Source organism: Novosphingobium olei (genome assembly GCF_037076535.1).
In the GTDB taxonomy this organism is placed as follows: domain Bacteria; phylum Pseudomonadota; class Alphaproteobacteria; order Sphingomonadales; family Sphingomonadaceae; genus Novosphingobium; species Novosphingobium olei.
In genome coordinates, this window is sequence record NZ_AP029021.1 from 1,521,948 (window position 1) to 1,637,290 (window position 115,343).

General features: G+C 65.2%; 99 protein-coding genes and 1 pseudogene (2 of these 100 cut by a window edge). 50 read left to right on the plus strand and 50 right to left on the minus strand.

Translation table 11 applies throughout. The features are described 5' to 3' along the window. The 11 genes from AACH40_RS07275 to AACH40_RS07325 all read left to right on the plus strand — a co-directional run. Nucleotides 1-59: the 3' end of a hypothetical protein gene (locus AACH40_RS07275; protein WP_338645159.1), read on the plus strand. Its footprint begins 844 nt before the window's first position; the window shows 59 of its 903 coding nt (coding positions 845-903); its start codon lies beyond the left edge, outside the window; the stop codon is at nucleotides 57-59. A gap of 142 nt (nucleotides 60-201) precedes the next feature. Continuing rightward, a complete protein-coding gene (locus tag AACH40_RS07280) occupies nucleotides 202-1,443 on the plus strand; it encodes a lipoprotein-releasing ABC transporter permease subunit (RefSeq protein ID WP_169494143.1) in 1,242 nt (413 codons plus the stop codon). Next, nucleotides 1,436-2,125, plus strand: a complete 690-nt coding sequence (locus tag AACH40_RS07285; protein WP_338645161.1) for an ABC transporter ATP-binding protein — start codon at nucleotides 1,436-1,438, stop codon at nucleotides 2,123-2,125. The genes AACH40_RS07280 and AACH40_RS07285 overlap by 8 nt, the downstream gene beginning before the upstream one ends. A 60-nt stretch (nucleotides 2,126-2,185) precedes the next feature. After that, nucleotides 2,186-2,452: a hypothetical protein gene (locus AACH40_RS07290; RefSeq protein WP_169494145.1), complete on the plus strand. Its 267-nt coding sequence runs from the start codon at nucleotides 2,186-2,188 to the stop codon at nucleotides 2,450-2,452. A gap of 64 nt (nucleotides 2,453-2,516) precedes the next feature. After that, nucleotides 2,517-3,005 carry a glutathione peroxidase gene (locus tag AACH40_RS07295; RefSeq protein ID WP_169494146.1) on the plus strand — a complete coding sequence of 163 codons (489 nt, stop codon included), beginning with the start codon at nucleotides 2,517-2,519 and terminating at the stop codon, nucleotides 3,003-3,005. A gap of 61 nt (nucleotides 3,006-3,066) precedes the next feature. Then, complete coding sequence (dnaE, locus tag AACH40_RS07300; protein WP_338645164.1) at nucleotides 3,067-6,660, plus strand: DNA polymerase III subunit alpha; 3,594 nt, start codon at nucleotides 3,067-3,069, stop codon at nucleotides 6,658-6,660. A gap of 10 nt (nucleotides 6,661-6,670) precedes the next feature. Then, the gene (locus AACH40_RS07305; RefSeq protein ID WP_338645166.1) at nucleotides 6,671-8,293 is read left to right on the plus strand and encodes a long-chain fatty acid--CoA ligase; all 1,623 of its coding nucleotides are present in this window, start codon (nucleotides 6,671-6,673) and stop codon (nucleotides 8,291-8,293) included. Between the two features lie 20 nt (nucleotides 8,294-8,313). Next, complete coding sequence (locus tag AACH40_RS07310) at nucleotides 8,314-8,730, plus strand: DUF1330 domain-containing protein (RefSeq protein ID WP_338645168.1); 417 nt, start codon at nucleotides 8,314-8,316, stop codon at nucleotides 8,728-8,730. A 4-nt stretch (nucleotides 8,731-8,734) separates the two neighbouring features. Beyond that, entirely contained in the window at nucleotides 8,735-9,820 is a 1,086-nt protein-coding gene (locus AACH40_RS07315; RefSeq protein ID WP_338645170.1) for an NADH:flavin oxidoreductase, read from the plus strand. A gap of 88 nt (nucleotides 9,821-9,908) precedes the next feature. Continuing rightward, nucleotides 9,909-10,547: a LemA family protein gene (locus tag AACH40_RS07320; protein ID WP_338645172.1), complete on the plus strand. Its 639-nt coding sequence runs from the start codon at nucleotides 9,909-9,911 to the stop codon at nucleotides 10,545-10,547. A 16-nt stretch (nucleotides 10,548-10,563) separates the two neighbouring features. Further along, nucleotides 10,564-12,330 (plus strand): M48 family metalloprotease, encoded by a 1,767-nt coding sequence (locus tag AACH40_RS07325; protein WP_338645174.1) that lies wholly within the window; start codon nucleotides 10,564-10,566, stop codon nucleotides 12,328-12,330. Between the two features lie 3 nt (nucleotides 12,331-12,333). Here the strand turns inward: AACH40_RS07325 and AACH40_RS07330 are convergent, their stop codons facing one another. From AACH40_RS07330 to AACH40_RS07345, 4 genes are read right to left on the minus strand one after another with little or no spacing between them, the layout of a single operon-like run. Further along, nucleotides 12,334-13,410, minus strand: coding sequence for a PA0069 family radical SAM protein (locus AACH40_RS07330; RefSeq protein ID WP_338645176.1), 1,077 nt, complete (start codon nucleotides 13,408-13,410; stop codon nucleotides 12,334-12,336). A gap of 50 nt (nucleotides 13,411-13,460) precedes the next feature. After that, complete coding sequence (gene moaB, locus AACH40_RS07335) at nucleotides 13,461-13,988, minus strand: molybdenum cofactor biosynthesis protein B (RefSeq protein WP_169494154.1); 528 nt, start codon at nucleotides 13,986-13,988, stop codon at nucleotides 13,461-13,463. Continuing rightward, on the minus strand, nucleotides 13,978-15,759 hold the full coding sequence (locus tag AACH40_RS07340; protein WP_422394889.1) for a lytic transglycosylase domain-containing protein: 1,782 nt from the start codon (nucleotides 15,757-15,759) through the stop codon (nucleotides 13,978-13,980). Before AACH40_RS07340 ends, moaB begins: the two co-directional genes overlap by 11 nt. Further along, a complete protein-coding gene (locus AACH40_RS07345; protein ID WP_338645178.1) occupies nucleotides 15,756-16,529 on the minus strand; it encodes a hypothetical protein in 774 nt (257 codons plus the stop codon). Before AACH40_RS07345 ends, AACH40_RS07340 begins: the two co-directional genes overlap by 4 nt. A 100-nt stretch (nucleotides 16,530-16,629) precedes the next feature. On the opposite strand from AACH40_RS07345, the gene AACH40_RS07350 reads away from it, so the two are divergent. The 7 genes from AACH40_RS07350 to AACH40_RS07380 all read left to right on the plus strand — a co-directional run bounded on the left by AACH40_RS07350 (nucleotide 16,630) and on the right by AACH40_RS07380 (nucleotide 24,824). Beyond that, complete coding sequence (locus AACH40_RS07350) at nucleotides 16,630-18,279, plus strand: electron transfer flavoprotein-ubiquinone oxidoreductase (RefSeq protein ID WP_338645180.1); 1,650 nt, start codon at nucleotides 16,630-16,632, stop codon at nucleotides 18,277-18,279. A gap of 84 nt (nucleotides 18,280-18,363) precedes the next feature. Continuing rightward, nucleotides 18,364-19,167: a 4-(cytidine 5'-diphospho)-2-C-methyl-D-erythritol kinase gene (locus tag AACH40_RS07355; RefSeq protein WP_338645182.1), complete on the plus strand. Its 804-nt coding sequence runs from the start codon at nucleotides 18,364-18,366 to the stop codon at nucleotides 19,165-19,167. Beyond that, nucleotides 19,167-19,895 (plus strand): N-formylglutamate amidohydrolase, encoded by a 729-nt coding sequence (locus tag AACH40_RS07360; RefSeq protein WP_338645184.1) that lies wholly within the window; start codon nucleotides 19,167-19,169, stop codon nucleotides 19,893-19,895. Before AACH40_RS07355 ends, AACH40_RS07360 begins: the two co-directional genes overlap by 1 nt. A 110-nt stretch (nucleotides 19,896-20,005) precedes the next feature. Beyond that, nucleotides 20,006-21,856, plus strand: a complete 1,851-nt coding sequence (gene ilvD, locus AACH40_RS07365; protein WP_338645186.1) for a dihydroxy-acid dehydratase — start codon at nucleotides 20,006-20,008, stop codon at nucleotides 21,854-21,856. Nucleotides 21,857-21,917: 61 nt separating this feature from the next. Then, nucleotides 21,918-22,214, plus strand: coding sequence for a hypothetical protein (locus AACH40_RS07370; RefSeq protein ID WP_338645188.1), 297 nt, complete (start codon nucleotides 21,918-21,920; stop codon nucleotides 22,212-22,214). After that, nucleotides 22,198-23,622 (plus strand): NAD(P)H-hydrate dehydratase, encoded by a 1,425-nt coding sequence (locus tag AACH40_RS07375; RefSeq protein WP_338645190.1) that lies wholly within the window; start codon nucleotides 22,198-22,200, stop codon nucleotides 23,620-23,622. Before AACH40_RS07370 ends, AACH40_RS07375 begins: the two co-directional genes overlap by 17 nt. Beyond that, nucleotides 23,619-24,824, plus strand: coding sequence for a class I SAM-dependent RNA methyltransferase (locus AACH40_RS07380; protein WP_338645192.1), 1,206 nt, complete (start codon nucleotides 23,619-23,621; stop codon nucleotides 24,822-24,824). The genes AACH40_RS07375 and AACH40_RS07380 overlap by 4 nt, the downstream gene beginning before the upstream one ends. Before the next feature lie 61 nt (nucleotides 24,825-24,885). Here the strand turns inward: AACH40_RS07380 and AACH40_RS07385 are convergent, their stop codons facing one another. The 5 genes from AACH40_RS07385 to AACH40_RS07405 all read right to left on the minus strand — a co-directional run bounded on the left by AACH40_RS07385 (nucleotide 24,886) and on the right by AACH40_RS07405 (nucleotide 28,824). Then, nucleotides 24,886-25,320 (minus strand): MAPEG family protein, encoded by a 435-nt coding sequence (locus AACH40_RS07385; RefSeq protein ID WP_169494164.1) that lies wholly within the window; start codon nucleotides 25,318-25,320, stop codon nucleotides 24,886-24,888. A gap of 30 nt (nucleotides 25,321-25,350) precedes the next feature. After that, on the minus strand, nucleotides 25,351-25,776 hold the full coding sequence (locus AACH40_RS07390) for an MAPEG family protein (RefSeq protein ID WP_338645194.1): 426 nt from the start codon (nucleotides 25,774-25,776) through the stop codon (nucleotides 25,351-25,353). A 51-nt stretch (nucleotides 25,777-25,827) separates the two neighbouring features. Then, complete coding sequence (locus AACH40_RS07395) at nucleotides 25,828-26,439, minus strand: class I SAM-dependent methyltransferase (RefSeq protein ID WP_338645196.1); 612 nt, start codon at nucleotides 26,437-26,439, stop codon at nucleotides 25,828-25,830. Between the two features lie 41 nt (nucleotides 26,440-26,480). Beyond that, nucleotides 26,481-27,716 carry a DUF3419 family protein gene (locus AACH40_RS07400; protein ID WP_422394890.1) on the minus strand — a complete coding sequence of 412 codons (1,236 nt, stop codon included), beginning with the start codon at nucleotides 27,714-27,716 and terminating at the stop codon, nucleotides 26,481-26,483. A gap of 97 nt (nucleotides 27,717-27,813) precedes the next feature. Continuing rightward, nucleotides 27,814-28,824, minus strand: a complete 1,011-nt coding sequence (locus tag AACH40_RS07405) for a threonine ammonia-lyase (protein ID WP_338645198.1) — start codon at nucleotides 28,822-28,824, stop codon at nucleotides 27,814-27,816. Nucleotides 28,825-28,912: 88 nt separating this feature from the next. On the opposite strand from AACH40_RS07405, the gene AACH40_RS07410 reads away from it, so the two are divergent. The 4 genes and pseudogenes from AACH40_RS07410 (at nucleotide 28,913) to AACH40_RS07425 (ending at nucleotide 33,966) form a co-directional block, all read left to right on the plus strand. Beyond that, nucleotides 28,913-30,118 carry a saccharopine dehydrogenase family protein gene (locus AACH40_RS07410; RefSeq protein ID WP_338645200.1) on the plus strand — a complete coding sequence of 402 codons (1,206 nt, stop codon included), beginning with the start codon at nucleotides 28,913-28,915 and terminating at the stop codon, nucleotides 30,116-30,118. 4 nt (nucleotides 30,119-30,122) lie between these two features. Beyond that, complete coding sequence (locus AACH40_RS07415; protein ID WP_338645202.1) at nucleotides 30,123-31,319, plus strand: carboxynorspermidine decarboxylase; 1,197 nt, start codon at nucleotides 30,123-30,125, stop codon at nucleotides 31,317-31,319. 354 nt (nucleotides 31,320-31,673) lie between these two features. Beyond that, nucleotides 31,674-32,582: pseudogene (locus AACH40_RS07420) on the plus strand (serine hydrolase domain-containing protein). A 175-nt stretch (nucleotides 32,583-32,757) separates the two neighbouring features. Continuing rightward, nucleotides 32,758-33,966, plus strand: coding sequence for a type III PLP-dependent enzyme (locus AACH40_RS07425; RefSeq protein WP_338645204.1), 1,209 nt, complete (start codon nucleotides 32,758-32,760; stop codon nucleotides 33,964-33,966). Between the two features lie 161 nt (nucleotides 33,967-34,127). Here the strand turns inward: AACH40_RS07425 and hemA are convergent, their stop codons facing one another. From hemA to murI, 3 genes are all read right to left on the minus strand, one after another. Then, entirely contained in the window at nucleotides 34,128-35,348 is a 1,221-nt protein-coding gene (gene hemA, locus AACH40_RS07430; RefSeq protein ID WP_338645963.1) for a 5-aminolevulinate synthase, read from the minus strand. A 116-nt stretch (nucleotides 35,349-35,464) separates the two neighbouring features. Continuing rightward, a complete protein-coding gene (locus AACH40_RS07435; RefSeq protein ID WP_338645206.1) occupies nucleotides 35,465-36,418 on the minus strand; it encodes an MBL fold metallo-hydrolase in 954 nt (317 codons plus the stop codon). A 12-nt stretch (nucleotides 36,419-36,430) separates the two neighbouring features. Next, nucleotides 36,431-37,270: a glutamate racemase gene (murI, locus tag AACH40_RS07440; protein ID WP_338645208.1), complete on the minus strand. Its 840-nt coding sequence runs from the start codon at nucleotides 37,268-37,270 to the stop codon at nucleotides 36,431-36,433. Nucleotides 37,271-37,365: 95 nt separating this feature from the next. On the opposite strand from murI, the gene plsY reads away from it, so the two are divergent. From plsY to topA, 4 genes are all read left to right on the plus strand, one after another. Beyond that, the gene (plsY, locus tag AACH40_RS07445) at nucleotides 37,366-37,962 is read left to right on the plus strand and encodes a glycerol-3-phosphate 1-O-acyltransferase PlsY (protein WP_338645210.1); all 597 of its coding nucleotides are present in this window, start codon (nucleotides 37,366-37,368) and stop codon (nucleotides 37,960-37,962) included. Beyond that, entirely contained in the window at nucleotides 37,959-39,071 is a 1,113-nt protein-coding gene (gene dprA / locus AACH40_RS07450) for a DNA-processing protein DprA (RefSeq protein ID WP_338645212.1), read from the plus strand. The genes plsY and dprA overlap by 4 nt, the downstream gene beginning before the upstream one ends. A 28-nt stretch (nucleotides 39,072-39,099) precedes the next feature. Further along, nucleotides 39,100-39,486, plus strand: coding sequence for a hypothetical protein (locus tag AACH40_RS07455; RefSeq protein WP_338645214.1), 387 nt, complete (start codon nucleotides 39,100-39,102; stop codon nucleotides 39,484-39,486). A 66-nt stretch (nucleotides 39,487-39,552) separates the two neighbouring features. Then, nucleotides 39,553-42,141 (plus strand): type I DNA topoisomerase, encoded by a 2,589-nt coding sequence (gene topA / locus AACH40_RS07460; protein ID WP_338645216.1) that lies wholly within the window; start codon nucleotides 39,553-39,555, stop codon nucleotides 42,139-42,141. A gap of 27 nt (nucleotides 42,142-42,168) precedes the next feature. Here topA and AACH40_RS07465 read toward each other — a convergent pair whose 3' ends face one another. From AACH40_RS07465 to lepB, 6 genes are all read right to left on the minus strand, one after another. Continuing rightward, nucleotides 42,169-43,710, minus strand: a complete 1,542-nt coding sequence (locus tag AACH40_RS07465; RefSeq protein WP_338645219.1) for an ArnT family glycosyltransferase — start codon at nucleotides 43,708-43,710, stop codon at nucleotides 42,169-42,171. A gap of 72 nt (nucleotides 43,711-43,782) precedes the next feature. Then, entirely contained in the window at nucleotides 43,783-44,550 is a 768-nt protein-coding gene (locus tag AACH40_RS07470; RefSeq protein WP_338645221.1) for a hypothetical protein, read from the minus strand. A 47-nt stretch (nucleotides 44,551-44,597) separates the two neighbouring features. Continuing rightward, on the minus strand, nucleotides 44,598-45,431 hold the full coding sequence (locus AACH40_RS07475; protein WP_338645223.1) for an SGNH/GDSL hydrolase family protein: 834 nt from the start codon (nucleotides 45,429-45,431) through the stop codon (nucleotides 44,598-44,600). Beyond that, nucleotides 45,431-46,324 (minus strand): GTPase Era, encoded by an 894-nt coding sequence (gene era, locus AACH40_RS07480; RefSeq protein WP_338645225.1) that lies wholly within the window; start codon nucleotides 46,322-46,324, stop codon nucleotides 45,431-45,433. Before era ends, AACH40_RS07475 begins: the two co-directional genes overlap by 1 nt. A gap of 49 nt (nucleotides 46,325-46,373) precedes the next feature. Then, entirely contained in the window at nucleotides 46,374-47,039 is a 666-nt protein-coding gene (rnc, locus tag AACH40_RS07485) for a ribonuclease III (RefSeq protein WP_420874068.1), read from the minus strand. 20 nt (nucleotides 47,040-47,059) lie between these two features. Further along, nucleotides 47,060-47,941, minus strand: coding sequence for a signal peptidase I (gene lepB, locus AACH40_RS07490; protein WP_338645227.1), 882 nt, complete (start codon nucleotides 47,939-47,941; stop codon nucleotides 47,060-47,062). A gap of 158 nt (nucleotides 47,942-48,099) precedes the next feature. On the opposite strand from lepB, the gene pgi reads away from it, so the two are divergent. The 5 genes from pgi (at nucleotide 48,100) to AACH40_RS07515 (ending at nucleotide 53,222) form a co-directional block, all read left to right on the plus strand. Beyond that, a complete protein-coding gene (gene pgi, locus AACH40_RS07495; RefSeq protein ID WP_338645229.1) occupies nucleotides 48,100-49,620 on the plus strand; it encodes a glucose-6-phosphate isomerase in 1,521 nt (506 codons plus the stop codon). A gap of 4 nt (nucleotides 49,621-49,624) precedes the next feature. Beyond that, nucleotides 49,625-49,957, plus strand: a complete 333-nt coding sequence (locus AACH40_RS07500; RefSeq protein ID WP_169494184.1) for a hypothetical protein — start codon at nucleotides 49,625-49,627, stop codon at nucleotides 49,955-49,957. 77 nt (nucleotides 49,958-50,034) lie between these two features. Then, the gene (gorA, locus tag AACH40_RS07505) at nucleotides 50,035-51,393 is read left to right on the plus strand and encodes a glutathione-disulfide reductase (RefSeq protein WP_169494185.1); all 1,359 of its coding nucleotides are present in this window, start codon (nucleotides 50,035-50,037) and stop codon (nucleotides 51,391-51,393) included. A gap of 64 nt (nucleotides 51,394-51,457) precedes the next feature. Beyond that, nucleotides 51,458-52,180 (plus strand): SDR family oxidoreductase, encoded by a 723-nt coding sequence (locus AACH40_RS07510; protein ID WP_338645234.1) that lies wholly within the window; start codon nucleotides 51,458-51,460, stop codon nucleotides 52,178-52,180. Between the two features lie 13 nt (nucleotides 52,181-52,193). After that, the gene (locus tag AACH40_RS07515; RefSeq protein WP_338645236.1) at nucleotides 52,194-53,222 is read left to right on the plus strand and encodes an aldehyde reductase; all 1,029 of its coding nucleotides are present in this window, start codon (nucleotides 52,194-52,196) and stop codon (nucleotides 53,220-53,222) included. 15 nt (nucleotides 53,223-53,237) lie between these two features. Here AACH40_RS07515 and AACH40_RS07520 read toward each other — a convergent pair whose 3' ends face one another. From AACH40_RS07520 to crtY, 8 genes are all read right to left on the minus strand, one after another. Then, nucleotides 53,238-53,987, minus strand: coding sequence for a molybdopterin-dependent oxidoreductase (locus AACH40_RS07520; RefSeq protein ID WP_338645238.1), 750 nt, complete (start codon nucleotides 53,985-53,987; stop codon nucleotides 53,238-53,240). Further along, nucleotides 53,984-54,709 (minus strand): cytochrome b/b6 domain-containing protein, encoded by a 726-nt coding sequence (locus AACH40_RS07525; RefSeq protein WP_338645239.1) that lies wholly within the window; start codon nucleotides 54,707-54,709, stop codon nucleotides 53,984-53,986. The genes AACH40_RS07520 and AACH40_RS07525 overlap by 4 nt, the downstream gene beginning before the upstream one ends. Before the next feature lie 65 nt (nucleotides 54,710-54,774). After that, the gene (locus tag AACH40_RS07530) at nucleotides 54,775-55,332 is read right to left on the minus strand and encodes a VOC family protein (RefSeq protein WP_169494257.1); all 558 of its coding nucleotides are present in this window, start codon (nucleotides 55,330-55,332) and stop codon (nucleotides 54,775-54,777) included. Further along, nucleotides 55,326-56,423, minus strand: coding sequence for a 4-hydroxyphenylpyruvate dioxygenase (gene hppD / locus AACH40_RS07535; protein ID WP_338645241.1), 1,098 nt, complete (start codon nucleotides 56,421-56,423; stop codon nucleotides 55,326-55,328). Before hppD ends, AACH40_RS07530 begins: the two co-directional genes overlap by 7 nt. Before the next feature lie 47 nt (nucleotides 56,424-56,470). Continuing rightward, nucleotides 56,471-57,445 carry a phytoene/squalene synthase family protein gene (locus AACH40_RS07540; protein ID WP_338645243.1) on the minus strand — a complete coding sequence of 325 codons (975 nt, stop codon included), beginning with the start codon at nucleotides 57,443-57,445 and terminating at the stop codon, nucleotides 56,471-56,473. Between the two features lie 11 nt (nucleotides 57,446-57,456). Next, nucleotides 57,457-58,038, minus strand: a complete 582-nt coding sequence (locus AACH40_RS07545; RefSeq protein WP_338645245.1) for a TIGR00730 family Rossman fold protein — start codon at nucleotides 58,036-58,038, stop codon at nucleotides 57,457-57,459. Next, complete coding sequence (locus AACH40_RS07550) at nucleotides 58,035-59,513, minus strand: phytoene desaturase (RefSeq protein ID WP_169494193.1); 1,479 nt, start codon at nucleotides 59,511-59,513, stop codon at nucleotides 58,035-58,037. The genes AACH40_RS07545 and AACH40_RS07550 overlap by 4 nt, the downstream gene beginning before the upstream one ends. 11 nt (nucleotides 59,514-59,524) lie before the next feature. Beyond that, a complete protein-coding gene (gene crtY / locus AACH40_RS07555) occupies nucleotides 59,525-60,724 on the minus strand; it encodes a lycopene beta-cyclase CrtY (RefSeq protein WP_338645248.1) in 1,200 nt (399 codons plus the stop codon). Nucleotides 60,725-60,868: 144 nt separating this feature from the next. On the opposite strand from crtY, the gene AACH40_RS07560 reads away from it, so the two are divergent. Together AACH40_RS07560 and AACH40_RS07565 are read left to right on the plus strand one after the other, a co-directional pair. Beyond that, entirely contained in the window at nucleotides 60,869-61,471 is a 603-nt protein-coding gene (locus tag AACH40_RS07560) for a DUF2585 domain-containing protein (protein WP_338645250.1), read from the plus strand. A 140-nt stretch (nucleotides 61,472-61,611) separates the two neighbouring features. Beyond that, entirely contained in the window at nucleotides 61,612-63,147 is a 1,536-nt protein-coding gene (locus tag AACH40_RS07565; RefSeq protein WP_338645252.1) for an NAD(P)/FAD-dependent oxidoreductase, read from the plus strand. A gap of 97 nt (nucleotides 63,148-63,244) precedes the next feature. On the opposite strand, the gene AACH40_RS07570 is transcribed toward AACH40_RS07565, so the two are convergent. The 4 genes from AACH40_RS07570 to AACH40_RS07585 form a co-directional block, all read right to left on the minus strand. Then, nucleotides 63,245-64,612 carry a flavin-containing monooxygenase gene (locus tag AACH40_RS07570; RefSeq protein ID WP_338645254.1) on the minus strand — a complete coding sequence of 456 codons (1,368 nt, stop codon included), beginning with the start codon at nucleotides 64,610-64,612 and terminating at the stop codon, nucleotides 63,245-63,247. Between the two features lie 34 nt (nucleotides 64,613-64,646). Beyond that, a complete protein-coding gene (locus tag AACH40_RS07575) occupies nucleotides 64,647-65,882 on the minus strand; it encodes a cytochrome P450 (protein WP_338645256.1) in 1,236 nt (411 codons plus the stop codon). A gap of 66 nt (nucleotides 65,883-65,948) precedes the next feature. After that, a complete protein-coding gene (locus tag AACH40_RS07580) occupies nucleotides 65,949-67,214 on the minus strand; it encodes a PepSY-associated TM helix domain-containing protein (protein ID WP_338645258.1) in 1,266 nt (421 codons plus the stop codon). Then, entirely contained in the window at nucleotides 67,214-69,301 is a 2,088-nt protein-coding gene (locus AACH40_RS07585; RefSeq protein WP_338645260.1) for a TonB-dependent siderophore receptor, read from the minus strand. Before AACH40_RS07585 ends, AACH40_RS07580 begins: the two co-directional genes overlap by 1 nt. Before the next feature lie 328 nt (nucleotides 69,302-69,629). On the opposite strand from AACH40_RS07585, the gene thiC reads away from it, so the two are divergent. From thiC to AACH40_RS07600, 3 genes are all read left to right on the plus strand, one after another. Continuing rightward, nucleotides 69,630-71,510 (plus strand): phosphomethylpyrimidine synthase ThiC, encoded by a 1,881-nt coding sequence (gene thiC, locus AACH40_RS07590; protein WP_338645262.1) that lies wholly within the window; start codon nucleotides 69,630-69,632, stop codon nucleotides 71,508-71,510. A 489-nt stretch (nucleotides 71,511-71,999) separates the two neighbouring features. Continuing rightward, nucleotides 72,000-72,398 carry a nuclear transport factor 2 family protein gene (locus tag AACH40_RS07595; RefSeq protein ID WP_338645263.1) on the plus strand — a complete coding sequence of 133 codons (399 nt, stop codon included), beginning with the start codon at nucleotides 72,000-72,002 and terminating at the stop codon, nucleotides 72,396-72,398. A 94-nt stretch (nucleotides 72,399-72,492) separates the two neighbouring features. Continuing rightward, entirely contained in the window at nucleotides 72,493-72,963 is a 471-nt protein-coding gene (locus AACH40_RS07600) for a glycine zipper 2TM domain-containing protein (RefSeq protein ID WP_169494203.1), read from the plus strand. An 84-nt stretch (nucleotides 72,964-73,047) separates the two neighbouring features. On the opposite strand, the gene AACH40_RS07605 is transcribed toward AACH40_RS07600, so the two are convergent. From AACH40_RS07605 to AACH40_RS07630, 6 genes are all read right to left on the minus strand, one after another. Then, nucleotides 73,048-73,305, minus strand: coding sequence for a hypothetical protein (locus AACH40_RS07605; RefSeq protein WP_338645265.1), 258 nt, complete (start codon nucleotides 73,303-73,305; stop codon nucleotides 73,048-73,050). Between the two features lie 296 nt (nucleotides 73,306-73,601). Continuing rightward, nucleotides 73,602-75,146 (minus strand): N,N-dimethylformamidase beta subunit family domain-containing protein, encoded by a 1,545-nt coding sequence (locus AACH40_RS07610; RefSeq protein WP_338645267.1) that lies wholly within the window; start codon nucleotides 75,144-75,146, stop codon nucleotides 73,602-73,604. Nucleotides 75,147-75,190: 44 nt separating this feature from the next. Continuing rightward, nucleotides 75,191-75,841: a class II aldolase/adducin family protein gene (locus tag AACH40_RS07615; protein WP_338645269.1), complete on the minus strand. Its 651-nt coding sequence runs from the start codon at nucleotides 75,839-75,841 to the stop codon at nucleotides 75,191-75,193. Next, nucleotides 75,834-76,802, minus strand: a complete 969-nt coding sequence (locus AACH40_RS07620) for a carbohydrate kinase family protein (protein ID WP_338645271.1) — start codon at nucleotides 76,800-76,802, stop codon at nucleotides 75,834-75,836. Before AACH40_RS07620 ends, AACH40_RS07615 begins: the two co-directional genes overlap by 8 nt. A gap of 10 nt (nucleotides 76,803-76,812) precedes the next feature. Beyond that, nucleotides 76,813-78,081, minus strand: a complete 1,269-nt coding sequence (locus AACH40_RS07625) for an aminotransferase class III-fold pyridoxal phosphate-dependent enzyme (protein ID WP_338645273.1) — start codon at nucleotides 78,079-78,081, stop codon at nucleotides 76,813-76,815. A gap of 34 nt (nucleotides 78,082-78,115) precedes the next feature. Next, complete coding sequence (locus AACH40_RS07630) at nucleotides 78,116-80,350, minus strand: TonB-dependent receptor (RefSeq protein ID WP_338645275.1); 2,235 nt, start codon at nucleotides 80,348-80,350, stop codon at nucleotides 78,116-78,118. 141 nt (nucleotides 80,351-80,491) lie between these two features. On the opposite strand from AACH40_RS07630, the gene AACH40_RS07635 reads away from it, so the two are divergent. The 5 genes from AACH40_RS07635 to AACH40_RS07655 all read left to right on the plus strand — a co-directional run bounded on the left by AACH40_RS07635 (nucleotide 80,492) and on the right by AACH40_RS07655 (nucleotide 87,622). Beyond that, entirely contained in the window at nucleotides 80,492-81,169 is a 678-nt protein-coding gene (locus tag AACH40_RS07635; RefSeq protein ID WP_169494209.1) for a TetR/AcrR family transcriptional regulator, read from the plus strand. Beyond that, nucleotides 81,166-82,314 (plus strand): MFS transporter, encoded by a 1,149-nt coding sequence (locus AACH40_RS07640; protein WP_338645277.1) that lies wholly within the window; start codon nucleotides 81,166-81,168, stop codon nucleotides 82,312-82,314. The genes AACH40_RS07635 and AACH40_RS07640 overlap by 4 nt, the downstream gene beginning before the upstream one ends. Before the next feature lie 166 nt (nucleotides 82,315-82,480). Continuing rightward, nucleotides 82,481-84,964, plus strand: coding sequence for a DUF1592 domain-containing protein (locus tag AACH40_RS07645; RefSeq protein WP_338645279.1), 2,484 nt, complete (start codon nucleotides 82,481-82,483; stop codon nucleotides 84,962-84,964). Beyond that, on the plus strand, nucleotides 84,961-86,298 hold the full coding sequence (locus tag AACH40_RS07650; RefSeq protein ID WP_338645281.1) for a DUF1552 domain-containing protein: 1,338 nt from the start codon (nucleotides 84,961-84,963) through the stop codon (nucleotides 86,296-86,298). The genes AACH40_RS07645 and AACH40_RS07650 overlap by 4 nt, the downstream gene beginning before the upstream one ends. Beyond that, nucleotides 86,291-87,622: an ankyrin repeat domain-containing protein gene (locus AACH40_RS07655; protein WP_338645283.1), complete on the plus strand. Its 1,332-nt coding sequence runs from the start codon at nucleotides 86,291-86,293 to the stop codon at nucleotides 87,620-87,622. Before AACH40_RS07650 ends, AACH40_RS07655 begins: the two co-directional genes overlap by 8 nt. Here AACH40_RS07655 and AACH40_RS07660 read toward each other — a convergent pair. The 4 genes from AACH40_RS07660 to AACH40_RS07675 all read right to left on the minus strand — a co-directional run bounded on the left by AACH40_RS07660 (nucleotide 87,619) and on the right by AACH40_RS07675 (nucleotide 94,726). Further along, entirely contained in the window at nucleotides 87,619-88,659 is a 1,041-nt protein-coding gene (locus AACH40_RS07660; protein WP_338645286.1) for a nucleoside hydrolase, read from the minus strand. The genes AACH40_RS07655 and AACH40_RS07660 overlap by 4 nt on opposite strands. Nucleotides 88,660-88,676: 17 nt before the next feature. Next, nucleotides 88,677-90,173 carry a hypothetical protein gene (locus AACH40_RS07665; protein WP_338645289.1) on the minus strand — a complete coding sequence of 499 codons (1,497 nt, stop codon included), beginning with the start codon at nucleotides 90,171-90,173 and terminating at the stop codon, nucleotides 88,677-88,679. 2 nt (nucleotides 90,174-90,175) lie between these two features. Continuing rightward, entirely contained in the window at nucleotides 90,176-92,386 is a 2,211-nt protein-coding gene (locus tag AACH40_RS07670) for a beta-glucosidase family protein (protein ID WP_338645290.1), read from the minus strand. 93 nt (nucleotides 92,387-92,479) lie between these two features. Further along, nucleotides 92,480-94,726, minus strand: coding sequence for a TonB-dependent receptor (locus AACH40_RS07675; RefSeq protein ID WP_338645292.1), 2,247 nt, complete (start codon nucleotides 94,724-94,726; stop codon nucleotides 92,480-92,482). Nucleotides 94,727-95,074: 348 nt separating this feature from the next. On the opposite strand from AACH40_RS07675, the gene AACH40_RS07680 reads away from it, so the two are divergent. After that, nucleotides 95,075-96,091, plus strand: coding sequence for a LacI family DNA-binding transcriptional regulator (locus AACH40_RS07680; protein WP_206069635.1), 1,017 nt, complete (start codon nucleotides 95,075-95,077; stop codon nucleotides 96,089-96,091). Between the two features lie 2 nt (nucleotides 96,092-96,093). Here AACH40_RS07680 and AACH40_RS07685 read toward each other — a convergent pair whose 3' ends face one another. After that, nucleotides 96,094-97,947, minus strand: coding sequence for a methyl-accepting chemotaxis protein (locus AACH40_RS07685; protein ID WP_169494216.1), 1,854 nt, complete (start codon nucleotides 97,945-97,947; stop codon nucleotides 96,094-96,096). A gap of 373 nt (nucleotides 97,948-98,320) precedes the next feature. Here AACH40_RS07685 and AACH40_RS07690 point away from each other — a divergent pair, with 373 nt between their 5' ends. Continuing rightward, nucleotides 98,321-99,385, plus strand: a complete 1,065-nt coding sequence (locus AACH40_RS07690; protein WP_169494217.1) for a DUF2332 domain-containing protein — start codon at nucleotides 98,321-98,323, stop codon at nucleotides 99,383-99,385. A gap of 34 nt (nucleotides 99,386-99,419) precedes the next feature. Here AACH40_RS07690 and AACH40_RS07695 read toward each other — a convergent pair whose 3' ends face one another. Together AACH40_RS07695 and AACH40_RS07700 are read right to left on the minus strand one after the other, a co-directional pair. After that, a complete protein-coding gene (locus AACH40_RS07695) occupies nucleotides 99,420-100,760 on the minus strand; it encodes an MFS transporter (RefSeq protein ID WP_338645300.1) in 1,341 nt (446 codons plus the stop codon). A gap of 118 nt (nucleotides 100,761-100,878) precedes the next feature. Further along, nucleotides 100,879-102,615 (minus strand): NAD(P)/FAD-dependent oxidoreductase, encoded by a 1,737-nt coding sequence (locus AACH40_RS07700; protein ID WP_338645303.1) that lies wholly within the window; start codon nucleotides 102,613-102,615, stop codon nucleotides 100,879-100,881. A 180-nt stretch (nucleotides 102,616-102,795) separates the two neighbouring features. Between AACH40_RS07700 and AACH40_RS07705 the strand changes: the two genes are divergently transcribed. Then, a complete protein-coding gene (locus tag AACH40_RS07705) occupies nucleotides 102,796-103,488 on the plus strand; it encodes a Crp/Fnr family transcriptional regulator (RefSeq protein ID WP_338645306.1) in 693 nt (230 codons plus the stop codon). On the opposite strand, the gene AACH40_RS07710 is transcribed toward AACH40_RS07705, so the two are convergent. Together AACH40_RS07710 and AACH40_RS07715 are read right to left on the minus strand one after the other, a co-directional pair. Beyond that, nucleotides 103,482-105,131 carry a hypothetical protein gene (locus AACH40_RS07710; RefSeq protein ID WP_338645309.1) on the minus strand — a complete coding sequence of 550 codons (1,650 nt, stop codon included), beginning with the start codon at nucleotides 105,129-105,131 and terminating at the stop codon, nucleotides 103,482-103,484. The two genes, AACH40_RS07705 and AACH40_RS07710, sit on opposite strands and share 7 nt — an antisense overlap. Nucleotides 105,132-105,242: 111 nt before the next feature. Continuing rightward, nucleotides 105,243-105,578 carry a UrcA family protein gene (locus tag AACH40_RS07715; protein ID WP_338645312.1) on the minus strand — a complete coding sequence of 112 codons (336 nt, stop codon included), beginning with the start codon at nucleotides 105,576-105,578 and terminating at the stop codon, nucleotides 105,243-105,245. A gap of 206 nt (nucleotides 105,579-105,784) precedes the next feature. On the opposite strand from AACH40_RS07715, the gene AACH40_RS07720 reads away from it, so the two are divergent. After that, on the plus strand, nucleotides 105,785-107,476 hold the full coding sequence (locus AACH40_RS07720) for a hypothetical protein (RefSeq protein WP_338645315.1): 1,692 nt from the start codon (nucleotides 105,785-105,787) through the stop codon (nucleotides 107,474-107,476). Nucleotides 107,477-107,480: 4 nt separating this feature from the next. Here AACH40_RS07720 and AACH40_RS07725 read toward each other — a convergent pair whose 3' ends face one another. After that, entirely contained in the window at nucleotides 107,481-108,359 is an 879-nt protein-coding gene (locus AACH40_RS07725; protein WP_338645318.1) for a LysR family transcriptional regulator, read from the minus strand. 100 nt (nucleotides 108,360-108,459) lie between these two features. On the opposite strand from AACH40_RS07725, the gene AACH40_RS07730 reads away from it, so the two are divergent. Together AACH40_RS07730 and fghA are read left to right on the plus strand one after the other, a co-directional pair. Further along, nucleotides 108,460-109,572 (plus strand): S-(hydroxymethyl)glutathione dehydrogenase/class III alcohol dehydrogenase, encoded by a 1,113-nt coding sequence (locus AACH40_RS07730; protein WP_169494224.1) that lies wholly within the window; start codon nucleotides 108,460-108,462, stop codon nucleotides 109,570-109,572. Nucleotides 109,573-109,588: 16 nt separating this feature from the next. Continuing rightward, complete coding sequence (fghA, locus tag AACH40_RS07735) at nucleotides 109,589-110,428, plus strand: S-formylglutathione hydrolase (protein WP_338645322.1); 840 nt, start codon at nucleotides 109,589-109,591, stop codon at nucleotides 110,426-110,428. Nucleotides 110,429-110,435: 7 nt separating this feature from the next. Here fghA and AACH40_RS07740 read toward each other — a convergent pair whose 3' ends face one another. Next, nucleotides 110,436-110,843, minus strand: a complete 408-nt coding sequence (locus tag AACH40_RS07740) for a PilZ domain-containing protein (RefSeq protein ID WP_169494226.1) — start codon at nucleotides 110,841-110,843, stop codon at nucleotides 110,436-110,438. 184 nt (nucleotides 110,844-111,027) lie between these two features. Here AACH40_RS07740 and AACH40_RS07745 point away from each other — a divergent pair, with 184 nt between their 5' ends. Then, complete coding sequence (locus AACH40_RS07745) at nucleotides 111,028-111,261, plus strand: hypothetical protein (protein WP_338645326.1); 234 nt, start codon at nucleotides 111,028-111,030, stop codon at nucleotides 111,259-111,261. An 8-nt stretch (nucleotides 111,262-111,269) separates the two neighbouring features. Here AACH40_RS07745 and AACH40_RS07750 read toward each other — a convergent pair whose 3' ends face one another. Next, nucleotides 111,270-111,485, minus strand: a complete 216-nt coding sequence (locus AACH40_RS07750) for a hypothetical protein (protein WP_338645328.1) — start codon at nucleotides 111,483-111,485, stop codon at nucleotides 111,270-111,272. A gap of 147 nt (nucleotides 111,486-111,632) precedes the next feature. Continuing rightward, nucleotides 111,633-112,331 carry a pirin family protein gene (locus AACH40_RS07755; protein WP_169494229.1) on the minus strand — a complete coding sequence of 233 codons (699 nt, stop codon included), beginning with the start codon at nucleotides 112,329-112,331 and terminating at the stop codon, nucleotides 111,633-111,635. Nucleotides 112,332-112,455: 124 nt separating this feature from the next. On the opposite strand from AACH40_RS07755, the gene AACH40_RS07760 reads away from it, so the two are divergent. Together AACH40_RS07760 and AACH40_RS07765 are read left to right on the plus strand one after the other, a co-directional pair. Further along, nucleotides 112,456-113,376 (plus strand): LysR family transcriptional regulator, encoded by a 921-nt coding sequence (locus tag AACH40_RS07760; protein WP_169494230.1) that lies wholly within the window; start codon nucleotides 112,456-112,458, stop codon nucleotides 113,374-113,376. A 976-nt stretch (nucleotides 113,377-114,352) separates the two neighbouring features. Continuing rightward, nucleotides 114,353-115,009: a GNAT family N-acetyltransferase gene (locus AACH40_RS07765; protein WP_338645332.1), complete on the plus strand. Its 657-nt coding sequence runs from the start codon at nucleotides 114,353-114,355 to the stop codon at nucleotides 115,007-115,009. On the opposite strand, the gene AACH40_RS07770 is transcribed toward AACH40_RS07765, so the two are convergent. Next, nucleotides 114,987-115,343 carry the 3' portion of a glycosyltransferase family 87 protein gene (locus AACH40_RS07770; RefSeq protein WP_338645335.1) on the minus strand. Its footprint extends 846 nt past the window's final position, so the window shows 357 of its 1,203 coding nt (coding positions 847-1,203); the start codon falls outside the window, past its right edge; it ends in the stop codon at nucleotides 114,987-114,989. The two genes, AACH40_RS07765 and AACH40_RS07770, sit on opposite strands and share 23 nt — an antisense overlap.

Here is a 115,343-nt window from a genome sequence, read left to right on the forward strand (position 1 = left end):
TATGTGAGCGCGCCGCGCGACATCGCCGCCGGGCTACGCTGGTAATGGCGCTCGACTGAGCGGGAACCGATAGCGCCCTCGCGCGGTTGAGCGCGCCGAGTGGGCTGGTGGGGAGGCATTGCCAGTTTGGGCGAGTCCCCTTAAGTCCCCCATCGCGCATTCCATCAGGCCAACATTCGGCCTAAGCGAAAGACCCGCTGCTTGATCCTCTCGCCGTTCGAATGGACCATCGCCAAGCGCTACATGCTGCCGGGGCGGGGGGAGGCGTTCATCGCTCTTGTTGCCGGCATCAGCTTTGTCGCGGTGACGCTGGGCGTCGCCGCACTGGTTATCGTGATGAGCGTGATGAACGGTTTCCGCGCGGAACTGCTCGAAAAGATCGTGGGGCTGAACGGCCATGCCATCATCCAGGCCTATGGCGGCCGGCTCGACGATTGGCAGGACATCCTCAAGAAGGTCGAGGCGACGCCCGGCGTCACCCGCGCCTCGCCATTGATCGAACAGCCGTTGCTGGCGACCTTCAATGGCCGGGTCGAGGCGATCCTGGTGCGCGGCAATACGAAGCCCGACCTCAAGCGGCTGTCGGAGAAAGTCGTCGCAGGCAATTTCGCGTCCCTGACCGAGAATTCGGGCAACGTCGCAATCGGATCGCGGCTGGCTGAAAACCTGGGCGTGCGGATCGGCGACACGATCACGATCATCAATCCGGCGGGGCGCTCGACCCCATTCGGCACGGTGCCGCGCCAGGTCGGCTATACAGTGTCGGCGATCTTCGAGATCGGCGTCTACGATTACGACAACGCCTATGTCGTGATGCCGATACCCGACGCTCAGACCCTGCTGCTGACCGGCGATACCATCGGCATGATCGAGGTGACCACGACCAATGCCGACACCGCAATGCAGACGATGGCGCCAATCAAGCAGGCGCTGGCGGGCCGCGCGGTGGTGACGGACTGGAAGACGATGAACGCCAGCCTGTTCGAGGCGCTTGCGGTGGAGCGGGTGGCGATGTTCGTGGTGCTGTCGATCATCGTGCTGGTCGCCGTGTTCAACATCCTTTCGTCGCTGATCATGCTGGTGCGGGCCAAGACGCGCGACATCGCGATTCTGCGGACCATGGGGGCGACACGCAGAAGCCTGCTCAAGATCTTCGTCACCATCGGTTTCGTGATCGGTGCGTGCGGAACGCTGGGCGGCCTGATCCTGGGCTTCGTCTTCCTGTTTTTCCGTCAGCCGGTGGTCCACGCGGTGGAGTACCTGACGGGACAGAACCTGTGGGACCCATCCATCCGCTTCCTGACCGACCTGCCAAGCCGCAGCGATCCGGTCGAAATCACGGTGATTTGCATCATGGCGCTTGTGCTGAGCTTCCTTGCCACGCTCTATCCGGCGCTAAAGGCGGCAAGCACTGATCCCGTTCAGGTGCTGCGCTATGAGTGACGCGGCCAACTCCGCTCCGGTGGTCCGGCTTGACAATCTGCGCCGCAGCTTCACGCAAGGCGGGGTGACCATCGACGTCCTGCGCGGCGTGAACCTTGAAATCCGTCCGGGTGAAATCGTCGCCCTGCTGGGACCATCGGGTTCGGGCAAGTCGACCATGCTCCAGGCGGTTGGACTGCTCGAAGGCGGGTTCGAGGGGCTGATCGAGATCGCCGGCATCAACGCTTCGGCACTGTCGGGCGATGCGCGCACCACTCTGCGGCGCGATCACTTGGGCTTCGTCTATCAATTCCATCACTTGCTGCCCGATTTCAATGCGACCGAGAACGTCGTTTTGCCGCAGATGGTGGCAGGCAGGACTGCAGCGGATGCAAAGGCGCGCGCGGAGGAACTGCTGGCGGCGCTGGGGCTCGGGCATCGGCTCGACCATCGTCCCAACCAGCTTTCCGGCGGCGAGCAGCAGCGCGTGGCGGTGGCGAGAGCGCTTGCCAACCAGCCAGCGCTGGTGCTGGCGGACGAGCCGACGGGCAATCTTGACGAAGCGACGGCCGACCGCGTGCTTGAGGAGTTTCTGAAGCTGGTGCGCGGGGAGGGCAGTGCGGCGCTCATCGCGACGCACAACGAACGCCTCGCCTTGCGCATGGACCGGGTCGTCCGGCTGCATGAAGGCGTGCTCGCATAGGGGGACGGGATACGGGAACCCGGTTCGCGCGTTGCAGCGGCGAAAGGAGATCGTACCGTCATGAACACAACGATCCGTGGGGAATCGTCAAACGCCAGCGCAGATTTCTGGAAGGACCATGCAACGGTCCTGCGCCGGGATGCCGCCGATGGCGTGTTCCACAACTTTGCGACGCTGCATTCTGGCACCTTTGCCGCCATGGTGCGGCTGGTTTCGCGCATGCCCGAAGCCGAACGCAACAGCCTGGTGATCGAAAAAGCGGGGGATCGCCAATATGGTCCCGGCGAGATCATGGCGATGTCGCGCCGCAACGACTTTCCGGGTTGAACGCGCCGGCGGGCTGTGACACCACCCTATTTGATTGTACGCAACCAAATAGGGTGAGCCTCTCATGTCCGGTCCGCACACCATCGCCGATTTCAAGGCGAAGCTTCCCAATGGCGATACGATCGATCTTGCCGACAAGGCGGGCAAGGTCCTGCTGGTGGTGAATACGGCATCGAAGTGCGGCTTCACCCCGCAGTACGACGGGCTTGAGAAGCTTTGGAAGAGCTACGGCGACAAGGGGTTCGAGGTGCTTGCCTTCCCTTGTAACCAGTTCGGCGGGCAGGAGCCGGGCACGGCGGAAGAGATCGACAGCTTCTGCAAGGTGAACTTCGGCGTCAGCTTCCCGTTGATGGCCAAGATCGAGGTCAACGGCCCCAACGCCGATCCGCTTTACGACTGGCTCAAGGCGGAAGCGCCGGGCGTGCTGGGGACGAAGGCGATCAAATGGAACTTTACCAAGTTCCTCATCGGCCGCGATGGCAAAGTCGTGAAACGCTACGCCCCGACCGACAAGCCGGAAAGCATCCAGAAGGATATCGAAGCGCTGCTGTGATCGGTTGAAAACGGGGCGTCGGTCGCTCGCCAAAGCGGCCAGCGTTACCTACATTCGGAAAATGCCTTACGCTCCCTTCGTGCCGCTGCGCGTGTTTTCGTCCTACACCATGCTCGATGGCGCGGTCGACCCGAAGATCATTGCCAAGACGGCGGCGGAGCGCGGGTTTCCGGCGATCGCGATCACTGACCGCAACGGGCTTTATGGCAGCGCGGCCTTTGCCAAGGCGTGCAAGGACGTGGGGGTGCAGCCGGTCATCGGCGTCATGCTCGCCGTCGCGCGGCCGGAGCGCGAAGGTGCGGCGACGGGTTTCGGACCGGCAGCGCCTACGATCGACTGGCTGGGGCTCTATGCGCAGGATTCGAAGGGGTACGACAACCTCTGCCACCTCGTCAGCCGGGCGCACCTCGACCGCCCCCTCGAATTCGCGCCGCATGTCGTGCTGGCCGATCTGGTTGGCCATACCGACAGCCTGATCTGCCTGACGGGTGGCGGCGAAGGGGCGCTGACGCGACTGTTCGCTGGTGGTCAGAAGGCGGCGGCCGAGGCATATTGCGACCGGCTGCAGGAGTTGTTTGGCGACCGCCTTTACATTGAACTCACCCGCACGGGCGATCCGGTCGAAAGCGGGGGCGAGGACGGGTTGTTCGACCTCGCCTATGCGCGCGATATTCCGCTCGTCGCGACAAATCCGGCCTGCTTTGCCGAAGCCGGGTTCTATGCCGCGCACGATGCCATGCTGTGCATCGCCAGTTCCACCCATGTCGACAGTGCGGACCGGCCGCGTTCCTCGCAGGAGTGGTGGATCAAGCCCGTCGAGATGATGGAACAGCTCTTCGCGGATTGTCCCGAAGCGCTGGCCAATTCGCTGGTCGTGGCGCAGCGAACGGCTTGCACGCCGCCCAAGCGCAAGCCGATCCTGCCAAGCCTTGCCGGTGACAAAGAGGGCGAGGCCAAGGCCTGCGCCGCCGACAGCCGGACCGGTCTCGTCACGCGGCTGAAGCCCTATTACCCCGAAGCCGCGCACGCCGAACTGGCGGCGCTGCTGACGCTGGGGCCCGACGCCGAGCCCGACCATGCCGACTACCCGCAATTGCTGGTCGCGGGCGTGCTCGAAGAAGTGCTTGGATATCGAGAGCGGCTCGAGTTCGAGATCTCGATCATCAACCGCATGGGCTTTGGCGGCTACTTCCTGATCGTGGCCGACTTCATCAAGTGGGCCAAGGAGAACGGCATTCCGGTCGGACCCGGCCGTGGTTCGGGCGCGGGGTCGCTCGTTGCGTGGGCGCTGACGATCACCGATCTCGATCCCATCAAGCTCGGGCTGCTGTTCGAACGCTTTCTCAATCCGGAACGCGTGTCGATGCCCGACTTCGATATCGACTTCTGCGAAACCCGGCGCGGCGAGGTGATCCGCTACGTCCAGCGCAAGTACGGCGACGATCACGTTGCGCAGATCATCACCTTCGGCAAGCTGAAGGCGCGCGCGGTGCTGCGCGATACCGGGCGCATCCTGCAGATGAGCTATGGCCAGGTCGACCGGCTGTGCAAGATGGTGCCCAACCATCCGACCGACCCCTGGCCGCTGCCGCGCGCGCTCAACGGCGTGCTGGAATTGAAGCGCGAATACGACCGTGATCCCGAGGTCAAGCGACTGATAGACCTGGCGATGCAGCTCGAAGGCCTGCCGCGCAACAGTTCTACGCACGCGGCGGGCGTGGTGATCGGCGACCGGCCGCTGGCGCAGCTGGTGCCGCTCTACCGCGATCCGCGTTCGGACATGCCCGTGACGCAGTTCGACATGAAGTTCGTCGAGGATGCGGGGCTGGTGAAGTTCGACTTCCTCGGCCTGAAGACGTTGTCGGTGCTGCGCAAGGCGGTCGACCTGATGGCGAAGCGCGGGATCGAGATCGATCTGTCGACACTCGCCTGGGACGATGTCGATACCTACAAGCTGCTGCAGTCTGGCGACACGGTTGGCGTGTTCCAGCTGGAATCCGAAGGCATGCGGCGCACGCTGGCGGCGGTGAAGCCGACCAACTTCGGTGACATCATTGCGCTGGTCTCGCTCTACCGCCCGGGGCCGATGGACAACATTCCGCTGTTCGGGCGGCGCAAGAACGGGCTCGAGAGCATCGAGTACCCGCACGAGAAGCTCGCCGGGATCCTGTCCGAGACCTACGGCATCTTCGTCTACCAGGAACAGGTCATGCAGGCCGCGCAGATCCTCGCGGGCTATTCGCTGGGCGATGCCGATCTTCTGCGCCGCGCCATGGGCAAGAAGGTCCAGGCAGAGATGGACGCGCAGCGCCAGCGCTTCGTCGACGGGTGCAAGACGGTGTCCGACATCCCGGCGGCGAAGGCCAACGAGCTGTTCGACTTGATCGACAAGTTCGCAGGCTACGGCTTCAACAAGAGCCACGCCGCCGCCTACGCGCTGCTCGCCTACCAGACGGCGTGGCTCAAGACGCATTACCCGCACGAATTCTACGCGGCCTCGATGTGCTTCGACATGCACCAGTCGGAAAAGCTTGCGGTGTTTGTGGATGACATGCGGCGCAACGGCGTGTCGCTCGCCGGGCCGGACATCAACCATTCCGAAGCGGAGTTTACCGTCGAGCGGACGGACGACGGCTTTGCCGTGCGCTATGCGCTGGCAGGCCTGCGCAACGTGGGCGAGAAGGCGATGGAAGCGATCGTCGCCGAGCGCGAAGCGAACGGGGAGTTCGTGAGCCTGGACGACCTGTTCAAGCGGGTTCCGGCAGGATCGATGAACCGGCGGCAGCTGGAAGCGCTGGCCGCGGGCGGGGCGCTGGATTGTCTCGAGCCCAACCGCGCCAAGCTGATCGCCAATGCCGAACTGCTGATGGCGGTGGCCGACGAGGCGGCCCGGTCGCGCACGTCGGGCCAGGGCGGCCTGTTCGGTGGTGATGACCATGCAGCGCCGGCAACGCGGCTCGCCGAGACGAAGCCATGGAGCCGGGCCGAGCAGATGGCGGCCGAGCGCGAGAACTTCGGCTTCTATTTCGCGGCGCATCCGGTCGAGGAATATCGCGCGGTGGCGTCGGCCAATGGCGCGCGATCGTACGGAAGCCTGATGACCGGCGGCGGCGAGGGCGGCGGCAGCCGGTCGGGTGCGGTGATGGCGGCGCTGGTGGAGAATGTGCAGAAGCGCAAGACGAAGAAGGGCAAGGACTTCGTCATGGCGGACTTCTCCGATTCGTCGGGACTGTTCTCCGCATCGTGCTTCGAGGAGGCTCTGGTTGACGATTTCGTGACCTGGGCGCGCGAGGGCACTTGCGTGCTTCTGAATGTCGAACTCGACCGGCCGAACCCCGATGAGCCGCCGCGCGTCACTGTTCGCAACGCGCGGCCGCTGTCCTCTGTGACCAGCGCGGCGCGCATGATGCTGAAGCTGGACGTTACGACACCCGAGGCGATGGCGGAGCTCGCCCTGCTGCTGCCGCGTGGGAACGATGCCAAGGGCGAGGTGGTGGCGCGGCTCAAGACGGGCAGGGGGCGTGAACCCTTGGTCCGGCTCGGCACCGACTTCCGCCTCGACAGCGACTTGATTGAACGATTGATTCCCATCGAGGGGCTTGCCAATGTGGCGCTGACCGCAAGACCGGAACGGCATCTGCGGCTCGTCGAATAGGGAGAGAGCGATGTTTCAGCTGGGTGCAATGCAGGACTGGAAGCTGCGGGTCACTCATCTGATAGACCACGCCGCGCGCGAACACGGTGGGCGCGAGATCGTGACGCGCTGGGCCGATGGCACCGAGAGCCGCACCAACTGGGCCGGGATCCGCCATGATGCGTTAAGAATGGTGCAGGCGCTGCGCCGCGTCGGCATCGGCCCGGGCGACCGGATCGCCACGCTGGCGATGAACCATCACCGCCATCTCGTCACCTGGTATGGGGCGGTCGGCGTGGGCGGCATTCTCCACACGATCAATCCGCGCCTGTTCGACGACCAGCTTGAATACATCGCCAACCACGCCGAGGACAAAGTCCTGCTGTTCGACAAGGTCTGGGCACCGGTGGTCGAGCGGATGAAGCCGCGCTGGTCGACGATCGAGCACTATATCTGCTTCGACAGCGACGAATCGGCACAAAGCTTCGAGGACTGGATCGCCGCTGAGGACGGCAATGCCGAGTGGGCCGACGGAGACGAGCGCGACCCCTGCATGCTCTGCTATACCAGCGGAACGACGGGCAACCCCAAGGGCGTGCTTTACGAGCACCGCTCGACGATGCTCCACGCGATCACCTGCCAATCCCCGGGGGTTTTCGGGATCGACACGCGCATGGTGATGATGCCGATCGTGCCCATGTTCCATGCGGCCAGCTGGGGCATTCCCTGGGCCGGTGCGGCGGCCGGGGCCAAGTTTGTCTATTGCGCAACCAACGATGCAGCGACGCTGTGCGACCTGTTCGAGAACGAGAAGGTCACGGCATCGGCCGGCGTGCCGACCGTATGGCTGAGCCTGCTGCAGTACATCGATGCGAACGGCCGGGATATTCCGGCAAGCCTGCGGCAGGTGGTCTGCGGTGGCTCTGCGATGCCTAGGGCGATGATCGAGCGCTTCATGAAAAAGGGCATCCGCATCGCCCACGCCTGGGGCATGACCGAAACGTCGCCGATCGGTACGACCGGCGCCGAGCCGGCGGACTGGGACGAGCTGAGCTTCGAGGAGCAGGTCGATCTCAAGGCCAAGCAGGGGCGGGTGCCGTTCGGGGTTGAACTGCGCTGTGTCGATCTCGGCGATCCGACGAAGGTGCTTCCGCGCGATGGGGAAACATCGGGAGCCCTGCAGGTTCGCGGGCCGTGGGTGGTCAAACGCTACTTCAAGGCAGAGAAGGATGCGACGGACGCGGAGCAGTGGTTTGACACCGGCGATGTCGCCGTTATCCATCCTGACGGCACCTTGCAACTGACTGACCGAACCAAGGACGTCATCAAATCCGGCGGCGAGTGGATCAGTTCGGTCGAACTGGAGAACGCGGCGATCGGGCACCCGGCGGTTGCCGAAGCGGCCGCGATCGGGGTCTATCATCCCAAGTGGGACGAACGCCCGCTGTTGGTGGTGGTGTGCAAGCCCGGTGCGTCTTGTAACGGCGACGAAATCCGCGCTTTCCTTGCTGCGCACGTCGCGAAGTGGTGGGTGCCCGATGCGGTCGCATTCGTGGACGCGATCCCGCACACCGGAACCGGCAAGATCAGCAAGAAGGACCTGCGCGAGCAGTTCAGGGACTACGCCTGGCCGTCGCTCACCGGCGTTGCCTGAACAGATTTTAGGATGTCGCGATGACCAACTACATTGATCCGAGCCGCGAGAATTTCGACCGTTTCAAGAGCCTGCCACGCGATACGCCGGTGCACATGCTCAACCTGGTGCGGTTCAAGGCGCTGGCCGACTATCCCGAAGGGCATGAGCTCGCCGGCAAGGGGCTGACCGGAGCCGAAGCCTATGCGGAGTATTTCCGCACGATCCAGCCGGTGCTCGAGCGGGCAGGGGGCAGGATTGTATGGAAGGGCGGCTTCGAGGCCATGGTGACGGGGCCGTCCGAATGGGAATGGGACGAAACCTTCATCATGGCCTATCCCAGTGCGGCCGCGTTCATGGGCATGGTCAAGGATCCCGACTATGCGCCGGTCGTCGTGCATCGCCAGGCGGCGGTCGAAGACAGCCGGCTGGTCCGCTTCGCTCCGGTCGAAGGATAAACAGGTGGCATACGAGAAGCTGGCGCAGCCGCTGACCCTGACACGCGGTCCTTCGTGGAAGAACCGCTTCATGCTGGCGCCGCTGACCAATCAGCAGAGCCACGACGACGGAACGCTCTCAGACGACGAGTACAATTGGCTGGTCGCGCGTGCGAAGGGCGGCTTTGGCATGGTCATGACTGCTGCCGCGCACGTCCAGCGGGTTGGGCAGGGGTTTGTCGGGCAGATCGGGGCGTTCGCGGACGAACATCTCGATGGGCTTTCACGCCTGGCTGATGGAATCCGCGAAAATGGGGCCGTATCGTCCGTGCAGTTGCACCATGCCGGATCGCGTTCTGACAAGGCGGTGGTCGCTCATCCTGTTAGCGCGTCTGATGTGGAAGCCGCAGGGGCTCGCGGCCTTTCGACCGACGAGGTTCAGCGACTGCGCGACGATTTTGTCGCGGCGGCGGTCCGGGCGGAGAAAGCGGGCTTCGACGGGGTCGAAGTGCACGGCGCGCACGGATACATCCTCGCCGAATTCCTTTCGCCCGAGATCAACCGGCGCGAAGATCGTTATGGTGGAAGCCCTAAAAACCGGGCGCAACTGGTGCTGGAGATCATCGACGGCATCCGTGCAAGCTGCGGCGCCCAGTTTCAGCTGGGCCTGCGTGTGTCGCCCGAGCGCTTTGGCCAGAAGCTGCTCGAAATTCGCAGTCTGATCGCGGACGTCATGGCGGGCGGAAAGCTCGACTACGTTGACCTTTCGCTATGGGACGTTCGTAAGGTTGCCAATGATCCCGAAGGCAAGGGGCGGCCGCTGATCGACTGGTTCATGGATCTGCCGCGCGGCGGCACCCAGTTGGGCGTGGCCGGCAAGATATTGGCGGCCGACGATTGCGCCTGGGCTCTCGAGAAAGGCTGCGATTTCGTGGCCATCGGACGCGGTGCGATTTTGCGCCACGATTTCCCCAAACGCGTGCTGGCCGATGCAGAATATACATCACCGCCATTGCCTGTCACCGAACAGCATCTGATCGATGAAGCGCTCAGCCCCACCTTTGTGCATTACATGAAGAACTGGAAGGGCTTCGTCGCTGAACCAGCGTGATGGCGGCTCTGGTCCCTTCTGTAAGATAAATTAAGTAATTTCGCCTAGATCCTAGCCCCATCGCATCTCGTACGGGGGCACAGGTTCGATGCAGATGGCACAAACCGGCAGTTTTTTCGAGCAGATCGACCTGCAGGGTCGCATGGTGCGCGCGAGCAATTTCGCGCTCGACAATTGGTGGCTCTGGGTCGTGCTGGCGCTGGCGCTCTGGCTCTACCGGCGGCTCCGCTCGCAACATGCAATGCTTGCACGTCTCGATGAGCGCGCCGATGCGGCGATGGCCGATGTCGATGCCTTGCTGCTCGAACGGCGGACGCTCGTCGGCAATCTGGTCGAAGTGGTGCGGGGTTTTGCCGATCGCGAACAGGTCATGATCCGCGATGTGCTCAAGGCCCGGATCGACGCGATTGCTGCGTTGGGACAAGGCGCGATGATCGCGCAGGATCAGTCCGCAGGCATCCTGCAGAACGTGACCGATCTCAGCGAAAGCTTCCCCGAGCTTGCGACGTACGGCCAGTTCGTGACGCTACGGAGCGATCTCATCCGCATCGACGAGAAGATCACCGCGGCGCGCAAGTTCTACAACCTTGCGGTAGAAGAACACAACGCCGCGCTGCGCGCGTTTCCGGCCAACCTGATGCGTGGTGCAACCGCGCCTCGCGACAATTTCTCGCTGGGAGAGCAGCGCCGGGCCGAACTCAGCGAAGTTCAGCAAATCGCGCTTTGACGCAAGGGGGCGCCCCATGGCCCGAAGCAAACTGGAACCTTCCGGATATCTTGCGCATGCTGCTGCGAACCGTCGCCATGTCTGGGGCTATCTGATCGCTTACGTCATGGCGTACGAGCTGATCGGCGCCTTTGTGCTGATCCTCCCGCTGCTGATGTTCGATCCGCAGCATACGATGCTCAGCGACCCTGTGGGCTATGCCGTTCGCTACATGCTGCCGCTTGCGGTGGTGAGCGGGCTGATCTTCCGGCACATATACCGGGGACATGCCAAGGCTGTCATGCGCACGCTGGCGATCCGCAAGGTAGGCCGCGCGGAGGAGCCGCGCTTCGTGGCAATCGGCGAACAACAGTGCACCGCACTCGGCGTGCGCTTTCCCGCATTCGCCGTCATCGAGGTCGATGCGCGCAACTGCCTGACGGTGGGAGAGGGACCAGATCATGGGCTGATCGCGGTCACCAGGGGTTTGCTCGACGCGCTCGACGACGACGAGCTCGCCGCCGTTTTGGCGCACGAGGCGGCGCATATCCGGAATGGCGATACGCGCGTGCTGGCGGCCAACCATGCGCTGCAGCGCACGGCGGTACTGCTCCAATGTGACAATCCATTCCGTATCGAAGACTGGCGACAACTGATCGTCCCGCTGGTTCTGCCGCCTTTCCTGATCCTTTTGCTGGCAGGTGGGGCGGCCACGATGGTGGCGATGCAGCTTTCATTCCATGCCCGCCGCGGCGTGCGGCTGTCGCGCGATCATATCGCCGACGGCGATGCGATCAGGATGACCCATTTTCCCGAAGCCTTGGTCGACGCGCTGCGCAAGGTTGCGGGCCGGGGTTCGTTTCCAGGCAGTCTCCGCGTCGAAGGCATGCTGTTCGATGGACCGAATGATCACGACGGCGGGACCCACCCTCCGGTGGAGGAACGGATCGCGGCGATCAGCTCGCTCGGGAAAGAGCTGCTAGCGCCGGGGCGTTCGCGTCGCGACACCCGCAGCGGGGGCCCAGTCCGACGCTTTGGCGTGGCGGCGCGTGCAGTACCCGGAATTCGCGGCGACGTCCTAACGGCCGACGCACCAATGCAGTTTGCATACGATGCCGATGGCAGGCCGCTCAACCAGCCGCCGACGCATACGCTCAAGATCCATGCGATGATGCTCACCGACCCGGCGGCATACCGCCGGTGGCGCGAGGCGACGATCGCCTGGTACGAATGGCGTGCCAACGATAAACGCAACGCGTTCGGCATGCGACCGCAACTGTTGATTCCAATGGCGGCGCTGATTGCATTTCTAGCAGTGTTTCACTGGCCGCGCGACAATGATCCGGCCAAGTTCCTGCAGGTATTCAGCCCGTCCAGTATCGTCTCCATGGCAAGCCAGATGCGTGAAGAGCCCGTATTCTGCTCTTCATCGAATGCCAGTACCGATAGCCATTGCGGGCAGACTATCCGCGCGCTGAACGCCCATACGAACGTCGGCCAAAACGCACCGCCTCCCATTCCGCCGGATCCCTTCGCCCACTCCGGCACGCGCGTGTCCGATGGTTCCGACGGTCCGCCTGACACCGGTTTCGGCAGTGCTGCGTTCCTGATGCCGCTATTGATGTTTTCGCTGGTGGGGATGGCGATCTTTTCTCCCAGGACGTTGCGGCGCTTGTTCGGCGTGGTCGATTACACACCGCCGCCACCGGTGCATGATACGCGGCTGCCCGACGCCGTCGAGCGTCCCGCTGGTGCGCAAGTTGCTCCACCATCAATCCGTGGTTTCGGTCGCAAGGGCGTTTAGCTGTCAGAAAAGGGCCAGCTGCCCATCGGCGGCAGGGGGCCGGAACTGGCTGCAATCGAGATCGATCTTCACTTGCCCGATCCCGGCGCGGCGGCAGGCGAGGTGGAAGCGACTGCGGATGAGGTCGGCCCAGACACCCTGCGGCTTCATCCGTGTGAAGAAATTCGCGTCGTTGTCCTTGCCCCCGCGCACGTCGCGGATGATCGCCATCACCTTGCCCGCCCGGTCGGGAAAGTGGGTTTCCAGCCATTCGCGAAATAGGGGGGCCACTTCGTGGGGTAGGCGGACCATGATCCAGCTTGCTGATTGCACGCCCATCGCGCCGGCCCGTTCGAGAATGGCTTCCAGAAACGAATCGGTGATCGATGGGATGACCGGTGCGACGGAGACGTGCGCCGGTATTCCTGCTTCCACCAGTTTGCCGAGCGCCGCCAAACGCTTGGCCGGAGCCGAGGCGCGCGGTTCGAGCAAGCCGGACAGCTTCGGGTCAAGACTGGTGACCGAGATGCCAACGGCCACCAGCCGTTCACGGGCAAGCTTTTCAAGAACGTCGATATCGTCGAGCACGCGCGCGGATTTGGTGGTGATGGTGACCGGATGGCGCACCTCGAGGCACAATTGGAGCACGGCGCGTGTTATGCGATAGTCGCGCTCTATCGGCTGGTAGGGGTCGGTATTTGTACCCATGGCCAGGGGCTGGGGCTTGTAGCCGCGGCCGGCGAAGGTCCTGCGCAGGATTTCGACCGCGTTTGGCTTGGCAAAAAGCTTGGTTTCGAAGTCGAGCCCCGGCGAAAGGTCGTGAAATGCATGGGTTGGCCGGGCGTAGCAGTAAATGCAGCCATGCTCGCAGCCGCGATAGGCGTTGAGCGAACGATCGAACGGGATGTCCGGCGAGCGATTGAAGCTGACGATCGTCTTGGGGAATTCTTCGACGACCGTGGTGCGCAGCTTTGATCCCGGTCCATCGATGTCTGCTTGCATATCGAGCCAGTCACCATCGGCCTCGCGCGTGGCGAGACCGAAGCGGGTTGGCACGGCGCCGCTCACTGCGCCGCGCCCGCGAGGCGCAGGCTGGGACATGCGGCGATTAGAACATAAAGAGAACAGTGGCGCAAGCGCCGACCGCGCACTTAGCTCTCGAGCAGCCTCGGCATCAATTCGACGAAGTTGCAGGGCCGATTGCGGCTATCGAGTTGTTCGGCAAGGATGCCGTCCCACCCGTCCTTCACCGCCCCGTTGGACCCGGGAAGCGCGAAGATGTAGGTTCCGCGAGCGACGACTGCGCAGGCCCGCGACTGGATGGTGCTCGTGCCGATGGTCTTGAAGCTGAGCCACCGGAACAATTCGCCAAATCCGGGAATGTCGCGGGTCTTGATCCGCTCCAGCGCCTCGGGCGTAACATCGCGGCCGGTGAGTCCGGTTCCGCCGGTGATCACCACGGCGTCCACGGCCCGATCGTCAATCCAGTTGTTGAGGCGGCTGACAATGCGGTCGGCATCGTCCTTTTCCAGCGCGCGCGCTGCGAGCTTGTGACCGGCGCCCTTGATGCGCTCGCAAAGGATGTCGCCAGAAGTGTCCTCTGCCGGTCCCCGGGTATCGGAGACGGTGAGGACAGCTATGTTGATCGGCTTGAAAGTGCGGGTCTGGTCAATTGCCACGCGAGGCCATCCGCACGTTCTGCGCACCATCGAGGCCGGGAAACTTCGGCCACATGCCCTGGACGAGTCCGACGCGGCTTTCCGAAGGTCCGCCCGCCTGCTTTTCGTACATCCAGTAATTGCGCATGACCGTCGCAACGTAGCCGCGCGTTTCCCAGTAAGGGATAGATTCCATCCAGAGAAGGGGATCGCCCTTGTCGCGCACTTCCACGTTCCAGCGCCCGATGGGCATCGGCCCCGCATTGTAGGCAGCGATTACCTTGGGCAGCAGGCCCTGGGTTTCCGGCCGGGCTTTCAGCTGGGAGAGATAGGTCTGGCCGAACGCGAGGTTCACGTCGGGAAGGTCCAACTGCTTTTCACGCCCAATCATCAGGGGATCGATCTTCGTCAGATCGCGCGCCGTGCCGGGAAGAACCTGCATCAGGCCCTTCGCGCCTGCCGGGCTCGTGACCGCGGTGCGGAAGTTCGATTCCTGCAGGGAGTGCGCGAAAAGAAGTGCCGGATCGACCTTCCACCCGTTTGCCGGGGTCCACTTCGGCGCGGGGAAGCGAGCAGCTTCATCCGCACGGGCGCCGGCTGGTGCGTTGTAGGCCATCCACAGCTGGGTGGAGGGCAGGCCAAGATCACGAGCAAGGCGGGAAAGCGGTGCATATTGGCCGGGCGCACCGATGCGGGCCTGATAGCGCAAGACTTCGTCAGCGAGGCCATCTTCGCCGATTTCCGCCAACTGGACGGCAAGGCGCACGTTGTTGACCGTGCGCAGTTGCTGCCAGTCCTGATCCGAGAAATCCGGCGCGGCGGCGGGCACTGCTTCGCGCAGCCCGAGCGCCTCTGCAGCCATCATGCCGTACAGCGAATCCCGGTTCCGGGCGGCCGCGCGTAGTGAGGCTGATACCTTTTCAGGCTTGCGACACCGCAGCCAGGCACGGCTTGCCCAATAATTTGCTGCGGCCGCAAGCTCCGGGTTCGAAGCCATGCCTGCGGCACGTTCAAACGTTTCGCCCGCCGCCATGCAATCGTCCATGCGCCAGGCGGCAAGCCCTGCGGTCCACAGTGCTTCGGGAACCCAGGCGCCGCTGCCCGATTCGAACGCCGAGAGCGAAATCAGCCGAGCATTTGCATCGTCGTTTTCGATGTAGAAGGCCCAGCCCACCTTCTGGCGCCATTCGGCGCGCGCTTCGTTCGACAGCGTGGCATCCACCCCGTCGAGCAGCAGGCGAGCGCCCAGCGGGTCATCATTCTTGATGCGGTCGGTAATTGCCGCTGCGATGCTGTCAGGCATCGTGCCGTCGGCAATCGAGCGCGGCTTCAGCCGCTTGGACAGCGTCGGCACGTTGAACATGGCCTGCGTGGCAGGGGGCGTGATGGGCAGCGCAGTTGCGCCCCGCTTGAGCGCCAGGCGGCCGATCTGGTCCGACCACGGCATGTCCGGCGCCTGCGACAGCAGGTCGGTCAACGGCTGAAGCTCTGCCTTGGGCGAATTTGCGGCGAGGTAATACTGCGCCTTGGCCACGGCATGAAGCGGACCATCAGCACGCTGGGCAAGCATCTGCTGCACAGCGTTCCAGTCTTCCCGCTCGATCGCGCCAAACAGGCTCTTATAATAAGTGCGATCGTCCTGGCTGAGCAAAGTGGGAACAGCCGTGCGATCGGCGCGGCTGCGGAAGTAGTCGACCGCCGCGCTGTTGGCCTGTGCGGGTATCGCTGCGGCGAGCGAAATGCATGTGGCCAAGGCCGCAAGGCCCGCCCGGGATTGTCGTCCCTTGATCACGCTTCTTGGTTCCCCGTCCATTCCAGCCAGCGGTTCCATAGACTTGCCTTGAAGGCCGGGCGCGCGAGCAGCGCATCCAAGTCGTATGTCGCCATTGCAGGCGTGCTGCCCCCTTCATGGTTAAACGACGGTAAATTCGAAAGACTATGCGGCGAATCGTTGTCGATCAGCGCCGAGACGAGGGATCTGCCGAGCACAAGAAGTCGCTGCGGCCTTACGAGCGCGATGTGATGTTGCAGGACGTCGCCAAGCCGACGCGCCTTCCAATCGGCCCAATCGGGAGCTGTGATTCGCGCCGGTAGTACCGAGGCTAGGTAGGTTTTACTCCGATCTGTGCCGATTGCCCCAAGCATCGCATCGATCAATTTGCCTCCACGGCCGGAAAGAAGCGTATCCGAATCTTCGGCCTCCGGCATGGCAATCAGCACCATCAGCGCCGCCCCGGTAGGGCCGGAAGGGGAAACACGTTGCAACCCGGCCGGAGCGAGCGAGGGCTCTTCCAGCCACCACGGTGCAAATGCTTCCAGCACGGCGGGCCAGCTATCGCGAGCTCCACCTGCCAGCGGGATCGCCGCTACGGATTGTTCTGGTTCGGTTTTGGTCCGGGCATGGGCCATCCTGCCGTCAGCTGGCGTCGGGGCGGCAGCTGCAAGCCAATCCTGCGGCGTATCGACGAAGGCGAAGTCGAGCCCAGCATCACGCCACCAGTCCAGCGCGCCGCTGATCGCTTCGCCCAGCCAGGCGCCATCGGAGTCCGTCGCGCCGCTCACCTGTCTCTATGTCCAGTCACGAAGGCGGTATTGACCTTGCTCGCCGCAGCTTTCAAGGCAGGGGAATAATTCAATCGAGCGTTTAAGCGGAGCCTGGGGAATGAGTGAACGGGAATCGATGCCGTACGACGTCGTGATCGTCGGGGGCGGTCCGGCCGGTCTGGCGGCTTCCATCCGCCTCAAGCAGGTCAACCCCGATATCTCGGTCTGCCTTCTCGAGAAGGGGTCCGAGGTCGGCGCGCACATCCTGTCTGGCGCAGTCGTCGATCCGAAGGCGCTGGACGAACTGTTGCCGGAATGGCGCTCGATGGACTGCCCGATGGCCGAAACGCCGGTGACCGACAATTGGCACTGGGTGTTGAGCCGCAAGGGCAAGATGAGCATCCCGCACTGGCCGATGCCGCCCTTCATGTCGAACCACGGCAACTATACCGGCTCGCTGGGCAGCCTGTGTCGCTGGCTGGCTGAACAGGCAATGGAGCTGGGGGTCGAGATCTTCCCGGGGTTCCCTGCCGCTGAAGTGCTGTTCGACGAAAATGGCGCCGTCATGGGCGTGGCCACGGGCGACATGGGCATCGGCAAGGATGGCGAAAAGAAGCCGGACTACCAGCCGGGAATGGAGCTCCACGCCAAGTACACGCTGTTCGCCGAAGGCGCGCGCGGGCACCTGACCAAGCGACTGAAGGCGCACTTCGATCTGGAGCGCGATTGCCAGCCGCAGGTCTATGGCATCGGCATCAAGGAACTGTGGGACATCGATCCCGAAAAGCACGTTCCAGGCCGCGTGATCCACACGCAGGGCTGGCCGCTGTCGGAAAGCAACACCTGGGGCGGCGGGTTTCTTTACCACCAGGCCAACAACCAGGTTGCCTTGGGCTTCGTGACGGCGCTCGATTACGCCAACCCCTACGTCTACCCGTTCGAGGAATTCCAGCGCTGGAAGCAGCACCCGGAAATCCGCAAGATTCTCGAAGGCGGTCGCCGGGTTTCCTATGGCGCGCGCGCGATCAACGAAGGCGGCTGGCAGTCCGTGCCGCGCCTGTCCTTCCCGGGCGGTGCGCTGATCGGGTGCTCGGCAGGCTTCGTCAATGTGCCGCGAATCAAGGGCAGCCACACCGCGATGAAGAGCGGGATGCTCGCCGCCGAGGCGATCAATGCCGCCATCGCCGCAGGCCGTGAAAAGGACGACATGGTGGAATACGACACCGCCGTCCGGGAAAGCTGGATCGCAACCGAGCTCAAGAAGGTGCAGAACGCACAGCCGCTGATCGCCAAGTTCGGCGGCGAACTCGGCACCGTGCTCGCCGGCGCGGACATGTGGCTACGCCAGCTGTTCAAATTCGGTATCGCCAAGCCGCTAAAGCACCACCGCGATAGCGAGGCGACGCAGCGGGCCGATCTGTTCAAGCCGATCCAGTATCCCAAGCCCGATGGCGTGATCAGCTTCGACCGGCTGTCGAGCGTGTTTCTTTCGGGCACCAATCACGAGGAAGACCAGCCGAGCCACCTAAAGCTGAAGGATCCGACCATCCCGACGCGGGTCAACCTTCCGATCTATGCCGGTCCGGAACAGCGCTACTGCCCGGCAGGCGTGTACGAGTATGTCGGCGTCGAGGAAGGCGCTCCGCGGCTGCAGATCAACGCGCAGAACTGCGTGCACTGCAAGACCTGCGACATCAAGGACATGACCCAGAACATCGAATGGGTCACGCCTGAGGGCGGCGGCGGCCCGAACTATCCGAACATGTGATCGGTAACGCAATCGATCGCGCGGTTCGAAATGCGAGGCGCCGGGGGCTTGCTCCGGCGCCTCGTTTGGTTTCAGAGCATCGGCATGGCCCATACCGAAACCGCTTACGCCAAGATCAACTTAGCGCTGCACGTCCGCAGAAGGCGTGACGATGGCTACCACGAGCTTGAGACCTTGTTCGCCTTCGTCGATGCGGGCGACCGCCTGACCGCCCAGGCTTGTGGGCAGGACCGCTTGCATGTTGTCGGGGAATTTGCCGGAACGCTCGACAACCCGTTCGACAACATCGTGGCGAAGGCGCTTGGTGCCTTGCCTCGCGGGAGCGGCTGGCACGTGACGCTCGACAAGCGGCTGCCGGTTGCCGCCGGGTTGGGCGGGGGCTCGGCCGATGCGGGAGCCGTGTTCCGGATGGTGCGGGACGAATATGGCTTGCCCGAAGACTGGCATGCCCGTGCAGCGCGGCTTGGCGCGGATGTTCCTGCCTGCGTCGAAAGCAGGACCTGCATCGGGCGGGGCACGGGCACGGAACTGGAACCTGTCGCGAACGACCTCTCAGGATCGCCCGTGTTGCTCGTCAATCCGCGCATCCCGCTCTCGACGGGCCCTGTGTTCAAGGGGTGGGATGGTGTCGATCGTGGCCCTATGCCCGAGGGCAGCGTTCGCGAGATCGCAAGCGGAGGACGCAATGATCTCGAGGCTTCGGCGCTCGCGCTCGTCCCGCAGATTGCGGACGTCTTGTCCGGCTTGTCCGCGAGCGGCGCGTGGCTCGCGCGGATGAGCGGTTCCGGAGCGACCTGTTTCGCGCTCTACGACACTGCAGAGCAACGGGACGCGGCACAGAGCGCCCTGCCGACCGGATGGTGGAGCCTTGCAGGAGCGCTGCGCTGATGGAGCACGAAGCCTTCCGGATCGTCGGAACGCCACGTTTTGGCGGCATCCTCGTCGTGTCCGATCACGCGTCCAACCGCGTTCCCGACGATATCGACCTCGGCATCGCGCCTTCCCTGCTGGAGCAGCACGTTGCTATCGACATCGGTGTCGGCGCAATCGGCGAGATCATGGCAGGCAATCCCGGGATCTCCGCGTTCCAGGGCAATGTCAGCCGGCTTGTGTGCGACTTCAATCGCGACGAACACCTTCCGAGCGTGGTTCCGATCGCCAGCGATGGCCATGCCATTCCCGGCAATGCGCTCGATCACGCCGGCCATGAAGCGCGGCTCGCCCGCTTTTTCAGGCCCTATCACGCTGCACTGGCAGCGACGATCGAGGCAGCGCCGCCCGCGCTGATCCTTTCGCTGCACAGCTTCACGCCGCAGCTTGCCAGCAGCGACGAACCGCGGCCGTGGCATGTCGGCATACTCTATAACGAGGACGATCGCGCCGCCCGCCGGGCAATTCCGCTGTTGGAGGCAGAGGGCCTGAATGTCGGCGATCAGCAGCCGTATTCCGGTCGCCTGCTGAACGCGACCATGAACCGCCACGCCGAGGCCGATGGACGGCCCTATCTTGGCATCGAGATCCGGCAGGATCTCATTGCCGATCCTTCGGCACAGCGGGCGTGGGCCGATCGTCTGGTTCGCATCGCGAACCTCATCGCGATCGCTCTCGAGGGGTGACGAGGGGGACAATCGTCACAAAATTAACTTTCGACGGGTGACGTTTGCTGCGTTAGGGGAAGCGAAGGTCGCAAAAAGCAAACAACGCACTGAAAGCCGGAGCCCTTCGCATGCCCCCTTATCGTTCCCGAACCACCACCCATGGCCGCAACATGGCCGGCGCGCGGGGCCTCTGGCGCGCAACGGGCATGAAGGACAGCGACTTCGGCAAGCCGATCATTGCGGTGGTCAATTCGTTCACCCAGTTCGTTCCGGGCCACGTCCACCTCAAGGACCTTGGCCAGATGGTTGCGCGCGAGATCGAGGCAGCGGGCGGTGTTGCCAAGGAATTCAACACCATTGCGGTCGATGACGGGATCGCAATGGGGCACGACGGTATGCTCTATTCGCTGCCGAGCCGCGACCTGATTGCCGACAGCGTCGAATACATGGTCAACGCGCACTGTGCCGACGCCATGGTCTGCATCTCCAACTGCGACAAGATCACGCCCGGCATGCTGATGGCTGCGCTGCGGATCAATATTCCGGTGGTGTTCGTGTCCGGCGGCCCGATGGAAGCGGGCAAGGTCGTCCTGCGCGGCAAGGAAGTCGCGCTCGACCTGGTCGATGCCATGGTTGCCGCCGCCGACGAAGCATACACCGATGAAGAAGTGCAGACGATCGAGCGTTCGGCCTGCCCGACCTGCGGTTCGTGCTCGGGCATGTTCACTGCAAATTCGATGAACTGCCTGACTGAAGCACTCGGTCTTTCGCTGCCTGGCAATGGCTCGACGCTTGCCACCCATGCAGATCGCAAGCGCCTGTTCCTGGAAGCTGGGCGGCTGGCTGTCGATCTGTGCAAGCGCTATTACGAGCAGGACGACGAAAGCGTCCTGCCGCGCGCCATCGCCAGCTTCGAGGCGTTCGAGAACGCAATGAGCCTCGACATCGCCATGGGCGGGTCGACCAATACCGTGCTTCACCTGCTCGCAGCGGCGCACGAGGCAGGGGTCGATTTCACGATGGCTGATATCGACCGGTTGAGCCGCAAGGTGCCGTGCCTTTCTAAGGTTGCCCCGGCCAAGGCCGACGTCCACATGGAGGATGTGCACCGCGCCGGCGGGATCATGGCGATCCTCGGCGAACTCGACCGCGCCGGACTGCTCAATACCGACCTTCCGACGGTGCACAGCCGCACGCTGGGCGATGCGCTCAATCAGTGGGACGTTACCCGCACAAACTCCGCCTCCGTCCAAGAATTTTTCCGCGCCGCGCCGGGTGGCGTGCCGACGCAAGTCGCGTTCAGCCAGGATCGCCGCTGGAAGGAGCTCGATGTCGACCGCGAGAACGGCGTGATCCGTTCGGCAGAGCATGCTTTCTCGAAGGACGGCGGCCTCGCGGTGTTGACCGGCAACATCGCGCTCGATGGCTGCATCGTGAAGACTGCCGGCGTCGACGAAAAAATCCTAAAGTTCACGGGCCCTGCCAAGGTATTCGAAAGTCAGGACGCCGCAGTTACCGCCATCCTCACCGGACAGGTGGTTGCAGGAGACGTCGTGGTGATCCGCTATGAAGGGCCCAGGGGCGGCCCTGGCATGCAGGAGATGCTCTACCCGACGAGCTATCTCAAGTCGAAAGGCTTGGGCGCGGCGTGTGCGTTGCTGACCGACGGGCGCTTCTCGGGCGGCACCTCGGGCCTGTCGATCGGTCACGTCTCTCCCGAAGCAGCGGAAGGCGGGGCAATCGGCCTCGTCGAAAACGGTGATGTGATCGCCATCGACATTCCGGGTCGCTCCATCGTGCTCCAGGTGTCCGAGGATGAGCTCGCTCGCCGTCGCGCAGCGCAGGATGCCAAAGGCTGGAAGCCGGTCAAGGAACGGTCGCGCAAGGTCTCGACCGCGCTCAAGGCCTATGCTGCCATGACGACCAGCGCGGCCCGCGGCGCGGTGCGCGATCTCTCGCAGCTCGATGCGAAGAACTGAGGCACTTCTTCCGTTGCTCGCCCTCGCTGCCTGCGGGCGCGGGGGTGAGGCGGGGCCACCCTTGCGCCACATCGATTGCGCACTGGCCGGCGCAAGCGACTTTACGCTCGACTGCACGGTCGAAGAAACGCAGCAGAACGGCCGGACGGTGCTCGTCGTTGCCGCCCCCGACGGGATGTTCCGCCGGTTTGAAAAGGTTGCAGACGGGCGTGGTGTGATCGCCGCCGATGGCGTCGAGGAATCGATGGCCCACTGGGTAAGTGATCGCGTGCTTGAAGTCAGCGTCGGACAGGATCGATATCGCTTCCCCGCCACTCTCAAGCCGGATACCGGTCCATCCGATGACGCAACCCCGTGACGTAACGCTGTCTCAGATCCTCACTGTCGCACAAATGCGTGCGGCGGAAGACGAACTGGTGGCGGGCGGGCTGTCTGTAGAAGCACTCATTGAAGTGGCGGGACGTGGCGCGGGCGAATATGTTCGCCGTCTTGCCGCAGGGAGATCCGTCACCGTCCTTTGTGGCCCTGGCAACAACGGAGGCGATGGCTACGTCATTGCGCGCCATTTGATGGAGCACGGCAATCCGGTGACGGTTGTGGCGGCGCGAGAGCCTGCGACAGCCGCTGCGATCAATGCGCGACACTTGTTTGAGGGTAACGTAACGGACGGCCATGTCATTGTTTCGGGTGATGTTTTTGTCGACTGCCTGTTCGGAAGCGGCCTGACCCGGGCCTTGCCGGAAGACCTCCTGGCCTTGGTCAAGGGATTGTCCGCCGCTCACCACCTGACCGTAGCGGTGGACTTGCCGAGTGGAATCGAAAGCGACAGCGGTGCGCCGCTCAACCACGATCTGCCTCAGAACGATGTGACGATTGCACTTGGCGCCTGGAAGCAGGCCCACTGGACCATGCCCGCTTGCGCCAATATGGGCGTGCTCCGCCTCGTTGATATCGGCATTACGTTGCGACAGGACGCTCCCTGCCTTTTGCACCGCCCACGGTTTCAAGCGCCAGCGCCTGACGCGCACAAGTACCGTCGCGGACTGCTCGGTATCGTTTCTGGAGCTATGCCGGGGGCGTCGATATTGTCTGCAACGGCCGCGCTCAGGGTCGGGGCAGGGTACGTCAAGCTGCTGCATCCTGATTCACGGCTCGCGGCGTGTGTAGCGCCCTTGCCAGAACTGGTGACGACGGCGGGTGCCATCGACGATCTGGTTTCAGATCCGCGCCTGGCTGCGCTGCTGCTGGGGCCTGGCCTCGGGCGGGACGACACGGCGCGCCGCCATCTGGAGACCGTCGTCACGCGCGGCGTCCCCACCGTCCTTGACGCAGACGCACTGATGCTGCTTGCTCAAGACATTCCTTTGAAAGCCCCCACAATCCTGACACCTCATGAAGGCGAAATGGCAGCGCTCGAACGCGCGTTCCTGCTGCCTGCTAATGGCACCCGGCTCCACCGCGCCAAAGCTCTGGCGAAGCAAGCGCGCGCGACGGTGGTGCTGAAGGGGCCGGACAGTATCGTTGTCGATGCCTCGGGTCGCGTGGTCGTCGCCCCACGAGCTTCGAGCTGGCTCTCTTCCGCCGGGACGGGGGATGTGATTGCCGGCCTGATTGCAAGCCGGCTTGCCGTTCATGGCGAAACGCTGCGGGCGGCCTGCGAGGGGGTTTGGCTTCATGGCGAAGCTGCGCGGCTGTGTGGCCCGGCCTTTACCTCGAATGAGCTTGCTCAGGCAGCGGGACGTGCTCTTGCCGGAGCGCTCGCATGAGCGGCAGCCGGATCATCCGCATTGCCGCAAAGGGCGAGGGGCAGACTGCAGATGGGCGGTACGTCGCGCTTGCGGCTCCGGGTGACGTCGTTGAGACCGACGGAACGCTGACACGAGGGCCCGATCATGTCGATCCACCCTGCCGCCACTTTCCGGCCTGCGGTGGTTGCCAGTTGCAGCACTTGTCGGACCGTGCGCTCGAGGAATACGTGTTCGGTCGCGTCGAAGGGGCGGCGCTGGGGCAGGGGATCGACCCACCTCCAGCTGAACCTGCCCATCTGTCGCCGGCCAACTCTCGCCGGCGCGCGACACTTCACGCGCAGGCCATCGGCAAGCGCGTCGTTCTCGGCTTTCGCGAGCAGGGAAGCCACAAGATCGTCGACATGCGCGAATGCCATGTTCTCGCGCCCGAACTGTTCGCAGTGGTGGCGCCGATCCGGCGACTGCTGGAAGGCTGGGGCGAGCGCAAGTTGGTCGTCGACGTCGAAATGACCCTCGCTGACCAAGGCGTCGCGCTTGGGCTGAATGGTCTGAGCGCTGACAATCTTGCGCGAACCGAAGCACTGCTCGACTTTGCCCGGGATCATGATCTGGCCCGCCTCACGCTCGATAGCGGCTTCGGGCCGGAATCAACGTGGGAGCCGGATCCGGTCACCGTGACGCTCGGCGAAACGCCGGTGAGCCTTCCGCCCGGGGCCTTCCTTCAAGCCACGCGCGATGGGGAAGCTGCATTGACTGCCGCGGCGCGCGAGTGGCTCGCGGGTAGCGCGACGATTGCGGATCTGTTTGCGGGGCTCGGCACCTTCGCCTTTGCGTTGGCCGAAGGGCAGACAAAGGTTCTCGCGGTCGAGGCGGCGCGCGATGCTCATCTGGCCTGCCAGGCGGCCGCCCGCGCAAATGGGCGGCAGGTCCATGCGCTGCACCGCGACCTGTTCCGCAATCCGTTGCGAACCGACGAGCTTGATCGCTTTGCCGGGGTCGTGCTCGATCCACCGCGGGCAGGAGCCAAGGAGCAGGTCGGTCAGATCGCCGCCAGCAAGGTGCCAAGGGTTGTTTACGTCAGCTGCAATCCGGCAAGCTGGGCAAAGGACGCCGCGAGCCTCATAGCTGGAGGTTATCGGCTCGCGGCCCTGCGTGCGGTCGGACAGTTCCGGTGGACCACGCACGTCGAACTGGCCAGCCTGTTCGTTCGCGCCGGCTGAGGACCGCCGGACTCAGGTCCGGCAGTCCTCGCTATCCGCTCCAATTTCTGCAGATGCGTGCTCAGAACACCGCTAGCGCGGCGTGCAGAGTGAGCGCCATCAGCGCCAGGCTGGAGAGCGCGAACAACAGGAAGCGGATGCCGACCTTGTTGACGGTCGACTGCCAGATCGAATGAACGATGCGCAGGGCAACATAGACCCACGCAATCGTTGTGTTCAGGCCATCGCCCTGCCCGATCATCGCCAGTACGATGCACACCGCATAGAACACCGTCGGTGCTTCATGCAGGTGATTGTAATTGTGGGCCTTCCACTGGATCTCGCGCGGGATCAGCGATTCCAGCATGGCCCCTGTCCATCCCTGATCTGCGCCGGGTTCGGTCGGCTTTGGCAATTTGGAGATTGCCGGGATGCGCGTGGCATACATCCAGATCCACATGATCATCGTCCACGCCGCCAGTGCGACGACTGGTTTAAGGATGGTCATTCCAATCATTGTCATTCTCCCCCTTCTTCAACCTTTGTCTCAGGTCAGCGTAATCGCGACTGCCCGTATGGCAAGAGTTGCCAGCGCCAGCGTCGAGGCCATGAACAACGCGAAGCGGATCGGCACCCGGTTGACGAGCGCCTGCCACAAGGAATGGACGATCCGGATTCCGACATACGTCCATGCGAGCGCCACATCCACGGCACTCGCCCCGGTCAGCGCAAGGATCGCCGAAACCGCATAGAACAACGTAGGTTGCTCCATTAAATGGCTGTAATTATGCGATTTCCAATTTATTGCGTCGGGGAGAACGCCTTCGAGATCCTGCCCCCGGCCACCAGGCTTTGCATTGGCCAGGCCACCGAGCTTCGCAAGCGCGGGAAGGCGGGCGAGGGCCATCCATACCAGCATGACCAGCGACCACAGGACGAGCACGCTTGCCGGCGCGAGCATCTCTTTCTGCATATCTTCCTTCCCGTCTTTTGCCCGGGAGAGTGCGGAACGCTCAGAAAGTTGTCAAATGCTGCGGGTCAGTCTCCCGATCTGGAAATATCCCAAAGGACCGCGGCGTGTCGTGGCAGTGAAGGGGCCGTCCTCGCAGACCGCGGCTAGTGCAGCTCCAAGATCGGTGCGAGGGGTGACATGGAAATTCTTCAGCCAAGCGCGCAAGCCAGCGCGGAGCGGCGCGGGAAGGCCATCGCAATCGCCGAAATCGACGACATGCAGCGAACCTCCCGGCGCAAGCAGCGACGCCGCATGATGGATCGCTTCCCGCCACACGGGGATCATCGACAAGGTGTAGGAAATGACCACCCGGTCGAACTGGTCTCGGCCGAACAGCGCTTGTGCATCGATGCTCGTGGCGTCAGCCAAGGCGAGCACGGCAGTCTTGCCAACCCGCTCTCGCGCTACCGAAAGCATTTCGCTCGAGATATCGATGCCGTGCAGCTCCGCCCTTGGCCAGCGCCGGCCGATCAGGGCGAGGTTGCGGCCAGTCCCGCACCCCATTTCCAGCACCGAGGTTCCTGGCACCGCGTCAAGCTCTGCCACGAGGCTGTCGCGCCCGAACAGGTAGTATTTCCGCGTGACGTCATAGATGTGCTTCTGTCGGCGGTAGACCGCGTCCATCAGGGCTCCATGTCCTGTGCTCGGCGTTGCGACGCTTGCCATCACTTCAACTCGTAGAGATGGACGCCGCCATAGATCGATGAGCGATCGCGGCGGGTGTAATCGAGGCTGGCATCCGCGTGATATGTCCATCGTGACAGCAGCGCATCGTCCACGCGGCCCGGCAGCAGGCTCGGCTCGGCCGCGGTGCGGAACAGCACGCGAGCACCGCTGCTCGCGGTCCGGGTGATCTGGCGCCACAAGTCATCGAGCTGAGCGTCGGTCATCCAGTCCTGCGCATCGAGCAGCACATAGCGATCGAGAGATGCGTCGGCCTGGCTCGAGAGCCATTCAGTCATATTGGCGTGGAGCACTTCGACCCGATCGATACGGTTGCGGACCGTCTGCCAGTTTTCGGCTTGGAGGTAGGGTGGAAGTGGGCAATCGGGCGTGCGGCCATATCCACGCGAAAAAGCCTGCCATGCGAAGTAGTTGTCGCTGACTTCGAAGTCACAGGCGAGCTTGGCCAGGCGCCTGCGCAGCACCTCCGCCATGGGTTGATCGCCAGCAAGCGCATCGAACTGCGCAGGCGGGATGCCAAGGCCGAACAGCGAAGCCGGCTGCTCGGTCAGCCAGCGGACGAACTTTCGATCGAACACGGGGGCCATCTCGGCCTCGAACACGGCGCGCTGTTCCTCGACCGAATTCGCGGCGAGGATGCGCGACAGATCGATGCGATAAATCTTTGCAAGAAGGTGAGCTATCCCTATGAAGTTACCCAGCAAACCTCGCTTGTATATGTTCTTCCCGAAGGCATTGATGCGACGGCGCCCGGTCAGATCGCGACCTTCCCAGTAACGGCGCGTCGTTTCGTCGAGGTGTCGGGCGACGAAAGTCTTGTAGGCTTCGATATTCGCCTTGCTGTCTGCTTCTGCGAAGAAGCGGCGAAACAACGCATAATCGGGCAGATGGCGCGCCGATGCGAGCTTCAATTTGTTGAGCGCGACATGCGCCGTGTTGAGGTCGATGGCAGTGATCCTGTCCGGATCGGCGACGAGGTAGGACAGCACGTTGCATCCGCCGCTTGCGATGGCGACGACGCGGCTGTCAGGCCCAACCTGCAGCGCCTCCATGTCCACGGCCGGATCTTCCCAGATCTGGGCATAGACCAAGCCGCGAAACGCAAAGGTGAAAGCCTGGTCCAGAAGGCGCGTGCCCATGCCGACGCCCTTGCGCACGACGGCACTTTCAACCTTTTTCTGCGTTTCGGCGGCAAATTGGGGCGTGCTGATCTGCATAGGCGTGGCTCCGGTCTTGCACGAGCGTCGGGCGGGAACACCCTTCCGCCGCGCCGGCTACGACCGTCGCGTTGCGATATTGTGGCAAGTCTTCGTTTCAGTCAGACCCCACCAGCACTTGTGCAAAGGCGGCAGGATCGACGTTCCCGCCTGAAAGCACGACCACCGTACCGTGATCGTGCGGCACCTTTCCGGCCAAGATGGCGGCGAGCGCGGCGGCTCCACCCGGTTCGATGACCAGTCTCAGCCGTGCGAAGGCAAGGCGCTGTGCCCGGCGAACTTCGGCCTCGCTGACGGTCACGCCAACCATGCCATGCGCCGACATGACCGCGAAGTTGACGGGAAAAGTGTACGGCGTCTGCAAGGCATCGCATGTTGTGGGGGGAGGAGCGGAGCCGAGTGTGAGGATTCCACCGGCTGCAAGGCTGCGGGTGACGTCGTCCCACCCTTCGGGCTCGACTGGCACGACCTGCGCATCCGGGCACGCCAGTGCGAGACCGGATGCGAGTCCACCGCCCCCGCAAGGGCAAACGATGCGCGTCGGTGACCCCAGCCCGCGAGCGGCCATTTGGAGAGTAATCTCGATGCCTGCCGTGCCTTGTCCCTCGATGACCCATGGATCGCCGTAGGCGTGGACCAGAACCGCGCCCCGCTCATTGCAGAGATCGCGCGCAATGGCGTCCCGCGATTCGCGCATGCGATCGTAAAGCACGATGTCCGCTCCCAACGCGCGTGTCGCAGCAAGCTTCACCTCCGGTGCATTGGAGGGCATCACGATCGTGGCAGCAATTCCCAGCCTGGCCGCTGCCCATGCGACGCCTTGTGCGTGGTTTCCGCTCGATACGGCGATCACACCCCGGGCCCGCTCTCTCTCGCTCAGGTCCGAAAGACGGTGCCAGGCGCCGCGGATCTTGAAAGCGCCGACTGGCTGCAAGCTTTCGACCTTGCACAGCACCGATCCACCTGCTGGCAGATCAAGCTCTACCAAGGGAGTTTCAGGAAGGAGTTGGCCGATCTTTGCGTCTGCCCGAAGAACGCCCTCACGGGTCGGCTCGCGTTCTGGCAGCGGCAGTTGGTCTGTCGGTTCGTGGGGACTTGGGTTTGTCATGCCTTTAGCCTAAAGGCGCACGCCATGCCTGTCGCGCCCCGATGTGGATATGCGCGACCACCTTTCATGTTTCGACCAGGAGTTTCTCATGGCCAAGGTCCTCGTCATCGGCGCCGGCGGCGTCGGCTCGGTTGCCGTTCACAAGATGGCGATGAACCCGGACATCTTCAGCGAAATCGCGCTCGCCAGCCGCACCAAGTCAAAGTGCGACGCCATCGCTGTTTCTGTAAAGGAACGTACCGGACGCGACATCGCGACTTACCAGATCGACGCGGACGACGTCGCCGCGACCACCGCGCTGCTCAACGAAGTCAAGCCGGTGCTGGTCGTGAATCTGGCGCTGCCGTATCAGGACCTCCACATCATGGACGCCTGCCTTGCCGCTGGCGTCAACTACATGGACACCGCGAACTACGAGCCGATCGACGAGGCCAAGTTCGAATACAAGTGGCAGTGGGCCTATCAGGACAAGTTCAAGGAAGCTGGCCTGATGGCGCTGCTGGGTTCGGGGTTCGATCCCGGTGTGACCAGCGTGTTCGCCACTTGGCTGAAGAAGCACAAGCTCGATAAGATCCGCACGCTCGACATCCTCGATTGCAACGGCGGCGACCACGGCCAGCATTTCGCCACCAACTTCAACCCGGAAATCAACATTCGCGAAGTGACCGCGCCGGCGCGGCACTGGCTGAATGGCGAATGGGTGGAAACCCCGGCGCTGACGATCCGCCACCAGTTCGATTTCGAGGCGGTGGGCCCCAAGAACATGTACCTGATGTACCACGAGGAATTGGAAAGCCTCGCGCATCACTTGCCCGAGATCGAGCGCATCCGCTTCTGGATGACCTTCGGCGATGCCTATATCACGCACCTGACCGTGCTGCAGAACGTGGGCATGACCCGCATCGACCCTGTCATCTACGAGGGCAAGGAGATCATTCCGCTCCAGTTCCTCAAGGCCGTGCTTCCCGAACCGGCCTCGCTCGGCCCGACGACCAAGGGCAAGACCAACATCGGCGACATCGCCACCGGTCTGAAGGATGGCGAAGAAAAGACCTTCTACATCTACAACATCTGCGACCACGAGGATGCCTATCGCGAGACGGGCAACCAGGCGGTGAGCTACACCACCGGCGTCCCCGCGATGATCGGCGCGGCGCTGATGGTACAGGGCATTTGGAAGGGCGAGGGCGTGTTCAACATCGAACAGTTCGATCCCGATCCCTACATGGACATGCTCAACAAGCATGGCCTGCCTTGGCAGGTGAAGGAACTTGCCGGGCCGCTGGAGTTCTGATCCGATGGAAACGAGGGCCGGCGATCCGGGCGCGTTTGCGCAGTTCGACTTGTCGCGGGTGGATAGCCCGGCCTTCGTCGTCGACGTCCAGAAGCTCAGGTCAAATCTCAAGGTGCTGGCCGACATCCGTGACTCTGCCGGCATAAAGGTATTGGCCGCGCTCAAGGCCTTCAGCATGTGGCGCGTGGCGCCGGTCGTAGCTGAATACCTGGACGGGGTGTGTACGTCGGGCCTGTGGGAAGCGTTGCTCGCCGCAGAACACTACCAAGGTGAGATTGCGACCTATTGCGCAGCCTACAAGGCGGAGGATTTACCCGAGATCCTGCGCCTGTCCGATCACGTAATTTTCAATTCGCCCGGTCAACACGCCCGTTTCAGCCCGCAGATCGAGGCGGCGCGGGCGCGAGGTGAATCGTTTGATATCGCTCTGCGGATCAATCCGTTGCATGCGGAAGGCGAAGTTCCGCGTTACGATCCTTGTGCACCGCATTCGCGCTTGGGTTTCCCGGTCGATCAACTTCGAGATGAGCATCTGGAAGGAGTCACCGGCCTCCACTTTCATACGCTGTGCGAGCAGGACTTCGAACCGCTCGAGCGAACTTGGGAATCGCTGAGGCCGCGCATCGAGCGGTTCTTCCCCCAGCTGGAATGGCTGAATTTCGGTGGTGGGCATCATGTCACCCGCGCCGACTACCAGCGCGAAGACCTCATCGAGTTTCTGAAGAGGGTCAAGGAAGAGACGGGCTGTCAGATATATCTCGAACCCGGCGAGGCGGTGGCGCTCGATGCCGGGATACTTGTCGGCACCGTGCTTGACACGCACTGGAACGGGATGCCGCTCGCCATCACCGACATCTCGGCCACATGCCACATGCCCGACGTGATCGAGGCGCCCTATCGCCCGGCGATGCTCGGCGAACTGCCCATCGATGAATACGAGGACGGGCAGGGCGATGCGCCGGTGCGCCTCGGCGGACCCTCCTGCCTCGCAGGCGACGTGATCGGTGACTACCGCTTGCCTGTGCCTTGCGAGCCCGGTGCGCGCTTCGCCTTCCTCGACCAGGCGCACTACTCGATGGTCAAGACGACCACCTTCAACGGCGTCCCGCTGCCGTCGATCTGGCTCTGGGACAGTGAGACCGATGCGCTCGAGCGCGTTCGGAGCTTCTCCTATCAGGACTTCCGCGATCGGCTTTCCTGAGGCATCCTCCTGTCCGAGAACGATAAGGACAGGAGAGCAAGGATGCCGCAGGAACTGCTCGACGGACGCAGCAGCGATCCGGCGTTGATGGGCTGGATGAAAGGCAATCCACCGCCGCCTGAGCGCTGGATAGTGCCATCGAGGGCGGATCACATGCGCTTTCCGATGATCCGGTGGTCCTATTCGAACATGCGGCAATTCCTGCCCACCGTGCGCATCGCGGCTTCCGGGAAGGGGAGCCCGCTTCCGCGTGCAACGCGGGCGGATGTCGCTGACGTCTGCTTTGTCCCGACCGGACAGGCCGACCCGATCCGCTTCGAAGAGTCGCTCGTCGAGGGCTTCACCGACGGCATAATGGTCGTGCACCGCGGCGAGGTGGTTTTCGAGCGTTGGTTCGGTGTAACCGGCCCTGAAACCCGGCATATTGCTTTCTCGGTGACCAAGAGCTTTGTCGGCACGATCGCAAGGCTGTTGATCGACGAAGGGCGGCTCGATCCTTCGAACTCGGTGTCCTCGATCCTGCCGGAGCTTGCGTAAAGCGGCTATGGCGATGCCAGCGTGGCGCACGTGCTCGACATGACTACCGCGCTCGATTTTTCCGAGGATTATGGCGACCCGTCATCAGGCATAGGCGCCTACAGCGCTGCGCTCGGGCTGACGCCTCGGCCGGAAGGCTATGCCGGTCCTCGCGATCTTTGCAGTTTCCTTGCCGGCATACGCGGCGACGGCTCCGCTCATGGCGCGAAGTTCACTTATCGCACGATCAATACCGAGGTGCTGGCATGGATCATCGCCCGGGTGGAGGACAAGCCCTTCGCGACCGTGCTTTCCGAGCGGATTTGGCAACCGTGCGGCATGCTGGGCGACGCCGATCTGATCGTCGATGAGATCGGCACGCCTTTTGCCGGTGGAGGACTCAATCTGCGGCTCGAGGATCTTGCCAAGTTCGGCGAGGCGATCCGCACAGGAAAGCTGCCCCATGGAGCGATCGATGCGATCCGTGGCGGCGGTGATCCTGCGAAGTTCGACCCGGTTCGATATCCGCAGCTCGGTGGCTGGAGCTATGGAAGCCAGTGGTGGCATAGCCACAATCGTAATGGCGCGTTCAGTGCGCGCGGCATCCATGGACAGACCCTTTGGATCGATCCAGCGGCCGAAATGGTCGTCGCACGATTCGCCTCGCACCCGACGGCCGCGAACGGGGCGAACGATCCCTGGTCGCTGCCTGCTTGGGCTGCGCTTGCCGCGCACCTCAAACCCTGAGAAATCCGCGGCTCGGCGCTGCGGTGTTTCATTTTTGTGACCGAATTCTGAGTCGCCCTTTTTTTCACTTGATGTTCAGCGCGAGGGTCCTATTTAGCCCGCTCTCGCTGCCCCATGGGGACTTCCAAACCGCAAGGCAGCTTCGTTCAACAAGTCCGTTTGGGGGTCCCTTGAGTTGCACATCCATCCTGACGCACTGGCTGTAGCGCGCACCTTCGCGCCCGACCAACCCGCCATTCTCAACCGCCCGCATGCCGCGGCGCGGGCCGCGAAGTTCTTTGTCGAGAACTTCCCGGGCCGATCGCTCTATGCGGTAAAGGCGAATCCGTCGGCAGATCTGCTCAAGGTCCTGTGGGACGCAGGCGTGACGCATTATGACGTCGCGTCGATCGCCGAGGTGCGCCTTGTACGCGGCACGCTGCCGCAGGCAACGCTGTGCTTCATGCATCCGGTCAAGACGCCCAGCGCAATCCGTGAAGCCTATGGCGTGCACGGCGTGCGCGTTTTCAGCCTGGATTCGCTTGAAGAGCTTGAGAAGATCACAGCGGCGACGACTGAAGCGAACGATGGCGTCCCGCCCGAGGATCTGACGCTGTGCGTGCGTCTGCGCGTTTCGTCGGAGTATTCCGAGCTCAGCCTTGCCAGCAAGTTCGGTTGCGACCTGACGCAAGCCGCCGAATTGCTTCAGGCCACGCGACAGGTGGCGGACTCGCTGGGCATCTGCTTCCACGTCGGCAGCCAGGCGATGACGCCGCATGCCTATGTGCAGGCTCTTGAACGCGTTCGCGCCGCGATCGTCGATGCCTCGGTCACCGTCGACATCATCGACGTCGGCGGTGGGTTCCCGTCGATCTATCCGGGCATGGAGCCGCCGCCACTCGAAGATTACTTCGGCGTGATCGACCGCACCTACGAATCGCTGCCGGTGTCCTATTCGGCAGAGCTGTGGTGCGAGCCGGGCCGCGCGCTGTGCGCCGAGTACAACTCGATGATTGTGCGCGTGGAAAAGCGCCGCGGTGAAGAGCTGTACATCAACGACGGCGCTTATGGCGCGCTGTTCGATGCGGCGCACGTCGGCTGGCGCTTCCCGGTCCGTCTGCTGCGCGATGGCACGTCCGACGAAGTCGAAGGGTTCTCGTTCTGGGGCCCGACCTGCGACGACATGGACCATATGGATGGCCCGTTCGAACTGCCGTCCGACATCAAGTCGGGCGACTACATCGAGATCGGCATGCTCGGCGCCTATGGCGCTGCAATGAAGACCGCGTTCAACGGCTTCGATGCAACGCAGGTCTACACCGTGTCGGACGAGCCGATGGCCAGCCAGTATCGTGGCGACCGCCGCGATCCTCGCGTATCGGACAATGTTGTCTCGCTGCGCTGAGCGAGGCTGCTGAGAATAAGATCGAAGGCCCGGCCAAAAGGTCGGGCCTTTTTCGTTGTCGAGCAGCTTGATCGTGGGGGCAGGGCGGCCAGCGTGTCGCTCCATGAAAAAGGGCCCCTCCGTCAGGAGAGGCCCTTTAGAAATCGCTTGGGATCAGTGGCTCAGGCAGCCTTCTTCATTTCCAGTTCGAGCCGCTCCCAAATTTCGAGCAGCGCCTTTGTCAGTTCGATCATCATCGATTCGGTGTGCTGCGGTCCCGGCGTGAAACGCAGGCGCTCGGTCCCGCGCGGCACCGTCGGGAAATTGATAGGCTGAACGTAGACGCCATATTCCGCGAGCAGGATGTCACTGACCTTCTTGGCGCGCACCGGATCTCCGACCATCAGCGGGACGATGTGCGTCGTCGATGGCATCACCGGCAGACCTGCGTCACGGAACAGCTCCTTGAGACGCGCTGCGGCAGCCTGCTGGCCTTCGCGCTCGACGCTCGACGCCTTGAGGTGACGGACGCTCGCAAGGACGCCTGCGACGAGCACAGGCGACAGCGAGGTGGTGAAGATGAAGCCCGGCGCATAGGAGCGGATTACGTCAATAATGCGGGTGTCGGCTGCGATGTAGCCGCCCATCACGCCGAATGCCTTGCCAAGCGTCCCTTCGATGATGTCGATGCGGTGCGCGGCTTCGTCGCGGTCGGTAATGCCCCCACCGCGCGGACCATACATGCCCACGGCATGAACCTCATCGATGTAGGTCAGCGCGTTGTACTTTTCGGCAAGGTCGCAGATCGCGTGGATCGGGGCGACGTCGCCGTCCATCGAATAGACGCTCTCGAAAGCGATGAGCTTGGGCAGCGCAGGATCGGTTTCGGCCAGCAGCTGCTCGAGGTGTTCGACATCGTTGTGCCGGAACACGCGCTTTTCGGCACCCGAATTGCGGATCCCCGCAATCATCGAGGCATGGTTCAGCTCGTCCGAAAAGATCACGCAGCCCGGCAGAATCTTGGCGAGCGTCGAGAGCGTGGCGTCGTTTGACACATAGCCCGAAGTGAACAGCAACGCGCCGTCCTTGCCATGCAGGTCGGCCAGCTCCTGTTCGAGCTGGATATGGTAGTGCGTGTTGCCGCCGATGTTGCGCGTGCCGCCAGAGCCTGCGCCGACATCGTGCAGCGCCTCTTCCATGGCGGCAATCACCTTGGGGTGTTGGCCCATCGCGAGGTAGTCGTTCGAACACCACACGGTGATCGGCTTGGGACCGTTGTGGCCTGCAAAGCAGCGGGCGTTTGGATAGGCGCCCTTGTTTCGCAAAATGTCGATAAAGACGCGGTACCGGCCCTCGGAATGCAGACGCTCGATGGCGGAATCAAAAACCTGATCGTAATTCACCCCGCCGCTCCTCTGCTGCATGGAGACTGCTGTCTCCAAGGAAGGCACCTGATCCCTGAGGCCCTCCCTCGGCGTATGCCGGGGCTCTTACGCCTGTTGAAAACTCAATGCCAGCGTCATTTGAGGGAAGATTGTTCGGTTTCCTCGTTACTTTCCGATGAATCCTGCGAACCGTAGCGGAACGCCGAAGTGAAGCCGGGACCGCCCCTGCGCGTCTGAAGCCAAGAGACATCACCGCCGTAGACGATCGTTACGCCGGGCGCTGCGGTCGCCAGTTGTTCGAGCCCCTTGAGATGACCGATCACCGCATCGCGATCTTCGCCGCCCTGCCAGCTCGAAGCGAGTCGCGAACGGGGGCGTATCCAGCTGACGTTGCGCTGCATGGTCGCGGTATCGCCGACAAACAGGTATTCGCGGCCACTCGCAAGCTTCACGTAGATGAACTGCGAGCCCACCGAGTGGCCGGGCGCCGGGATGAAGACGATGCCGGGCGCGATTGCCTCTGCCTGGTCGGAGGACACAATCTGCGTCCCGCCGCTCGCCACGCCTGAGCGCATGCGTTCCATGACGTCGGCCTGACGGCGACTGACGGTGACCTTCGGAGCGAGGGAATCGAACGCATCGGATGCAATGAACGCCCCCACGAAATCCGGATGTTCGTGCGTGAACAAGATCCGCTTGGCATCGCGCATCCAACGATCGACGGCGCTCCTTGCGAGGTCGTCGAACTGGTCGAAGTTGACGTCAGCCGCCTGGGCCCGCGTCGGTCCGACGTCGATCACCGTGTCGCCCCCCGGGGTGACGAGGCGGTAGGCAACTTTCGCCACCGTGTGCGTCTGCAGACCACCGCCTGCCACAAGCAACGTTCCCGGCATGCGCCGCACCGCCAGTGGCGCGTACTCGATCGAAACTGGTCGTTGCCCGGGAAGCTGGTCGGCCAGCTTGCGTATAGCAGCAATGTCGATTGGCCTCGCCGGAACGCTTCCCGTCCGCGCGTCGAGCAGGAGCCAGTAATAAGGAACTGCCACGATTACGATGATCGCGATGAAAATCCGGGAGAACAATCCCACCTCGCCCGTCCTTCAGAAGATCGCGCTGCGCAAAAGCCGTTGCGCTTCGAGCGCCGGTTTCAGCCGCGCCAGTTCCGGTTCGTCGCGGGTGAACATGGCAATATCGTCGCCCTGCCTCTGCCACCCCTGGCCCTGGGTCAGGAAAGCGATCTGGCGAGCGATGCCGTCCGATCCGTCAATAAAGCGAACGTCGCTGCCGAATGCCTCACCCAGCTCCTCGGCGACGAGCGGGAAATGCGTGCATGCAAGGACAACGGTATCGATCCGATCGCCGCCGGGCATGGTGCGTAACGCGGCGGCGGCCCGTCGGTAGACATCCTTGTCGACATGTTCGCCGCGCAGCTTTCGCTCGGCTGCTGCGACCAGTTCGGGCGCGCCGTGCCGAAGCAGCACCTTGTCTGCCGCAAATTCTGCCTCCAGCCTGTCGACATAGCCTTGGCGGATGGTTGCTGCCGTGCCGAGCAGCCCGATCACGCCGGTTTGCGTCATCGCCGCTGCGGGCTTGATCGCGGGGACGGTGCCGACGATCGGAACTTCCAAAACTTCGCGCACAGAAGCGAGCGCGATTGTTGAGGCCGTGTTGCAGGCGATGCAGACCAGACGCGGGCGAAACCGCTCCGTCATCCTGCCTAGCAGGCCCGAAACCCGCGCTGCGATCTGCGCTTCGTTCTTGTCGCCATAGGGCAGGCCGGCGTTGTCGGCGACGTAGATCACCGGTGCATCGGGCAGCAGCGCGCGCACCTTGGCAAGGACGCTAAGCCCGCCGACACCCGAATCGAACAGCAGCAGCGGGGCAGTCGGATCGACGCCCGGCGGGGCGGCAACCGCCATTTCGGATGCAACTCGATCCATGATTCCTGCGCTCATCGCGTCGTTCTATCGGCACTGTCGGCAAAAAGGAAAGGCGCCCTCTCCCTTTTGTTGATCAGCGACGATATGAGGCCGGGGTGGAACAGGTTTTTGCTCTCGCTCTCGGCTACTTCCTCGGCTCTGTGCCGTTCGGCCTCATCCTCACCGGCCTTACCGGAGCAGGCGATCTTCGCGCCATCGGCTCGGGCAATATCGGCGCAACAAACGTGCTGCGTACCGGGCGCAAGGGCATTGCTGCGGCGACCTTGCTGCTCGACATGGGCAAGGGGCTTCTTGCCGTGGAACTGGCGCGCCGCTTCTGGCCCGGAGACGAGGCTTTGGCCGCGCTTGGCGCGGTGCTGGGGCATTGCTTCCCGCTATGGCTGAAGTTCAACGGCGGCAAGGGCGTTGCGACGACGATGGGCGTCTCCCTCGGCCTCGCATGGCCGATCGGGCTCGCCTATGCGGTCGTCTGGCTCGGGATGCTCGCCATCACGCGCATTTCCTCGGTGGGCGGGCTCAGCGCGGCGATCGCAGCGCCGATCGCCGCGGCAGTGTTGGGATACCAGGAGTATGCGCTGGTGCTTGCGGCGATCGCCCTGCTCGTCGTTTTCCTCCACCGCGCCAACATCGCCCGTCTGAGGGCAGGGACCGAGCCGAAGATCGGCGGCAGCAAGTCGGCCGATCGCGGATGAGCGGTGAGGGAGCGGTCTTGACGCGCGACGAAGCCTTCGCCCGCATCCGCCTGCTCCGCTCGCCCAACGTAGGCCCTGTCAGCTACGCCCAGCTGCTTCGCCGCTTCGGCACAGCGGCCGAAGCCCTTGCGGCATTGCCTGACCTGATCGGTCGCGGCGGTAAGCCCTATCAGCCGGCGGCCGTCACCAAGATTGAGGACGAGATTGCCGCGGTCCGCAGGCTCGGCGCGCGCTATCTGTTCCACGACATGCCGGGCTACCCCGCGGCGCTGTGCGAACTCGAAAGCCCGCCGCCGATCCTGACCGTGCGGGGCGATGGTGCCTTGTTGGATCGGCCCTCGGTTGCGATCGTCGGGGCCCGCAATGCCTCTGCCGGCGCCGTAAAGCTTGCCCGCCAGTTTGCGACCGCCCTTGCCGAGGCGGGCTATGCGGTGGTTTCCGGTCTTGCCCGCGGCATCGACAGCGCCGCCCATACCGGTGCCCTTGCCGGAATGGCGCAAGGGGGCGGAACGGTGGGCGTGATCGCGAGCGGGCTCGACATCACCTATCCGCCCGAGAACACGGCCTTGCAGGAAGAGGTGGCGACGCGTGGCCTGCTCATAGCCGAAATGCCGCCCGGCACCGAGCCGCTCGCTCGGCACTTCCCATGGCGCAACCGGATCATCGCGGGTTTGGCCACAGGTACGCTGGTGGTCGAAGCTGCACCGAAGTCGGGCTCGCTGATCACAGCGCGGCTCGCCGCCGAAGCTGGGCGGGAGGTCATGGCCATCCCCGGCTCGCCGCTCGACAGCCGTTCGCAGGGCTGCAACCAGTTGATCCGCGAAGGTGCGGTGCTTGTGCAGACGCCCGAAGACGTGGTGGAACTGCTGCTCGGCTTCACCGGCAAGCCACGCTCGACCTTCCGCGAAGAGGCATCCGTGCCGTTTGCCGAGGTCGAGGAGATCGAAAGCGCCGATATCGCCGGCCTCTTGAGTGCGGCCCCCGTCGCGGTGGACGAAGTCGTCCGGCAAAGCGGGGCAAGCGCTGGTGCGGTTCAGATGGCGCTGATCGAGCTGGAACTGGCTGGCCGGTTGGTTCGGCACGCGGGTGGCCGCGTATCGGTTTCGTGACTTGATGCGCATATCGAGGGGAGGCAGCATGGAAGCAGCGGCGGGGCAGACGCGACTGGCGCGCAGAATCTTCCGGGGTGCGGCGATCTGGGGCTTCATCGTCCTGCCGCCACTCTATCTCGTGCCGCTCCCCGTGTTGGGGGCTGAAACTTATCTCGGCTTCGTGGGATGCGCGCTCGTGTTCCAGGTTGTGTTCTGGATCATTGGCGGAAATCCGGTTCGCTACCGCGCGCTCATGCTCCCGGCGATTTTCGAGAAGCTGGTGTTTGGCGTGCCTGCACTTGCGCTGTTCGCGCAAGGTCGCGTGCTGCCGATTGTCGCCTTCTTTGCGTTAGTCGATCTGTTGCTTGCCATCCTGTTCGTAGTCGCCCGCCGGGTGACGCCGGCATTGCCGGGTATCCACGAGACGGGTTGACGGGAAGGGCTCACGGTCCCCACCCTCGCGCGTACGCATACGTGTAAGGGTTATAGTTTCATCGCCATGCAGCTTGTCATCGTTGAATCCCCGGCCAAGGCCAAGACCATCGAGAAGTATCTCGGCCCCGGTTTCCAGGTCCTCGCATCCTACGGTCATATCCGTGATCTTCCCGTCAAGGACGGCTCGGTCCGCCCGGACGAGGACTTCGCGATGGACTGGGAGCTTTATGGCGACAAGCAGGCCCGGGTGAAGGCGATCACCGATGCGGCCAAGCAGGCAGACCGCCTGATCCTCGCCACCGACCCCGATCGTGAGGGCGAGGCTATTTCTTGGCATGTCAAGGAGTTGCTCGGAAAACGTCGTGCGCTTCCGAAGGAGGTCGAGCGGGTCACGTTCAACGCGATCACCAAGCAGGCGGTGACCGATGCGATGAAGAAGCCGCGTGAGCTCGATCAGGATCTGATCGATGCTTACCTTGCACGGCGCGCGCTCGATTACCTGTTCGGCTTCACCCTTTCGCCCGTGCTGTGGCGCAAGCTGCCTGGCGCCAAGTCGGCCGGACGCGTGCAGTCGGTGGCGCTGCGCCTGATCGTCGAGCGCGAGCGAGAGATCGAGGCCTTCACCGCGCAGGAGTACTGGTCGGTCGTCGCCAAGATGGAGAAGGGAGGGACCGAGTTCCTCGCACGGCTTGTGAAGTTCGAGGGGCAAAAGCTGGAAAGGCTTTCGCTTGGTGAAGAAGGCATTGCCTTGCGCGCCAAGGCGGTGGTCGAAGCCGCGACGTTCCGAGTCGAGGATGTCGAGACCCGTCCGACCCGCCGCAATCCGTCGCCGCCGTTCACCACCTCGACTCTCCAGCAGGAGGCGGCGCGCAAGCTAGGTTTTTCTGCCAGCCACACCATGCGCGTGGCTCAGACGCTGTATGAAGCTGGCGCCATCACCTACATGCGAACCGACGGCGTGCAGATGGACCCGAGCGCGATCTCGGCCGCGCGCAAGGCGATCAGTGATCGCTATGACGGGCATTACCTCCCCGAAAAGCCACGTCATTACGAGACGAAGGCCAAAAATGCTCAGGAAGCACATGAAGCTATCCGCCCGACCGATTTCGGCAAGGACCGGCACGGTGCGGGAGACGAGGCACGGCTCTATGACCTGATCTACAAGCGCGCCATGGCGAGCCAGATGGCTTCGGCCAACCTCGAGCGGACCACCGTCACTTTGCGCGAAGGCACCGGCAAGCACGAACTGCGCGCCACCGGCCAGGTCGTCAAGTTTCCCGGCTTCCTCGCAGTCTACGAGGAAGGGCGTGACCAGAAGGCGGATGCTGATGACGACGAGAGCGGCCTGCTGCCTGCGATGGCCGCAGGTGACACACCGGCCAAACGCGGTGTCGACGCGAGCCAGCACTTCACGCAGCCGCCGCCACGCTATTCGGAAGCGAGTCTCGTCAAGCGACTTGAAGAGCTCGGCATCGGTCGCCCGTCGACCTACGCCGCGACGCTGCAGGTGCTCAAGGACCGGAACTATGTCCGCACCGAGAAGAACCGCTTCTTCGCCGAAGAGAGCGGGCGGCTGCTGACGGCCTTCCTCGAACGCTTCTTCGATCGCTACGTCGCCTACCAGTTCACCGCCGGGATGGAGGACGAACTGGACGACGTTTCGGGCGGGCGTGCCGCCTGGAAGAAGGTGCTCGAAGCGTTCTGGCGCGACTTCAAGCCGAAGTCCGACGAAGTGATGGAGAAGAAGCCGAGCGAGGTGACCGCCGAACTCGACACGTTCCTCGAAGACTATCTGTTCCCGCCCAAGGCCGACGGCAGCGATCCGCGCCTGTGCCCCAAGTGCCAGGAGGGGCGCCTTGCACTCCGTGGCGGAAAATATGGCGCTTTTGTCGCCTGTTCGAACTATCCGGAATGCAAGTTCACGCGCAAGTTTGCCCAGCCCGGCGGCGCCGAGGACGGGGGAGAAGACGCGGGCCTTGGCAAGGATCCGGAAAGCGGGCTTGAGGTCACGCGGCGCGCCGGGCGTTTTGGCCCTTACATCCAGCTTGGCGAAGGCAAGGAGGCCAAGCGCGCCTCCATTCCCAAGGACATCGGTGAACTGGACCTGGAATGGGCGCTGAAGCTTCTGTCGTTGCCGCGCGAGATTGGTCCGCATCCTGAAAGCGGAAAGCCGATCACCGCCAGCATCGGGCGTTACGGGCCTTACCTCGCCCATGATGGCAAGTATGCGCGGCTGAAATCGACCGCCGAGGTGTTCGAAACGGGCATGAATGCCGCCGTCGTCAAGCTGGCCGAGGCGGCGGCGGGCGGTCGCCCGGCCCGCGGCGCCGCAGCCGAGCCGCTCAAGCTTTTCGGCCCGCATCCTACCTCGGGCGGCGAAATCAAGCTGATGGCGGGGCGCTATGGGCCTTACGTGACCGATGGCACGACAAATGCAACCCTGCCGCGCGACAAGCAGCCCGAGATGCTCACCCCCGAGGAAGCGATTGCGCTGATCGACGCGCGCGCCGCCAAGGGACCTGCGAAGGGCAAGAAGAAGGCGCCCGCCAAGAAGGCTGTGGCCAAGGATGGCGCCGAAAAGAAGGCTGCGCCCAAGAAGAAGGCGTCTGCCAAGGCCAAGGCTCCGGCAAAGGCGAAGGGCAAGGAAGACTAGGCGCGGTAGAGCGCGGCGGGCGTCACGTTACGTCCGCCGGCGCCGCCACAATCCATACTGGTGGGTACCCATCCTGACGCTGGCGTAGCGCTCGTAGCCACGCTGCAGGAAATCGGTGACGATGGCCCGCGTCTCCCAGTTCGGCAGGTAGAAAGGCCACCATTCCGCCGTGACCACCACGTCGGGCCGCGTCATCATGATCCGTGCAACCTCCAGATTGGGGTCGACGTCGAGCGCCCTGGCTTCGGTCCAGGTGTTGAGATGGTTGGGGAAAGCGTAGCGGCTCGGCAGGCAGCTGTTGGCCATGCGGTAGAAGGCCGGCTCCCCGTCAAACACGAATGCGCAGCCGCCGCGAAGCTCTCCGTCAATCGCGGTAGCGATGGTTTCGGCCTGTTCGCGCGTGCCATGGCGGCGGATGTTGTCCGCGATCACCACGATGCAGGCGATCAGGCCGAAGCCCAGCATCGCGATCGACCAGCGGCGTCCGCGCACGCTCGCCAGCGACAAGGAAGGCGCCGCCAGCACGCAGAGCGGGACCAGAACCGGCGTTACGTAATGATCGTACCACGATCCGAACGCCAGGAACGCAGCGAAGGATAAGGCCCCCCACCAGCGCAGCAGCTTCAGCGCATCGCTGTCGGCCACTTGCGTCCGGGCCGCTATGCCGAGTGCGATCCAGAATGGCGTCAGCGCAAGCATCTCGCTTGCCAGGCGGTTCCACGAAGCCATGCCGTCGGCGCGCCGCAGCATGATCGAGAACACGTTGCTTTGCAGGAACAGCTCGGCATGGCCGAAGGCGGCATAGGCGGCAAAGACGGCGAGCGTTGGCGCAAGGGCAAGGCTGCACCAAGCAAGCCCGTGCCGCAGCAGGCGATCGGTGGGCATCCGCATCGCATGGCCGCGCAGAAGCAGCGCCAAACCGAACCCAGCGCCTTCGAACACGACCGTGTACTTGATCTGGATGGCAAGGCCGATCAGCGCCATGGCCTTGGCGCCGTTGATCAGCAGCGGCGTTGAAGCCTGCGATCGCCAGGCCTGCAATGTGTAGACGGCCGCCAGCGCGACGAGCAGGTTGTAGAACACCGGCGCCTGCCCGATGCCGTAGCAGAAAACCGGCATGAACAGCACGTAGGCAAGCCCGGCGAGCCTTGCCGAAGCGGGACCTGCGATCTGCTGCGCCAGACGCTCTATGACCAAAGCGGTGCCGGCGCAGGCGGCGATCCCGCACAGCTGGTATGTCAGCACCCCGTCGCCGGGGAGCAGGAGGAACAGGCGGTAGAGGAGGAACAGGCCTGGCGGCTTGCGATCCCAGATGTCGATGAACGGCACCGCGCCCTCGCGCATGTGGTGCGCGACCAGCAGGTAGAATTCTTCGTCTACATGCAGGACAGGGTTGCCGAGCTGGACGAAGTGGACGGCCAGTGCGACGCCGATATAAAGGGCCGCCGAAACGAGCGTCCAGGGCACCGCGCCCGTCCGGATCGAGGATGGCAGCGAAAGGGGAGGGGTAACGCTTTCCGCAGGGGCAAGGCGCAGAACCGCAGCAGCGCTGCGGTGGTGATCTGACATCAAGTCGCTCCATCGGCCGTCGTACGCGGCTTCCGGGACAACTAACGTCGGATCTGGCTTATCCCTTCGCGGCTATGCGATGGAACGTGCGACAGTCTCGAGCTCCTCCTGCGGCACGAGGATGGCGCCACCGCGCGGTCGGTCGAGATCGAGGATGGTCACGAAGGCGCTCGACAGCAGCGCGAAGAAGATCGCGGAGGCCAGCAGATGCCGCTTGCCGGTGCCGGCAAGAGTGTAGCCGAGCATCGTCGCGCCGGCACAGCAGTAGAGCGCCAGAAGGAGCAGCACTTCGGCGGGAAGCCGCGCCTTGCGCGCCGCATGGCGCGCCGTGGCGACGTCGCACATATCATTGTAGGCCTGCGTCAGCGATGGCCCGCGCGTGTCGGGTGGCATTGATCGCAGCGTCGCGAACAGTCGCTTGCCGAAACCGTCGCACTGCAGGGCAGCCTCACGCGCCGCCTTTTCCCACCGCGTATCGTCGTCGATCAGCCCCGATTGCGCGCGCGCCCGGGCATAGGTCGCAAGCGGTGTCAGCAGTGCGGCGCGCTGTGCTTCATCGAGCAGGCTCAGCCGGCTTGCCATCGTGCTGATCGCGTTGGCTTCGCTGGTCACCAACTCGCGGCGCGTCTCGTAACGGCCAATGGCGAGGCTGAAACCGAAGGCCATCAGCAAAGCCAGCAGCCCGAAAACGCCCGACAGGACGTAGCTTTCGTCGTTCGTCGACGTGTCCGGACGCCCCCGCAACAGCACGCCATGAAGCACGGAGCCCAAGCCATAGCTGCCGATCATGGCGAGCAGCAGGCCAGATCCGACCAGCATCAAAGGCGCATCGTCCATCATTTCCCCAAGCCTCCCGACAGAGGAAATGCGGCACCCCGCAGCGAGCGTCAATTCCCTGGGGAAAGAGTAGCTGCGATGGTCCGGGCGATGGCGCCGTGGGCCAGCGGACCGGGGTGCAGCGGCACGCCTTGATCGGCCGGAGGCGGCGTCAATCCCGCGCTCCAGGGCTGCGCATCGCACGGCGCATGATCGGCAGTCAGCTTCGAGGCCCTGATCAATACCGCGTGCTCACGCCGGGCCACCTTGGCGGTCAACGCGGCGAGCCGCTGCGCTGTCGCCTTGCTGGCGGCAAGCTCGTCCGCGCTACCGGGAAGGCTGGCGCAGCCTGCCTTGCGTCCCACGACCGTAACGTAATCGACGAACACGAGCTTTGCCTCGGGCGCGCGACGACGGACTTCTTGTGCAATCTTGTGCAAACGTGCCTCCACGCCCTGCCAGTCTGCCTCCGACACGGTGTGGCGGGTTGGACACTGAGTGGGGCGCGTGCCCACGGGCATGGTCGCACAGGCCGCTGCGCCAAGATTGGTCACGAAAGCCACATCATTGCCGCCGGAGGTGATCGTGACGAGCTTGGTGTTCGCAGTCACGGCATCGATCTGCGGAGGGATCTCGTTCCACGGCTCAAGGATGTGTTCGGTGGTCGATCCACTGCAACTTGCATCGACCAGGTTGAGCGACAGCGTCCTCGCAAGCACGCGCGAATAGCTCGCTGCCCCGTGACCGCAGCGTTGCGGCGCACCGTCTTCCACCGTGCCAAGGCCTGGCCCTGCCGCATAGGAACTGCCGAGCGCCACATAACGGTCACCGGATTGCAAGGGCGAAGGGCGCGCCATGGCCGTGGAGGTAACGAGCAAGTTCGCTAGCAACAGAGCCCTGCGCATCACTTGACCCAATCCAGCCCGATCTCTTCGTAGATTTCCTTGCTCTCGGCCCAGTTTTCCTCGACCTTCACGTGAAGGAAGAGATGCACCTTCTGGCCCAGCAGGTCAGCCAGTTCCTTGCGCGCGGCCTCACCGATCGACTTGAGCTTTGACCCACCCTTGCCGAGCACGATCCCGCGCTGGCTGTCGCGGGCGATCACGATCTGCTGGTGGATCTCGACCGACCCGTCGTTGCGATGGGTATAGCTCTCGGGCCGCACCGCGCTGTCGTAGGGCAGTTCGTCGTGCAACTGGCGATAGATCTGCTCGCGCGTGATCTCGGCCGCCAGCAGCCGTTCGGAAGCGTCGGACACCTGGTCCTCGGGGTAATGCCAGACACCTTCAGGCATCAGCGAAGCGAGCCGCGTCTTGAGTTCCGCCACGCCGTCGTTGGTCAGCGCCGAAACGAAGAACACTTCGTCGAAATTGCCCAGCGGCACCAGCTCTTCCGCTGCAACCAGCAACGGTTCCTTGGGCGTTGCATCCACCTTGTTGAGCACGAGAATCTTGCGCTCGGGGCGGTCTTTCAGGCTCGACAGGATCGGTTCGAGATAATCGCGCTTCTTCTTGCGGGCATCGACCACCAGCAGGATCGCGTCGGCCTCGGCCGCGCCCTCCCACACCGCGTTGACCATGGCCCGATCGAGCCGCCGCTTGGGCTCGAACAGGCCGGGCGTGTCGGCAAGGATGATCTGGGTTTCGCCTTCGAGCGCGATGCCCATCAGGCGGGCACGCGTGGTCTGGGCCTTGGCCGAGACGATCGCGACCTTCTGGCCGACGAGCGCGTTCACGAGCGTCGACTTGCCCGCATTCGGGGCACCGATCACGGCGACGAGGCCGCACTTTTCCGTCACGTTACGTGTATTCCGTTCTTTTGGAGGACTTGCTGTGCGCCCGACTATATCAGCCGAAGCGCTCCATGAACATCCGTGCGGCAGCCGTCTCGGCCTCCTGCTTGCTCGAACCGCGGGCTTCCGCCTCGCCAACGCCGCCGACGCTGACGCGGACGGTGAACACGGCGGCATGGTCCGGGCCATCCCGGCTCGCCAGCGTGTAGACCGGCGGCTTGCGCCGGTTGCCCGCAGCCCACTCCTGCAGCGCCGCCTTGGGATGCTTGCGCTGCCCCGTGCCGCCGGCCATCGGCTTGGTCCAGGCCTTGCGCACGAACGCCCGCGCCGCATCGAACCCGCGTTCGAGGAAGAGCGCGCCGATCAGCGCTTCCATCACGTCGCCAAGGATATTGTCGCTGTTGGCGCCGCCATCGTCACGCGCCTGCTTGCCCATGCGGATGTGCGGGGGGACGGAAAGGGCGCGCGCTACGTCGGCGCAGGTTTCGCGGGCCACCAGCGCGTTGAGCCGCTGCGACAGCTTGCCCTCGGCAGCCCCGGTGGTCTCATAAAGCCAATCCGCGATGACGAGGCCGAGGACGCGATCGCCCAGGAATTCGAGCCGCTGGTAATCCGAAGCTTCGCCCAGCGAACCGTGCGTCAGCGCGGCATGCCACAGCGCACCGTTCTGCAGCGGCGCGCCGGTCAAGTCGGTTAGGAATTGCGCCGTCTCGTCGGTCAGGACGGGGGCAGGGGCCTTGCTCAGAATGTGCCCCCGATCCTGTTCCAGCGCGCGGCGGTGAACCAGGTCCACGGCAGGAACCAGTTTGCACTGCCGTCGGTCGACCACATCACGATCGTTGCACGACCGACCAGGTTGTCCTGCGGCACCATGCCGATCCCTGCGCCTTCGACCGCCGGAAAACGGCTGTCCATCGAATTGTCGCGGTTATCGCCCATCAGGAACAGGTGGCCTGCAGGCACCACGACGGGCGGCGTATCGTCCTGCGGGCGATAGCCGAGGTCGAGCACGTTGTAGCTCTTGCCCTCGGGCAGCGTCTCGCGGAACTGCGGGTAATGGCAGCTGGCCGAACCGTCCTGCTCCAGCGCCTCGAATTCGGGGGCGACGCAGTTGGTGTTGGCCGAAACCGGGATCACGAAGTCCGCGATCTTTTCCTTCTTCACCGGCTTTCCGTTGATGTTCAGCACGCCGCCGATCATCTGGATCGTGTCGCCCGGCAGGCCGATCACGCGCTTGATGTAGTCGACGTCGTTACCCGGAGGCGCCTTGAAGATCACCACATCGCCGCGATTGGGCTGGCTGGCGAAGATGCGCTTGGGCAGCAGCGGCGCGCTGAACGGCAGGGAGTAGCTCGAATAGCCAAATGGCCACTTGGCAGCGAGCAGATAATCCCCGTTCTCCAGCCGTGGCAGCATCGATTCGGACGGGATGTTGAACGGCGAGAAGATGAAGCTGCGGAAGATCGCGACCACCAGCACCAGCTTGATCAGGAAGACGGGAAAGCTGTCCTCCTTCTTCTCCTTCCGCGTTTTCGGGGTTTTTGAGCCGCCTTGCGGCTGTGCCGGTGCGGCGATCCCTTCGACGGGGGCATTTTCGGGCTGATCGGTCATCGTCGCGGTCATGTGGAGGGGCCTTGCCTACGTCAAGCGGGATTTCGCGCTTCGAGTGCTGGCAAAATACGATTTCGCACAGGGACGATCGACCAACAGCAGTGCTTGGCGGACGAAGCTCAAGCGGGCATTGAGGCGGTGCATATCGCAGTTGCGAAAGGATCAGACGAATGGCGGACCCGGCACAAGCGCTCTGGAGCGAGCTCGAAAGCCTCGAAACGCCAAGCCTTTCCGCGCTCTTCGAAGGGCAGGACCGGCTTGCCCGCTACTGTTCGGAGCTGGAAATTCCCGGCGGCCCGATTCGCTTCGACTGGAGCAAGACCCACCTGACCCCGGCCGTTGAGGATGTCCTCGGCCGTATCGCGGGTGCGATGGACCTCGATGGCAAGCGCGATGCGCTTTTCGCGGGCGAGGCGATCAACAACACCGAAGGCCGCGCCGCCCAGCACAGCGCCGAGCGCGGCATTGGCGCGCCCACCGCGGTGGTCGAGGCCGAGGCGCTTCACGCCCGGATGAAGGGACTTGTCGAAGCGATCCACGAAGGCCTGCTGGGAGAGGTGAAGAGCCTGATCCACATCGGCATCGGCGGATCGGCGCTCGGCCCGGCGCTGGCGATCGACGCGCTTGCCCGTGACGAAGCGAAAGTCGCCATCCACGTCGTCTCCAACATCGACGGCTGCGCGCTTGAAGCGGCGATGAAGCAGTGCGATCCCGCCACGACCATGGTGGCGGTGGCGTCGAAGACCTTCACCACCACCGAAACCATGACCAACGCGAACTCGGCGCTCGACTGGCTGCGCCAGGGTGGAGTCTCCGATCCCTACGGCCGCGTCGTCGCGTTGACGGCCAGCCCGGACAAGGCGGTCGAATGGGGCGTCGACGAAACGCGAGTCCTGCCGTTCAGCGAAACCGTGGGCGGGCGTTACTCCCTGTGGTCGTCGATCGGCTTTCCGGTCGCGCTGGCGCTGGGCTGGGATGCCTTCGCCGAATTCCTCGATGGCGCCGCGGCGATCGACACGCACTTCATCGAGGCGCCGTACGATGCCAACGTCGTCGTGCGCGCGGCCTTTGCTGATCTCTATTACACGCAGGCCAAGGGTTGCCAGACCCGCGCGGTCTTCGCTTATGACGAACGGCTTGCCCTGCTGCCCGACTATCTCCAGCAGCTCGAGATGGAATCGAATGGCAAGCGCGTTACGGCACAAGGTGAACCGCTCACCCGGCCGTCCGCGCCGATCACTTGGGGCGGCGTCGGCACCGATGCCCAGCACGCGGTGTTCCAGCTGCTGCATCAGGGCACGCACCTGATCCCGGTCGATTTCCTCGCGGTGAAGGTGCCCGGCCACGATCTCGATCCGCTGCATCACCAGATTTTGCTGTCGAACTGCTTCGCCCAAGGCGCCGCGCTGATGGCGGGCAAGGCTTCGGACGATGGCGCGCGGGCCTATCCGGGGAACCGTCCTTCGGCCACGATCCTGTGCGACGACCTCACGCCGGGCACGCTGGGGGCGCTGATCGCGTTCCACGAGCATCGCACCTTCGTTTCGGCGATGCTGCTGGGCATCAATCCGTTTGACCAGTTCGGCGTCGAACTGGGCAAGGCGATCGCCAAGCAGATCGATGCGGGTGGAGGCGAGGGCTTCGATCCTTCGACCGAGGCGCTGCTCGCCGCAGCCGGCATCGGCGCGTAAAGTTATGGCCCGCAAGAACAAATACGATCCTTACGCGGACGACGAGCCCGAGCAGGAAGCGCCGCCGCCGGTGCCCTGCTGGCTCTGTGGCCGGCCGACGGGAAGCACCATCGTCTGGCACCACCCCGTACCCAAGAGCCGGGGCGGGCGCGATGTCGTGCCGATGCACGGGATCTGCCAGCAGACCCTGATCGCCAACTTCACCAATTCCGAGCTGCAGCGCGCCGGATTGGACGTCGATCAGCTGCTCGCCAACCCGACGGTGCGCAAGTTCGTCGACTGGGTGGCGAACAAGGACCCCGATTTCACCGCGACGATCGCCAAGAAGAAGCGCTGAATCAGGGCGCCATCGGCCTTTGGGGCTCTTGGCAACGCAACGTGCGCCCACAATATGCGCACGTACTGGAGGATTGCATGGCCGAGCAGGAATACGACTACGATCTTTTCGTCATCGGCGCGGGTTCGGGCGGGGTACGGGCAAGCCGCATCGCTTCCTCGCACGGCGCACGCGTGGCGGTGGCGGAGGAGTATCGCGTCGGCGGCACCTGCGTGATCCGTGGCTGCGTGCCCAAGAAGCTGCTGGTCTACGGCTCGCACTTCGCCGAAGAACTGCAGGACGCGGCCAACTATGGCTGGACGGTCGATAAGATGAACTTCGACTGGCCCACGCTGCGCGATGCGGTGAATAAGGACGTCGACCGGCTCAACGCGGCCTACACCTCCACGCTCGAGAACAACAAGGTCGAACGCTTCCTCGAACGCGCGACTATCACCGGCCCGCATTCGGTGAAACTGGCCGACAGCGGGCGCGAGATCACGGCGAAATACATCCTTGTCGCCACCGGCGCTTGGCCCGTCACCCCCACCTTCGAGGGTGCCGAGCACTGCATCACGTCGAACGAGGTGTTCCATCTGCCCGAACTGCCGCGCAAGGTCATTATTGCCGGCGCTGGCTACATCGCGCTCGAATTCGCGGGGATTTTCAATGCGCTCGGCAGTCACGTAACGGTCGTCAACCGCAGCGAGACGCTCCTGCGCGGCTATGACGAAACGCTGCGCGACCGCCTGCTCCAGATCACCATGGCACGCGGCATCGAATACAAGTTCAACTGCCCGTTCGAAAAGGTTGTGAAGCGCGAGGACGGCTGCATGGAAGCCTACCTCAAGAACCAGCCCGATCCGATCGTCGCGGACGTGATCCTCGTTGCCACCGGCCGCAAGCCCAAGGTCGAAGGGCTGGGCTTGGAAAACGCAGGGGTGGAGCTTGGCGAGCGCGGTGAGATCAAGGTCGATGAGCACAACCGCACCAGCTGCGACAGCATCTATGCGGTGGGTGACGTAACGGACCGCGTCCAGCTCACCCCCGTCGCCATCCGCGAAGGCCAGGCGTTTGCCGACCGCGTGTTCGGCGGGATCGAGCGCAAGGTCGACTACGACTGCATCCCGAGCGCAGTGTTCTCGCAGCCGCCACTTGCGGCCGTGGGGCTTACTGAGGGCCAGGCTCGGAACCGGTACGGCAACGTGAAGGTCTATTCCTCGGACTTCCGCCCGATGAAGAACGTCTTCGGGCATCGCCCCGAGCGCGGCCTTTACAAGATGGTCGTCGATGCCAACACCGACAAGGTGCTCGGCATCCACATGATCGGCCCAGAGGCGCCCGAGATCCTCCAGGCGGCCGCCGTGGCGGTAAAGGCCGGGCTGACCAAGGCCGCGTTCGACGATACGGTCGCCCTGCATCCTTCCATGGCCGAGGAACTGGTCCTCCTCAAATAAAGTTGCGCATTGCAACCTATATGTTAGTCTCCCTCGCAACGACACTTGTGGGGGAGACGGTCGCTTGGATCTCAACGGAAAACTCGTGCTGCTGACTGGCGGCACAGACGGAATCGGCCTGCGCCTCGCGCGCCAGTTGCGCGAAAAAGGCGCGCAGGTTGTCGTTACGGGACGCACGCCCGAACGGATCGCGGCCGCGCAGGCCGAGGGCTTCGAGGTCCTTGCCGCCGATCTCGCCACCTCCGAAGGCGTCACGGGCCTACTCGCTGCGGTGGCCGGACGCCCAATCGACGTCCTCGTCAACAACGCCGGCATGGGCACGCCGCACGACTATCGGGTCGCGACACCCGATGCCCAGGCTGACGAACGCACGCTGCAGCTCAACGTCCATGCCCCGATCCGGCTGATCGCTGGGCTGATGGAACCGCTCAAGGCCCGTCCCGAAGCGATGATCGTCAATGTCACCTCTGGCCTCGCCATCGCACCCAACACCGCCAGCGCGATCTATTGCGCCACTAAAGCCGCCTTGCGCAGCTACACCATGTCCTTGCGCAAGCAACTTGAGGCCACACGCATTCACGTGCTCGAGGTCCTGCCACCGGTGGTCGAAACCGCGATGACCGCGGACCTCGCCATGAAAAAGCTCGCGCCCGAGGCGTGCGCTGCCGAGATCGTGCGGGCAATGGAACGTAACGCCGATGAAGCCAACGTCGGGCAGGTGAAGTTCCTGCGCCGCGTCTATTCGCTCTCGCCGGCGCTCGCACGCCGCATCATGCTCGCCTTCTGAAGAGGTTCCGACAATGCCCCAGACCGTGCTCGTCACCGGAGGCAGCGGCTACATCGCCGGCTTCCTGATCCGCCAGCTGCTCGATGCCGGCTGGACCGTCCACACCACCGTGCGCAGCCTGTCGCGCGAAGCCGAATTGCGGCTGGTCCTGGGCGGAACCAAGGAAATGCTGCGGTTTTTCGCCGCGGACCTGACTTCGGACGCCGGGTGGGACGATGCGGCCGCCGGGTGTACGCATGTTGCACATGTCGCCTCGCCGTTCCCGCTGCATGTCCCGAAGGATCCCGAGGAACTCGTCGGCCCGGCCCGTGATGGCGCCCTGCGGGCCCTGCGCGCGGCGAAGAAGGCGGGCGTGAAGCGCTTCGTCCAGACCTCGTCGTTCGCCGCAGTCGGCTACGGGCACCCGGCCGGGCGTTACGTTGCGGGCCAGGTCTTCACCGAGGCTGACTGGACCGACCTCTCGAACCCCAATGTCGCCCCCTACATGCGCAGCAAGACCGTCGCCGAACGCGCCGCGCGCGACTGGATCGCCGCGGAGGGCGAAGGGATGGAGTACGTTTCGGTCAATCCGGTCGCCGTACTGGGGCCGGTGACCAACGGCGACCTTTCGACCTCGATCGAACTGGTTAAGCAACTGCTTGAAGGCGCGATCCCTGCGCTGCCTGACGTCGGTTTCGGCATCGTCGACGTGCGTGACGTTGCGGACCTGCACGTGCGCGCGCTGACCCAGCCGGACCTCGACGGCGAACGCTTCCTCGCCACCGGCCCGTTCCTGACCTTTGCGGAGATCGCCGCGGTCCTGAAACGCCGCTTGGGGCACGAGGCGCGCAAGGTGCCCACCCGGCGGTTGCCGGACTTCGTGGTCAAGATCGGGGCTCTGTTCAGCCCATCGCTCAAGCAGATCGCCGGCGAACTGGGCAAGGTCCGCGCAGGCACGTCCGCGCATGCCCAGCAGCGCGTCGGCTGGACGCTGCACCCGGTCGAGGAGACCATCGTCGACACGGCGCGCAGCCTGATCGACCTCAAGATCGTCAAGGTGTGACGTTACGCCGGGACTTCAGATCCCGGCATACCACTGGTAGCCCTTGCGGTCTTCCCAGTAGCCGCCACCACCGCCGTGGATGCCGGCAAGGCTGGCCACCGCCTGCACGCGCATGACGTACTTCGCCTGCTTGTAGCCCAGCTGCCGCTCGACCCGCAGCCGCAACGGCGCGCCGTGGCCGACCGACAGCGGTTGTCGGTTCATGTGGTGCGCCAGGATCGTCTGGGGATGGAACGCCTCGACCAGGTCGATGCTCTCGTAATAGGGCGTGCCGTGGTAATCGTCGGCGCAGTGGAACACCACGTAACGGGCGTTCGACGATAACGCCGCCGCCTTGAGCAGCAGCATCAGCGGCACCCCGGTCCATTCGCCGATCGCGCTCCAGCCCTCGACGCAATCGTGGCGGGTGATCTGCGTGCGCGCCGGCATCGCCTGCAGTTGCGCCAGGCTGAGCGAAAGCGGGCGCGCCACCATTCCATCCACGACGAGGCGCCAGTCGGCAAAGCCGCGTGCCACGTGCGCCTGATAGGCCGCGTCGCCGGGGGCGGTGGTGCCGTTAACGCGGAAGTTGGGCGAAAGATCGGTTGCGGAGAACTCGGGCGCCAGCGCGGTGCGGTCCGTTACGAGACGCTGCCCGCTCATCGTGGCCTTTTCGCCCAGCGTCAGCACCTTCCTGACCGTGGGCGAGGCGACGATGCGATCGCACCCCGCCAGCATCAGCCCGGCGCCGCCGCCCAGCGCATTGCGGCGGGTGACGATCGTCATGGCCGCTTCTCCTCTGGCAGGCGATACCAGCCCGTCAACATCGAGCGCAGTTCGTTGATCGGCCCGGCGAGCAGGACCATCAGCAGGTGCACCGCGATGAACAGCGCAAGGCCTGCGGCGCAAAGGAAGTGGATCGAGCGCGCAGACTGCCGCCCGCCGAACAGGTCGAGCAGGAAGGGGAAGGCGGCATTCATCGCCGGGCTCATGGTCAGGCCGGTCAGGATCACCAGCGGGATCAACACCAGCACGACACCGAGGTAGGCGATCTTCTGCAGCGGGTTATAGCCGCGCGCCGCCTCGCCGGTGGGAAAGCGCAGCCGGGCGTGTTCCTTGATGTCGTGCCACAAGTGGCCAAACGAACGTTCCTCGCGCTTGAGCCACAAGTCCCGCGTCAGGTGGCGCGATAGCAGCGCATAGACCAGAAACAGCACGATGCCGATCGCCAGCACCCACGCGAAGAAGAAGTGCCACTGCCGCGCCGCGGCGAGGTCATAGCTGCTGGGGATCGTGACTAACGGCGGGAATGGATCGTCGTAGCCGGGGAATTTCGGCAGTTCGAGCCAGGCCTTGTCCGGGTTCGCGCCAAACTTGCCCCAGTAGAGTCGCGGATGGGCGTTGAGGATCATCATCCCGCTCATCAGCATGACGAACACGCTCAAGGCATTGAACCAGTGCCAGATCCGCACCGGCAGATTCGTTCGATAGACCAGCTTGCCGTCCATCGCCTGTCTCCCGTCGTCCGGGGCGGAAGATGCCACGTAACGGCCGAGCGGCCTAGCCCGAAAGCTCAGGCCTTGCCGGCGTGTGCGTGCAGCCAGTCCGCGTGGCGCGGCGCCTTCTTGGTCTGCGACCATTCGTCCAGCATCGGCCCGGCGACGCGCGCCAACTCGGCATACTGTTCCTCGGTGCCGATATCCGTGGCCAGCTCCACCCGGTGGCCGTTGGGATCGAAAAAGTAGATCGACTGGAACACCCCGTGGTGCGTCGGTCCCAGCACGTCGACGCCATGCGCCTCGAGATGCGCCTTGGCCGCCAGCAGAGCATCCATGTCCGCCACGCGGAAGGCAAGGTGCTGCACCCAGGCGGGCGTGTTCGGATCGCGCCCCATCTCGGGCTGCTGCGGGAGTTCGAAGAAGGCGAGCACGTTGCCGTTCCCGGCGTCGAGGAACACGTGCATGTAGGGATCATAGGCCCCGGTCGAGGGTACGTGGTCCTCGGCGAATGCCGTCACGTAGCGCATGCCCAGCATGCGCTCGTACCACTCGACCGTCTCCTTCGCGTCGCGGCAGCGATAGGCGGCGTGATGGATGCCGCCGAGCTGCACGGGATGGTCTGCCGTCACGATGCCGGCTCCTCTACCTTGAGCGCGCCGCGGCGAATCTGGTCGGCTTCCATCGACTTGAACAGCGCAGTAAAGTTACCTTCGCCAAAGCCTTCGTCGCGTTTCCTCTGAATGAACTCGAAGAAGACCGGGCCGATCATCGTCTGCGAGAAGATCTGCAGCAGCAGCCGGGGATCGCCCGCCTCGGTCGATCCGTCGAGCAGGATGCCGCGCTTCTGCAGTTCGTCGACCGGCTCGCCATGGCCCGGCAGTCGCTCTTCCAGCATCTCGTAATAAGTTGCGGGCGGCGCGGGCGCGAACGGCGCGCCAGAAGCGGCGAGCTTGTCCCAAGTGGCGAGAAGATCGTCGCAGGCAAAGGCGATGTGCTGGATGCCCTCGCCGTTATAGGCGCGCAGGTATTCCTCGATCTGCCCGCCGCCCGCTTTTCCTTCTTCGTTCAGCGGAATGCGAATCTTGCCGTCGGGCGCGGTCATCGCGCGGCTGGTAAGCCCGGTGTACTCGCCCTTGATGTCGAAATAGCGTATCTCGCGGAAGTTGAAGATCCGCTCGTAGAACGCCGCCCAGTGCGCCATGCGCCCACCGTAAAGGTTGTGGGTCAGATGGTCGATGATCTGCAGGCCCGCGCCAACGGGGTGGCGGTCCACGCCCTGCTCCCACACGAAGTCGATGTCATAGATCGACAGTTCGCCCGCGCCCGTATCGTAACGATCGATCAGGTAGATGATCGAGCCGCCAATGCCCCGGATGGCGGGCAGGCGCAGTTCCATCGGTCCGGTACGGACCTCGACCGGTTCGGCCCCGCGTTCCAGCGCCTGTTCATAGGCGGCGCGGGCATCGCGGACCCGAAAGCCCATGCCGCAGGCCGAAGCGCCATGCTCGGCGGCGAACCAGGCTGCCGGGCTTTTCGGTTCGTAGTTGGCAATCAGGTTGATGCCGCCCTGCCGCCATAACGTGACGGCCTTGGAGCGATGACGGGCAACCAGCGTGAAGCCCATGGCGGCAAAGACCGGTTCGAGCATGCCCGGCTGCGGTGCGCAAAATTCGACGAACTCGAAACCGTCGAGCCCAAGCGGATTGTCGAACAGGTCAGCCATCGCATCTCTCCAGTTGGTTTCCAATGTAACCAATGGGCGAGGGCGGGTCAAGGAAGCGGCACGCCTTGTTTGCTGGCATAGGCAATCAGGTCGCTCCGGGTGTGGCGCCGGGCATCAGCACCCTTGTGGCACGATCGCGGAACCGGGCGCAGCGCTCGCAAGCCGGCCCGCGCGATCCACTGCAGCTTGCGGCCGTTACTCACGACGGTGCGGCTGTCCCACGCACTCGTGCCGCGTCGCTCCACCTCGCGCGCGATCTCGCCATAAATGCCCGCCGCGGCAAGGATCGCCCAGCGCTGGCGCGGCTGCAGGCGCCCGGCGCCGATCCGGGCCGAACACTCGTGCGCGTGGGCCATGCGGCACATCCGCTGGGCCAACTTGGCCATCGCCTTGCGGTGCATCGGCTTCATCTGTTCGCCCGGGGGAATGTCCAGTTCGGCAAGCCATTCCAGCGGTACGTAACAGCGCTGGGCCGCATCGTCCTCGGCCAGATCGCGCGAAATGTTGGCCAACTGGAAGGCAAGGCCAAGGTCGCAGGCGCGGTCGAGCGTGTCCTCGTCCGCGGGCGATACGCCCATCACCACCGCCATCATCACGCCCACCGCGCCGGCGACGTGCCAGCAGTATCGCATCAGGTCGGCTTCGCTGCGCGGCTGCCAGTCGGCGGCGTCGAGCGCAAAGCCGTCGATCACCGCACCCGCCATCTCGAGCGTCAGCCCGGTCTCGCGCGCCACGAGGCCGAGCGCATCGAACGCCTGGTCCCCGCTGGGCTTGCCGGCAAAGGCCAGCGCGGTCCTGTCGCGCACCGCTGCCAGCCGTTCCGTAACGCCGACAGCACTTCCGAGCGCGCCGCCATGATCCTGATCGTCGATCAGGTCGTCGCAGCGTCGGCACCACGCGTAGAGAAGCCAGACGCGCTCGCGCGTCTCCCGGTCGAACAGCGCGCTGGCCGCGGCGAAGCTTTTCGAGCCCTTGCGGATCGAATCGCGCGCTGCGGCGACAAGGGTACTTCGATCTTCCATCTGCGCCGACGTTACAGGTCGTCTGGCGTCATCGCAAAGATCGGCCGGTGCGGCTCGTGCGCCGCCATGCGGGCAAGCAGCACGTCGATCCCGGGCTCGGCGATCAGGATGCCCACATGGGCCTCGCGCACGAAGCCCACCTCGATCATCCGGCGGTTGAATGCCAGCAAATCGTCATAGAAGCCGAAGGCGTTCAGCAGACCGACCGGCTTGGCGTGATAGCCGAGCTGCGCCCAGCTGACTGCCTCCCACAACTCGTCCATCGTACCGACCCCGCCGGGCAGGGTGAGGAACCCGTCCGAAAGGTCGGTGAACGCCTGCTTGCGCTGGTGCATGTTGGCCACCACGTGCAGTTCGGTGCAATCGTGGTTGGCGACTTCGGCATTGGCCAGCGCTTCGGGGATCACCCCGATAACCTCGCCACCGGCTTCCAGCGCGCCAGCGGCCACGGCGCCCATCAATCCCAGCCTGCCGCCGCCATAAACGACGCCGATCCCGCGCGTGGCGAGCGTCTGGCCCACCTCGCGCGCCAGTGCAACGTAACGCGGATCGGCGGGCGAGGCGGAGCCGCAATAGACGGCGATGCGTTTCACAAGAGGTCCTCTAGCATGATCTTGGCTGTCGCCTTGGCGCTGCCGACGACACCAGGAATCCCGGCGCCCGGATGGGTTCCCGCACCCACCAGGTAGAGGTTGGGGATCTGGTCGTCGCGGTTGTGCGCCCGGAACCACGCGCTCTGCGTCAGCAGTGGCTCGAGGCTGAAGGCGCTGCCCAGGTGCGCCGAAAGGTCGGTGGCGAAGTCGCTGGGGGCGTAATGGAACTTCGTTACGATACGGCTGTGGATGTCCGGGATCAGCCGGCGACCGACCTCGTCCAGGATGCGCTTTTCCAGCATCGGGCCGATTTCGTCCCAGTCGACCGGCAGCTTGCCCATGTTGGCCACCGGCACCAGCGCATAGAACGTGCTCATGCCTTCGGGCGCCATCGACGGATCGGTCACCGTCGGATGGTGCAGGTAGATCGAGAAGTCCTCGGGCAACACGCCGTGGCTGTAGATGTCGTCGAGCAGGCCCTTGTAGCGCGGACCGAACAGGATCATGTGGTGCGGGATGCCCGGCCAGGTGCCCTCGATACCGAAGTGCACGACGAACAGGCTGGGCGAAAACTTCTTGCGCTTTAGAGACTTCGCCTGTCGCGCGGCGTGGGTGTTGCCTTCGAGCAAGTCGCGATAGGTGTGCATCAGATCGCCGTTCGATGCGATCGCGTCGAAGCTGCCCTGCCAGCCGCTCCTGGTCTCGAGGCCCGTCACGCGGTTGCCCAGTGAATGGATCTTCGTCACCGCATCGCCGAGCCGCACCGTGCCGCCGAGCCGCTCGAAGTGGCGAACCATCGCATCGATCAGGCGGTTGGTGCCGCCCTTGGCCCACCACACCCCGCCATCCTTTTCCAGCTTGTGGATCAGCGCGTAGATCGAACTTGTCTTCATCGGGTTGCCGCCTACCAGCAGCGTGTGGAAGCTGAACGCCTCGCGAAGCTTTTCGCTCTCGATGTACTTGGACACCATCGAATAGACCGAGCGCCACGCCTGGTACTTGGCGAGCGCGGGGGCGGCTTTGATCATGCTGGCGAAATCGAGGAACGGCACCGAGCCGAGCTTGACGTACCCTTCCTCGAAGACTCCTGCCGAATAATCGAGGAACGCGTCGTAACCTGCTACGTCGCGTGGATTAATTTTGGCAATCTCGTTGCGCAGGCCGGTTTCGTCGTTCGAGTAGTCGAAGTTCGTCCCGTCCGCCCAGTTCAGCCGGTAGAACGGCATCACCGGCATCAGTTCGATGTCGTCCTCCATCCTGTGGCCCTTGAGCGCCCACAGCTCCTGCAGGCACGGCGGATCGGTGATGACGGTGGGGCCGGCATCGAAGGTGAAGCCGTCGCGTTCCCAGAAATAGGCGCGTCCGCCCGGCTTGTCCCGTGCTTCGACCACCGTGGTCTCGATCCCGGCGGACTGCAGCCGGATGGCGAGCGCAAGCCCGCCGAACCCTGCACCGATCACGCAGGCCTTCTTCATCGTTGGTCCCTTCATTTGGTCCGTGTACCGGCGAGCGAGAGCGCCTGGGGCTTTTCCCCGAACCCGCCGAGCACGCGCATCGCGGCAAGGACGGGGACGGGGGGCTTGCCGGAAAGAATGCGGATCTTGTCGCGCAGCGTGGTGCGCCCGGCGTAGAACCGTTCGACCAGCCGCTCGTCCAGCCGGTAGAAGCGTTCCAGCACCCTGTAGCGATCCATCGGTGCGGCAGCGCCGAACAGCATGGCGGTCAGATGCCGCAGGAAAATTGAATTCTTCCAGTGCGTTCGAGCATATTGCTCGGAATACTTGGCGAGTTCATCCCCGCTGCAGTCGGCACGCCGTGCGATCGCCATGGCATAGCGCACGGCATCGGGCACCGAATAGCTGGTCACGGCATGGAACAGTCCCGCGCGGGTGCCGGCGCGGGCGGTATCCTTGCCGGTCGATCGCCAGAATGCGTCGAAATCGCCGCCCGACACCACGGGCAGCACGCCCTGCTCTTCGTGCACCACGCTGTCCACACTCCAGCCACGCCGCCGGGCATATTCGGCGATGCGCCCGGCAAGTGCGTCCCGGTCGATCGTCGCGCTGTCGGAATAGTAGGTGTCTTCGACGAAGACTTCGTCCTCGCTGAACGGCAGGACATAGACGAACCGGTAGCCATCGAGCTGCTCGACCGTCGCGTCCATGATCACCGGCCGTTCGATCCCGTGCGGCGCTTTCAACTTCAGGCGTTGTCCCAGAAACTTCTGCCAACCACCTGTCAGATGGCCAAGATTGCGGATACCACGCGCGTCGATCACCGCGCGTGCCTCGATCCGCTGCCCATCTGTCAGCGTCGCGCTCGTTGCGCTCGTTGCCAGCACCCGCGCTTCCGACAGGATCGCTTGCGCCGGCAGGGCGGCGCGGATGGTCCGGTCGAACCGGTCCGAGGTCATCGCGTAATAGCTCGTGCCGAGCGTGCGCTCGAAAGCCGGAAAGCGCACCTCGTACCCCGCCCAGGCTGCCGCCACCGCGGGGCCGAGCAGCTCGCGCCCCGCCTTGCCGACGTCGCTGCCGAAGAACGACCACACGTGATTGCCGCCAAGCCGCGCGTCCTGTTCGACCAGCAACAGCGAAAGGTCCGGCCGATGGCGGGCCAGCGCCAGCGCGATCAGGCCGCCGGCAAGGCCTCCGCCGAGGATGGCGATGTCACAATGCCGCGCACTCATGCTTCTGGCGTTAGGGGCAAGCCGATCCACGCGCAACCGCAGCGTTGTCACGAGGCCCCGCGCGGACACCAAAGGGCAGGGCGCGTGCTTGCAGCGGGGCGCCGGGCAAGGCAAACCTCGCCGCGATCTGGGGGAGGCACGCGCATGATCGCCGGGAGCACCGCAACGTTACGACCCGACCGGCGGGGCGCGATCGCCGCATTGGTGGTCGCTCTGCTGGTCGTCGCGATCCTTCTCGCGATGCATCGCCGGCCGATCTGCCCCTGCGGCACGATCCATCTGTGGGCAGGGCAGGTGCAATCGCCCGAGAACAGCCAGCAACTGTCGGATTGGTACAGCTTCAGCCACCTGATCCACGGCATGCTGTTCTATGGTGCGGCGCACCTGCTTTGGCGCCGGGGCGGCCTTGGCCGCTTCATCAGCTCGCGCTGGGTGCTGGCCTGTGCCGTCGCCATCGAAGGCGGGTGGGAACTGCTTGAAAACTCGCCGATCATCATCGATCGCTATCGTGCCGTAACGGTGAGCTACGGCTACAGCGGCGACAGCGTGCTCAATTCGGCGTCCGACATCGCCTGCATGGTGCTGGGCTTCCTGTTCGCCGCCCGGGTGCCGGCCCGCGTCACCGTGGCAGTCGCGCTTGCCTTCGAGCTGTTCACGCTCGCCATGATCCGCGACAATCTTACGCTCAACGTGCTGATGCTGGCCTGGCCGATCGAAGCGGTGCGCCACTGGCAAGCGGCGGCCTGAAACGGTTCATCCGGCCTTTTTTAGTCGACCAACGAAAAGCCCTGCCGAATCCGGTTTCGATTTGATATTGGTCAAGGCGTCCTAGCCGCGGAAGACGGCAGAACGACGCTATCAAGCGATAATCGAGTGGAGAGAGCGACATGGCACAAGCGGACGCATCAGGTGAAAGGGCCCAGCATTTCGACGTGCTGATCGTCGGCGCCGGCATTTCCGGGATCGGTTCGGCCTATCACCTGCAGGATCAGTGCCCCGGCAAGACTTACGCCGTGCTCGAGAGGATGCACACTTTCGGTGGCACGTGGGAAACCCACAAGTACCCGGGCGTCCGTTCCGACTCCGATCTCTACACTTTCGGTTACCGCTTCAAGCCGTGGACCGACGCGCCGATCGCCAGCGCACAGGCGATCCTCGACTACATGGGCGAAGTGATCGAGGAAAACGGCATCGACCAGCACATCCGCTATGGCCACACGATTACCGGCTGTTCCTGGTCGAGCGAGCGCAACCTGTGGACCGTTACGGCACGGACCGAAGACGGCAAGACCCACGTCTTCACCGCCACGCTGCTGTGGATGTGCCAGGGCTATTACGACCATGAAACGCCGTACATTCCGCCCGAATGGAAGGCGAAGAACCTCGATGCCTACAAGGGCCAGTTCATCCACGCCCAACTGTGGGACCCGAACATCGATTACACGGGCAAGCGCATCGTCGTGATCGGCTCGGGCGCCACGGCCGCTACCGTCGTCCCCGCCTTTGCGGAAAAGGCGGCGCACGTCACCGTGGTGCAGCGTTCGCCCACCTACTTCTTCTGCCATCCCAACCAGAACGAGCTGGCCGACCGGCTGCGCGAGATCGGGGTGGACGAGCCGACCATCCACCGCATCGTGCGCATGCAGGTGATGCATGACCAGGCGGTGATGGACAAGCGTTGCGTCGAGGAGCCCGACGTCGTGGTCGAGGAACTGCGCGCGCTCGTCCGCGCCTATGTCGGCGAGGATTTCCAGTTCGAGCCGCACTTCACGCCCAAGTACCGCCCGTGGCAGCAGCGCCTTGCGTTCTGCCCCGATGCCGACCTGTTCCAGCTCGCCGCACAGGGCAAGGTGTCGATGGTCACGGACACGATCGACCACTTCACCGAAACCGGCCTTGTCGTCAGCTCGGGCGAGGCGGTCGATGGCGACATCATCGTCGCCTGCACCGGGTTCAACCTGAAGGTCCTGGGCGACATCCCGTTCGAGGTCGACGGACAAAAGGTCAACTGGGGCGACACCGTTACGTATCGCGGCATGATGTTCACCGGCGTGCCCAACATGCTGTGGGTGTTCGGTTACTTCCGCGCCTCGTGGACCCTGCGCGTCGACATGCTGGGCGATTTCGTGTGCCGCATGCTCAAGCACATGGACGAACGCGGCGCCCGCAAGATCGAGGTGAAGCTGCGGCCAGAGGACAAGGACATGGAAATCCTGCCCTGGATCGAGACAGAGAACTTCAACCCGAACTACCTGATCCGCGATCTCGACAAGCTGCCCAAGCGCGGCGACAACGAAGTATGGCGCCACAACCAGAACTACTGGGCCGAAAAGGACGCGATCCCGGCGATAGACCTCGATGGACCGGAATTCTGGTACGACAACCAGCCCGCCGCGGCCGAGGTGCTCGAAGCAGCCGAATAACCGTCACGTTACGACGCTGAAAAGGGGGCGGGCCGCAAGGCTCGCCCCTTTTTCGTGGCGCCTGGCCCCTTCCACTGGCGGGAAGGGGCTGCGCTCGTCAGGCCGCTTCCGCCAGCGCAGCCCTTGCGGGCACGGGCAGGGCATTGCCCTTGGCCGCCGCCCGCTTCGCGCCGCGCTCCAGTTCCTTCTTGAGGGCGCGAACGTAATGGTCGAAGTCCAGCTGGATGGTGTGCCGGCGCGCCTGGTAATAGCTGCCGGTGTAGAATTCCTCGTCCGCCTTGATCACCTGGTGCATCTCGTCGGCGGGCGGCGGCGCGTATTGCCCCGAGAGGTAGGCTGCGACCAGCTTTGACTGCTGCTCGGCAAAGTTCACCAGCGTCGGCAGCGGCTGTGCCAGCCCCATGTAGAACAGGTCCGGCACCTCGGGCTTCATGATCCGCTTGTACAGCGCGGGCGGTCGGTTGTCGGAATCGGCGCAGAACGAAGGCTCGTCGAAGAATGGGAACTTGATGTCATAGCCCGTTGCCCAGACGATTACGTCGATCTCTTCGCGCGTGCCGTCGGTGAATACCACCCCATTGCCATCCAGCCGCTCGATGCCGGGGCGCATCACGATGTCGCCCGATCCCGCGCGGAGCAGGAATTCACCGGAAACGGTGCCGTGGCTTTCGAACGGTTCGATCTCTGGCTCGGGCAAGCCATAGTCGCTCATCCGGCCGACGAGCTTCTTGATCATCCGCGAACCCAGCCACTGGCGAAGGCTCTTGGGCATCCATGCCGGTGCAGGGTTCTTGTCGAGCGGCTGCCCGCGATAGTACTTGGGGAAGATCCACACGCCGCGCCGCGCCGAAACGTACAGGCGCTTCGCCATCGGCCGCTGCGAAAGTTCGCTCGCGATATCCATCGCGCTGTTGCCAAGGCCGACGACCAGCACCTTCTTGCCGATGCAGTTCACCGGCTCGAACGGGGTGCGGTAATGGTGCGAATGGATCTGCGCGCCGTCGAAATGGCCGGGATATTCGGGAATGCGCGCCGCCCAGTGATGGCCATTCGCCACCACCAGCGCGTCGTAACGTAACGTCTCTCCGGTCGACAGGGTTACCTCCCAGCCGCCGCCCGACAGGCGCTTTGCCTTCTCCACCCGGGTATTGAAGCGGATCGACGGGCGCAGGCCGAAATGGTCCACGTAGTCGTGGAAGTACTGCAGCAGCTGCGCGTGATGGGGATAGTCCGGCCAGTCGGCGGGCACGGGATAGTCCTCGAACGCCAGCCGCCACTTCGAAGTATCGATGTGCAGGCTCTGGTAGCAGGACGAAACCCCGTTAGGGTTGTTGTAGTACCAGTTGCCGCCGATGTCGTCCGACGCCTCGTAGATGTCGAACGGAATGCCATAGTCCTTGAGCCGCTTGGCGGTGGTGAAGCCGGAACACCCGGCGCCGATGATGCACACTTTCGGCAGGCTCATGGCCGCAAATCTCCCGTAACGTTATGGCTGGTTGTCAGTCGATCTCGATCTTCACCGGCATGGCAGTGAAGCCGTGGAGGAAGGGGCTGGCAAGGCGCGTTGGCGCGGCCTGCGGCACGATCCGCCAGCGCCGCGCGACGACCTCCTCGATCAGCGCGGTGATCTGCACTTCGGCCAGGCGCGCGCCCACGCAGCGGTGGATGCCGTGCCCGAAGGCGACATGGCGGCGGGCATTTTCGCGGGTCACGTCGAAGCGCTCGGCGTCCCTGAACACCGTCTCGTCACGGTTGCCCGAAATGTACCACAGCACCACCTTCGAACCTTCGGGGATCAGCTGCCCGGCAAGTTCGGTGTCGCGCGTGGTGGTGCGGCGCATGTGGGTCACCGGCGATTGCCAGCGGATGATCTCCTGCGCCGCATTGACCGCAAGCTTCGGGTCTGCGCGCAGCTTTTCCAGCTGGTCGGGATACTTGTGCAGCGCTTCGACCAGCCCGCTCATCGAATTGCGGGTGGTGTCGTTGCCGCCCACGATCAGCAGGGCGATGTTGGCGATGCGTTCGGGCGGGGTCAGGTTGCCCATCGCCTCGGAATGCACCATCCGGCTCAGCAGGTCGTCGCGCGGCGCTTCCTTGCGGCGGGCTTCCAGCTCGCGGTCGAAGCGTTCCAGCATCTGGCCCATCTGGACCAGGAATTCGGCGCGATAGTCATCGTTGAGGTTGTCTTCCGAAACGCCGCTGCCCCAGTCGGACCAGCGCTTGATGTCGGGCCATTCCTCGAATGGCATGTCGAACAGGATCAGCAGCATGCCCAGCGTCATCGGGATCGATACGCTGTCGACCCAGTCGAACGTCTCGCCCACCGGCAGCGCGTCGAGCAGCTGCGTCACGCGTTCGCGCACCAGCTTTTCCAGCTTCACCATCTGGCTGGGGCCGAAGGCCGGCGCGATGACCTTGCGCTGGGCGGTGTGGACCGGCGGATCCATGGCGATGAAGTTGGGAAAGGGGTTGTCGTTGACGTTGTCGGCAATCGTGATGTTGCCGCGATCCCACGACGAGGAATAAGTCTCGGTATCGAGTTCGACCTTCTGGATCAGGTCGTGGGTGACGACCGACCAGTAGGCGCCAAACGGGCTCTCCTCGCGCAGGCTGACCGGCATGTTGGCGCGCAGCCAGGCGAAGGGCTCGCGCCATTTGTCCTCGGTATACAACGCGTTGACGCTGACGTCATACGGATTGAGCGCCTTGTCCCGCGCGGACGGAGCGGATGCCATGACAAATTCTCCCGTGGCCGGATCGATTCTGGTCGGCCTTGACCGGGAGTATCGTTAATCAAGCAATTAAAGTCTAGCGCGCTTTAGGGAGAGCCGGGGCCGCGCCGCCGTCTTAAGGCGCCGTCCGGCCCGTGCCGATCGCTTCTTCATCCAGATGACCACGCCCGTTACCGACAGCATCGTCACAGCCAGCCCCAGCAAGCTCACGAACACGCGATAAGGCAGGCCGAACACCTGCGCCATGTGCAGCGCGGTCAGCCAGTTGGTGAAGGTGTTGGCACCGTTCGCCCCGCTCGGCAGTTCGACGCCTCGCACCGCGCCGCTGTCGCTGTCGAAGGCGATGCGGGTGCCGCCGCCGTGTTCGCCGATGTCGGCGCTGGTGGTGAAGCCATAGACGTAGAGCCCGCTCGTCGGCACGTGCCAGAGCCACCGCTCCCCTTCGCTGCGCAGGGCGAGGCCATGCTCTTTCGCCAGATCACGCGCCAGTGCTTCGCCCCGCGCCGTCGCGGCCGTGAAGTCCAGCCTCGGCGCGTTGCGCGGCGCGGGCAGGGCGTTGCGAACGAACACCTCGCGCGCGTCCTCGGCGCCGAACAGCTTCATCACCGGCGCGTGCACCTGCGGCAGGTTGAACGACACGCTTGACCACGCGAACACCAGCAGCAGCGGCCAGAGCCACAGCCCACCCGCGCGGTGCAGGTCGAAGTTCAGCTTGTAGGCGCTTTTGCCCCGCCGCACCTGCCAGCTCGGCCGCCAGCGCTTCCAGAACGGCGCCCCCGGCGCGCGGGGCGGCAGGGTGAGGAAGAACCCTACGAAGCAGTCGACCGTCCACACGATCGCCGCCACGCCCATTACCAGCAGCCCGGCCGTGCCCGCTGCCAGCGTGTAGTGCAGGCGATAGACGAACGGCATCAGGTTCTTCGCGCCCTGGCCGATATCGCCCCATTCGCGCCGACCCAGCTCTGTGCCGGTCACCGGGTCGAGGAACAGGTCGTCCCAATCGGGCACGCCGGCGCCGTGTTCGCGCTCCAGACCGGTCACGGGATCCAGCCAGTGCAGGTGCAGCCGCAACGAATGCCCCGGCTCCACCGTCAACGGCAGGAAATCCACCGCAGCGCCGGGATAGCGCCGCAGCACCTGCGCCCGGATCGCCAGCGGATCGGGGGCGCCAGGTGTCTGCGACAGGTGCAGCTCGGGCGCAGTCAGCGCCTCCAGCTCCTCGATCCACGGCATCAGCGCGCCCGTCAGGCCCGCCACGGCCAGGAACAGCGCCAGCGACAGCCCGGCCCAGCGATGCGCGATGACCCAGAACGGGCGCCCCGGCAGCCCGGCCATCAGAACGACAGCCGCACCGAACCCAGCACGCTGCGCGGCGCGGCGTAGAACGCCTGATCCCAGTACAGGCTCGTCAGGTGCTTGTGGTTGGTCGCATTGGCCACGTTGACGTTGAACGCCACGTTCTCGGTCAGGTCATAGCCTGCCTGCAGCTGCACCGTGGCATAGGACGGCTGCCGGATCGTGCCGAGCGCGTTGGTGATATAGACGTCGTCCTGCCAGCGCAGCCCCGCGCCCACGTGCACCTTCTCCACCGGGCTCCAGCGCACCAGCAGGTTCGCCGTGGTGCGCGGCACATAGGTGCGCGCGGCATTGCCCGCCCTGTCCTTGATCGAAAGGTGGGTCACGCCGCTCTGCACACTGAGGTTCGAAGTGATGTTGCCGCCGATTTCCGCTTCCACGCCAGTGCTGCGCACGTCGATCCCGCGATAGAGGGTCTGGCCGAGCGTGGTGTCGAACCCGGCCGCTTCGGCAAGGTTCGACTGCTCCGAGCGAAACACCGCGATCGAGCCGAACAGCGCCTTGTCCGCGGTCTGCGCCTTCACGCCGCCCTCCCAGCTCTTGCCCTTGGCCGATCCCAGCGGAGTGAGCGCGGTCGAGATTTCCTTCTGCGGCGAGAAGATCCCGCTATAGCTGGCATAGAGGTTCACGCCCGGCACCACGCCCCAGGTTACCCCCACGAACGGATTGGCCCCGCTTTCGCGCCGCTGCGCGCTCACGCCGAAGGTGAATCCATCGGTCCGCACGTTCAGGTAATTGACCCCCAGCACCAGGTTGAGCCGCTCGGCCAGCGACAGGTCGGTCGCCGCGCGCAGGCGCCACTGGCGGTCCTTGATCCGCGCGCTGACCACGGCATCGCCGAACGCGGGGTAGGGGACTTCGGTCCCGTCCCAGCTATTGACGTCACCCGGCAGCGCACCCCAGGCCGGATCGGTCGTCGGCACGGGATAGCTGAGGTAGCCGAACGTCGCCTCGGTATACTGCGCGCCGAGGCTGATCGCCTGCTCGCGCCCCAGAAGGCGGAACGTGCCGCGTACCGAACTGTCCGAGATCCAGCCTCGCGCGGTCGAAAGATAGCCGCCGGGATAGCCATAGAGCCCCGCGCCGGTCTCCGCATCGGGCGCGCCATAGACATAGAACAACCGCGAAGGTTCGTCGGATACGCGCCGGGTCACGTGCTGGCGCGCGGTCCAGCCCGGCGCGAACTCCCACGAAAGCTCGCCATACGCGGTCTGGTCGGTCCGCTTCCAGTAGGTCCAGTCCTGCGTCGTGGAAGCGCCGGTGTCCCACTCCAGCTGGTTGCCAGCGGCATCCTGCAGGGGCAGCGCCCCCCACAGCACCCCGCGCGACGTGCCGGTCTGGCGGGTATAACCGGCCGAGAGCTTGAGCGTATCGGTGATCTGCCCGTCAAGCACGGCCTGCACCACCGACCGCTTCGAGCGGTAATCGCGCAGGTACGAATCCGCGTTCTGCACTGCGCCGGTCACCCGGATCGCCCAGCGCCCGTCTTTGGTGATCGGCGTGTCGAGATCGAACTCGCCGCGCACCTTGCCCCACGATCCTGCGGAGAGCTCGGTGGAGACATGGCGCTCGCCGGTCGGGTGGCGGCGGTGATAGTTGATCGTGCCCGAAGGGTTGCCCACGCCCGCCATCATCGCGTTCGCGCCACGGATCACCTCGATCGAATCCCACGCCACCGTATCGACCGCGCCGATCGTCGGGCCCCAGAAATTCGGGATCGCGATGCCGTCGACCATCGCCTCGCTGATGTCGAAGCCGCGCGCGTTGTAATAGGTCCGGTCGGTCTCGGCCTGCTCGACGTTCACGCCGGTGACATAGCGCAGCACCTCGTTGGTCTCATCGAGGCCGAAGGTGTCGAGCGCCGCGCGGTCCACCACCGTGACCGCCTGCGGCGTATCAAACACCGAAAGCGGAAGCCCCGTTGCCCCAGAAGGAACCTGCTCGCCAGCCCTTCCGATCACGGTGATGCGCTCGGCCTCGCTCGCCTCTTCGGCGTGGGCGCTGGCAGTTCCCAAGGCCAGGGCAGAGGCGGCGGCGGTGGCAAGAAGGCTTTGGCGAAACTGCACGTTTGAACTCCCGTCGATGACGGGCCGCCTTTAATGCGAGCGATTCTCAAGAGTCAATGCAAATAGGAATCATTCGCATTAACTCTATTCATACCTCGCCTTTCTAGGCGGTTGCTCCCGCCCGCTCACAAGCCTAAAAGGCGTCATACCCCGGGGAGCCAGTGGGGTCCGGGCGGGCGCTCATCGTTGAGCGATCGCGCGGACCGAACGGCTGAGAGGGGCTGGTCACGCAGCCCGACCCGTCGAACCTGAACCCGTTAGCACGGGCGGAGGGAAGGGCCGGCTTCAACCCGCGCTCGGTCCGTCCGCCTCTTGAGAGGACACGCGCATGGCCGACATCAACTCCAGGCTGGAAATCGGCGTCACCACCGGGCCGATCCGCGGCAGCCGCAAGATCCACGTGGAAAGCGCGCGCTTCCCCGGCCTCACCGTCGCCATGCGCGAAATCTCGCTCGAACCGTCGAGCGGCGAACCGCCCGTGCGCGTCTACGATACGTCGGGTCCCTACACCGACACGAACGCGACCATCGACATCTCCGCCGGCCTGCCGCAACTCCGCCGCGACTGGATCCTCGCACGCGGTGACGTCGAAGATTACGACGGCCGCGCGGTGAAGCCCGAAGACAACGGGCTGAAGGGCCCGGACCGCTCGGCCGGCGTGCCGGCGTTCCCCAACGTCGTGCAGCGCCCGCTGCGGGCAAAGGCCGGCGGCAACGTCAGCCAGATGCACTACGCGCGCCAGGGCATCATCACGCCCGAGATGGAATACGTCGCCATCCGCGAAAACCTCGGCCGCAAGCAGCTCAAGGAAGCGCTGGTCCGCGATGGCCAGGATTGGGGCGCTTCGATCCCCGACTACGTCACTGCCGAATTCGTGCGGGACGAAGTGGCGCGCGGCCGGGCGATCATCCCCAGCAACATCAACCACCCCGAATCCGAACCGATGGCGATCGGCCGCAACTTCCTCGTGAAGATCAACGCCAACATCGGCAACTCGGCCGTCGCGTCAGACGTGGCCAGCGAGGTCGACAAGATGGTCTGGTCGATCCGCTGGGGTGCGGACACCGTGATGGACCTGTCCACGGGACGCAACATTCACGACACGCGCGAATGGATCCTGCGCAACAGCCCCGTGCCAATCGGCACCGTCCCTATCTACCAGGCGCTCGAAAAGGTCGGCGGCATCGCCGAGGACCTCACCTGGGAGATCTTCCGCGATACGCTGATCGAACAGGCCGAACAGGGCGTCGATTACTTCACCATCCACGCCGGCGTGCGCCTGCCCTACATCCCGCTTGCCGCAAAGCGCATGACCGGGATTGTCAGCCGTGGCGGCTCGATCATGGCCAAGTGGTGCCTGGCGCATCACAAGGAATCGTTCCTCTACGAACGTTTCGACGAAATCACCGAGATCATGAAGGCCTACGACGTCGCCTATTCGCTGGGCGACGGGCTGCGCCCCGGATCGATCTACGACGCCAACGACGAAGCCCAGTTCGCCGAACTCTACACCTTGGGTGAACTGACCAAGCGCGCCTGGAAGGAAGACGTTCAGGTGATGATCGAAGGCCCCGGCCACGTGCCGATGCACAAGATCCGCGAGAACATGACCAAGCAGCTCGAAGCGTGCGGCGAAGCGCCGTTCTACACGCTCGGGCCGCTCGTCACCGACATCGCGCCGGGCTACGACCACATCACCAGCGGCATCGGCGCGGCACAGATCGGTTGGTACGGCACGGCGATGCTCTGCTACGTCACGCCCAAGGAACACCTCGGCCTGCCCGATCGCGATGACGTGAAGGTCGGCGTGGTCACCTACAAGCTGGCCGCCCACGCGGCGGACCTCGCCAAGGGGCACCCGGCGGCGCAGGTGCGCGACGATGCGCTGAGCAAGGCGCGCTTCGAATTCCGCTGGCGCGATCAGTTCAACCTGTCGCTCGATCCCGACACCGCCGAACAGTACCACGACCAGACGCTTCCCGCTGAAGGCGCCAAATCCGCGCACTTCTGCTCGATGTGCGGGCCGAAGTTCTGCTCGATGAAGATCAGCCAGGAAGTCCGCGAATTCGCCGCCAAGCAGAACGCGCCCGTCGAAAGCTTCGTCGCCAGCGAGGCCGAGGCCGAAGAGGGCATGAAGGCGATGAGCGCGAAGTACGACGAGATGGGCCGCGAACTCTACATCGGTGCCGGCGGGCGCGAGCACGACTGACCGGCCACCGCCCTGATTGTCTGAAATCCAGGCGGCCGCTTCCAAAGGTGAAGCGGCCGCCTCTTTTTTGGCCAGCTGTCGCATCACGTTGCGCTGTCCAGCGTCTCGTTGCGAGCCGTGGAGGTCGGCCAGCGCGCGCCCCGTCGCGCGGTATCGGCGTGACATCGCGATGACCGGGGCCTGACCGATTTAGCAGCCGCTTCGGCTATGCAACTTTGCTCGACAATTTGGTAGCGCACGCGGGCTATGCAAGACGCGTTGCACTATCCCGATCCCCGTTTGACACGGCATGCATATGCAACCTGTATCCACAACGCGTCCCGCCCTGTCCTACAGTGCCCCTTTCGGGTAAGAGCACGCCATGACCGCGTCGCTTCTCCCTGAAATCGCGCACTTTTGTTTGGCGAGGGAGGCCGCATGGGCCGGTTCGTGCATTTCATCTCTGAAGTCTGTCAACTTCGTCAACTTGGCCGATTTAGGAAGAGCCGCATGACCCCATCGAATCCCGCTGCCGAACTCGCCGTCCGCTCCGCCCGGGCCGCTTTCAACCGCGCCCTTGCCGAAGCCGATCTCGGCGCGATCGGTCCTCTGCTCGCCCGCGACGTGGTGCTCATCACCGGCAGCGACAGCGGCGTCGTTGCCGGGCGGCAGGCACAGCTGATAGCCTGGAAACGCGAATTTTCCGCGCGGCCGCGCACCGTCTATGTCCGCACGACGCAATCGGTCACGGCCTCCACGATCGAACCGATCGCGCTGGAACAGGGGATCTGGGAAGGCACGATCGAAGGGCAGGGGACGCTTGTCGCGGGCGGGGTCTACAGTGCCAAGTGGCGGCAGACGGACGGCGCCTGGCGGCTGATCGCCGAAATCTTCGTGACCTTGCGTTAGTATCGTTTTCGGGAACCGCGTGCGCGCACAACCATTGCCGTGACGCACCGGGCGCGGCGTTGCGCCCTAACCCTGAAAAGAAGGAGCAGGCGCCATGAAGAAGGCCCTCTTGCTTTCCGCCCTCGCCGCCGCGTCGCTGACGTCGGCCTGCACCGATACCTATGGCTACGGTGATCGCCCCGGCTACGCCAGCGACGGCTACGCCGGCGATTGGGGCTATTACGATCGCGGCTACTACGACCGCTACGGCCGCTACGACTACAACAATCCCGATCCGAACTACGGCGGTTATTACGCTGACCGTTACTACCGCCAGAGCCCGCGCTATCGCGAACGCTATCTCAGCTACAACGATCGCGTGTACCGCGGCAACGATGGCCGTTACTATTGCCGCCGTTCGGACGGGTCGACCGGCCTGATCGTCGGTGGTTTGGCTGGCGCCACGGCGGGCGCGTTGATCGCCCAGGGCGACAGCAAGCCGCTCGGCGCGATCATCGGCGCAATCGGTGGCGCGGCCGTGGGTGCTGCGGCCGATAGCGGCCGGTCGAACGTGCGCTGCCGCTAAGCCCGCAGGCTGGCCGGACACCAAGAAAAAGGCCCCTCGACTGCTGTCGGGGGGCCTTCCTCGCGGGACTGGATGAAAGCTGGATCAGCCCGGGCTGTCGTTGTTGCCGTTGTCGACGACCACCCAGGTCACCGTGGCGATGCCGGCCACGATCGCGATGATCGGGATCAGCTGCAGCGCGTTGCTGCGCACGCCGCGCACCGGAGCCTTGGTGCGGGTCAGTGCCTTCTTCGCCGGGAGAGCGTTGCCCGAACGGGTCTCGGCAGCGGAGGCGACGCCCGGAAGAACGAGCGTGGCGGCGAGCACGGCCGACAGGCCATGGCGAAGAGCCTTTGTGATCATCGAATAAGTCCCCATGTTTTTCTGATGCAGCGCAACGTAACGCTGCCTCGCTGTTCTCATCTCCCACCACTATGGTGGCAAATGCAAGCGCCTTTTTACAACCTGTTCATGATGAAAAGGCGCTGAGCTGCAGTCAAAATATTGAAATTCGAGATCTTTGGGGGTCCCAAAAGGAGAATGGGACATCTTCTTAAATTCGTATTAACCCTTTGCCTTGACTGGTTTTGCACCTGCACAGAGCAGCCGCCGGCGCAATGTCGATCCGTGACGGGAAGGCGCCGCGAATCCCCGGGCCGTCACTCGATGCCGAAGCGGCTCAGCACATTGCGGGTGATGCGGGTGACGAACGGGTCGCGGGCGGCGAGGGCATGGGCCCATTCGGTGGTGCCGCAGTTGAACACTTCGCCGCGCCCCCGCCTGAACGAGGCCATCACCGCGTGGCCGCGAATGATCCCGGGGCTGGTGGCATAGGCGGGATCGCCGAATACGTCGCGGGCGATGATGTCGAGGTTTTCGGGCGGAATGATCGGGGGGTAGGGACTGCCCGGCTCCTCCCCGAAGGCACAGGGCGCGATGGCGACGATCTCCAGGTTTTCCGGCACCCCGAGCGTCGGAACCGCGCGTGGCACCCCGTCGCTGCCGAAGGTGAAGCGGCACCCGTCGTTCTCGTAGCCCAGCAGCGGCAGTTCCGGCGCGATCAAGTCCCCATAGTAGAGATCGGTGCCCGCAAGCGACCAGTGTAAGCTGTCGTAGACCGTGTATCCGCCCTGGCCGCGCGCCGCGCACAGGCCCAGCCGATGGTAGCCGCCGAACAGGAAAGTGAGCCCGGTGATGGCCGCTTCGGGCCGCGCGAAGGCATTGTGCGACCACAGGTGCGTGCCTTGCGCTGCATCGGCGCTGGCGGCGGGATCGTCTTCGAAACCGCGCCACTTGTGGCAGATGAAGCTGCCGCCGCCGTCGTCGAAGCGGACCTTCCAGAAGGCGGTGTTACCCGAAAATATGGCAAAGTTGCCGCCGCTATCGACGTAAGCCTCGATCGCGTCGCGCTGGCCGGCGGTCCAGTATTCGCTGTGCCCGACGACCATGACGGCGGCGTAGCCATCCAGCATTGCCGGTTCGCATTCGATGTCGCGATCGGTGGCGTAATCGAGCGCAATGCCTTCGCTCTCGGCCCACTCGACGAAGCGGTGCTCCCACTTGTTGAGGAAGCCCGCCGAGCCATCGTAGGGCGTCATCTGCGCTCGCAGCCGCCAGTTTGGATCTGACGCCCAGGGCCGTTCGCCGAAACCCCGGGAGCGAAGGTTGGCAAGGCGGGGCACATCGTCAGGCGCGGCGATGATCGCCTGGGGGAAGGGGCGTCGGGTCGAAAGCACGCCGATCGCCCCCGCCATCGCATCGGGCAGGCGCTTGCGCCCGCTCATCAGCGCGCCGACGTCGCAATAGGCAGAGCGCCCGCCCCAGTAGTTGTAGGCGTGGTAGGTGTTGGTGGCGAGGACGAGCAGGGCCTTCGCCGTCTTTTCGCCCCGCGCCGGGCGGACGCAGACGAAATGGTGCCAGCGTTCGCCCGCGGCATTGGTCAGCGCCAGATCGTAGTAACCGGTCGGCCAGTCGCTGCCGATGGTGAAAGTATGCGCCAGCGGCCAGTCGCAGCCGGCGGTATCGGCATCGTCGGGCGTCGGATGATGGCCCGGTGCGATGCCCGCGACCGTGTTGAATACCCGGCGATCCGCACCGACGCGGGCGATTTCGAGCGTGCATGGCCCGCCGCTGTCGTCGCTGGCGAAGATCTGCACCGGTTCGCCCGGGCAGGCACTGAGACGGTCGGTATAGAAGGCGATCATCGAGAGCTCCCGTTCGATTGGCCGCGCGTATCCGGTGAAGCGGATCAGCCCTGTTTCTGCTGTCCGTATCGCATGAAAGCCTGGCCGATCCGCGCCATTTCGGCGTCATCCAGCAACAGCGGCCCGCCGATGGTGAGTGTGCCGCAATAGACGGCGGCCTGTTCCTCCACCTCGTCGGCCACGGCGAGCGCCTGGTGGATCGTGCGGCCGACGGCGATCTGGCCGTGGTTGGTCATCAGGCAGGCGCGGTAACCATCGAGCGTGGTGGCAATCGCCTGGGCGAGCTCTTCGGAACCGAAGGTGGCATAGGGGGCAAGCGGCACTTTGGCACCACCCGCGACCGCGACCATATAATGGACCGAGGGTATCTCTCGCCCTGCGCAGGCCAGGATGGTGGCGTGGCGCGAATGGCAGTGGACCACCGCGCCAACCTCGCCGCGCGCGAGATAGAGGCCGAGATGCATCCGCCACTCGGATGAGGGGCGCGGCCCCTGATCGTCCCAGTTGCCTGCATTGTCGACGAAGACCATCTGCTCCGCCGTCAGCCGGCCGGGGACGACGCCCGAGGGCGTGACCAGCATGCCGCCATCGACGCGGATCGAAACGTTGCCCGAAGTGCCGCGATTGAGGCCGCGCGCATCCATCTGCTGCATGACATCGACCATCGATTGCCGCAGCGCCTGTTCGTTACCCATGGGAAGCGTCCGTGGCCGTCTGGTGGGTGGCCATGAAATCGACCACGCCCTGATAGCTGGCAAGTGTTCCGGTTGTGCCGATGCCCGAGGCGACCTGCGCCGCCGTCGCGCAGGCGAACGCCATCGCATCGCGATCCGAAAGCCCGCGATGCCGCGCGGCGTGAAATCCCGCGCAGACGGAATCGCCGCAGCTGGTGGTATCGACCGGATCGATCCGCCAGGCCGGCACTTCCATCACGCTGTCGCGCGTCAACAGCGCGGCACCCCGCGCGCCGAGCTTGAACAGGCAGGCGCCGGCTCCCTTGGCGATGAAGTGATCGGCCGCGGCGCGCAGATCATCGGTCTTGCCGAACAGGACCGCCACTTCGGCCAGGCTGGGCATGAAGATGTCGACGTGTGGCAGCAGCGCGTCGAGGTCCTGCGCGGCGGCGGGCGATGGTGCGATCAGGTCGCAGGTGACGAAGGCGCCCCTGGCCTTTGCCGCGGCCAGGAACCCGGCGCCTTGCCCCGCAGTTCCGGGAAAGCCAACTGCCGCCCAGTGCACCGCCGCGGTGCGGTCGAGCGCTTCGAGCATGGCGGGCGTGACCGGTGCGAACAGGCTGGCGCCGAGCATGTGCCAGTTCGGCCGGTCGCCGTTGGGTCTGATCGGCAGCACGGTCGTCGACGTGGGCATCGCGCCGTCATCGACGAGCAGCGTGGTATCGACGCCTTCGGCTTCGAGCATCGAGCGCACCAGTTGGCCCTGCGGGTCGATTCCGACGGCCGAGCCGACGGCCGCCTGCAGCCCGAGACGCTGCGCGACATAGGCGGTGCCCGCCGCCGTCCCCGCTGGAGACAGCGCGATGCGCTCGACGATCTGGCCTTCCTCGCCCGGCAGCGACGCGACCGGATGAACGGCGATATCGAGCGTGGTGAGGCCGACCGCCATCAGGTCGATCGGGCGTGAATCGACAGCGCTCACAATGCGCCTCTCAATGCGCGCCGAACATGGCGACGAGCACCGGATGCGGTTCGAGCGAAGGCTGCCGGGCCTTGAGCGCGGCGAACGCCGCCTCTGCCGCTTCGAGAGCGAAGTCGATGTCGGCATCGGTCATCGCCGCGCACAGGAACATGTTGTGCCAGGGGTGCACATAGACCCCGCGCTTGAGCATTTCCTCGCCCCAGGCGTAGCCGGTGCGGAAATCCGGATCTTCGGCAAACAAAATCTGCGGCATCTGCACCGGGCCGCTCTGGCGCAAGGTGTAGCCGTGGCGGGCGGCCGCCGCATCGAGCCCATCGCGCCAGCGATTGCCGAGGCGGACGGTGTGTTCGAGGTAGTCGGTTTCGCGTATGATCCGCAGCGTTTCGATCGCCGCCGCCATCGGCACGGCGGAAAGCCAGAACGATCCAGTGGCGTAGATCTGGCCCGCACCATCGCGGCAGGAATCGTTGCCCAGCAGGACCGAAATCGGGTGCCCGTTGGCAAAGCACTTGCCCCAGGCGGACAGGTCTGGCTGCACGCCAAGGCTTGTCCAGCTGCTGCCGCGCGCAAGGCGGAAGCCCGCGCGCACTTCATCGACGATCAGCTTGGCGCCGGCAGCATCGCACAGTTCGCGCGCGCGGCGGGCATAGGCCGGATCGGGCAGTTCCTGATCGATGAAGGCATCGTGCTTGAAGGGCGAGGCAAAGATCGCGGCAAGGTCGTCACCCGCTTCGGTCACGGCCTTTTCCAGGCTTTCGACGTCGTTGTAGGTGTAATAGCGCAGGTGCGCGCGATCTTCGGGCACCACGCCGGCCGGGATCGGGGTGCACCACGGCACCGCGCCGTGGTAGGCGCCGGCGGCGAGCAGCACGACCTTGCGCCCGGTCTGCGCACGGGCGACGCTCATCGCCATGGTCGTGGCATCGGTGCCGTTCTTGCAGAAGATCGCCCAGTCGGCGTGATCGACCATTTCGACCAGCGTTTCGGCCAGATCGACCAGCAGTGGGGAGGGGCCGGTCAGCGTATCGCCCAGCGCCGCCTGCGCGCGGGCGGCGGCTTCGACGCGTTCGTCGCGATAGCCGAGCAGGCTGGGGCCATAGGCGCACATGAAATCGAGATAGCGGTTGCCATCCGCGTCCCAGATATAGGCGCCTTCGGCCTTGCTGAAGAATTGCGGATAGAGCGCGGGCAGCAGGCGGGTGGATTCGTGGCCGTACATCCCGTTGGGGATGACCTTGAGGGCGCGGGCGCGCAGCGCCTCGTCAGCGGAGCGGTTCATGGATGGGGTGCTCTTCGATCGTTGAAGGGGGACATCAGAACTTGAAGGAGACCTGCACGCCGTAGGTGGCCGGATCGTTGTAGTTGACCTCGTCCATCGTGATCACCGGCGAGACATAAGTGATGAAGCGCGTGTTGGTGATGTTCTTGGCCCACAGCGCCAGCTCCAGCTTCTCGTCGCGGGAGAGCCACGAGAGGCGCGCGTTGGCGAGCGCATAGGGCGCGACGCGGTTGCTGGCGAGGTTGTCGGGCGCGAGGAAGGTTTCGGACTGGAAGCTGCCGTCCATGCGCAGGCGCAGCGCACTGTCGCCGGGCAGGGGTTGGGTGACGGTGAACCCGGCCGACACGGCGACCGACGGCGCGTTGACCAGCTGGTTGCCCGAATAGTCGGCCGCGCTCAACGCGGTGAACGTCTTGTAGCGCGCGTGCAGCAGGCTGAGGTTGACGAAGGCGTTGAAGTTGCGGCTCGGCTGCGCCTGCAGTTCGGCTTCCACGCCATAGATCTCGGCATTGCCCGCATTCAGCTTGCGCTGCACCGGGATGGTGCCCGAAGTATCGAAAACGAAGACCTGCAGGTCCTTGTAATTATAGTAGAACCCGGCAGCGTTGAAGCGCAGCGTGCGGCCGAGCAACTCGCTCTTGAAGCCGGCTTCGTAGGCATAGAGCTTTTCCGAACGGAACGGCTTCAACTGAGCCGGATCGGACGAGGACCCGCCCGCGAAGCCGCCGCTGTTGTAGCCCTTCGATGCGCTGGCATAGAGCAGCACGTCGCGGCTCGCCTGGTAGGACACCGCACCGCGCCACGACAGGTCGTGGAACGTCTTCGACCCCGTGAAATCGAGCACGGGGACGAAGATCACGTCGTCGAACGCCGAATGGAAATCGAAGTCGATCTTGTCGGTCGAATAGCGCAAGCCGCCGGTGACGGTCAGCTTGTCGGTGAGCTTGACGTCGGTCTGCGCGAAGGCAGCCCAGCTCTCGGTCTTCTGCGTGTAGGGGAAGGCGAAGTTGCCGATCGAGTTGACCGGATCGAACGTGCCGAGCAGGTCATTGGGATCGCGGAACACGCGCAGGATGTCGTACGAGCTTTTTGTCACGAGGTTGTCGTGGAAGTAGTAGCCGCCGACGATCCAGTTCACCTTGGTGCTGTCGCGCGATTGCAGGCGGATTTCCTGGCTGAACTGGTCCGGCCGGTCGATGTACGTGGCGGTCAGGACATTGTTGGGGCTGGCGTCGGTATCCTCCAGCGTCTTGCGGCGGACTTGTTCATAGGCGCTGATCGACGTGAGCGAGACCTTGTCGAACTGGACGCTGGCGGTGAGCGAGGCACCGAACACGTCCACCCGTTCCTTGCCCTCGACGTCGTAGTCGCCTGCGTTCAGGTTGTTGTCGGTATCGGCATAGCCGAGCCCGTCGAGCGGCACGCCGCTGGCGCTGAAGTTGGGGTTGCCGGCGAAATCGACGCCCTGGCCGCGATGCTGGAATTGCCGCGCGCCGCCCCGGTTCTGGCCGCCATGCACGATGGCGCGGACCAGCACGTCACTGTTCGGGGTAAAATCGACGATGGCGCGGCCCGCCCACATGTCGAGATCGTTGAGCTTGTGACCGGTCACGCGGTTGAGCAGCCAGCCATCACGTTTGAGATAGGTGCCCGAAACGCGGGCCTTCAGCACATCGCCCGCGATCGGGCCGCCCACGCCGCCTTCGAGCTGGATCTCGTTGTAGCGGCCATAGGAGGCCGAACCGTTGGCGGTGAAGGTGTCGGTCGGCTTGCGCGATGTGAAGCGGATCGCGCCTGCGGTGGTGTTGCGGCCATAGAGCGTGCCCTGCGGCCCTTTCAGCACTTCGATGCCATCGCTGTCGAAGACGTTGAACAGCTTGCCGGCATTCGCGCCGAGGAACACGTCGTCGACATAGACGCCGACTGCGCCGGTGGTGTTCGAGTTGAAATCGCCGATGCCGACACCGCGCAGGAACAGCGATGTGGTGGTGGCCGCCGTGCCCGCCTGCGAGGAAAGCCCGGGGACGAGCAGCGACAGGTCGCGCGGATCGCGGATGCCGGCCTGCGACAGGGCCTCGCCGCTGATGGCAGCGATGCTGATCGGCACATCCTGCACGTTCTGGGCACGCCGCTGGGCGGTGACGACGATTTCGCCGAGGCCCTCGCTTTTCTGGGGGGCGCCTTCAGGGGGAGCGGCTTCCTGCGCCTGTGCGGCGAGAGGGGTTAGAGCCAGCAACGAAACCGATAGCAGGGCAGCAACGCGCATCATCGTCATTCCCTCATTGCCGTTTTCGACATTTGTCGCATTAGGAGTGACCGAATCTCGAAATGTGTCAAGTTTGAAAATTGGCGAGATAATTTTTTCGGACAGATGATTGATTTTCGCGCGGTCCCGTAGGATCGTGCCACCATGACCGAAGGACGCACCGCAGAGCGGGGATCGACCCGCGCCGACATCCGCCGCCCGGCGCAGAAGCGCAGCAAGGCGCGTTTCGAGGCGATCCTCGACGGGGCCGAGCGCCTGCTGGAAAAGGTGCCGACCGCGGCGCTCAGCATTCACGCGATTGCCGCCGAAGTCGGCATCTCGCCGCCGTCGATCTATCACTTCTTTCCCGAACCCCAGCTCGTCTTCAGCGCGCTGGCCGAACGCTACCTGACGCGCTTCGAGCAGTCCGTGCTGGCCGATCCGCCAACCGAGGTGGAAAGCTGGCAGGACCTGCAGACGCGGCAGTTCCGATCGGCGCAGCGCTGGTTCAACGCCCATCCTGCGGCGCGGCAGGTGCTGTTGGGCGGGCCGGCCTGGTCGCCCGACATCGGCATCCAGGATCACGACAGCAATTACGTCACCGCTGGCCGGATGCTCGAGCTGCTCGATGCGCTGTTCGTGCTGCCGGAAATCCCCGATCTGCGCGACAGGCTGGTGGAAGTCATCGTCATCAGCGACGCTATCTGGTCGCTTTCGGTCCATCGCCATGGCCAGATTACCGACGCGATGGAGGAACAGGCGCGACGCGCGCGCATCGCCTATTCCCGCACGTTCCTGCCCGAATACCTGACGCGGCGCGCGCCGGTGGACGCCGCCGAATGAGGGGTGCGGTCCGCGGCATCGGCGGCGGCGTGCTGACCGTGGCGCTGACCATCGGCTCGGTCGGGCTGCTGGTGCTGGGGCTGCAGCCGCTGCTGCTCGGCGGGCTGGTGCTCGAACGCCGCATTTCCGAAGCGGAGATCGGCAACCTCGTCACCGTGGAGATGCTGGCGATCGCGCTTGGCTCACTGGCCGGCGTCTGGCTGTTCCGGCGGGCCAATCCGCGCGCCGTGGCGATCCTTGCGGCAATCGGTCTCGCCGCAGTGGACCTGCTCTGCATCGGGGGCGGGCATGACGCCTGGCTGCTGCTGCTGCGCGGCGCGGCCGGCCTGTGCGAAGGCGTGCTCGTGGCGGCGGCGCTGGTGGCGATTGCCCTGTCCGCGCATGTAGAGCGCGCAAGCGCGCTGTTTCTGGCGGGGCAGACGCTGCTGCAGGCCATTGTCGCCTTTACCCTGCCGTATGTCGAAGGCGCGGGGTCTGCTGCGGATCATGTGTTCGCAGCGCTTGCCGGCGCGGCGGTGCTGGCGGCGCTTCTGGCCCTGGCGGTGCCATCGACGATGCGGCCGGTTGCTGCCGACGAGAGCGGCGGCGCGCTTTCGACCGCGAGCCTTGTGGCGCTGTGCTGTTCGGGGCTCTTCCTGGGAGCGATCGTCACGACCTGGAGCTATCTTGGCATCTGGCTCGCCAAGAATGGGCATTCGGCAAAGTTCGAGGGGCTGATCGTCGCTTCCTCGCTGGTCGCGCAGATCGCGGGGGCAAGCATTGCCGCGCGCTGGGGCGAGCGGTTGCATTACCGTACGGCGATCGCCGGGGGCGCGCTTGTCGCCGGGTTGCTGATCGCCGGGTTCTTCCTGGCGCGCGAAAGCAGCGCGGGGCTGGTGCTGGTGGGCGTGTGCTTCGGCTTCGTCTGGCTGTTCGTGCCGCCCTTCTTCGCAGGCTGGCTGATCGAGATCGATCCCGCCCGCCGCGCCGTGCTCTATCTCACTGCGTTCCAGCTGGGCGGTGCGGCCTTCCTTCCCTCGGCGGCGGCGCTGCTGGTGGATCGCTGGTCGGTCGATGCCGCGCTGTGGTCCAGCGGCGGGATCTTCATCCTTCTGTCGCTGATCGTCTATGCGGCAACGGCCGGGAACAGGCGCGCAGCGGCCTGATCCGCGCGCGCCTGCGCTCTACAGAGCGTTTTGCTGCAAGTGCGCACATTATCGCGACGCGACGTGATGTTAATGGCAATGGACGCTCCTGCTGCCCCGTCCTAGTCCCCGAACCCGGGTCGTAACAGGCGCGGATGCGCGCCGGCTTTCCGTTCGGGGCAGTTCATTGATCAAGCCAGTCCGCCGCGCAGTTCTTGGTCGCGCGCTGCTTTTCGCAAGCGCGCTGACCGCCGCGACGTCCGCCCTTGTCGCCACGCGCGGCGCGGGCGCGGTAGAGACCGACGGCACGATGCTGGCCGCCGCCGCGCGGATCGAACCCATGCTCGATACCTACTGTTCGCGCTGCCATAACGACGTCGACAATGTCGCCGGGCTGTCGGTTGCCGATCTGAAGGTCGAGGACTTGCGCACCGGCCGCAATGCCGAGGCGTGGGAGAAGATCCTGCGCCGCGTCGCCTCGGGCGAGATGCCGCCGCATTCCAAGCCCCAGCCCGATCCGCAAATGCGCGCCGCCTTCGTCGATTTCCTCGATGCGAGCAGGGCGAGCTTCGTCGCGGCGAACCCCGATCCTGGGCGCAGCGTGCTGCGGCGGCTCAACCGCGCCGAATACGCCAACGCAGTGCGCGATCTGCTTGGCGTAGAGGGCGATTTCGCGCGCGAGCTGCCGGCGGACAATTCGGGATTCGGCTTCGACAACATCGCTGATGTGTTGAGCGTTTCGCCAACGCTGATGGAGCGATACGTCGCCGTTGCCGGAAAGGTCGCGCGGCAGGCGACCGGGCTTACCGCCAAGCGCGACTACGTCACCACGTTCCAGGTGGCGAAGGACGGGTCGGTGATGAATTCGGGCATTCCCGCCTACAACGAGCGCGCGGGCGCGGACCTGCCGCTGGCGTCGCGCGGGGGGATCGCGGTGCGCTATAACGCGCGCTACGACGGCAAGTACGACATCGCCGCCTGGCTCAATTCGAACACCAACAACGAAAGCGACCGGCTGATCGAGGACCGCTATGTGGCGCGGGTGCCGATGAAGGCCGGGCCGCACACGGTCAGCATGGCGTTCCGCCGCCAGACCTGGCCCGACGAGACGGTGCAGACGCTGCGCAACGACACGTCCTACGTGCCGCTGCCGATCGACAAGCCGGCGCTGCTGCCGCTCGACGTGTGGGTCGATGGCGTGCGGGCGAGCACGCTGATGGTGCCATCGTGGCGGATGCATCCGCGCTATTCGCAGCGCAACTTCCCGCGCGATCTGCTGCAACTGGACGTCGCCGGCCCCTTCGAGGCCAAGGGCCTTACCGAAACGCCTTCGCGCCGGGCGATCTTCACCTGCACGCCCCGCTCTGTGGCGCAGGAAGAGCCGTGCGCGCGGCAGATACTCGGAACGCTCGCACGGCGCGCGTGGCGGCGCCCGGTCAGCCCGGCCGATGTCGCGCCGCTGCTGGCCATCTATAACGGAGAGCGCAAGCGGTCGGACTTCGGGCACGGGATCGAGGCGGCGATCGAGGCGCTGCTGGTCTCGCCGCGCTTTCTGTTCGTGGTGGAAAGTCCGCCGCCGGGCACGCCAGCGGGCGCGGCCTACCCGGTTTCGGACGTAGACCTTGCCACGCGGCTTTCGCTGTTCCTGTGGAGCTCGATCCCCGATGAACGCCTGCTTGCGCTCGCCGAGCAGGGCAGGTTGCGCACGCCCGCGGTGCTCGATGGCGAGATCGCGCGGATGCTGGCCGATCCCAGGGCAGGCGCGCTGACCGACAACTTTGCCGGTCAGTGGCTCTACTTGCGCAATCTCGACCAGCAGCGCCCCGACATTACCGTGTTCCCGCAGTTCGATCACCGCCTGCGCGAGGCGATGGCAACCGAGACGCGGATGTTCTTCGCCAACGTGCTGTCGGCCAACCGGCCGGTGACCGATTTCATCCGCTCGGACTACACGTTCCTCAACCAGCGGCTTGCCGAGCACTACGGGATTGCGGGCGTGCGCGGCCCTGCCTTCCGCAAGGTGGCGCTCGATCCGGCATCGCCGCGCGGCGGGCTGCTGGGGCAGGCTAGCATCCTGACGGTGACGTCGTATGGCAACCACACTTCTGTGGTGAAGCGCGGCAAGTGGATCCTCGACAACATGCTGGCATCGCCGCCGCCGCCGCCGCCGCCGGACGTTCCCGCGCTCAAGACTGAGCACGACGGCCGCTTGCTTACCGCGCGCCAGCAGCTCGAACTGCATCGCGCCAACGCATCGTGCGCCGCTTGCCACATGAAGATGGACCCGCTGGGCTTCGCGCTCGAGAATTTCGACGCGGTGGGCGCCTGGCGCACCAGCGACGCCGGGCAGGCGATCGACAATACCGCCACGCTGCCGACTGGCGCGAACATCGCGGGCGTCGGCGGCCTGCGCGACGTGCTCATGGCGCGGCGCGACGAATTCGCGCAGGCTTTTACCGAGCGGCTGATGACTTATGCCCTGGCACGCGGGCTGGGGCCGCAGGACATGCCGGCGGTGCGCGCCATCGCCCGGCAGGCGGCGCGCGACGACTATCGCGCGCAGACGATCGTGCGCGGGATCGTGACGAGTCCGGGATTCACCATGCGCAAGGCCGCGATGAGCGTCGCCGCCGCCACTCCGGGCGCAGCATCGGGCAGGAGAGCGAAGTGAGGATCATCCGCAAGCCCCTGTCACGCCGCACCGTCCTGCGCGGCGCCGGCACGGCCATGGCGCTGCCGCTGCTCGAAGCGATGCTGCCGAACAGTGCCATGGCGGATACGGCGCAGCGGCCGAAGCGGCTGCAGGTGTTCTATACCCCCAACGGCATGACGATGGACGCGTATCGTCCGGCGACAACGGGGCGCGACTATGCGTTGCCACCCACGCTGGCGCCGCTCGCCCCGCATCGCGACAGCATGGTCGTGGTGTCCGGGCTGGGCCATCCGCAGGCGGCGGCGATGGGCGATCGTCCGGCGGGTCACGGCCGGTCGTGCCCCGCGTTCCTGACCGGCGCCCACGCCAAGCAGACCGAAGGGCCCGATATCCGCTGCGGCGTGTCGATGGACCAGGTTTTCGCCGCGCATCTGGGCGATGCGACGCAGATCCCTTCACTCGAACTGGGGATCGACCAGGCGAGCCTGCTGGGCAGCTGCGACATCAACTATTCCTGTGCCTACACCAACGGCATTTCCTGGCTGACGCCCACCGTGCCGCTGCCGGTCACCGCCAACCCGCGCGACGTGTTCGAGCGCCTGTTCGGCGATGGCGAGGCGCTGGATGCGAAAAGCCGCACCGCGCAGGCGCGGCGGCAGACCTCGATTCTGGACTTCGTGCGCGAGGATGCGGCGCGGCTTTCGGGTGCGCTCGGTGTTGAGGACCGGCACAAGCTCGACGAATATCTCGAAGCCTCGCGCGCGATCGAACGCCGCATCCAGCGAGCCGAAGCCGGGCCCGCCGTGGTGCAGACCGGCCTGCAGCAGCCGGCGGGCATCCCCGCCACCTTTGCCGACCATGTGCGCCTGATGATCGACCTGCAGGTGCTGGCGATGCAGGCCGACCTGACCCGCGTGGGCACGTTCATGATCGGGCGCGAGATTTCCAACCGCACTTATCCCGAAATCGGCGTGCCGGATTCGCACCATATGCTGAGCCATCACGGCAAGAACCCGGACAAGATGGCCAAGCTGGCGCAGATCAACCGCTATCACATGGGATTCTTCGCCTACGCGCTGCAGCGGATGAAGGACACGCGCGATGGCGCGGGCTCGCTGCTCGACAGCACGCTGGTGATCCGCGGATCGGCGTTCGGCGATTCCAACGATCACGACTTCATGGATCTGCCGGTGATCGTCGCCGGCGGGCTGGTGAAGGGCGGGCGCCATGTCGAAGTGGCCAAGGGCACTTCGATGTCGAACCTGATGCTCGCCGGGCTCAACCTGCTGGGCGTCCAGACCGACAGGTTCGGCGACAGCACCGGCCCCTTGCGGGAACTCACCGATGCGTAGGCTGCTGCTGGCGGTGGCCTTGTCGGCGAGCGTTACGGCCGGTGCCGCGCACGCGCAGGACGATCGCGTGGCCGATGCGATTGGGCGCGACGATGTGGCCGCGCTCGGGGCGGCACTCGCCGGGGGCGCGGATGCGAACCAGCGGCTCGCCTATGGCGAAACCCCGCTGGCGCGCGCGGTGGAGGTGCAGGACGCCGACCTTGTGCGCATGCTGCTGGCCCATGGCGCGAAAGCCGGCGTGGCCGATGCCTCGGGGCTCACGCCGCTGGGGCTTGCCTGCGAACGCGGCGATCCTGGGATCGTGCTGGCGCTTGTCGACGCCGGCGCCGATGTGCACCGGGCCTCGGCGGAGGGCGCCTGGCCGCTGGCGCTGTGCGCGCGCTTTTCGACCCCCGCCACGGTCCGGGCGCTCCTAGATCGCGGCGCCCCGGTCGAAAGCCTTGACCCGCGCGGGCAGACCCCGCTGATGTGGGCTGCCTCTGCCGGACAGGCTGAAGCGGTGGCGATCTTGCTAAAGGCCGGCGCGAAGGTCGAACGGGAAGCGAAGGGCGGCTTCACCCCGCTGTTCTTCGCCATTGCCGGCGGCAACCCTGCAGTGTTCGATGCGATCGTCGCGGCCGGTGCCGACATCGCCCGCCGGGGGCCGGAAAACACCAGCGCGCTGCAGATGGCGCTCTACCAGAAGAACTGGGCCGTGGCGCAGAAGCTGGTCGAACGCGGCGGCGATCTGGCCGAGATCGACCGCAACGGCAACCGCCCGCTCCACGTCGCCGCTGCCGCAGGGGCGGACGCGCTCGTCGCCGCGATGCTGGCACACGGGGCCGATGCCAATGGCCTGACCGGACCCTCTCGGATCACCTGGGTGACCGAGGCGAACTTCGGCGTGCCGCCGCCGCCCGTTCCGCCGACGCCGCCGTTGCTGCGTGCGGCGCAGTCGGGACAGGCCGCGGTCATGCGGCAACTTGTCGCAGGCGGCGCCGACAAGACCTTCGTCGCCGCGGACGGGACCAACGTGCTGCTGGCCGCAGCTTCCAGCCAGAGGCCGGAGGCGCTGGCGATGGCCATCGAACTTGCCGGCAATGTCGACGTGCAGGACGCGAACGGCCAGACGGCGCTGCACCGCGTTCTGGATGGAGGCTACCACCCGCAGCAGGGCGCGATGCTGAAGCTGCTGGCAGACCATCGCGCGAGGACGGACGTCGCGGACAAATCCGGTCGCACCGCGCAGCAGGCCGCAGCCGGTGCTATCTCCGAGGTCAAGGCGGCGTATTTTCAGGCGTTTCCCACGGCCGATCCCGGCGCAAGACTGCCTGCCGCGCGCTAGGTCCCGGAGGCGGACCGAGAGCGCCCATCATGGGCGCGGATGCGGGCAAACATGCTGCGGAACGTCAGCCCCGCATCGATCCGCGTATAGACGCGCATCGGCCTGCCGCCGGGATTGGCCCGATATTCGCCCGAAGGTCCGAGCCGGGGGGTGGGCATGGTGACATAGTCGCTGGATGCCGCGTCGGGCTGGAACGGCGTTTGCAGCGCCGTCAACGTGACCAGCGGGCTGTCACCGAGCACGTAAGTCTCGGTTCGAGGAAGCGTTTCGGCGACCGCCGGGGGCATGGAATCCAGTTTCCCCAGCAATGCTTCAAGCTCGCCATGGAGGTAGGCGCCCAGTGGGCCGCTGCTGGCGAGCGCGCGGATTTCGGCGATATCGACCAGCATCTGCCGATAGGCGTTGCGCGGCACCTGCCAGATTTCGATGTCGCTTTCGTTGAAGATGACCTGCGCGGCCAGGGGATCGATCGTCAGATTGTATTCGACTTCGGGCGGTCCCGGCAGCACGGGGCCAAGCCCTGCGTGCTCGTTGCCGCCGATCCAGATCAGCTTCAACCGCTTGCCGATGCGCGGATCGGAGCGCCAGGCGCGGGCGATCTCGGTCAGCCCGGCGCCGGCGGCATAGATCAGCGGTTCGCCGGTATCCTCGCGCAACGCTTCGCGCACGATTGCGCTGGTGGCCGGGCTGCTCGTGCGATCCTGCAGCGAGGCGAGGGCGGTCTCTCCGCCAGCGATCACCGGCGTCTGCATGCCAAGCAGGGCAAGCAGGTCTTTGGCCTTGTCGGCAGCATTGCGGGCCTGCCGACTGCTCGGATCGAAAGGCGATCCGGGCTGAAGATGCGTGCCGACGATGAGCGTGGTCCGGGTTGCCGGGCACAGCAGTTGATGGGCAAGCTGGAACAGCCCGTCCGGATCGCCACCGAAATCGTTGTCGACGATAAGACGGGCAATCGCGGGCCGTTCAGCGAACGCCGGCATTGCGGCGAGGCCGGCAAGCAGGGCGCCGGACGTGCCGAGAAATGACCGTCGATCCACGCGCAACTCCTTGGGCTTCAGCCGATCATGCTTGCCGGCAGAACGATCGTGTTGAGCGAATCGGGCGCGAGTTCAAGGGACAGCATCCTGCCGCCGATCATGTTGCGCACGGTCAACGGCTGCGCGATGGCGTTGTTGGTCACCAGCACGAGCGAACCGTCGGGATTGCGGAAGGCAAGCTGGTCATCGAAGCCCAGGAAGCTGTCGACCGGCACGAAGCGGGCACCCGGGCGCACGAACGCGGCAAGGTGTCGGATAAGCCAATAGTCTTCGGTCAGCCGGAATGTGCCCGCCGCGGTATCCACTTCGACCAGGCTGTTCTGCGGCCAACCCCAGCCGCTCCAGCCGCCCTTGGGCATGGCCAGATTCCAGTAGGTCCACGCACTCGCGCCGTACTGGAAGTAGCGCTTGAGCGTAGCCCAGCCATAGCGGGCATAGTGCCAGTCGTTGGTGCCGACGCCACATTCCTGCTCCGAGCCCCAGAGCTCAAGCTTGGGGAAGCGTTCGGCGAGGGCGGGAAGTGCCGCCTTTCCGGCCCACTGCACGCCCAGGCCCTTGATGACCGCCGCCGCTTCCGGATGCGCCATCACCGCCGAGACGAGATCGGCGTTGCCGCGCTCGAGCGTTCCGAAGAACACGCGCACGCCCAGCCTGTCCATCTCTCGCCCCAGGAACGGGATGAACCTGGCGAGCCCTTCGGGCGTCCATGTGCAGCTCGGGAACGGTTGTGCCGAGTTGAATTCGTTCTGCGGCATCACCGTGTCGATGCGGATGCCGTCCTTGGCGTATTCCTCGACATATCGCGCGAAATAGCGCGCGTAGGCTTCGAAGTAGCGATCTTCCTGGATGAAGGAATCGGTTCCTTCCTTGCCCAGCTGGTCTGGCCGGATGCCGTTGTCGGGATTGTTGGGCCATGCCGGGGCCTGCGCATAGTGGCCCCCCTTCTTCATCCACGTCGGAGGGGACCAGGGCGAGGCCCAGACTTTCAGGTCGGGGCGTAAGGCCTTTGCCGCCTTGATATAGGGGATCAGCGTTTCGCGATCGTTGGCGACCGAGAAGTGGGACAGCGCGAAATCGCCGGGCGTTTCGTCGTAGCTGTACCATTTGCGCGAGATGTCGTTCGCCCCGATCGGCGTGCGGCATTGGCTGAAGGCGCAGCCATCATCGCCGAACAACCGCTCGAGCGCGGTGGCGCGGGCCGGTGCTGGCAAGGCCGAGAGCGCTTCCCAGCCCTTTTCACTGAAGGCACCGCCGAAGCCGGCGATCGTCTGCTTCGGCGCATCGAGCCGGATCTGCGCGCTCATCGCAAACGGATTGGCTGCTGCCGCTGTCAGTTGCGGCACTGCAACGGGGCGCCAGGGTTGCCCTGCCCGGGTCGAAAACCAGAGCGGGCCCGAACGTTCATCCGGGGTCGATCCGGTGGCCGCTCCGGCGAGACCCGGAACCGCGCTCGCCAGTGCACCTGCACCAACGAGACCGAATGCTTCCCTGCGACTGACGCCCGGGCCCGCCATGGTCAGTCCTTCCAGTTGCGTGCGGCCATCTTCACCTTGACCACAGGGCCAAGGTCCTGCGCGTTGGCGCCGAGCGCAAAGCCGTATTCGCCCGCCGGCATCGTCCAGCCGCCATCCTTCCAGTCGGCCAGCAGGCGCGGATCGATCTTGACGGTAACCTTCTGCGACGCGCCCGGCGCAAGGCTCACCCGCTGGAACCCGACGAGACGCTGCTTGGCGCCGTCCGGTCGCGACACGAGATAGACCTGCCCGACGTCATCGCCGGCAACCTTGCCCGTGTTGGTCAGGGTGAAGCTCGCGGAAAGCCCGGCAACCTTCAGCGCGTTGCGCGAGAAGGTCGTGTAGCTGAGGCCGTAACCGAACGGGAACAGCGGCTTGGCCCCGTTTCGCGCGAACCAGCGGTATCCGACGTCCGAACCTTCGACGTCGTAATCCGCGACGAGCTTGTCCTTGCCGGGCTCGGGATCGCCCGAGAAATTCGGCTCGACCCAGTCGCTTCCGTCAAGCTTGGGCCGGGGCAGCTGGTCTACGCTGGCCGGGAATGTGACCGGCAGGCGGCCACCCGGGTTGGTATCGCCGAACAGCACCGACGCGATTGCCTCGCCACCGCGCGCACCGGGATACCAGGCTTCGACCACGGCGCCGGCCTTGTCGAGCCAGGGCATCGCGACCGGGCCGCCGGTTTCGAGGACGACGATGGTGTTCGGATTGGCGGCGGCAACGGCAGCGATCAGCGCATCCTGGCCGTCCGGCAGCGACAGGTCGGGCTGGTCGAGCCCTTCGGTGCGCCATTCGGTGGCGAACACGATGGCGACTTCCGCCTGCTTGGCCTTTTCGACCGCATCGGCAATGTAGCGGCCATCGCGGAAGGTGACGGTGGCTTGCGGTGCAAGCGCCTTGATCGCCTTCAAAGGGGCAGACCGGTGGTAGGACTGCTGCATCAGCGCGGCAAACGGGCCATCACCGCCCAGCGAACGCGTGGCCGCAGGGCCTTTTTCGTCGTGGACAAGGCTTGATCCTGAGCCGGCGACCACGCCGCTGTCGGCATAGCCGCCGATCACCGCGATCGATTTGGCGGTCTTGGCCAGCGGCAGCAGGCCTTCGCGGTTCTTGAGCAGAACGATACCCTGCTTGGCGGTTTCTTCTGCCACCTGCGCGTTCTTCGCAAAGTCGATCGCGCCGCCCGGCTTGGCGGGGTTCTTGTCCAGCCCCGCGGCGTAGATCGCGGTCAGGACGCGCTTGTTCATGTCGTCGAGCCGCGCGCTCCAGGCCGGATCGGCGGCAGCCTTCGCCTTGAGCTGGTCTGCAAAGAACACGCCCTTGTCGAGCTGCTCGCCCGACTGCTGGTCCAGGCCCTTGATCGCAGCATCCAGGCCGGGGACGGCGCCCCAGTCCGACATGACGAAGCCCTTCCAGCCCCACGACTGCTTGAGCACCTTGTTCAGCAGCCAGTCGCTGGCGCAGGCCTGGTCTCCATGCACGCGGTTATAGGCGCACATGACCGAGCCGGGCTGGCCCTGCTCGATGCCGATCTGGAAGGCGAGCAGGTCGCTTTCACGCGCGGCGCCTTCGTTGATCTTGATGTCGACGTACTTGCGCCCGGTCTCCTGGCCGTTGAGCGCGAAGTGCTTGATCGTCGAGATGATGTGGTTGGACTGGATGCCGCGAATGGCCGCGCCCACCAGCATGCCAGACAGCAGCGGGTCTTCGGCAAGGTATTCGAAAGTGCGGCCGTTGCGCGGATCGCGCATCAGGTTGACACCACCGGCGAGAAGGACGTTGAAACCCTTGGCCCGCGCTTCCGAGCCGATCATCGCGCCGCCCTGATAGAGCAGCTGCGGGTTCCACGACGCGGCCTGAGCAAGGCCTGAGGGAAGGGCGGTCGCCCCGTCCTTGCGCAACCCGCCAACCCAGGCGACGCCAAGGCTGGCGTCCGTTTCGGTGAGCGCGGGTACCCCCAGCCGGGGCACGCCAGCGATATAGCCAGCGCCCGGAATCGCTTCCTTGGGCATGACTGTGCCCGGGAAGAAGGGCAGGGGCATCGGGCCGTGCGTCAGGATGACCTTCTCTTCGGCCGTCATCTGCTTGACGGTCGCAGCAGCGCGGGCCTCGGCCGCCTTCAGATCGACAGCAGGCGCTTGCTGGGCGTTTGCCGCACCGTGCGAAAGCGCGGCAAGGGCGACGCCGGCGGCAAGAATCCGGGAGAGGGTCATGCGAACTCCTTGGATGAAATCTGGAATCGGGGGTGAACCCCAAAAAATTGGGCCGCAATCCGAAGACTGCGGCCCAGTTCAGGGTGGATCTGCTTAGAACTTGACCCCGGCGCGCACGCCGTAGGTTCGCGGTGCTTCGATCGTCACACCGGCGCCAAGACCCGACGCGGCATGCGCGATCGTGATGTTGTCTTCGATGTTCTTCACGAAGCCCTGAACATAGTAACGGTCGTTCGGGGCGGTGTAGGTGATCGTCGCGTCGGTCTTGGTGAAGGCCGGCTGACGGAACTGCGACAGGTTGTTCAGATCGAGAATGAAGTATTCCGAGCTGAGGCGGCTGCGCACGCCGAGGTCCAGCTTGCCCGCGTCTCCAAGGACGATCGTGTGGGTCCAGGCGGCCGTCGCGACATGCTTGGGAGCATGGTCGAGCAGGGCGCCGTTGAAGTTGAAGCTCGGATACGCGACCGGGTTGGGCGTGAAGTTGGTGTAACGCGAATTGGTGTAGGTGTAGCCCAGATCGAAGCGGTCGTTGTCGCCCGGCTGCAGGGTGGCTTCAAGCTCAAGCCCGTCGACCTTGGCCTTTGCGGCGTTGCTGATGAGCGTGGCCGGGATCGGAACCGTCACGACCTGGCTGACCTGCAGCTTGTCGTAGTCGTAGTGGAACAACGAAGCGTTGAGCCGGAACGCGTTCGAGAAGCGGAGCTTTGCACCAACTTCGTACGAGGTCAGGTTCTCGGGGTTGTAGTACAGCGCAGCTGCCGTCAGCGAACAGCCCACGCCGCTTCCGGTCACGCAGCCGTCGTTGAAGCCGCCCGCCTTGTAGCCGGTGGAAACGTTGGCATAGAACAGGCCGAGGCCCGGCGCATCGTAGTCGACGCCCACCTTCCAGATGGTCTTGTTCCAGGTCTTCTTGGCAATGTTTTCGTTGAGCGTGCAGCGCAGCGCGCCGCAGAACGACGATGCCACCGTGGGGAAGTCAAGGACCGTGGCACCGTTCCGCGACTTGAAGTCGTTGGTGTAGCGCACGCCACCCGTCACGTGCAGGTCCGACGTCAGGTCATAGGTGACCTGGCCGAACACGGCCTTCGAACGCGAAACGGTCGGGCCCTGCGGGAAGGCGAAGCCAGTCGCGCCGGCGACGACGAGGCTCGACAGCGGGGCACCCAGGTTGAATTCAAGGTCGGACTTTTCGTGGAAGTAATAGCCACCGACCTGACCGTGCAGCGGCGAGCCCTGACCGAACGCCAGACGCAGTTCGTGGCTGTCCTGCTTGAAATGGCCGAAGAAGAACGCGGGATTGTTGAGCGCGCTGAACAGCAGCAGGTTGCGCGTGTCGTCACGGTCGGTCTTGCGATACGAACCGAGGTAGGTCAGCTGGACCGGACCGAAATCATAGGTGAACTCACCCATGATGCCGTAGGCCTTGTTGTTGCGCCAGTTCCGATAGGTGGGGTTGACGGTGAGCAGGCGCTGTTCATCGCTGCTGCGATTGACATAGACCGGGTTGTTGGTTGGGGTCACCGTCGCGGGATCGAAGAAACGATCAAGCGTGACGAGATTGCCGTTCGTGCCGGTGCCACGGGTCTGCGTGTAGTCGCCGCGAATGACGAACTTGAGATTGCCGGTCTCGCCACCGAACGAGAGACGGCCCGACAGCACGTCGCGGAACGGGTTCAGTCGCGAAGACGCGCCTTCGACGGTGTAGTACGGGTCCTGGCGCTGATAGTTGGCGGCAGCACGGATGCCGAGGCCGTTGCCGAGCCCGACGTTGACCATGGCGGATGCATCGACGGTGTTCAGGTTGCCGTAGCTTGCATCGACCGAGGCGTGGAAGGCATCGACCGGCCGGTTGGCGATGACGTTGATCACGCCCGCCGTGGTGTTGCGGCCATAGAGCGTGCCCTGCGGCCCGCGCAGGACTTCGACGCGCTCGACGTCGTAGAAGCTGCCCAGCGTGTCGGCGGGGCGGGCGATGTAGATGCCGTCAAGCAGGAAGGCGGCCGAAGGGTCACCCTTTTCGGTGGTGTCGGTGCTGGTCACGCCACGGATCGAGATGCGAACGGCATCGCCGCTTTCGGTCAGCGCAAGGTTCGGAATGGCGGTGGTCAGTGCGCGCGCGTCCGTGATGCCCGAGCTCTTCAGGCCGTCGCCGGTAATGGCCGAAAGCGTGATCGGGGTCTTGGACAACAGGGTCGACTGGCGGGTCGCCGTCACCACGATGTCGCCGGTCGGCACGGCATCGGCGCTCTGCTGCGCGGTGGTCTGCGCTGCATCCTGGGCGTAGGCCGGCGCGGAAAGCGCGATCGCCGAGACCAGGCAGGCGGTCTTGATAAGCTTCATTGGTTGTTCCTCCCTTGGCTGTCGACGGCTCGCAAGCCGCCAAACCATCGCTCCCCACGAGCGATCGAAACGGTCAGGCAGCTCGTCGGCGGAGGTCCGGACGTGGCGAGATGCGGTCGCATCGCCATGCCGGGATAGGGGCTGTCCTCTCCATCGACGGACTGTCTCGTCCGCTTCGAGCGAGGGTCTTGATGCCGATTGGCAACGCTGTCAAGATTGCGCTGTCAATTGCTGTCCTTTTTCGCAGGGTGGGTGACGGCGGCCCCACAAGCGGCCATAAGATGAACCATGAAGAGGATCATGAAGGCTAAAATCGAATCCGATTTGGCGGGTGCCGGGCATGCAACCATGCAGGATGTCGCGCGTCATGCGGGGGTTTCGCTCAAGAGCGTGAGTCGCGTGGTAAATCGGGAACCACACGTTTCCGAAAAGCTCCGCATGAAGGTCGAAGCCGCGATCGCGGACCTCAACTATATTCCTGATATCGCTGCGCGCTCGCTCGCAGGATCGCGCACGTTCATCATCGGCCTGCTGTTCGACAATCCCAGTCCGAACTACACCATGAAGCTGCAGGCCGGGGTTTACCGCGCCTGCACCGAGCATGGCTATCATCTGCGGATCGACAACGTGGATTCGTCGTGTTCGCCGGCGGTGCTCGAATCGCGGCTGGATGCCATCGTGCGCAACAGCCGTTGCGACGGCTTCGTCCTCACGCCGCCGCTGACGGACAATCCGCAGGTCCTCGATTTCTTCGACGCACGTGGCGTTCGTTACGTTCGCATTGCACCCTCGGTCGAGGTGGACAGATCGCCCGGCGTGCTGATCGACGATGAGGCTGCCGCAGGCAGCGTTGCCAGATACCTGTGGGACCTGGGACACAGGCGTTTCGGGCTGGTCACTGGCCCGGTCGAGCACGGTGCCGCGGCAAAGCGACGCGCCGGTTTTCTCGACATGCTGTCGGGACTCGGCCTAACCGAACCGGTGGCCGAAGCCGCCGGTGGTTTCTCGTTCGAAGGCGGGATCACGGCCGGTCAGCAGCTGCTCGCCGCGCAGCACAAGCCGACGGCCATCTTCGCGACCAACGACGATTCGGCCGCGGGCGTGATGGTGGCTTGCAGCCAGGCGGGCGTGGCGGTTCCAGCCGACTTGTCGCTGTGCGGGTTCGACGACAGCTGGATCGCCAAATCGGTGTGGCCATACCTCACCACGATTTCACAACCGATCGAGGAAATGGGGCACGCGGCGGCGACCTTCCTGCTCGATCGACGTGATTCCCAGCCGGCGTTGCGCACTTTGCAATTTCATCTGGTCCAGCGCGACTCGGTCGCCGCCCCGGCCCAGGAGAAATCGACCTCGGTCGCCTGACGTCAGAACTCCGACCAGTCCTCGGCGAGCGCCTGGCTGCTGCGGCTGACCGCGGGGCGAGCCACCGGAGAGACGGGGGGCGGGGGCGTGAACGCGACGACTGCGGGTGCGCGATCGCCGATCGCGCGGCCGGGCAGGGCGCCCGGCTTGGGCGCGCTGTCGCCGATGCGGAAGCTCGCGAACGTCTTCGACAGGTGCGATGCTTCCTGCGTCAGGTTCTTGGTCGCGGCATTCGTTTCCTCGACCATCGCGGCGTTCTGCTGCGTCATCTGGTCCATTGCGCTGATCGATTCGCTGATCTTGCGCAGCGCAACCGACTGTTGGCCCGCCGTGTCCGCGATCGTGGAGATCGACATCGTCACCGTGCCGACCTGGCCGATGATCGTCTCGAGCGCCTCGCCCGTTTCGTTGACGAGCGCAACGCCCGCGCGAACGTGCTGCGTCACTGCTTCCACCCGCTGCTTGATCGCGCTGGCAGCTTCGGTCGCCCGCAGAGCAAGTGCGCGGACTTCCGAGGCGACGACGGCGAAGCCCTTGCCGGCTTCACCTGCTCGCGCTGCTTCTACACCGGCGTTGAGCGCCAGCAGGTTGGTCTGGAACGCAATCCCGTCGATCATCGCGGTGATGTCGGAAATCTCGGCGCTGGCGCGGTCGACCTTGTCCATCGCGTCGATCGCCTTGGTCACCACCGCGCCGCCGGTCTGGGCATGGCCGCGCGCTTCGACCATCGAGGTGCTGACGTCGGCGGCGATCTTGGCGTAGTCCTCGATCTGGCGGGTGAGCGAGTCCATCTCGTTCGACGATGCCTGCAGGCTGGCGGCCTGCATCTCGCTCCGGCTGGCGAGGTCCGTGGTTGCCTGGCGGATTTCGTTGGAAGTCAGGTCGATGTTGCCGATGCTTTCCTGCACCTGGCCCATCGCTTCGCACAGGCGCGACATGGCGTCGTTGAAATCGCGGGCCACGGGTTCGAACGCCGGCGGCACATCGGTGACGCGCACCGAAAGATCCGCCATCGCCACCGCGTGCAGGTTGTCGCCGATCTTGGCCATCGCCGCTTCGCGATCGGCCACGGCCCGTTGCCGGTCGATGGCGGCATCGCGGAAGTATTCCACCGTGCGGGCCATGTCGCCCAGTTCGTCGGTGCGCTCGGTGCCCGGCACGACCACCGCGTTGTTGCCGTCGGCAAGCGCAGTCATCGTCTGGGTTAGCTGCCCGATCGGGGTCGCCAGCGATTGCGCCAGCTTGCGTGACAGCAGCACGGCCAGCGCGATCATCGTCGCACCGCCCAGCACCAGCGCGATCCACGCGAAGAACACGGCGCGTTCCTGCGATGCGGTGTCGGAATCGATCTCGGCCTGCTGCGCCTTGCGCAGGTCGCGCAGCGGGGTGACGGCATCGCTCACCAGCACGGCCTTGCCCCCGGCGCGGATCGCGGCGACGGCGTCGTCAAGATGGCCGGCCTTGACGGTTTCGATCGAGCGGTCGCCCCAGGCCTGGCGCCACTTGGCGGTTTCCTCGCGCGAGGTGCGGACCAGCGCCTGGCGCGCGGGATCGGTCAGCCGCGCCTCCAGCTGCTGCGACGTCTTGTCGTAGTCGTCACGGCCTTCGTAGTACGACTTGAGGTAGCTCTCATCCGCCGTGACCAGATAGCCGCGCATCTGGCTGTTCTGGCGCAGCAGCGCGGTCTCCAGCGTCAGCGCATCGGCCAGGATCGACTGGCTTTCCGTGTTGCGGACCGCGATGCGCGAAATCATCGCCAGGCTGATGCCGAAGACCAGCATCATCGCCACCGCGGAGATGATCACGGCCACGAACGACATGCCAAGCCGGCGGGGAATGTTCATGCGATCGAACACGATGCACCTTTGTTTTCTAGAGTATCCGCACGAGAGCGCGTGGGCAGGATCGGGGTCAGGGGTCCGGGATCGGAGCGCGGATCCTTCAGGGCAGGCGAGTGCCGAGTCGGCGAATGCCGGGTCCGCGGGCCGGATCGCTCACCCTGTCGCCGGTGGATAGTGCCATGCTGCCATCTGCATCCTCGCTGGAGATTGGCCGTCATGCATAAGGGCGCAGATTAAAGCCGGCGGATATCGGCAAGTATGCATTTTATCTTAGTATTCGTGATGGGAAACGGGTGATTACCGCGCAAGCGGGGCTTCTGCGTAGCGCCGGTTATTCAAATATGCACCGCGGCACCGATAGCTTTCCGTTGAATTTCAGTGGGACGCCATGGGTATACTTGCAAATCTGACCTCGGCGACCGCGCAGGAGTGGACAGGGATCGATCTTCGGCGGCAAGCCGATTTCATGCGCCAGCAGCACGCGCCGTTCTCGGCCCGCGTCATGGATGCAGCGGCGATCCATCTGCCCCAGGCTCCATTCTGCCTGTCGATGTTCGAAGGCTGGTCCGGCGATCGCCGCTCCGCCGCGCTGCCGCTGCGGCTGCTCGCCGGCTTGCACAACCTGGCGCGCCGGGGCGTCGTCCCCGAACTGTCCGCCGCGTTCGCCACGCTCGATCCCGATTGCGAACAGGCGGTCGCCCTGGCTCTGGCGACAGGCGATGCCATGATCGCGCCATGGCTGATGCGCCCGACGCAGACCAACGAGGTGGCGCGCAGTGCCGCGACGATGGCGGCGCTGCGGGTCGTGGCGGGGCGCTTCCGGCTGCCCATCCACCTGCATGAAATGGGCGCGAGCGCGGGGCTCAACCTGCTGCTCGATGGCTATGCGTTCGATCTGGGCGGCGTGCGCGCGGGCGATCCGGCGAGCCCCCTGGTGATCCGCCCGCGCTGGTCCGGGCAGGCCCCGCGCGGTGCGCAGCCCACCATCGTGCAGGCCTGCGGGGTCGATCGCACGCCGCTCGATTTCCGCGATCCCGGCGATTGCGAACGACTGTTTTCCTATGTCTGGCCCGATCGCGCGGAGCGGTTGCGCCGGCTGCGCCTGGCGATCCAGCTCGCCCGGCATCGCACCGTCGATCTTCAGGCCGGCAGCGCGGTGGAATGGCTGCGCGACAAGCTGGCCGCACCGCGCACCGGCGGCGTCGTCCAGTGCATCGTCCACACCATGTTCCACCAGTATCTCGGCGACGAGGACAAGGCAGACGTCGAGGCGATCTTCGCAGAGGCGGGGGCAGCAGCGACCGAGGCCGCGCCGCTGGCCCGCATTTCGCTCGAATGGACGCCATCGCGCAGCGTGGTGGAGCTTGTCCTCACCACCTGGCCCACCGGCACGCGCGAGGTGCTGGCCCATGCCCACCCCTATGGCGCGTGGATCCGCTGGCTCGGCGACTGACGCTCCGGGCGGCCGAGCCTTCCGGCGGCCCCGATCAGGCGCGCCGCCCTTCCTTGACCCACAGCACCGACAAGGCGGCGAGGATCAGCGCAACGCCGCATAGCGTCAGCATCTGTCCGGGATCGCCGCCCAGCAGCTTGCCATATAGCCCGAAGCCCAGCGTCACGAAGCCGAGGTCGAGCGAGCTCATCAGGATCGAGAAGAGCATCATCGGGATGACGATCATCATGTTGAAGATGCCCATGTACACGCCGGTCCGCTCGGCCGGGATCGAGCTGGCGAGGATGGCGTAAGGGTTGCCCATGATGCTGCCCCAGGCAAAGCCGACCCCGGCGGCGGGCAGGAACAGCAGGGCCTTGTCGGCGATGTGGGGCAGCGCGATCATGCCGATACCGCCCAGCGTCAGGCACAGCGCGTGGACGATGCCCGGGCCAAGCCGGCGCACCAGCGGCACCATGGCAAAGGCCACCACGAACGCCACCGCGTTGTAGAACGCCGCCACTTCGCCATTGGTCAGCACCGCGCTGTGGAACGCGGGCGACTGCGCATCGGCCGTGGCATAGACGGTGCGGCCGATCGAGTAGGTGACGTACGTCCAGTATCCGTACATGCCGAACCACTGGAACAGGCTCATCACCCCCAGCTTGCGCATCGCGCGCGGCATTTCCACGATGGCCTCGCCGATTTCGGCAAGCGTCGCCGCCGCGCCGCGCGGGGCGGCCGCGATCCGCGCCTGTTCCTCCGTCCCCAGCGGCAGCTCGGGCACGCGCAGCACCGACCACAGGATCGTCGAGAGCGACAGCACCGCGCCGAAGATGAAGACGACGTGCACGGTATAGGGGATGTTGTGATCGTCGACCCAGTCCTTGCTCATGCCCAGCGCGACGAGCAGCGACGGGGTGAGGTAGGCGAGCATCTGGGCCAGCCCGGTGAACGCGCTCTGCGACAGGAACCCGAACTGGCGCTGGTCGGGATCGAGCCGGTCCGAGACATAGGCGCGATAGGGTTCCATCGTGATGTTGTTGCCGGCATCCAGCAGCCAGAGCAGCGACACCGCCATCAGCAGCGACGAGGAGAACGGCATGGCCAGCAGCCCCGCCGCGCACAGCACCGCGCCCGCCACGAAGTAGGGGGTGCGCCGGCCCCAGCGGCTCTGCGTCCGGTCGGACATCGCGCCGATCAGGGGCTGGATCAGCAGGCCGGTGACCGGACCGGCAAGGCTCAGGATCGGCAGCGCTGCCTCGTCCGCGCCGAGGTAGCTGTAGATCGGCCCCATGTTGCCCTGCTGCAGGCCGAAACTGAACTGCAGCCCCAGGAACCCCAGGTTCATCTCGAGGATGCGCCACCATGGCAGGTGCGGTCGACCCGTGCTCATTGCTCTCTCCCAGCCTTATCCCGTTTTGCAGGATAACTGGCACAGCTCCAAGCGTTTGGCAATCGTTTGCGGAAAGGGCGCGCGCGTCCTGCCTGCGGGGGCAGCGACGCTGGCGGGGTCAGGCGGGTTCGGGCAGCAGCCCTTCGTAGTGGGCCTTCAGCTGCATGCCCAGCAGGCGGCAATAGAAGCGCGCCTGCGACAGGTTCCCGCCCATGAACCACAAGCCATCCTGCGCGGTGGGCTTCCACATGTTGCGCAGCTCGCCCTCCCACGGGCCGGGGTCGCCCTTGAAGCCAGAGCCATAGCCCCAGCACCTGCCGACCTTTTCCGCCACGTCCTCGCCGATCAGCCGGGCCACCCACTGCTCCATCGCGCCGAAGCCTGTGGCATAGATGATGATGTCGGCATCAAGGTGCGTGCCGTCGGCGAATTCGACGCCGGTTTCGGTGATGCGGCTGATCTCGGTCCCGGTCTTTAGCGCGATGCGTCCGTCCGCGATCATCGCGCTGGCGCCCACGTCGATGTAATAGCCCGACGCCGACCGCAGGTACTTGGCGGCGATCCCGGCGCCGTCTTCGGCGAAATCGAGCCGGAAGCCAGCCCGTTCGAGCCCGGCGTAGAAGTCCTTGTCGCGCTCGCGCATCATCTTCCACGCCTCGCGGTTGCCCGCTTCCATCAGCCGCAGCGGCAGCGAGGCGACCATCATGTCGGCCGTCTCGGTCGTCACGCCTTCGTCAACGGCTTCCTGCGAGAACAGCGGCCGCATCATCACCTCGCTCATTGTCGACTGGCGGATGATGTGGGTGGAGGATCGCTGCACCATCGTCGGCAGCGCGCCGTGATCGACCAGGTCGGCGCAGATGTCGTGTGCGCTGTTGTTGGCCCCGATCACCACCACGCGCTTGCCGGCAAGGCCTTCGCCGCCCTTGTGCGCGCTCGAATGGTACTGGGCCCCGCGGAAGCTTTCCTGTCCCTCGATCGTGGGCACCACGGGGAACCCGGCATTGCCCACCGCCATCACCAGATGCGCCGGGCGCAGCTCGATCTCCTCGCCCTCGCGCCGGATCTTCGCGATCCAGGTGCCCTCGGCCTCGTTGCGTTCCGCCCGGACGAGTTCGGTCTCGGTCCAGACGTTGACCTCCATGATCGCGGCATAGTGCTCCAGCCAGTCGCCCATCTTGTCCTTGGGCGTGTAGGCCGGCCAATGTTCGGGGAAGGGCAGGTACGGCATGTGGTCGTACCACACCGGATCGTGCAGGGTCAGCGACTTGTAGCGCGATCGCCACTGGTCGCCCACCCGCGGATGCTTGTCGATCAGCAGGTGCGGCACGCCCAGCAGGCGCAGCGTGGCCCCGATCGCCAGCCCGGCCTGCCCAGCGCCCACGACGAGGACATAGGGTTGCACCTCGCGCCCGATGGCGGCCTGTTCGGCGCGCAACCGGTCCTGCCAGTTGGGCCCCGTCGGATCATGTTCCGCGCCGCTCGGCCGGCGGTGGCCGAACGGGAATTCGTGCCCCCGCAGATCGCGCAGCACGGTCAGGAAGGTCAGCGCCACGCCATCGACCAGGCGGAGATAGCCCCTGGCCTGCCCGCTCGCGGTCTCGAACGAAAAGAAGCCCTCGCTCGCACCCTGGGCTGCCTCGCTGGTCCAGTTGCGGGCCTGCGTGATCTTGGCGCGGCGGGCGGCGAAGGCCGCAATCGCCTCGCGCCCTTCGTGCGTTGCCAGCGTCCAGTCGAAGGCCAGGAAATCGCGCCACAGGCCGTGCGGCGCGAAATGGGCGGCAACCGCCGCATCATCGCCCGAATCCAGCGCGCCCGAAAACGATTCCAGCCATTCCGCAACGTCGCTTGGCATTTTCTCTCCGATTTTTATGGCCTGTTTTCCGGCAGCTTCATGACCGCATAGCCTTCCTCTGAACACCGGGGAAATAGCGTAATTGCTAGGCGGAGTGTCAACGCCGCCTAGGGCCCGACCGCACCACTTGTCCGCCCCTTCGCAACGCGATAGCCTCCGCCCTCGAAGGGGGGCGGGACAGTGCAGCACACCACGACGGCGACCAACGTCCCTACCGACGGCCTGCACGCCATTGTCCGCCGCACGTTCGGATGTTCCGAAGACCTTGCCGGCGTCATCGCCGGTCGCGCCCGCGTTCGCGCGCATCGGCCGCGCAGCACGATCGTCGCGGGCGAAAGCGAGGCCGATCACGTCCACCTCGTCGTCGATGGCCACGCCCGGATGATCGCCATCGCGATGGAAGGGCGCGCCAGCGTGATCGAGGACTACGTCGATGGCGACCTGTTCGGCGAACGCGGCCTGTTCGGCGAAGCGCGTTCGGCGCACGATGTCGTGGCCGTGCGCCATTCGCAGATCGGCGCCTTTGCCAACGGCGATTTCCTGTCGCTGATGAACACCTACTCGGCCGTGGCGCTCGCCGTTTCGCGCCTGCTGGTGGCTCGGCTCGATCAGGCGCAGCGGCGGCTTGCCGAAGGATCGACCCTGTCGGTGCGCGGCCGCGTCTGTGCCGAAATCCTGCGCCTTGCCCGCAGCGGCGATGGCGTGAAGATCGCTCCGGCGCCCGTGCTCGCGCAGCTGGCGTTGAGCGTGGACAGCACGCGCGAGACGGTTTCGCGCACGATCTCGCAGCTGGAAAAGAAGGGCCTGATCCGGCGCGACGAGGGTGCGCTTAGCATCGTTTCGGCGCGCAGGCTCGAAGAACTGGTCTATTGAGCTGCGCGCACCGCGAACAGCGGCGCTTCGTCCAGCATCCCCACCTCCTCGATTTCCATCTGTTCGGCGCAATTGACGCTGGCGGCGGCGGCAAAGGCTTCGGTCGCGACCAGCACCCCCGGCAGCGCCCGGCGCGACAGCGCGTCGAGTTCGGCCACCGCATTGCCGACCAGCGCATCGGGATCGCGCAGCCGGTGGGCAAGGCCATAGTGGCCAACGATGCGCAAGCTTTCGGCAGCGCCCCCGGCATCGAGCAGGCGGGCGGCGTGGTGCCAGGCGGCGTCGGGATCGGCAAAGGCAACGATGCGCGCGTTGCCTGCGGGCAGCAGCAGGTCGGGGCGCGGCTCGATCCGCGCGGCGCGGGCGCGGAAGGGTTCGACCACGCGATCGAGCGCATCGGCAAAGGCGTTGTCGTCCAGCTGGTCGAGCCCTTCGAAGCCGATCTGCAGCATCGCGATCAGCTGCAGGTCGCGGCGCCCTTCGGGGGCCTTCGCGCCCGATGCGGTGACCGGGGCGGAGCGGGGCACGCGCAGGCACACCTGGCCGGAACCGCCGGTGCCGCGCCCGTCCTTCCAGCGCTCGCCCATGTAGCGGGTGTTGAGCCCCAGGCCGAAGGGGCCTTCGCCATCGTCGATCACCAGCAGCTGGCGTGCCTCGGTCTGCAGACGGCGGGCATGGACGCGGGCGGCGCCCATCGCCACGTCGGCGGCAAGCCGTGTCGCCAGCGGTTGGTAGCCGCCATCGATCGTGGTCACCCAGCGCAGGCTCGTCGCGCGCTCGACCGCGTCGGCAAAGCGCCGTTCCCAGGCCGGGCCATAAGGCGTGACGGATTGCGCGCGAAAGGTATCGGGGGGCGTCGGCAGCACCACGTGCAGGTCGGCCCCCTGTTCGAGCAGCACTTCGGCGACGACGAGGTCCGCCCCGGCCGCCAGCGCGCCGAACCCCGCGCCGATGTTTTCATCGCCGATGACGGCAGCCACGCGTTCTCCCAGCACCGCCGCCGCGCTTTCCGCCACGCCGAGATGGCCAGCAAAATGCAGCGCGCGGGTGGGGCGATAGGCATCGAGCCAGGCGGCGTCCTCGCCCGCGGCGGCAAGGATCAGCGCTAGGCGCCGCATCGTCGCGGCATGGTCTTCGGGATCGTCGCGCGATAGCGCGGCGGCCTTGGCCAGCTGCGCTTTGGCCCCGGCAGTGTCGCTCAGCAGCAGCAGCGCCTCGGCCCGCGCTGCCGCAAGCCAGCTCGGCGTTTCCTGCAATGCCCCGCCGCCATCGAGCGCGGCGAGCAGCGCGCGGGCCAGCTCCTGCGCGCGCTCGCGCTCTCCGGCAAGCCAGGTCATCGTGGCCTGGTTGATCTGGCTATAGGCCTGCGGATCGAGCGTGTTGGCGGCGGCGAAAGCGGCGGCCGCCTCGGCAAACAGGCGCGGCTTGTGGTCCTGGGGGGCCTGCAGCGCGCGGTCGCGGGCAAGCCGTCCGGCAACCGCCAGCGCAGCGGCATCATCGGTGGCAGAGCCGAAACCGCCGGCCTCGAACAGCGCGGTCGCATGGCCCAGCGCACCCGCTCTCGCTGCGGTAACCACCTGCGCCAGGGTCGGCGCTCGCTGCGCGATTTTCATGAGCGCGCGGTATGCCGGAAGAAGGGCCATTGTGCAAACACGCCTGGGTTGAAGCAGCCCGGAATCGTGCTGGACGGGAAAGCGGGCTGGTGCTTTCCCGTCCAGTTGCCGGACCGCCCGGTCCGGCAATCGCTCTGGCCGTCAGTTGCCGACCGGCAGCGTGCGCGGCGTGGCGGCGGCGAGCGCCTGGCCATTGGCGTTCTTCTGCGCTTCGAGCTTGGCAAGCTGGGCCTGGGCCCCTGCCTTGGCGCGGCGGTAGCAATCGCGGGCAGCGCGCACTTCGGCCATGCTGAGGTCGGCGGGCTTGCACACTTTGCGCGCGGCGATCTCGATCTGCGCCTGTGCCTGCGCAAGGGTGAGCCGTTCGGTGTTGATCGCCTGGCTGCCGGTTGCTTCGTAAGCCTGGGCGAAAGCGCCTGCCGGGGCGGCGACGATCAGCGCGGCGATCAGGGCGGGGCGGAAGAAGGTCTTGGTCATCGTGCGTCTCCTGGGTCCTTGGGGCCGGGGTTGTTTCCCTCGACAAGGAGACGTCTACGCCGGTGCGATTCGCGCTGCGCGTGACGGTGGTCACGCTTTTGCCGGCGATCGTTTTTTCCACGCCCGATACGCAGCGAGCGGGCTTTATCTCGCCCGCCGCTGGGTTAAGGAGTGATGGTTCACGAACCCGTTGCGAAAGGTTGGAGATGGCCGGCGCTGCGCTTGTCCGGATTGGCGTCACGGGTCATCGCCCCCGGCTGCTGGACCAGTGCGATCCCGCCGACCTTTGCACCCGCATTACCGCCACGATGCGCGCCCTCGCCGCGCAGCTGGCCCCTGATGCCGCCATTACGCTGGTTTCGTGCGGCGCTGCCGGGGCGGACCAGCTGGCCGCGCGCTGCGCGCTCGATCTGGGCTGGCGGCACGAGCTGGTGATTCCGTTTGCACCCGCCGACTTCGCGCTTGATTTTGCGCAAGGGGCAGAGCGCGCGCAGTTCGACGCAACGCTGGCAGGCGCTGCCCGCACCTTCGCGCTCGATGGCGCGCGCTCCGATGCGGATGCCGCGGCGCAGGCGTACGAGCGCGCGGGCCGGGTCATGCTGGCGCAGTCGGACATCGTCATCGCTATATGGAACGGCGGGCCCGCGGCCGGGATCGGCGGCACCGGGCAGATCGTTGCCGAAGCGGTGGGCGACGGCATCCCCGTCGTGCATGTGCCGACCACGCCCGCCGCCGCGCCGGTGCTGCTGTGGGGAAGCGGCGGGCAAGGCGATGCGGGCGGCGATACCCTGCAGACCGTGGCGCGCCTTCCGCTCGAACGGATCGGCGATGTGCTGCGCGCGCTACCGGGCGTCGCGTCGGCGCCAGCGCCGCAAGGCAGCGATGCGATGGGCCTGCGGGCGCGCCTCCTCGCCGTGCCCTATCGCCTGATGCTGAGCCTGACCCGCGCGCGTGATGCCCCAGCGGGCGGGGCGGCCCACGCCGAACTGCCGCTCGCCCCCGAAATTGCCGAGCCGTTCACCCGCGCCGACCGGACCGCCAGCGCGGCGGCATCGGCGTTTCGCGGGGCCTATGTCGCGAACTTCACGCTCGCTGCCGCAGCGGTGCTGGTCGCGCTGTCGGGGCTGCTGTTCCCGGTGGGGTTCAAGCCGGTGCTGCTCGCCACCGAGTTGGCGCTGATCGGCTGCATCCTCGCCATCACGCGGATCGGCACGCGCGAAGACTGGCACCGCCGCTGGATGGAAAGCCGGCAACTGGCAGAGCGGCTCCGCTGCCTGGGCGTGGCGGCGCGGCTCGGCGAACTTGGGCTGCGCGCGCACGGGGCAAGGACCGCCGCCGATGTGCAGGCCAGCGCCAGCGCCGTTGCGCGCGCGGTCGGCCTGCCCGATGTCCGCGTCGATCGCCCCTGGCTGGAAGGGGTGCGGGGCGATCTCCTGCTGCTGATGGCAAGCCAGCGCGCCTATTTCGCGCGGGAAAGCCGCACGATGCACCGGCTCGATCATCGTCTCCATCGCGTCGGGCTGCTGCTGTTTGCCGCCACCGCGCTGGTCTGTGCCGGGTTCCTTGGGTGGGAGGCGCTGCTCGGCCTTCACCTTGCGCGGATGGACGAAGAGGCGCTGCACCATGCGGCGGTGTGGGTCACCGTGGCGACCGCCGCGTTCCCGGCGCTGGGCGCCGCGCTCCACGGCATCCGCATGCAGGGCGATTTCGCCGGGGTGGCCGATCGCAGCCACACGACGGAGCGCGAACTTGCCCGGCTCGAACAGGCGATCCTGGCCGAACCGGTCGAATTCGACCGGCTGCTGCTGCGCGTGCGCCGGGTCACCGCGCTCCTGACCGACGATCTCGACAGCTGGACCCACGCCTATCGCGGGCGTCCGCTGGTGCTGCCGGGGTGATCCTTCAGGCGATCAGCGCAGGCAGCCGCCGTTCCAGCAAGTCGATCAGCGCGCGCACCTTGGGCACGGCGAAGCGGCGCTGGGGATAGACCGCCCAGATCGGTTCGGGCAGATCGTCGAAGGCATCGAGCACCGGGATCAGCGAACCCGCCGCGATGGCATCCTGCACATAGAACGCGGGCAGCTGGCACAGGCCCATCCCGCCCTGCGCCGCGCGCATCACCGCCACCCCGCTGTTGCAGCGCAGCCGCCCGGTGGGCACGATGCTGAGCCGCTGCCCGTCGACACGAAAGTGCCAGTTGGTGTTGGTGCCCACCAGACACTGGTGCGCCGCGAGGTCCGAAGGATGCGCAGGGTGGCCGGCTTGCGCCAGGTACGCGGGCGCGGCGCAGGTCACCAGCGTGCGTTCGGCCACCTGCCGCGCGGCGAGGCGCGCATCGACCGGGCTGCCGGTGCGGATCGCGATGTCGAAGCCTTCGCTGACCAGATCGACGATGCGGTTCGTTGTCTCCAGCGTCACCGAAAGCCCGGGATGGTCGTGCAGGAATTCCTCCACCACGGGCGCCACGAAGCGCTCCCCGATGGCGACGGACGACGTAAGCCGCACTTCGCCGCGCATCTCGCCCTGCGCGCGCAGCTGGCGCAGCGCCTCGTCACGCTCCTCGATGATCCGGCGGAATTGCTCGACGATCGAGCGGCCCGCATCGGTCAGCGCCACCGAACGCGTCGTGCGCTCGAACAGGCGCAGGCCGAGCCGTTCCTCGAGCCGTGCGACCGCCCGGCTGATCATCGAGGTGGATTCGCCCAGGCGCCGTGCGGCGGAAACGAAGCTCCCCGTGTCGGCAATCGCCACCACTTCGTCGAGCCCGTCCCATCGCGACACCGCATTGTCCCCAGATTGCAAAAGTGAAAATCGGATTTCACGGTTTATCGCAGGGCCGCAGCAATGTTAAGCGGCCCGCATCCACTCGAAAGGGTTCTCCATGAAGACACGCGCCGCAGTTGCCTTTGCTCCCAAGCAGCCTCTCGAGATCGTCGAGCTCGATCTGGAAGGCCCGAAGGCCGGCGAAGTGCTGGTCGAAATCATGGCGACCGGCGTGTGCCACACCGATGCCTACACGCTCGATGGCTTCGACAGCGAAGGGATCTTCCCCTCGGTGCTGGGCCACGAAGGAGCGGGGATCGTGCGCGAGGTCGGTGCGGGCGTCACCAGCGTGAAGCCCGGGGATCACGTGATTCCGCTTTACACCCCCGAATGCCGCCAGTGCAAAAGCTGCCTTTCGGGCAAGACCAACCTGTGCACCGCGATCCGCGCCACGCAGGGGCAGGGGCTGATGCCCGACGGTACGTCGCGTTTCAGCTACAAGGGACAGACCGTGTTCCATTACATGGGCTGCAGCACTTTCAGCAACTTCACCGTCCTGCCCGAAATCGCGGTGGCGAAGATCCGCGAGGACGCGCCGTTCAAGACCAGCTGCTACATCGGCTGCGGCGTGACCACGGGCGTCGGAGCGGTGATCAACACCGCCAAGGTGCAGGTGGGCGACAATGTCGTGGTGTTCGGCCTGGGCGGCATCGGTCTCAACGTGATCCAGGGCGCGCGCCTTGCCGGGGCGGGCAAGATCATCGGCGTCGACATCAATCCCGATCGCGAGGAGTGGGGCCGCAAGTTCGGCATGACCGAGTTCCTCAACAGCAAGGGCATGAGCCGTGAGGACGTCGTCGCCAAGGTCGTCGCGATGACCGACGGCGGCGCGGACTACACCTTCGATGCCACGGGCAACACCGAAGTGATGCGCACCGCGCTCGAAGCCTGTCACCGGGGCTGGGGCACCAGCATCATCATCGGCGTGGCCGAAGCGGGCAAGACCATCGAGACCCGCCCGTTCCAGCTCGTCACCGGCCGCAACTGGCGCGGCACAGCGTTCGGCGGCGCCAAGGGCCGCACCGACGTGCCCAAGATCGTCGACATGTACATGACCGGCAAGATCGAGATCGACCCGATGATCACCCACGTCATGGGGCTGGAGGAGATCAACACCGCCTTCGACCTGATGCACGCGGGCAAGTCGATCCGTTCGGTCGTCGTGTTCTGACCGGCCGGATAGCGAGATGACGATCGAGCAGGTCAGCGCCAACCGCAGCCACGGCGGTATCCAGAGCGTCCACACCCATCACAGCACGGCGACGGGCACGCCGATGACCTTTTCGGTGTTCGTCCCCGATCATGCCGAAGGCGAAACTCTGCCGGTGCTGTGGTATCTCTCGGGACTGACCTGCACCCACGCCAACGTCACCGAAAAGGGCGAATTCCGTGCGGCCTGTGCGCAGCACGGGATCGTCTTCGTCTGCCCGGACACATCGCCGCGCGGCGATGACGTGCCCGATGACGAGGGATACGATTTCGGCAAGGGCGCGGGCTTTTACGTCAACGCAACGCAAGCCCCCTGGGCGGCGAACTTCCGCATGCGCGATTACGTCGAACAGGAATTGCCCGCGCTTGTCGCCGCGCATTTCCCGGTCGACATGGCGCGGCAGGGGATCACCGGCCATTCGATGGGCGGGCACGGTGCGCTCACCATCGGCCTGCGCAACGCCGACCGCTTTCGTTCGGTCAGCGCGTTTTCACCGATCGTCAGCCCGCTCAACTGCCCCTGGGGCGAAAAGGCGCTGGGCGGCTACCTTGGCCCCGACAAGGCGGCCTGGCGCGAATACGATGCCTGCGCGCTGATCGCGGACGGGGCGCGGGTGCCCGACCTGCTGGTCGATCAGGGCGATGCCGACGGCTTCCTGGCCGATCAGCTCAAGACCCACCTGCTCGAAGAAGCCTGCGCCAGCGCCGGGCAACCCGCCACAATCCGCATGCAGGCCGGCTACGACCACTCGTACTATTTCATCTCGACCTTCATGGCCGACCATGTCGCCTGGCACGCCGAGCGGCTGAAGGCCTGATTGGCAATCAGACCCGGCGCAGGCGCGTCGGGTCGACCCGCGGGGTGTAGACGCGGTGGCGGTCCTCGATCTGCCAGGTCGATCCCGGCGCGGGCTCGCTCGCCTTGCGATGGATCGCCTCCTCGACATCGGTCGCCGCCAGCTTGTCGTCCAGCGCCACGCCAAACGCCTGTCCCTTCACCCAGCGCACGGTGCCGTGGACCGCGACGTCTCCGGGCAGGCGGACCAGCACGGATTCGCCCTTCACCGGGGCGATGCTGCGGCAGGTTCCGCCAAGGCCGAATTCGGACAGGTTGCGGATGATGACGTCGCGCTCCTCCCCCGTATCGGTCACGAGCGTTGCGCGGACGATCCGCGCGCGACGGTGTTCGCGACCGACGCGATCGTGCATTTCGGACGGAAGATCAAAGCTCATGCGACATGTCCAAAGGGCTGGCGTGTTGCCGGGGCTTATCAGAACGTCGGGACAATCAACAGTGCTGTTTCCTTAAATAATCTTTAGAAACCATAGATTTGACGTTACGTTGCAACCCTCAGTGGGAACGATCGTAATCGCTGTGGATTGCGCAGTAAGGATCGAATTCCAGGAACTAGTACCAATGCCATGGACATACCGCATCGTGGATCACGGAGAGCATTTCGTGCTCCATGAGGTCGAACTCGATGATGATGGGCATGTGCGGGACTGGCTGCGTCGCTCGATCGACTTTGCTTGCGATCGTGATTGCAGTCCCGGCGGCATCGTCTCTCTGCTCGAGGACGCGCTGAAGGAAGCGCGGCGCGCGCCGGTGCTCAAGCTCACGAAGGAAGGCGCGCTGGTCGAACCGGCCTGAACGCGCGCCTAAAGCGCCAGCAGGGCAATCGCCGCCAGCTGATCCTTGCTGAAGCCATCGGCCAACAGCGCATCGACCACCGCCTGCGGACTCGGCCGGCCACGGCGCGAGCGGCAGATGAAGACGTCGAGCGGGGCCGCCGCGTCGCGTTCATGGGCGTGTGCTTTCCGGCCTAATACGCGCGAGAGAAATCCCGGCCGCGTGCGGCAGTCGGCCTCGCCCATCGCCAGCATCGCCTGGCGGACACGGTGCCATTCAGGCTGGGCGAGGTGCGGCCATTGGGGTGAGGCAGGCGTCATGGCATGGATCCGCGTGCAGGAGGGTGGAGGGCGCCTGTTGGGACGCCCCCCGGATGTGTCGGCCAGACGGGATCAGGCCGCGTCGACCAATACGATCTCGCTGTCTTCCAGCGCTGTGACGCGCAGCACTTCGAGATCGCTGATCGCCGCGCCGTCGCGGGCGTTCACGGTCACTTCGTCGATCCGCACCTTGCCGGTGGCGGGGACGAGGTAGCCCTTGCGCGCCGCGCCGAGCGGATATTCGGCGGTATCGCCCGCCTTCAGCGAAGCGGCGACGACCCGCGCGTCGGTGCGGATCGGCAGGGCATCGCCATCGCCTTCATAGCCCGAGGCGAGCGTGACGAACTGCCCGGTGCGATCGCCCTTGGGGAAGGGGCGCGAACCCCAGCTCGGCTGTTCGCCCTGGCGCGTGGGGATGATCCAGATCTGGAAGATCTTCGTGATCACATCCTCCATGTTGTATTCCGAATGGCGGATGCCGGTGCCTGCGCTCATCACCTGGACGTCGCCCGCTTCGGTGCGGCCCTGGTTGCCCAGGTTGTCCTGGTGGGTGATCGCGCCTTCGCGGACGTAGGTGACGATCTCCATGTCGCGGTGGGGGTGCGGCGGGAAGCCGGTCTTGGGCGCAATGGTATCGTCGTTCCACACGCGCAGGTTGCCCCAGTGGACGCGGGCCGGATCGTGATAGCCCGCGAACGAGAAGTGGTGCTTGGCATCGAGCCAGCCGTGGTTTTCGCCGCCAAGGCTGTCAAAGGGTCGAAGTTCGATCATCGGTGGTCTCCGGCGGGAAGCGGGCGGAAGCGCCTTGCTTCGTTGGACCCCAGATAGGCCTTGCGCGCATTTCTGATCAGGGGGATAAAATGATGCGAAATGTTCGATCAAGTGGAACGATCTGATGGCCAATCCCGGCACGCCGACCTTTGACCAGCTCCGCATCTTCCTGGCCATCGTCGATACCGGCAGCTTTGCCGCGGCGGGGCGCAAGCTCAACCGCGCGGTGTCGGTGATCAGTTACGGCATCGCCAATTTGGAAGCGCAGCTGGGCGTCATGCTGTTCGACCGCGAAGGCACGCGCAAGCCGACGCTGACCACGGCGGGACGATCGCTGCTGGCCGAGGCGCGGGCGATCGCGGCGGGGTTCGATGGCCTGCGCGCGAAAGTGAAGGGCCTGCTCGACGGGCTGGAGGCCGAGATCGACGTGGCGGTCGACGTGATGGTGCCGTCCGATCGCCTGGGCAAAGTGCTGCGCGAATTCGCCCGGGCCTTCCCCACCGTGCAGCTGCGCCTCCATGTCGAAGCGCTCGGCGCGGTGACCGCCATGGTGCTCGACGGCAAGGCGACGGTGGGCATTTCCGGCCCGATCACCGAAGGGGTCGAACGGATCGCCGCAGGGCAGGCGCTGATGGTGCCGGTGGCGGCGCCGGACCACCCGCTCGCCCGGATGGACCCGATCCCGGCCGGTGCCGCCCGCGATTACACGCAGCTCGTCCTGTCCGACCGGTCGCGCTTTACCGAAGGGCGCGATTTTTCCGTGGTCAGCCCCAAGACCTGGCGTCTGGCCGATCTTTCGGCAAAACACGCGCTGCTGAAGGAAGGGATCGGCTGGGGCAACATGCCGATGCACATGGTCGAAGGCGATCTGCAATCGGGCGCGCTGGTCCGCCTGATCATGCCCGACAGCACCGAAGGGCTCTACGGGTTCTGGGGCATCTGGCGGCGCGACCTGCCGCCCGGACCCGCCGCGCAGTGGCTGCTCGACGAATTCATCGCCTCGACCGTGCTGTGCAAGTCGCACGAGGGCAAGCGGCCGGTCTGAAGCGCGCGCTGCCTGCCCACGCCGCCTTATCCGGCGGCGAGCCCGGACGATAACGCCGTTGGGAAGAGTACGGACCTGCGCGACCGGCGCGGGCGCCATGCGTGGCGCGTGCGCGTGGAGGGCAAGAGGAACGCTGTGGCGAGTGGCCGGCGGGGCGTTGGCTATCCCGGATCGGCTCAGCCTTTATTCGGACGGGGGCTCGAAACCCGGGCGGCGGCTCGCAAGGCGGCCCGGTCCGTAGCGAATAAGTCCCTGAAGGATCAGCCCGGACGGCCTCGGATCGGCGTGGAAGCGGATCTTCGGCGGATCATGGGGCACTGTGACTTCAGGGAGGCGCTGCCACGCGGTTGAACCACCGCACCACATCCGCCCGTCCGTTGCAGTGGCGTTGGGTTGCCCTGAGGGACTTGGGGCTTAACGCCCTCTCTGCCGTATCCCTTGAGAGAGATGCGGTTCCCGCAGCGCCGACCCGCGCCGGTCGCGTCGGGCCATACCCCACGTGGAGATTGGCCCGAAGGAGCGAAGAGCAAGCCGGCCATGCCGCTCCCGGTCCGTGGGCGGGCGTATAACCTATATGGTACGTTTTGTCAAGGTTGGAGTGGGAAGGCCAAAGAACAGGACAGATGCGAGGGGGTCACCCCCTCGCGCTCCCGGGACGTCTTCCGGCGCTGGTCAAGCGCTTTGGGGAGGTGTTGCGTGCTGTCTCGGTGTTGCGCCTGGGATAACAAGGGCGGCCCTTCGACAGGCTCAGGGCAGGCGGTTTGGGGTGGGGGCTCTTTATTACTCAACCGTCATGCCAGCGTAGGCTGGCATCGTTGGCGGTTTGCGGAACGATTGGCGGCGCGACACGGCCAGCGATCCCAGCCTTCGCTGGGATGACGTTATGTGCGCTCCCACACCCCGTCCGTCCTGAGCTTGTTGAAGGATCGCTCTCTTCTTTGGACAGGTCCTCTACCCTCCGCTGGGCAAATGTTGCATGGCGCTGCACATGATCGTGCCTGACCATACTCAACCGCTGGCGTCCGGCTATCACGCCGTTGCGCCGGGAGATCTTGCCTGCGTGGTGACCGCGCTCGAGATGCGGGCGCCTCCCGAGGGGTTGCGGCGTCTGGTGCCCGAGCCGGAGGTGCCGTTGCAACTGGTGCGATGGAAAGCGGCGGCGCCGGCGAAGTACCGGATGCTCTATGCCCGGGTCGGGTCACCGTGGATCTGGTGGTCGCGTCTGGCGAAAGGCGACGAGGAGCTGACCGCGATCATTCACGATCCGCAGGTGCAGGTCTTTGCCGTGGCCGACCGCGCGGGTGTCGAGGTCGGCATGCTCGAGCTTGATTTCCGGGTGGCGGGTGAATGCGAGATCGCCTTCTTCGGGCTGGTGAAGGGTGCGACGGGCAAGGGGCTGGGCAAGTGGCTGATGCGCCGCGCGCTGCAGCTGGCCTGGGCATCCGGCGTGGAACGGGTTTGGGTGCACACCTGCACGCTCGACGGGCCGCAGGCGCTGCCATTCTACATGGGGCAGGGGTTCGTGCCCTTTGCCCGCTATGTCGAGATCTTCCCCGATCCGCGCCTTGCCGGCGTGCTGCCCGAAGACAGCGCGCCGCAGCAGCCGGTGCTCAGGCCCGTGCCGGTGGCCTGACGCCCCGTCGCCAGACCATCCAGACCAGCGCCGCAGAGGCGAGCGGCATCAGGTTGAGGTGCAGTGGCAGCGCCGCCGCGCGGGTGGCGAGAGGGGCGAGCCATAGCGCGACGAGGGCGAGCTTTTCCCAAGGCCGCCAGCCTTCGCGCCGTGCTTCGCCCACCAGCCAGAACACCGGCAGGGCGAGGAAGGCGAGATCGTAGGAGAAGAGGTAAGGCGAGGCGAGCGCGGTGGCGGCGAGCAGCATGGCCCCGGCGGCGCGATCGTCCCCGGCGCGGCGCCAGTACAGGCAGGTGAGCGCGCCGGTCGCAATGGTGACGAAGCCCTGCCCGAC

Coding starts and splice junctions, on each gene's coding strand:
- AACH40_RS07295 (WP_169494146.1), top strand. CDS start 2,517: ATGTCCGGTCCGCACACCATCGCCGATTTCAAGGCGAAGCTTCCCAAT.
- AACH40_RS07690 (WP_169494217.1), top strand. CDS start 98,321: ATGGGTATACTTGCAAATCTGACCTCGGCGACCGCGCAGGAGTGGACA.
- AACH40_RS07375 (WP_338645190.1), top strand. CDS start 22,198: ATGACGCAACCCCGTGACGTAACGCTGTCTCAGATCCTCACTGTCGCA.
- AACH40_RS07355 (WP_338645182.1), top strand. CDS start 18,364: ATGGCCCATACCGAAACCGCTTACGCCAAGATCAACTTAGCGCTGCAC.
- AACH40_RS07285 (WP_338645161.1), top strand. CDS start 1,436: ATGAGTGACGCGGCCAACTCCGCTCCGGTGGTCCGGCTTGACAATCTG.
- AACH40_RS07465 (WP_338645219.1), bottom strand. CDS start 43,710: ATGTCAGATCACCACCGCAGCGCTGCTGCGGTTCTGCGCCTTGCCCCT.
- AACH40_RS07745 (WP_338645326.1), top strand. CDS start 111,028: ATGCCATGGACATACCGCATCGTGGATCACGGAGAGCATTTCGTGCTC.
- AACH40_RS07720 (WP_338645315.1), top strand. CDS start 105,785: ATGGCCGGCGCTGCGCTTGTCCGGATTGGCGTCACGGGTCATCGCCCC.
- AACH40_RS07330 (WP_338645176.1), bottom strand. CDS start 13,410: ATGTCCCAGCCTGCGCCTCGCGGGCGCGGCGCAGTGAGCGGCGCCGTG.
- AACH40_RS07470 (WP_338645221.1), bottom strand. CDS start 44,550: ATGATGGACGATGCGCCTTTGATGCTGGTCGGATCTGGCCTGCTGCTC.
- AACH40_RS07455 (WP_338645214.1), top strand. CDS start 39,100: ATGGAAGCAGCGGCGGGGCAGACGCGACTGGCGCGCAGAATCTTCCGG.
- AACH40_RS07760 (WP_169494230.1), top strand. CDS start 112,456: ATGGCCAATCCCGGCACGCCGACCTTTGACCAGCTCCGCATCTTCCTG.
- gorA (WP_169494185.1), top strand. CDS start 50,035: ATGGCCGAGCAGGAATACGACTACGATCTTTTCGTCATCGGCGCGGGT.
- AACH40_RS07610 (WP_338645267.1), bottom strand. CDS start 75,146: ATGATCGCCTTCTATACCGACCGTCTCAGTGCCTGCCCGGGCGAACCG.
- pgi (WP_338645229.1), top strand. CDS start 48,100: ATGGCGGACCCGGCACAAGCGCTCTGGAGCGAGCTCGAAAGCCTCGAA.
- AACH40_RS07560 (WP_338645250.1), top strand. CDS start 60,869: ATGATCGCCGGGAGCACCGCAACGTTACGACCCGACCGGCGGGGCGCG.
- AACH40_RS07380 (WP_338645192.1), top strand. CDS start 23,619: ATGAGCGGCAGCCGGATCATCCGCATTGCCGCAAAGGGCGAGGGGCAG.
- AACH40_RS07550 (WP_169494193.1), bottom strand. CDS start 59,513: ATGAAGAAGGCCTGCGTGATCGGTGCAGGGTTCGGCGGGCTTGCGCTC.
- AACH40_RS07405 (WP_338645198.1), bottom strand. CDS start 28,824: ATGACAAACCCAAGTCCCCACGAACCGACAGACCAACTGCCGCTGCCA.
- AACH40_RS07615 (WP_338645269.1), bottom strand. CDS start 75,841: ATGGGTAACGAACAGGCGCTGCGGCAATCGATGGTCGATGTCATGCAG.
- lepB (WP_338645227.1), bottom strand. CDS start 47,941: ATGACCGCGACGATGACCGATCAGCCCGAAAATGCCCCCGTCGAAGGG.
- AACH40_RS07695 (WP_338645300.1), bottom strand. CDS start 100,760: ATGAGCACGGGTCGACCGCACCTGCCATGGTGGCGCATCCTCGAGATG.
- AACH40_RS07390 (WP_338645194.1), bottom strand. CDS start 25,776: ATGCAGAAAGAGATGCTCGCGCCGGCAAGCGTGCTCGTCCTGTGGTCG.
- AACH40_RS07625 (WP_338645273.1), bottom strand. CDS start 78,081: ATGAACCGCTCCGCTGACGAGGCGCTGCGCGCCCGCGCCCTCAAGGTC.
- topA (WP_338645216.1), top strand. CDS start 39,553: ATGCAGCTTGTCATCGTTGAATCCCCGGCCAAGGCCAAGACCATCGAG.
- murI (WP_338645208.1), bottom strand. CDS start 37,270: ATGGATCGAGTTGCATCCGAAATGGCGGTTGCCGCCCCGCCGGGCGTC.
- AACH40_RS07525 (WP_338645239.1), bottom strand. CDS start 54,709: ATGGACGGCAAGCTGGTCTATCGAACGAATCTGCCGGTGCGGATCTGG.
- AACH40_RS07570 (WP_338645254.1), bottom strand. CDS start 64,612: ATGAGCCTGCCGAAAGTGTGCATCATCGGCGCCGGGTGTTCCGGCTTC.
- AACH40_RS07475 (WP_338645223.1), bottom strand. CDS start 45,431: ATGCGCAGGGCTCTGTTGCTAGCGAACTTGCTCGTTACCTCCACGGCC.
- AACH40_RS07320 (WP_338645172.1), top strand. CDS start 9,909: ATGCAGATGGCACAAACCGGCAGTTTTTTCGAGCAGATCGACCTGCAG.
- AACH40_RS07520 (WP_338645238.1), bottom strand. CDS start 53,987: ATGACGATCGTCACCCGCCGCAATGCGCTGGGCGGCGGCGCCGGGCTG.
- AACH40_RS07680 (WP_206069635.1), top strand. CDS start 95,075: ATGCAGGATGTCGCGCGTCATGCGGGGGTTTCGCTCAAGAGCGTGAGT.
- AACH40_RS07575 (WP_338645256.1), bottom strand. CDS start 65,882: ATGGCATCCGCTCCGTCCGCGCGGGACAAGGCGCTCAATCCGTATGAC.
- AACH40_RS07290 (WP_169494145.1), top strand. CDS start 2,186: ATGAACACAACGATCCGTGGGGAATCGTCAAACGCCAGCGCAGATTTC.
- AACH40_RS07310 (WP_338645168.1), top strand. CDS start 8,314: ATGACCAACTACATTGATCCGAGCCGCGAGAATTTCGACCGTTTCAAG.
- AACH40_RS07755 (WP_169494229.1), bottom strand. CDS start 112,331: ATGATCGAACTTCGACCCTTTGACAGCCTTGGCGGCGAAAACCACGGC.
- AACH40_RS07600 (WP_169494203.1), top strand. CDS start 72,493: ATGAAGAAGGCCCTCTTGCTTTCCGCCCTCGCCGCCGCGTCGCTGACG.
- AACH40_RS07580 (WP_338645258.1), bottom strand. CDS start 67,214: ATGGCCGGGCTGCCGGGGCGCCCGTTCTGGGTCATCGCGCATCGCTGG.
- ilvD (WP_338645186.1), top strand. CDS start 20,006: ATGCCCCCTTATCGTTCCCGAACCACCACCCATGGCCGCAACATGGCC.
- AACH40_RS07350 (WP_338645180.1), top strand. CDS start 16,630: ATGAGTGAACGGGAATCGATGCCGTACGACGTCGTGATCGTCGGGGGC.
- AACH40_RS07665 (WP_338645289.1), bottom strand. CDS start 90,173: ATGGCGGGCCCGGGCGTCAGTCGCAGGGAAGCATTCGGTCTCGTTGGT.
- AACH40_RS07630 (WP_338645275.1), bottom strand. CDS start 80,350: ATGATGCGCGTTGCTGCCCTGCTATCGGTTTCGTTGCTGGCTCTAACC.
- AACH40_RS07385 (WP_169494164.1), bottom strand. CDS start 25,320: ATGATTGGAATGACCATCCTTAAACCAGTCGTCGCACTGGCGGCGTGG.
- dprA (WP_338645212.1), top strand. CDS start 37,959: ATGAGCGGTGAGGGAGCGGTCTTGACGCGCGACGAAGCCTTCGCCCGC.
- AACH40_RS07715 (WP_338645312.1), bottom strand. CDS start 105,578: ATGACCAAGACCTTCTTCCGCCCCGCCCTGATCGCCGCGCTGATCGTC.
- AACH40_RS07670 (WP_338645290.1), bottom strand. CDS start 92,386: ATGACCCTCTCCCGGATTCTTGCCGCCGGCGTCGCCCTTGCCGCGCTT.
- AACH40_RS07415 (WP_338645202.1), top strand. CDS start 30,123: ATGGAAACGAGGGCCGGCGATCCGGGCGCGTTTGCGCAGTTCGACTTG.
- AACH40_RS07740 (WP_169494226.1), bottom strand. CDS start 110,843: ATGAGCTTTGATCTTCCGTCCGAAATGCACGATCGCGTCGGTCGCGAA.
- AACH40_RS07360 (WP_338645184.1), top strand. CDS start 19,167: ATGGAGCACGAAGCCTTCCGGATCGTCGGAACGCCACGTTTTGGCGGC.
- AACH40_RS07305 (WP_338645166.1), top strand. CDS start 6,671: ATGTTTCAGCTGGGTGCAATGCAGGACTGGAAGCTGCGGGTCACTCAT.
- AACH40_RS07750 (WP_338645328.1), bottom strand. CDS start 111,485: ATGGGCGAGGCCGACTGCCGCACGCGGCCGGGATTTCTCTCGCGCGTA.
- AACH40_RS07635 (WP_169494209.1), top strand. CDS start 80,492: ATGACCGAAGGACGCACCGCAGAGCGGGGATCGACCCGCGCCGACATC.
- AACH40_RS07400 (WP_422394890.1), bottom strand. CDS start 27,716: ATGCAGATCAGCACGCCCCAATTTGCCGCCGAAACGCAGAAAAAGGTT.
- AACH40_RS07675 (WP_338645292.1), bottom strand. CDS start 94,726: ATGAAGCTTATCAAGACCGCCTGCCTGGTCTCGGCGATCGCGCTTTCC.
- AACH40_RS07655 (WP_338645283.1), top strand. CDS start 86,291: ATGCGTAGGCTGCTGCTGGCGGTGGCCTTGTCGGCGAGCGTTACGGCC.
- thiC (WP_338645262.1), top strand. CDS start 69,630: ATGGCCGACATCAACTCCAGGCTGGAAATCGGCGTCACCACCGGGCCG.
- AACH40_RS07605 (WP_338645265.1), bottom strand. CDS start 73,305: ATGATCACAAAGGCTCTTCGCCATGGCCTGTCGGCCGTGCTCGCCGCC.
- hppD (WP_338645241.1), bottom strand. CDS start 56,423: ATGGCTGACCTGTTCGACAATCCGCTTGGGCTCGACGGTTTCGAGTTC.
- dnaE (WP_338645164.1), top strand. CDS start 3,067: ATGCCTTACGCTCCCTTCGTGCCGCTGCGCGTGTTTTCGTCCTACACC.
- AACH40_RS07595 (WP_338645263.1), top strand. CDS start 72,000: ATGACCCCATCGAATCCCGCTGCCGAACTCGCCGTCCGCTCCGCCCGG.
- AACH40_RS07410 (WP_338645200.1), top strand. CDS start 28,913: ATGGCCAAGGTCCTCGTCATCGGCGCCGGCGGCGTCGGCTCGGTTGCC.
- AACH40_RS07395 (WP_338645196.1), bottom strand. CDS start 26,439: ATGGACGCGGTCTACCGCCGACAGAAGCACATCTATGACGTCACGCGG.
- AACH40_RS07710 (WP_338645309.1), bottom strand. CDS start 105,131: ATGGCCCTTCTTCCGGCATACCGCGCGCTCATGAAAATCGCGCAGCGA.
- AACH40_RS07640 (WP_338645277.1), top strand. CDS start 81,166: ATGAGGGGTGCGGTCCGCGGCATCGGCGGCGGCGTGCTGACCGTGGCG.
- AACH40_RS07515 (WP_338645236.1), top strand. CDS start 52,194: ATGCCCCAGACCGTGCTCGTCACCGGAGGCAGCGGCTACATCGCCGGC.
- AACH40_RS07500 (WP_169494184.1), top strand. CDS start 49,625: ATGGCCCGCAAGAACAAATACGATCCTTACGCGGACGACGAGCCCGAG.
- fghA (WP_338645322.1), top strand. CDS start 109,589: ATGACGATCGAGCAGGTCAGCGCCAACCGCAGCCACGGCGGTATCCAG.
- AACH40_RS07730 (WP_169494224.1), top strand. CDS start 108,460: ATGAAGACACGCGCCGCAGTTGCCTTTGCTCCCAAGCAGCCTCTCGAG.
- crtY (WP_338645248.1), bottom strand. CDS start 60,724: ATGAGTGCGCGGCATTGTGACATCGCCATCCTCGGCGGAGGCCTTGCC.
- AACH40_RS07765 (WP_338645332.1), top strand. CDS start 114,353: ATGGCGCTGCACATGATCGTGCCTGACCATACTCAACCGCTGGCGTCC.
- AACH40_RS07540 (WP_338645243.1), bottom strand. CDS start 57,445: ATGGAAGATCGAAGTACCCTTGTCGCCGCAGCGCGCGATTCGATCCGC.
- AACH40_RS07700 (WP_338645303.1), bottom strand. CDS start 102,615: ATGCCAAGCGACGTTGCGGAATGGCTGGAATCGTTTTCGGGCGCGCTG.
- AACH40_RS07325 (WP_338645174.1), top strand. CDS start 10,564: ATGGCCCGAAGCAAACTGGAACCTTCCGGATATCTTGCGCATGCTGCT.
- AACH40_RS07565 (WP_338645252.1), top strand. CDS start 61,612: ATGGCACAAGCGGACGCATCAGGTGAAAGGGCCCAGCATTTCGACGTG.